This is a genomic window from Oceanobacillus aidingensis, assembly GCF_042654105.1.
GTDB lineage: Bacteria > Bacillota > Bacilli > Bacillales > Amphibacillaceae > Oceanobacillus > Oceanobacillus oncorhynchi.
Window position 1 is genome coordinate 53205 of sequence record NZ_JBHSFT010000008.1, and the last position, 115343, is coordinate 168547.

Here is a 115343-nt window from a genome sequence, read left to right on the forward strand (position 1 = left end):
CGTTGCATGGGCTTCCGGTGAAATTGGAAGAGCGCCAGGCGAAGAAATATCAGCAGCGCTCGAAGGTACACCGCTAGAAATATTCGGAAGCTCCGTGCCGATTAGAACAGCGATAGGAATCCAAGGGAGTACGGGTGAAGCAACTGGTGCTGCTAACAGCATGACAAGTGGTGTTCAATCTGAAGTAGAAGAGGGTATGCCTGAATCTATTTATATCAATTATGGCGGTAACGTAGGTCAAGGTACTGGCACAGGAATCGAAGGTAGCAAAGGTAACGCTACAAGCGCTGCAGAAACCTTAACGAATGACGTAACCACTACGACAGAGAGTGGGTTGCCGAAGTCTACATTTGAAACAATTGGAAATAATGTCAGCCTCGGCCTCAGTAACGGTATTCGCGGAATGGGTGACGGTGCGGTAAGTGCTATGCGCACCGTTGCGCAAGATGTGATTAACGTAGCAAGAGGTGAATTTGATACGCACAGTCCTTCTCGTGTGTTTTTTGCTATTGGTCAATTCGTATCTCAAGGTTTAGGCAATGGTATATCTGATAATCAATCTAGTGTAATTAATTCAATAATTACTATGACAACAGCCATGATTAACAGAACCGACATGGGAATGCAAAGCCTTAATCGAACCACGCAAAGCGGCGTATCCAATATGAGTAATAGCTTGAGTCGATTACCAGGATTAGCCCGAGTATCTATGGGCGCTTTTCAAGGTAGCTTGAATTCTGGCGCTTCGGCGAGCATGGGAATTATGTCAAGGCTATCTAGTGGATTAGTTTCTCCATTTAGAGGGCTCCGCGGAGCGATGTCCGGTGTGGGTTCTAACGCAATGGCAGGCTTGCAAGGCGGATTAAACAGCCGATCAGGTGCCGTTATGTCTACAGCACGCAACATAGCAAGTCGTGTCGCATTAACTATGCGCAGTGCATTGAAAATTAAATCACCATCCCGAATTATGAGGGACGATGTTGGTCGCTGGATTCCAGAAGGAATTGCAGTTGGAATCGAGCGTTATGCTAGCAAGGTATATTCTGTCATGGATGCGATGGCTGATTATGTATCGTCACCATTTGACGTAGCAACACCGCAGTTTGATATTGCAGGACAAGTTGCAAATACAAATGCGCAAATACAATCCCGTGTCAGTCACGAATTGAGTCATCAGGGAGAAATTCAACAACCGCAACCAGCAATCATTAATTTGGTTCTGGGAGGCAAGGATTTCAGCACATTTGTAGATGATATCAGCCAAAATCAAAATCGAAAGCGTAATAGATTAAGACCTAGAACGGTATAGGAGGTGCTTTATGTACCAATTTGTAGATACACAACCAACAAGCGATACAGGAGGCACTTCCTTATCGCTCCAAACGGTATTTGATGGGAAGAATCTGGATGAATTGCTGACAGATGAAACAGGAAGATTTGTAACGTTATCTGTAGGCGGTAGAGGTATTTTAAATCGTAGATTAGACTTAGTACAGATGCCAGGTGCTCATGGTTCAAGGGTAAAAGATGTGACTTATGACGTCAGGGAGATACCAGTTAAATTTTTAATTGCAGATGCCACAAATGAAGGACTTAGAGAGCGTTTCAATCGGTTGAATGGTTATCTTAAAGGAAACGAGAAAAGACTTGAATTCACCGACGAAAATGCTCATTTTGTAGCTACTTTATCGGGTGCCAATATCCCGGATGAGGACAGTAATAGTCTTATCTGCACGATGACATTTACCTGTGCGGACAGTGCTAAGCGGATGGATGAGAAAGTAATTGAAGTTGGGGCGAGTGAAAGTACTCATGCCATCGCCGGCCAAGATGAAACGCCTTGGGAAATCTCGCTTAGATTTACTGCAAATACAGATAAATTTGAGTTACGTGCAGGGGATATCTATATCCTCTTAGGATATGAATTTATCGAAGGTGACCGCTTAATCATCAAATACGAAGGTCGTGAAGTTTGGTTAAATGACGATACCGACCTCAGATACAGTATACGTCTTGCATCGAATTATAAAATGCTAGAACCTGGTGATATTGAAGTGAAAGCAAGTCATGCTTGTGAACTTAAATATGATGAAAGATTTTATTGATTGCAGACTTTTCAGTCTTTTTGTTCTTTTTGTGGTATAATAGAAGTAGGGAAAGCTTTTGCTTTTCTTACATAATTAATACCGCAGAAAGGAGGCAGTCCTATGAGATGTAGTTATATTTTAGAAAAAGAGTATAAGAGTAGTAATGATGGTACTATTTATTGGGGAAGTGTAACTAAAGAATCCCAAGTTGATCCATTTGATAAAAAAGGTATAAAGCTAAAAGATAATGAGCTTAACCAGGCTTTAAAAGAATTAGAAGGGCAAACATTAAGGGTATCTAAAGTTTTTGAGAAGGAAATAAAAGACGCAAGAGAATCTCATATCATCTTAGAAATAACTAATTGGCACTTAGAAGGCAATTATTTAGTTGAAGATGCTTTACCTATAGCAGAATAAAACAAAAATGGTTTTGAGAACAGACTACCGGTAAATATCTGGTTGCTCTGTTCTTTTTTATATGAATTTTTAGGAGGGGTATTATGAGTAATGAGCTGAAAAGCAAGAACGGTAACATGTCTATGGACTTGGATACAGGGAAATTAGTGATGAAAAATGCTGAATGAAAAGAAGGGAAATAAATCCCTTCTTTTTAGTTTGATTAATCAAATGTTACTTTAACTGATTTAACGTCGTCGGCGAATTTAGCTGATAACGAAGCTCCGTTTTTATCTGTAACATTTAATGAGGCGTTGTTTTTGAACGAGTTTGATAAACCATAAAAAATATCGCCTTTTGGAGTTGGTGGATATTCTTCGACACTATCAATTATCGTTCCATCTTTTAATTCGAATTGAAATCCTATACGCATATGTATCACCTCCTTTATAGAATGGAGTGGTTGCTGATGTTTGATAATCTAATTAATTTAACCCAAGGGCAGTTACTAATTAAATATTGGTACATTTGGTTAACGATAGTGATAATTGCCATCATATCAATTATAAAAGACAAAAACTAACAAATTCTTTGCCAAAATCAGAAATACTAATGATGCTGTCATGAATATTATCTACGTTTCCTCCAATAGTGACATTGCCAGTGTATAATTCGATAAAACCATAATTTCTTAGCCTGTTAACATGACCTACAATAGTATATCTATCCTTGTTTGAATTCTCTTTGAATTCAATTCCAGAAATCTGTTGTGGTTTATTTTGTTGAAATAGCAAAATTAAAATTTCAAGTTCCGAAAGATTTAAGTTCTTTAAAGCATCTAGGTACATTACTTTTTTATCGAAAGTTTCATAGGTAGTCTCCATAATTAAATTGTTTATAAAGTAACTTTGCAAGAATTGCTTTTTGTAATTGATATATTCAGTTTCGATTACTTCATGTTGCTTTTCAATTAACGATGCAAGTAATTCAGGATCTTGTTGACTAGAATTAATCCGATCAATAATTGTTTGATCTAATTCAACCATCTGTTTTTTAAGATTTTGGTAAAAGTCTTCGATTCTTTCAAATCTTTTATTGTTTTTGTGATTTGAATAGAGGCTGGCTAAACTTCCACCGACGTATGGAACTAAATTTAAACCAGCCTCTATTGCTGCATCAAAATCTGTATCTATCAAAAAATCACCTCCCTCCAAATTACTATATTCGACATAAATAGGGAGAATCCTTCTAGAAAGGAGGAAATCAATGGAATTATTTATATTTAGCCAAGATGAACAAACTTTAACAGTAATAAGTGAAGATACAGGGCTTATCGAAACGCATTACCGCATTGAGGTAAATAGCGTACCGACAGAGCCTTTTTCTTTTACTGTAGAAGCAGACCAGCCAACAGCTGCACACGTCAAACAAGAAAATAAAGTAGTCTTCCGCGACCATGAAGGCGACTGGCGTTTGATGACGATTAAAGAAGTTGATGATAGCAACGGGTTTGACGGGCCGACTACCATAGCCATTTGTGAACCGACATTTTTAGCTGAGTTAAACGATCATATCGTTGTAGAACGTCGCTTTATTGAACAGACCGCTGATGTTGCATTGGCTGCTGCAGTACAAGGCACACGTTGGCAAGCGAGTGTTGAAGTTGAACTAGGAAGAGCAACAACGAATTTTTATTATATCCCCAGCACCGAAGCGATATGGGAAACAATTGCTACTTGGGGCGGAGAGTTTAAAGATACAGTGGAATTGGATGAAGAGACGAATGAGATTAAAGGCTGTTATGTGAAAATTATTCAACGTTTAGGAACTGAACAAGGCCAAAGATTTGAAATTGACCATAATACTACTGAAATAGGTCGTACGGTGCTTAGTTATCCCAAAACAGCATTATATGGACGCGGGGCTAGCCTTGAAACAGAAGGTGGAGGCAATACTAGGTATATTGATTTTGGCGATGTGGAATGGCGTACAAGTCGAGGAGACCCTGTTAATAAGCCGTTAGGTCAAAAATGGGTAGGAGACCCGGAAGCACTAGATAAATACGGAATACTTGAAAATGGAGTAAAAAGGCATCGTGATGGAGAGTTTAGCAATCAAGACTATGAAGACCCGGAAGACCTATTAAAAGCAACATGGGAGGCTTTGCAAGATGCCAAAAGACCAGAAGTTAATTACCGATTATCCGTTGAATTATTTGACGAAAAAGTCAGCCTAGGAGATACATGCCAGGCGATAGATAGAAAGTTTGCTAGACCTATCGAAATTCAAGCGCGTGTTATTGCAATGGAATATGACCTGATGGACATCGAAGGTACGACAGTTGTGGAAATGGGTCAATTTCTTGATTTAGGAGACGATTTTAACGACCTCAATAAGAAAATAGAGGATATAAAAAATAATCCTCCGAAGCAACAGATTACTGAAGGTAGCTATCCAGACCGAAAACCCTCCACGCCTGTTAACTTGGAAGCTTATGGTGGTATGGAAGTTATTCAGTTGTACTGGCAGTATGCAGATGAAATGTTTATCAAGCACTACGAGGTCTATGGCAGTCGCACAGAGGACTTTGTACCAGATACACAGCATTTATTATGGAGAGGTGATGTCAGCGCCTTTAGCTATACAGTAGGGACTGATGAAGTCTGGTACTATCGTGTCCGCGCCGTCAACTACCATGGCAGACCGTCTGATTGGAGCGTACAGGTAAGAGCGGCTACTCATCGGGTGCTGACAGAAGATATTATGTGGGGACCAGAGCTAGCTGAAAGAATGCGAGAGCTTCACAGAGTCAGTGATATCATTGGTGAAAATGGCGTTGACTTTGACCAAATATCGCAGGAAGCCAAAGATTTAATCAATCAGCAGGCACGTATCTATACTGATGAAGAAATCGACCTTGCTAGAGACGGCATCTTGAGCGATTTAGACGACCGTACAGATTACCTTGATAACCGTATTGCTGATTTAAACGACAGGGCAGATGGCTTGGTAAGTCGTGCTGATGAAATAGACGATTTACTTGGTGAGCATGGAGACAGATTTATTAATGTGGAAACTGAAATTAATGATATTGAAGGGCGTATCTCTGCCAGTATTGAAGAGATTGAGCGTATAGATGATACGGTCACTAGCAATAGCTTGGAGTTAGAAGCACAAGCCAATTTAATCAAGGGTAAGCTTGATGAAATCACTTATACAAGGGATAAGGAGGGCATCTTAGAATCCATCGAGCAGAACACGCTTGAAATTGAAGCGACTGCGGAAGGTTTACAGTTAAATGCTGATGCTATAAGTAAAGTAGATGGCGTTGTCGAAGGTCATTCTGCACAGCTGTCGTTTTTGAATGATGAGATATCTACCAAAGTTGAAGAATCGTTTGTTAGGGATGCTATTGGGGATATTGAGATTGGAGACAGAAACTACTATCTTAATACTTCCGATAATCATTTGGTGCTAAACAGTCCTAATGAATTTGGTACTGCTCGAATAAGCGGAATAACTGTTTCTGATGATTTTTTAGAATCAGCAAAAGGGAATCAAGTCACTATATCCATAATGGCAAAGTCATCTGGTTACGAGCAAGGTAGTTCGCCTTGGATTGGTATTGAAACAACTTATCAAGTTGATGGAGTCACTCGATATTTAACTTTTCAAATGCGACTTGTAATTGATGATGATAATGAATGGAAAAGGTATTCAAATACGATTTCTATTCCGTCAAACGCAGAAAACCTTAGAAAAAGTGTTACCTATTTAATTCGAGATATAAAAGGACACGTTGAATTAAAAGAGCCTACTCTTGTTATCGGAAATAAAGCAGGGTCTTATCAGTTGGCTCCCGAGGATATCTTATCAACTCAAGAAAACCATTGGACAGAGATTACTCAGAACAGCCGGAAAATCGATTTACAAGCTGAATCAATTGTGGATATTGAAGGCAGCATATCAAGCGCCCAAGCTAGTATAGAAGTCATGTCAGAACAGATTACAAATAGAGTTACTAAGACGATATTTGATGATGAATCCGACTATTTAAGACGTTCTATTGCTGAGACAAGAAACTTTGCTGAGGGGATTGAGCAGACTGTTTCCAGTATTGAAATTGGCAGCAATAACCTTATCCCTAATTCAAAAGGCGATAATTTGGACGGATGGCGCGCATGGGGGAATACAGGTTTAGCAATTGTAAATGGCAATATAAGGGTTAGAAAAGGGGCTAACACTACCTATGGAGTTAGAACCCATAAGTTTGAGGTTGAAAGTGGCAAGCAATATACCCTAAGTTTAGATATCGCTGCCAATTATAGAGTGACAACACTCAACTATATGTATTTGATGTATGAAGATGGCACGGGAAATTATAGGTTGCCGGATATTGTAATGACAAATGCACACCCTGATTTAAGGAGATATTCAGTTACGTTCACTCCACCCAAAAGTGGTGAGGTGGACTTGAATATTGCAACGAGAGTAACAGAAACTGATTATCAACCAGAAGGTTTTCTTCTGTCTAAAGTTCAAATTGAAAACGGGAATATGGAAACTCCATGGAAACCAGCCTACGAAGACACCGACCAGCGCATGACACAAGCCGAATCATCTATCACTCAATTAGATAGAAAAATTGATTTAAAAGTAGACGTAGACGGCATTGTTTCTGAAATTAATTTAATGAAGGAAGGCATACGCTTATCCGGAGCATTAATCCATCTAAACGGATTGTCACTTATAGATGAAGCCATTATCCAAAACGCTCATATAGCCGATGGTACGATTGAACGTGCCAAATTAGAACGTGCCATCATAGGCACAGCACAAATTGATGATTTAGCCGTTACATCTGCAAAAATATCTAGCGTCAATGCGGATAAGATTAACGCGGCTACTCTGCAGGCAATTACTGCAAATATGGGTACGCTTCGTTCCGGTAGGTTGCTATCCAATAATAACAACATGGATTTAAACCTTAATACAGGTAATCTAACCATGCGTAATGCTCATTTTACGCTTGGCAGTGGGGCGAGAATTGATTTTACTTCCGTCGGAAATCGCATCCAGTATCGGGATACGAAAGACGGTACAGTACGTTCTGCCGGTTTTGGTGTGGGTAAATCACTTCAAGATTATCCATTTGCTTATTCAGGAACGACTGGTGCTGCAAACCTTGATACGTTATCTGAATGGTACAGCGGAGCTATGTGGCATACGACTAGAGCAATCGCTGACGGAGCCGCAAATAGTATCAGCGGCTTTAGATTCCAATTGAGAAACAGAGCTGTAGGCTGGGATAAAGGAATAGAATTTGACTTTAATGGCAATCCAACCATTCGCCCATTTGCCCATGGAACACATGACATTGGCGCACCTACCTATAGGTATCGCCGCATTTATGTTGATAACGTATTAGGATGGCGGACAGTTTATATTTCCAACCCAACTGCCAATAGAGGGTTCGCTATTGATACGGACCATGTTGACGGTCACAATCCATCCATTTACGGACAATATCCAGCAGATAATAATTATAATATTGGTCGTAGAGACAGGTATATGACTTATGTATATACAAACTCTGTTCGTGCCAATTATCTGCATGGCGCTTTGCAGGGCAACTCCGCCCGTAAATTCAAGAAAAATGAAGGCACAATGGAATTAGCAGATAGTCTTGAATTTATCCGTAATGCGAAAATCGTTACGTTTGATTGGCGCCGGGACGAAAGCATGAAGTTTAACAAGGATAATCCGCAGACCATTTATGACAGGCAAGTCGGTTTTATCATTGATGATTTGCAGATGCAGAATGACTATCTTGTAAAGAGTGACGAAGAAACGATCAAAAAAGATAATATCCTATTTATGCATCAGCATGTTATACAGGACAGCTTGAGACGGTTGGATAGTATCGATGAAGAATTGAACTGGCAACGCATCGAGTACCAATATATCAATAATGAGGTAGTCAAATTGAAAAAAGAAAATAAAGCGCTCAAGAAAAGAGTAGAACAATTGGAGGAATCAGCATGACAATCAAATTAACTTATGGAGATATCCGAATCATAAACAACTTTTTAGTACAGTCACTCAATCCGAAAAAGGAAAAATCCATCCATCGGATGCGTGTTGTTAAAGCGCTGGAAGAAAAGCAAAAGCAGGTGGCAGATGAATCCAACGAATTGATGAAAGAATTTGCAAAATTAGACGATGAGGGAGAGGTTGTTTATCTTGATGATGGACAGCCTGCCATTAAGGATAAGCGTGCCTTCAATAAGGCGCAAGTCGCTCTGTTAGACGAGGAATTTGTCCTTGATGATAAGAACCTTCAATCAGCTTTAAACACTGTCAAAAAGCTTGTCAATGATTATGGGAAGGAGCTGGTAGGTGACGATGCCATCGCTCATTTTACTTTAGTGGAAGCTTTTGAAAATGCAGAGGAAGAAAATACAGAAGGAGAGGATAAGGATGATGAATAATTATGAATTTAAGGAAACTGGCTCACGCAACATTGAACAGGACGGCGAGCAGGTTAGATTAGTCAGTTTTCGAGGTAATTCACCGATTGAAGGCGATGACAGGGAACGACTCAATATTGATGGAGCGGTTGTTGTGCAGATAACGGAATATTTCCAAGCTGGTATAGATGGAGCGATTCCAGAATTGATTAAAAATAAGGTTGTCGAGCGATTGACAGCGCGTGAAACAGAAAACGCTGAATAAGCGTTATTTTTTATGAATAAATCCTAGAATTCCATAAAAAAGAAGGCCCAAAGCTTTATATTATAAGTATGGGGGATTTATTAAAAGTCACTTTTATTACGGAAGAAAATAGAAAGGAGGTAAATCTATGATTTCAAATAGAGCTTTTACAGGAGATTTCAATGATAATTTCATTGAAGCATTAATCAGAGCTGGCCATGAGGCTTATGGAGTTTTTCATTCAGGGACAAAGCAGTTGGCTTATCAAATTGATGGTGAATTGTTTGCATCGAAAGATATTCCGCAGACTAAGTATTTTCATATCAGGAGACGTGCTTTGTCAAAATTTTAGTTTTTATGGGGTTAGCGTTATGCTAGCCTCTTTTTTATGTCTGATTGTAGGGGGTCGAAGATGCCACAACCGGAGGAGTTGGCAGAAATGAATGATAAACAGATAACAGTTCCTGAAATTCTGCTGGAGCATGAACGACGGCTGACCAACGTCGAAGCACAGCAAGACAAGATGTTCGAAAAGTTGGATGATATTAAGCTCAACATGGATGAAAACAACAAGGAGCAAAAAGAATTGCTTAACAAGCTGATAAGCCATCATCTAGATACAAAAAAGTTGAATCTGTCCAGCTTTTGGAAATGGTTTATTAGTATCACAGGAGCAGGCGGACTGGTAACCACAGCTGTAATTTTAGCGCTCCAATTTATATTTTAAGGAGAGGATAATATGCAACAAGCAATGACAAGATTAGTGGTATTGGCAGTTTTATTAGTCAATCAAACGTTAGTAGCTTTCGGATGGAATCCACTGCCGTTTAGCGAAGAAGAGATTTATGAAGGAGTTTCCGCAGTTGTTTTAGCAGCAGCGGCAGTATGGAATTGGTGGAAAAACAACAGTGTTACCAAGGAAGCACAGGAAGCAGACCGTATTTTAAAAGCATCAAAAGATGATAAAAAAGCAAAACGGAAATAAAGAGTAGCTGCGACTGCTCTTTTTTTATATACCCAAATTATTTTAGGAGGAATTTATTATGGCAAAGATTTATTTAGACCCAGGACACGGCGGAACAGATCCAGGTGCAGTTGCAAACGGCTTACAGGAGAAGGTGCTTACACTTAAAATCGCACTAAAAACACGGGACATTTTAAATCGTGACTATGAAGGGCACTCTATACGCATGAGTAGGACAAGCGACACGACACGAAGTCTTTCCCAACGTACAAATGATGCAAACAGCTGGGGAGCTGATTATTTTGTATCCATTCATATTAACGCAGGTGGTGGAACTGGTTATGAAGATTATATTTATAATGGAAGTGTATCTAATAACACAATAACCTATCGTGATAAACTGCATGCAGAAGTTATGAAGCAAGTTGACTTTAGAAACCGTGGCAAAAAACGTGCTAATTTCCATGTGTTACGTCAGTCGAGTATGCCAGCAGTTTTAACAGAGAATGGTTTCATTGATACGACAGCAGATGCGAATAAGCTAAAATCAGATGCTTACCTTGACCGCATTGCTTTAGGACATGCGAATGGTATTGCTCAAGCTCTTGGATTAAAACGTAAATCTGGTAGTGGTGGCTCCGGTAAGCAAGGTTATGTCGAGGTTATCACACCGTCTTTATGGACTTACAACACCGCCAATTGGGATGACAAAGCGGTAATCGTTAATGAGGGTGAAGTTTTTACAGTGGCTAGAGATAAATTTAAAGTCGGCAATGGTCACATGTATCAGCTCAAGAGCGGACTGTATATTACTGCTAGTACGCAGTATGTAAGGTATTACACTAAGTAAAAAAATAAGCCCTCACTTGGCTGTGAGGGCTTTACATATCACTTAAATATTTTGTTTGGATTGATAGGCTTTATTTCGCTATATCCATTATTGTAATCAACCGTAAAGCTGTTATCCCTTAAATCAATAGATTTGTTTTTTATTAGGCGCTCATGAAGTGAAGTATTTTGATATGGATTGGCAAGATTAGACCTATACTTAGTTTTATCTAATTTATACACTGTTCATACCACCTTTCACTATAGTTTACTCCTCAAAAAATCAAATGCTTCTTTTTCCGAATTGTGGGTACCAGTATACTTGTGTTGCTTACGAGAATTATTACTCTCTTTATTTAATTTTACCGCATTTGTCAAGTATTGATTTTTAACTAACTCTATATTAACATTTAAAATCGATTTTTCTTCATCAAATGTTAGTATAGAGTTTTCACTTGATTCAACTTTATTAAACCTCCAGTTTAGATTTTCCTCTACCTTACTTAAATCATTAATAACATTTAAAACATTTCGGTACCGTTTAGTAGCATCTTTGTGTGTCATTTTATTTATTATACTTTTTAACTTTTTAGGAATATGAGGGAGATAGTAATTTCTATCTGGAAATTTTCCTTTTTGCGTCGCTTCTTTTAAATCATTATTGTTAGGAAATTGACTTCGCTGGTCTTTAAACTGAGTATTCCCATTACACATTCTATACATCGTTAAACCTGCTTGATAAATATCGTCCAAAATGGACTTATCCGGTGAGATATAAGATTCTGGTGACCTATGAACTTTATATTGATAATCTTGTGAAGCAAAACCGTGTTCGTTTAAATGTTTCGATAATCCAAAGTCTGTAAGTATAGCTCTATCGGTATCGTCTATGATAATATTAGATGGCTTTATATCTAGATGAAGTAATCCTTTAATATGTATAAATAATAAACCTGATAAAAAATCTAATGAATATTTTATTATATCCTTTACTGAAAGAAATTCTGTGTCCATTAATGCATTTAATGAACCATTCTGGTAGTAAGGCATTGCTATATAAATCATAGAATCATCTTCTGCAGCATAATGTACTGGCATTATATGTGGGTGTTTACTCTCGTTTAACATTTTGGCTTCTGAGTAATAATCTTCGATATTTTGTCGCTCAAGTGATTCTTTGGTTATTCCCTTCAGTATAAGCACCTGATCCAACTGTCTGTCTCTGGTAATCCACGCTTTCGAGTTCTTGCCCTCGCTTCCTATCTCTTTCCATGGATCTAATGTCAAATTAGCTTGTATTTGATTTAAAGTAATCATATTGATTCACCTTTCTCAGAGAGAATAGCTAAAGCAGATAAAACACATTCTTTTTTAATGCTATCTAAAGAATCCCAATTTTCAACATCAAAAATATTTTTATTTCCATCAATAGCCTCTGTAATTTCAGTAGTATCCTTTTTAAGTCTAGAAGCAATAGAAGTTTTAGTTCCTGCAAAATACCGTTCAATAGTACTGCCTGAAAAAAGCTCTTGAATAACACCTTCTAAATTACTTCTAAATACATTCTTTTGCTGAGCCACTCCTTCTGGCGTCCTTAAACCGGCTAGGTTTATATCGTATTCACATATAATTGAATTCAACATCGTCCTAATGAATGATAGTTGCCTTGGAACATCTCCATTTAAAGCCTGCGGTATTAGTAGATTTTCTATTATCATTTTTTTACCAGGCATAATGATACAATAATTAATTTTTTTAGACTCAACCCTTAAACCTATAGCGTTCAATTTAAACTCCTCCTAATTTAGACATTGAAATAATTATGGAATCTTTTAATGGTTAAGTCAATAGTAATGATTTTAATTTATAATTCAGAGAGTCTTAGTAATAAAGGTACGGTAATGCCTTTATGCTTAGTTTCTATATTCTTAGTTCTGTTTTGAAGTGACTTACCATTTCCTTTTATCATACCAATCAACCCAGAGGACTTATGAACTCCACGTTATGTATTTTAAGCATATATAAAACCCTCACAGAGCGTGAGAGCTTTATGTATATCAAGAAGTAACTTTTTTCGTTTTTGAAGCGTTTTTTGTGGTATTTTTGGCAGCTGTTTTCTTCTTGGTGGTCGTTTTCTTTTTCGGCTTCGTTGTTTTTGGTTTATCGCTTTTAGCTCGATCCAATGATTCCTGCAACGCATCCATTAAGTTGACCACGTTATCCGGTTTTGTTTTTGTCTCTCCACCGATTTCGATTTCTTTATTATTTTTCTTAGCTTCAATCAATTCCATTAAGGCTGTACGATAATCATCCTTATATTTTTCGGGTTCAAATTCAGTAGTGAGTTGCTCAATTAACATCTTAGCAGTATCTAATTCTTTTTTGCCAACAGATTCTTGACTAGGTACGTTAGGTACAACTCCAACTGCTCTAACCTCATCAGGATAGTGTATTGTTTCAACTACTATAGCATCTTTATACACTCTGATTACAGCAAGCTGTTCTTTAGAACGTATCATCATTTTAGCTATGCCAATTTTTCCTGTATCTGTTAAAGCCTCTCTCAATAGCGCATATGCTTTCGAGCCGCCCTCATTAGGGGATAGATAATAACTTTTTTCAAAATAGATGGGGTCTATTTCTTCCAACTGGACAAAATCAACAATTTCAACAGCCTTATCTTCTTGCTCTTTCTTCAATGCTTCCAGTTCTTCATCATCCAAAACCACAAACTTGTTACTTGCATATTCATAAGCCTTAACAATATCCTCGCTTTTAACTTCTTCATCACCGCAGTTAGGACAGGTTTTTTCATATTTAATTGGTGTTTTGCATTTTTTATGCAGCTGCCGCAGTTTAATATCTTTATTTTCGGTAGCCGCGTGCATCTTTACAGGAATATTAACCAGACCAAAGCTGATGGTTCCTTTCCACATCGTGTGCATTTTCCGTGCCTCCTTTTAAATTTATTTTGCTGATTTGTATGTTTTTTATACAAAGATATGAGGCATCCTATTTAAAAGAGGTGATACATATGGATTGGATGAAACCGATAGAACGTACTGATATTCCAGAGGGCGATGATTGGTTGTATGAAGTTAAATATGATGGCTTTAGGTGTGAATTAAGTTGGGTTGATAAAAAGATAACTCTGGCAAGCAAAAACAGCCATGACCTCTCCAGTAAATTTCCTGAGATTATTAAATGGTGCAATGAAAATTACAATTACTTTAAAAATAAATTACCTTTAAAATTGGATGGGGAACTTGTCGTTTTAAATCATCGCTATCAAGCTAATTTTTCTCAAATTCAAATGCGTGGTCGAATGAAAAGTAATGATCGGATTGAAAAGCAGTCAAGTATTAGGCCTGCATCATTAATGGTATTTGATATAACTGAAATTAGAGGGAAGAAACTCACTAAAAATAATTTATCCTTACGAAAAGAAACACTTTATCAACTATTGGATTCAGTCAACGATAACAAAGTTTTAAAATACGTAAAAGCATTTACATCCATTGAGGAAATTCAGAAGGTTGTTAATGCATCTAAAAGTGAAGGAATCATTGCGAAACAAAAAAACAGTACGTATCAAAAAGGGAAGAATCATCATGATTGGTACAAGATTAAAAACTGGAGAGTGATTCAAGGTGTATTAACAGAGTATAATCCAAGTAACGGGTATTTTGCTGTTAATGTATTAGAGGGCGATGATTTAATAAACGTTGGTACGTGCAAACATGGACTACCAAAAGAATCAGTAGAAACGGTGCAAAAGCTTTTTAAGGAGCAAGGTGAGTTTTCCGATGGGTTGTATCATCTGCCACCAGCTATAACAAGTACAATCAATACTCTGGATTTATATAGTAAAGAGTTGAGAGAACCTAATTTTAGAGATATCAATCCTTCTACACCTTATACTGACTGTACACTGGATAAACTGCAGTTAGACATGGCACAGATACCTATTGAAGTTTCGAATACAGATAAGTACTTATGGCGTGATATTTTTAAAAAGAAAGACCTTTTAGTCTATATCAGAGAAATATCGCCATGGATGCTGCCATTTTTAAAACAACGTGCATTAACAGTTATTCGCTGTCCCGATGGAGTAGAAGAAGAATCATTCTTTCAAAAAAGCCTTCCCGATTACGCACCAGATTACTTAGCATCAGATGCTACTGACGATTTAATTGTATGTAATCAGTTAGAAAGCTTAGTTTGGTTAGCAAATCACGGATCCATCGAATATCATGTTCCTTTTCAACGAATCGGGCAAGTTACTCCTTTAGAAATTGTATTTGATTTGGACCCACCAGACCGGGAACACTTTTCTCTAGCAGTAAAAGCAGCCAAATTGTTGAAGCAAATGTTAGATGATTTAAACCTTGTGTCTTTTGTGAAAACGTCTGGAAATAAGGGAATACAAATATATATTCCTATCCGAGAGGGAAGTATGACATATGACGAAACAGGGGTTTTTACTGAGGCAGTAGCAAAAGTTTTGGAGAAAGCGTATCCCAAAGATTTTACGACTGAACGCCTGAAAAAGAATCGCAACGGCCGATTGTATATTGATTACGTGCAGCACGGTCGAGACAAAACGTTAATTGCTCCATATTCTCCAAGAAAAACGGAAGAAGGAACTGTCTCAACTCCTTTGTATTGGCATGAAGTGAATGAAGAATTGACTCCTATTGCATTTACAATAGGAAACGTAATAGAACGTGTACGTGAAATAGGGTGCCCGTTTGCAGGATATTTTGAAACAGGGAGCAAACAAAAACTGGATAAGATATTGAAAATGGTGAAAGATTAAAAGCCCTCACTTCATCGTAGGGCTAATCAAGTTTTTGTTTTGGATTAGGTCTATCTGCAAATTTTATTTACCGTATATTTTATTTTTATCATTTGGATACCTTTGTGCAACCCATCTATCTCCAACTTTATATATCGGCATCAATATTCATCCCTTTTTTGTTTTTTATTTTATCCCTATTGTACATTAAATAATGTGGGTTACGTTATTATTTATCATCCCCAGCACGATGGCCACCGACCAACTTAGCGCGGAACCTAGCCATTCCGCCATCAAGCAGGCTCGAAGCATGCAACAAGGATGTATATCCAAATTTTCTCCTAATATGGTCAATCGTCTGGTCAAGTTCTTCATTTTGTATTGTTTCTTCTGCCGGTTCAAATAAATTAAGTTGCAGCGACTGCTTATGTTTGAGTTTGCCGAAAGTGACGTTAACCGTTCTTACAGGTGTATTTTCTTCGTAGTGCTTGTAAAAAAGATATATCATATGTTCTTTTAATATTTTAGATGAGTCAGTTACTGGAATCTTCATCTGTTGGTTAAATCCACCCTGAACGACATCTCTGGAATAACCAATATACAATTTCACAAGACCAGTCATTAAGTAATTCTTTCTTAATCTGGCCACATTCTCATCTGTCATTTCTCGAATGACTACCTCAATTTCATGCCTATCTTTATAATCCCTGTTAAGTATCTGATTTCTGCTGAATGACGTACTTTTAGGTTTGTAAACCTCTGATAAAAGCGTTCGGTCGATTCCGTGAGCATGAAAAAAGAGTTGCTCGCCAATCACTCCGAAATTATTTTTGAGCTTACGAAGATTATATTGCGATAACTCTCCGATACTCCGGATCCCCATGCGATTTAGTTTTGCCTCCGTTTTCCCGCCAATTCCCCAAAATTCAGTTAAGGGTCTTATTTTCCAGACTGTTTCAGAAACATCTTCATAACGCCACTCGCCTATGAACCCATTCTTTTCATCATGCTTTGCCTGGTGGTCCAATGCTAATTTAGCAAGAAGAGGGTTGTCACCGATGCCAACAGTCAATACTAACCCCAACTCTCTCCATACATCATTCTGTATTTTTCTAGCTATGTCATGCGTGCTGCCAAAAAGTTTATGTGATTTGGTTACGTCGAGGAACGATTCGTCAATAGAATAAACAAGTAAATCCTCTTTCGCTACATATCGCTTAAAAATACGTAATATCTCCATATTCTTTTGTAAATACACTGCCATACGAGGCTCTACAATTTCTATGTTTGCTTTTTTTGGTATCTCATAAATCCTTGTGCCGGTTTTAACACCATATTCTTTCTTGACGCGAGGAGAAGAAGCTAAAACCAAACCACCTTGATTATCTGGTTTCGAAACAACAGCAATACGAGCATATAAAGGGTGTTGTCTACGTTCGACCGCCTCGACGCTTGCGAAAAAGGATTTAGCATCAATACACATAATATCCCGACGCGGTTCATTCCTGTAATCCATCATCATAATTTCATCCACAACAAACACCTCTTATACGAATATACGTTTGTATCTATTATATGCGTTTAATTATAAGAATATACGTTCCTATAGTCAAGAAAGTTCGGTATGTAATATTTGGAACCTGATTAAAAAAAGAAGGATATTAGTCCCTCTTTGTCGTATATGTAGTATAAAAGGAGGGTATATTATAATGAAGAAAAAATTTAAAATCACAATACCATTCATCGACCGGGAAGACGGTGGAAGGTTTATCGATGCGTTAGATTTACAGACAGGAATTACATACGGTTATTATGAGTCAGAGGTGAGAAGTTTACATAAGATAGGGCTGGGCGAACTGGAGAATTATTTAATGAGACGTATGCATCTGATTAAATCTGGTGCTTATGATGATGCGGAGACAGAAAAATAGAGAGGGGAGACCTCTCTACTGTAATGTGGTATAATTGGCTAAAAATAAAGTTCAAAAATTACGTATAAATGAAGTGACCTTATTTTGACCACTAATTATTTAAAAAGTATTACCAATGATTATAAAAATTATTTAAATACATTTAATATATTCGCTACATAATAGGTAATTAAAAGACAATAGAAGTAAAAATATCAAAGTGGTTCATGCCTGGGATGATGTAATTATCCCGCCTTGAATATTGATATAGAAGGGTTTTGGAGCTTTATAGTGTTGATGAAACTCTAAAAATATCACAAAAAGGTAACATTTTATTTTAAAATAATATCTTGAAGGACGTTTTCGTATAAAGTTTTCACTTTTGCGGAAGCGTCTTTTTTTATTTTCTTTGTGACATGTGTATAAATTCTTATTGTAGTTGGCATATCATCATACCCTACTTTTTCCATGATAGTTGCTAAGTCACCCCCTTGCTCTGTTAACATACTTACATGAGAGTGGCGGAATATATATTGTGTTGCGTACTTTTAATATTTGTATAAGCTAAAAGTCGCGTCATTCGAGTGTTAACATTTTTTGTATAAATGGATAACCGTCAACATAGTAAAAACAAAATTTGCATCATGAAACTCCTCTAATCTATCTTTAAATACGGATTGAGTTTTTAGTTGTCTTTTTTATGACTACGCAATAAATTCATGATTTCTTTCCTGATTTCAAATGTTCGAATAGAACCGTCTGTTTTTGGGGAGATCAAAACATACTTTCTTATACTATTATCTTCATTATATAAAGTTTTGGTTATCTTTATTTCATTTTTATTGAAATTGATAACAGACCATTTCAAGGCTAACGGAATCAACATTATATTTAGACGTTGAAAGTGCTGAGAGTACCTTAGAATTAGAATCAATTCCAGAAAAGGAAAGCACAATCTATGTCAATATATTCATCATAAGTTGTGCCTAAACGTTGTTGTGACAATGTTGTAAGCGTTTTATAATTATATTGAGAGGTGATAGTAACATGTTAGATCAGCGCTCGATTCGACTAGTTGAAGAATTAATGAACCATGAACAGATTACAAAGCTGGAGTTGATGCAACAGTTAAAATTATCTGATCGACAGTTGATGTATGATTTTGAGAAGGTAAATGGAATTTTGGAAGATTTCAACATTCCGAAGTTAAAAATTAGCCACCAACGCTTTCAAATCTCGAAAGAAGCCAGAGAGATTTTAAGAGAAAAATTACATTCTGATAGGAGCATAGGACAATATAATTTTTCAGAGGATAACCGATTTTACATGATTTATCTCTATGTTTATATCCGAAAAGAGCCTGTATCTAATTTTCACTTGCAATCTCTGTTTAAAGTAAGTAAAAATACCGCATTAAGTGATGTACGCAGGTTGAAAAAGCATTGTCAGGAAAAAGGACTGACCTTCAGGTACAGCCGAAATGAAGGATATTGTATTGAAGGAAATGAGATGGAGAAGCGGAGAAGCGTCATTTCATGCATCCATCAATTATTAAGCCAATCTATGGGAGAAGAATTTATCATTTATATTCTTAGAGCATGGGATCAGGAAAATTTTTTAAACCGGACAAATGATGTCATGCAAAAATGGCTTGCAGAACACGGGGTGCAATTAGTAAAAACAAGAAAAATTGAATTGATTTATTATTTTACATTTTTTCAAGCAGGTGAAAAAGGAGTCCTATTCTTTTCAGAGAATGAGAAGAAGCTGTTAGAAAATCAATCATTATTTTGTTTGGTAAGTTCTCTTTTCAAACAGCTGTATGGAGAAGACAGCTCTGAAAACGAAATATATCTGATAACGATTTTATTATTAACAGCAATCGAACATATTCAACGAGTTGACAACCCAGGACTTTTAACATTATCTGAGAAGATTATTGAAGAATTTGAAAAAAATACGCTCCTTCCTGTGAAGAATAAACAGCTTTTAAAAGAGAGTTTGTTTAATCATTTAGTGCCTGCATATTTCCGAATTTTATTTGAAATTCCTTTTCATAATCCGTTGTCAACGACGATTCAATCAGAGTATGCTGAGCTATTCCAATTTGTAAAACGCTCCTTGTCGCCATTAGCAAGTTGGACAAAAAAAGAAATAAGTGATGATGAAATTGGATTCTTCACCATGCATTTTGGCAGTATTATTGATCGCCAAAATACAATGGAGATTGGGCGAATTACCGGATTAATTGTCTGTGCAAATGGAATCAGTTCATCCATGATGCTGGCTTCTCAGCTGAAAGAATTGTTTCCTGAAATTTATTTCTCTGAGGTGTTTAATGGGGATCAATTTACAGATATATCTGTACAAAACTATGATTTAGTATTTTCAACCATACCGGTAGAATCTCCAAAGCCGACATTTGTAGTGAAGCCTTTGATGACCCTGGTGGAGAAAAAACATTTACTACAATCGGTTTATAGACATTTTCCTAATTTATCGAGTCAATCAAAGCATTTGATGATTGATGAGATTATGAGTGTTATCAAAAAAAATGCAACAGTCACCAATGAAGAAAAACTGTACGGAAATCTCGTTCAATTATTTTACGCAACAAGTAATCAGAAAGAGGTGTATAAACCGATGTTATCCGAATTACTAACCGAAGATATGATTCAATTTACTGAAGAGAAACTTGACTGGGAAGAAGCAATTCGTAAAGCTTCTATTCCATTACTTGATCAGCATATTATTCAAGAATCATATGTAGAGGCGATGATAAAAAATGTGAAAGAATTAGGAACTTACATCCATGTTGGCAAGGGTGTAGGTATTCCACATGCAAGACCTGAAAATGGTGTGAATAAATTGGGGATGTCGCTGCTGAAGTTAAAACAGCCCATTGCATTATTAGGTAAAGAGGATCATCAAATTGATGTATTCATTTGCTTAGCTGCAGTGGACAATGAAGCGCACTTAAAAGCTTTGGCCCAGTTAACCAAAATATTAGGGAATAAAACTTTAATTACCCGTTTAAAAGAAACAAAATCTATAGATGAAATTATATCTATTATCCAAGAAGGAGAGAAGGTATTATGAAATTTTTAACAGTGTGTGGGTCAGGATTAGGTACAAGTTTTATGGTAGAAATGAATATTAATCAGATTCTACAAGAATTAGGTGTAGAAGGTATAGAGGTTGCTCATTCAGATTTGAGTTCTGCAACGCCTGGAGATGCGGATGTCTTTTTCCTTGCTAAGGATATTGCTGATGGCGGAGGTCATTTAGGTGAGGTTGTGGTTTTAGAAAGTATTATTGATATGGATGAGCTGCGTGAAAAAGTAGAGAAAGTGGTGCGTGAAAAAGGTTATCTATAAAAACTGCTTAACTGAAAAAGGAGGTTTTCCATATGAGTACAATGATTGATATTTTAAGTGAACCGGCAATACTCGTAGCTTTAATTGCTTTAATTGGATTAATTGCTCAGAAGAAAGGTCTTGCGGATACTGTAAAAGGAACGACAAAAACCTTTGTTGGTTTCCTCGTCATTGCAGCTGGTGCTGGTATTCTATCCGGGTCATTAACGCCGTTTGGTGCCATGTTTGAAGAAGCTTTTAATGTGTCTGGAGTAGTACCAAATAATGAAGCTGTTGTAGCTTTGGCGTTAACCGAGTATGGAACAACAACAGCCCTGATTATGTTTTTTGGGATGATCGTTAATATATTAATTGCCCGTTTCACCAGGTATAAATATATCTTCTTAACCGGACATCACACGCTTTATTTAGCTTGTATGCTGGCAGTTATTATGGCAGTTGCCGGTTTCGACACATTCGGGTTAATTGCAGCAGGATCGGTAGCTTTAGGGATAGTAATGACATTATCCCCAGCAATTTTACAGCCTTTCATGCGTCAATTAACGGGAAACGATAATGTTGCGTTAGGTCATTTCAGTGCTGTTGGATATGCTGCGAGCGGATTAGTTGGAAAACTATTTAAAGGAAGTAAAGAAAATTCTACAGAAAATATTAAATTTCCGAAAGGTTTAGGTTTTTTACGCGATAGTACAGTAAGTATTGCTTTAACGATGGTAGTAATGTACTTGATTGTTGCATTTTTTGCTGGACCAACATTTATTGAAGCAGAATTAAGCGGGGGCACAAACTTTCTTGTATTTTCATTAATTCAAGCAGGTACATTTGCTGCAGGGGTTTACGTTATTCTTTCAGGAGTACGTCTAGTTCTAGCAGAAATTGTACCAGCATTTAAAGGTATCTCTACAAAGCTTGTTCCAAATGCAAAACCTGCATTGGATGTACCGATTATTTTCACTTATGCACCTAATGCCGTGTTAATTGGTTTTTTTGCAAGTTTCATAGGCGGTATTGCAAGTATGGTAATCATGATTTTCTTAGGAGGAGTAATTATCCTTCCTGGTGTAGTTCCTCACTTTTTTACTGGAGCAGCAGCTGGAGTGTTTGGTAATGCTACTGGCGGGTTTAAAGGATCGGTAGCAGGTTCATTTGTAAACGGGATTATTATTTCCTTCTTGCCAGTATTCTTAATGCCGGTACTTGGAGATTTAGGTTTTGCAAATACAACTTTCTCTGATGCAGATTTTGGCGTATCAGGTATCTTCTTTGGAAGTCTGGCAAACTATGCAGGGCCGATTGCAATTACGGTTAGCTTGGCAGTAATTATTCTTCTGATGATTATTCCAGGAAAAAAGAAAAATAGTAATCGATCAGAAGAAACGAAAGTAGGTTAAGCCAAAAGTACGTTGTAGAACAAGTACATATAGTTGGAAAATATATGCACTTGTTCTATCACATCATAAAAGAGAGTTAATCTTATATTGGAGGTAGATTTTTAATGACAACGAAAGATTATACCATTTCTGAACTATCCATCAATACCATTCGAACATTAACAATTGACAGTGTAGAGAAAGCTCAGCATGGGCATGCAGGAATGCCAATGGGAGCGGCACCAATGGCATATGCATTATGGAAAAAACATTTAAGTATTAACCCGGAAAGCCCAAGCTGGTTTAATCGCGATCGATTTGTGCTTTCTGCTGGGCATGGGTCTAATCTTCTCTATAATTTATTACATCTATCTGGGTATCCTATTACTATCGAAGATTTAAAGCAGACCAGGCAGTGGGGAAGTAAAACACCTGGTCACCCGGAATATGGAATTACTCCTGGAGTAGAGGCAACCACAGGTCCACTGGGTCAAGGTATTCCAGTAAGTGTTGGAATGGCAATTGCAGAAAAGCATTTAGCTGAAATATATAACAAGCCTGACTATAAAATGATAGACCATTATACGTATACGATTTGTGGTGATGGCGATTTAATGGAAGGTGTTTCCTATGAAGCTATTTCCCTTGCAGGACACCTTCAATTAGATAAACTTATTGTTCTCTACGATTCTAATGATATCAGTTTAGATGGCGATTTAGATATTTCGTTTAGCGACCATATTCAAAAACGTTTTGAAGCAGCTTGTTGGCAGTATCTAAATGTTGAAGACGGTAATGATGTAGAAGCAATTACAAAAGCAATTGAAGAGGCGAAACAAGATAAGGAACGTCCAACTGTTATTGAAATAAAAACGACAATTGGATATGGCTCTCCGAACTTACAAGGAACACATCATGCACATAGTGACCCATTAGGTAAAGAGGAAATTGAACGTACGAAAGAAGTATACGGATGGGAATATGAACCGTTCCATGTACCAAAAGAAGTATATGAGGATTTTGCAACAATTAAAGAAAATGGAAAGACCGCTGAAGAGAAATGGCATAAAATGTTTGAAATCTATAAAACGGATTATCCTGAACTTGGAGAACAGTTAAACCGCATTGTAAAAGGAGAGTTAGCTGATGATTGGGATATAGATCTTCCTACGTATTCCTCAGAAGATACACTTGCAACACGTGTTGCATCAGGTAGTACATTGAATAAATTAGCAGAAAAGCTACCTGAATTAATAGGTGGATCTGCAGACTTAGACTCCTCTACGAAAACACGTTTAACAAATGAGGGAGATTTTAAAAGAGGTCAATATCAAGGAAGGAACTTGCGTTTTGGAGTTCGTGAGTTTGCAATGGGAGCGATTGCTAATGGTTTAGCACTTCATCACTTGCGCCCATTTATTAGTACTTTCTTTGTATTTTCTGATTATTTACGTCCGGCTATCCGTTTAGCATCATTAATGGAGCTCCCAGTGACTTATGTGTTCACACATGATTCTGTTGCGGTAGGACAGGATGGTCCAACACATCAACCAATCGAGCATTTAGCATCTTTCCGCGCAATGCCAGGATTGTCCGTTATCCGCCCGGCAGATGCAAATGAAACGAAAGAAGCTTGGAAACTTGCAGTAGAAAATACTTCTCAACCAACGATGCTTGTTCTTGGCAGACAAGGTTTACCTACACTGAAGAATTCCGCAGAACTTGCTAAAGATGGCGTGAGAAAAGGTGCTTATGTGGTTTCTAAATCGGTACAAGAACCAGAAGGAATTTTAATTGCTGCCGGTTCAGAAGTCAACCTAGCTATTGAAGCCCAAAAAGAATTAGAAAAGCAAGATATATTTGTTAATGTGGTAAGTATGCCAAGCTGGGATCGCTTTGAAATACAATCGGAAGCCTATAAAGAGAGTGTTCTTCCAAGAGGTATAAGAAAACGTGTTTCTATTGAGATGGGCTCTAAACTTGGATGGAGAGAATATGTTGGAGATAGCGGGATTGTAATGAGTATTGATTCATTTGGGGCCTCAGCTCCTGGTAACGAGGTTATTGAAAGGTATGGATACACTATAGAAAATGTAGTTAATACGTATAAGTGTCTTTGAAGGAAATAAGTCTGGCTCAAAAGTATTTTGAACTGGCAAATTTTGAACTTATGATTTGCAGGTAATGGTTTCAGAAGTTATTTCCATTGACGAATAAGTAAACCAATTTATAAAAGCAAAACTAAGGGGTTCACCAAAAACTTTGGGAATGCCTTAGTTTTTTATGCTGATATAATGTACGGTGTGTCTTCTACATTTTGTTGTTTCTTAAATAATTCTTGCCCTGTGTTCAAGTATTGTTCCTTTATTTAAATTGAAATTTTATGTCTAAATAATGGCATATTTTCTCAAGCACCTTGCTATATACGATAATGACTTTCAGAAATAGATTGCAATCTGATTTTATCATATAATTTAAGTATGGATTTATAAATGGTTGTCAAAGTGTATTATGAATTATATCAGTCTTTTCGTTGTATGTTTCTCCTTTAAACTATCAAAAACGTAAATTTATTAAAACAGTCAGGATGAAATTTGATTGGATGTTAATGAACTATAAATTAGTCTGTTAAAGGGAAAATTATACTGAAAGCAGAAAAACCAAAAAAACCCCCTTTTGAAATTCCCCACCCAATATGATAGTTTAATAGAAGACATATTTATTTTAAAATTTTCTGTATATTAAATAGAAATCAGGTGTTGAATTGAAAAAAATACATATCCTCTTATTTATTGTAATGCTGTTTTGGGGATTCAACCTTTCCGCTATTAAGGTTTTGGTTACTGATATTGATCCGATTTTAGTAACAGCGCTCCGTATTTTTGTTGCGGGGGCTGCGGTGCTTTTAATTTGTTTATTTATGGGTCATTTTCGATGGCCGAATAAAAAAGAATGGAAGGTTATCCTTTATGTCGGGATATTTAATGTTGTCCTCCATCATACGCTGCTGAGTGTCGGGTTAAAATATACCTCTGGTGTAAACAGCAGCTTGATTTTAGGGACGGGACCATTATTGACTGTTTTATTAGCGATTTTATTATTAAAACAGCGTGTTCCGAAATTGCGTTTATTTGGATTTGTTTTAGGGTTTGCTGGTATTTTTCTGACGACGAGTTCAGGTGGAGGTTTTCACAGTATAGCAATAGGTGATGTGATTGTCTTTTTTGCTGTTTTAGTGCAGGCCTTCAGCTTTATTTTAATAGGAAAATACCATGATGATTTCGATTCGATATTGAGTACAGGTTTTATGCTTTTCATCGGATCGGGTTTTATCTTTCTGACGAGTCAGCTTTTTGATAATCAAGTTTCCGATTTAACCCAGCTGTTCTCATGGAAGCTGGGGCTGGTTTTTCTCTTTAGTTCCCTGTTGTGTACGGCCTTTGGTCATATTATTTATAATTTGGCGATTAAGCAGGTAGGTCCTGCGGAAACAACGCTGTTTATGAATCTGAATACTCTTTTTGCAATAGTTGGTTCTGTACTGTTCTTAAATGAAAGCCTGACATTATTTCATATCATTGGATTTGTTTTCATCCTGTGCGGGATATTTGTCGGGACAGGAACATTGGAGTATATATTATTAAAACGAAGAGGAAAGTTTGTTGCTAAGTAAGTGGATAGATGTGCTTCCTGATTGATGTGCTTTTTTTGAAGCAGAGCGAATAACGGAGTATAAAGCTGTTTAGACTAATGGATGTATAAACATACCCAAAAAACATGAACAGGAAAAAATCCATATGATCATTAAAAAAACAATCCAAAAAGCAGGCATGCATCATCCTTCTTCATGGGTTCTTCTCCAAAAATGGGAGCATCTGTTATTTATCCATCTGCCAGTATCACGGGATGCTTTAGCAGCCCAGTTACCCAAAGGAGTAGAACTGGATACTTATGATGGACAGGCGTGGATTAGTATTGTTGCTTTCAAAGTAAGCAAGAACCGTTTTCGCTATCTGCCTGGAACCCCTTTTCTGCGCCCAATGCTGCAGCTGAATGTAAGAACGTATGTAAAAAGAAATGGAGAAAGAGGCGTTTATTTCTTTACGATGGATACGAATAAATTCGTTGTCGTTTTAGGAGCAAAAATAGTACATGCTCCTTTTCTTCATGCAGATATGAAAATGGAGACATCAGCTGATGCCTATTATCTGGAGAGCTCACGTAGAGGAGAGGTGGCGGCTAAATTTCAAGCAAGCTATACGCCGGTGGAAGCAGCTTTTTATCCGGAAAAAGAAAGCCTTGATTATTGGCTGTTGGAGCGGTACATCTTCTGGTCATATAAAAAGGATTCTTTATATCGCGGGGATATTCAGCATAAGCAGTGGCAAGTCCAAAATGCAGAAGTCACTATAGAAAAGCAGACGATGGTTTCCTTTTTATCGAAAGAACTTTTAGGTGGAAATCCAGTTATCCATTATTCCCGTTCTAAGGTTGCGTTCAATGGGATGATAAAAAGAGTAGAATAAGGTGTTGGTTGAGTGATAAAGTTGGTTTTTAACGAGATGATTAGGGGTATAGGTTATTGAATGAAGGAAAGATTTTTTGAACGTAGGAGTGTAAATATTGACAATTGGAGCGTTCGTGGTTGGGGTTATATTGATAACCATTCATTTATTAACTAATCAGATACTGCCCTCTGATCGTATTAAAAGAGATCGTTGGCTGTCTTTTTCCGGAGGGATTGCAGCTGCGTATATCTTTGTCTATGTATTACCTGCTTTTCATGAAGAACAGGCAAGCTTGCAGGATACAGATGATTTGGCAATGGAATCGGAATTATATTTTGTTGGATTAATTGGTATGCTGCTTTTTTTCGGTATTCAAAATATAGTAAATCGGTCTTTGAACAGATCAGAGAAGGAGTCAGACACTGCTCAGGCAAAGGCCATTGAAAACCGCGTTTTTTGGGTGCAAATTATCTTTTTTAGCATTTATAATATGTTAATTTCATTTGTTGTTATTCAATCACAGGTACAAGGGATACAAGTCGCTTTTTATTCTTCAGCTATCGGCCTGCACTTTTTTGCAGTAGCTCATGATATGTGGAGAGAAAATTCAGAAATGTATAATAAATATGGCAGGTACGTGCTGGCAGCAGGAATCGTTATCGGCTGGCTGGTTGGTTCTTTTATAACCTTTAATACGCTTGTCCTCGCTGTTATTTTCTCTTTTATTTCCGGTGCGATGATTCTCAACGTTATCAAATATGAGATGCCGGAAGAAAGAGAGGCCCACTTTAAATGGTTTTTAACAGGGGCTGTAGGATATGCAGTTATTGTTTTAATGTTAAAATTTTTCTTTGACTGGTAACAAGGCCAATATTCTCTTTGATATAAAAAAATCATTTGATACGCTCCCTTTATAGCAGCTGGAGATTTCTCTCCTGCTATGAAGGGAGTTTTTCGTATGTCTTCTAAATACCGGAAAGATTGTACAATAAGCACTTGCTAATGATTCCTATCATCAAACTGCGAAAAAGTGTTGAAACCCAAGCTAAATCTAAAAGACGAGGAAAAATGACAAGGAGCGTTTTCTAGAATTTTGGCCCAGATAAAACAGAATAACAATATTTCGAATGAAAATCTGATATTCTATTTCAATTTTTAGAAGCATATTCTAATACAAACCAAAAGTACAGCTTGGAATATTCAGATACGTACGATAACGTTCAAAACGGATAAATACTATATGAAAGAAAAGCGAGGTCGGAGCGGATATGAAACTTCATTTAACAGGTGATGTATCACAGGTGAAAAAAGGACTGAAGCAGCTTTTAAGGGATTTGGGTATTGAATTATCCAAGGATGGGCATCCCATTCATGTGAGTCAAAGAGAAGGGGCCCTTTCTGTAAAAAATGAAAATAAGGAAGGTGAAATCTTATTTCAGGAAAAGATTCATTTTTTTAGAGGAATTGGATTATGGCTGGAGCATTTTTATACGGAAAAAGATTTTACCCTTGTGGAGTACCCTCAATTTACGATGAAGGGTGCGATGCTGGATTCCTCACGAAATGCAGTTATGACAGTAGACGGAATAAAGGATTTATTGCGAAAAATGGCCATGATGGGGTTAAATACGCTGATGATTTATACAGAAGATACATATGAAGTGAAGGAATATCCCTATTTTGGCTATATGCGTGGAAGATATACAGAAGGGGAACTCAGGGAATGTGATCAGTATGCAGCGGATTTAGGGATTGAAATGATTCCTTGTATTCAAACATTAGCTCATTTAACCGAGGCTTTAAAATGGAACTATGCCATCCCTCTCCGCGATACAGCTGACATTTTATTGGCCGGTTCAAAGGAGACGTATACATTTTTAGAACATCTTATTGAAGCTGCAAGCCGTCCCTTCCAATCCAAACGGATTCACATTGGAATGGATGAAGCACATCAGCTGGGATTAGGGAAATATTTGGATAAACATGGCTATGAAAAAAGATTCGATATTATGAATAAACATTTGCAAGAGGTAACAGCTATTACAGAGAGAAAAAAGCTGAAGCCGATGATTTGGAGTGATATGTATTTCCGCCTTGGGTCCAAGCATGGAGGATATTATGATCTGGAAGCGGATATTCCTGAATCGGTCATTGCATCGATTCCAGATACGCAGCTTGTTTACTGGGATTATTACCATGATGATGAAGCATTTTATCGTACATTTATTCAGAAGCACAAAGCATTAAAGTATAATCCCGTATTCGCGGGCGGAGTGTGGACGTGGAATGGAATCTCCCCGAATTATGGAAAAGCTTTTGCCACCACGGAAGCGGCTTTACGTGCTTGTAAAAAAGAGAATATCAAGGAAGTATTCGTCACGATGTGGGGGGACAATGGAGCGGAGACACCAATGATGACGGCTTTGCCGGTCCTGCAGTTATTTGCCGAACATGCTTATCAGGAATCCTTTTCCGATGTCCATTTGCAGAAACGGTTTCGTTTTTGTACGGGTGCTTATTTTGATGATTTTATGCTGTTCAATCAATTGGATGAAACGCCTGGGGTCAGTAAGCATAATTTACAAACCTCCAATCCCTCCAAGCTGTTATTATGGCAGGATATTTTAATTGGTTTGTATGATGAGAATATCAAAAATCTGCCTTTAAACAAACACTATAAGCTTTTAACGGTTAAATTAGAGCGTGCAGCAAAAAGAAATAAGGATTGGAGCCTGTTGTTCCATTTTTACCGGCAATTATCCCATGTGCTCAGTATCAAAGCGGAAATAGGCAGAAACTTAAAAGTAATATATGATAACCAAAATCGGGGAATGCTTCAAGATATGCTCCCTATCTTAGAAGAGATCAAAGAGCGTGTGGATACATTGCGAAAAACACATCGCGCCCTATGGTTTTCTCTCCATAAGCCCTTTGGCTGGGAAATTATTGAGATTCGGTATGGCGGCGTGCTTACACGAATCGATACGGTAATGTACCGCCTCAATCAATACATTGGAGGAGAAATCAATAAAATAGAGGAGCTGGAGGAAGATCGGCTTTATTTTGAAGGTCCGTATCCGATGCAGGAAGGTTCATTAGGCAGAAATTTATACCATCGTATTGTCACAGCAGGAAATCTATCCTGATTTCTATGCGATTAAATAAAGGAGGATATTTTGTGAGTAATAAGAAGTTAGCAAGAAAAATTGGGCAGCTGCTCGTTGTCGGGTTTAACGGAAAAGCAATCACGCCCGAAATAAAAGAATTGATTCATGATTATCATGTTGGCTCCATCATTTTGTTTAGCCGGAATATCGGTGAGCCGGAAGAGGTTCTTCAATTGACTTCCATTTTACAAAAGGAAGCAAAAGCCGCCGGATATGAAAAGCCCCTATTTATTTGTCTGGATCAGGAAAACGGGGTCGTCAGCAGAATGCATCAAGGGATGACAACCTTTCCAGGAGCGATGGCGCTTGGTGCAACAGATGAACCGCAGCATGCATATAAGATCGGTTTAGCAACGGGAAGAGAATTAAAAGCACTGGGAATCAATTGGAATCTGGCGCCGGTCTTAGACGTGAATAATAATCCTGAGAATCCAGTTATCGGTGTGCGCTCTTTTAGTGAAAACCCCCAAAAGGTTGCAGCATTTGGAAAAGCAATGATGAAAGGACTGCAGGCTGCAGGTGTGATGACATCGTTAAAGCATTTTCCCGGTCATGGGGACACCAGTGTAGATTCTCATTTAGACTTACCGGTGATATCGCATGAGATGGAACGGCTGGAAAACGTGGAATTAGTTCCATTTCAAGCATGTATTCAAGCTGGAGCAGACACTGTCATGGCTGCTCATGTGTATTTTCCGGCAATTGAGCCGAAAGCAAATACGCCTGCAACCTTATCGAAGCAGGTGTATGTGAAACTGTTACGAAAGAAGCTTGGATTTCAAGGAGCGATTACAACGGATTGCATGGAGATGAAAGCGATATCAAACTCCGTTGGAACAGAGAAAGGTGCAGTGAAAGCACTGCAGGCGGGTACGGATTTTGTCATGGTTTCCCATACGCATCCTGTTCAAAAAGGAACGATACAGGCAATTACCGATGCTGTAGAAAACGGGGAATTACATGCATCCCGTATCGAAGCATCATTTCAGCGCATCCAGCTGTTAAAAGAAAAGTATACCTCCTGGAAGGATACCTTAGTACCGGATAAAGAAAAAGCTTTACAAATCGTCGGTTCAAAGGAGCATCATCAGCTCGCCCGGAAAGTGTATAGAGAAAGCGTCACAATGGTGCATAATCATCAGCTGCTGCCGTTAAAAGTAGATAAACAGCTGCAAATCCTTGTATTAGAACCATCCCACAGCTTCATGACGCAGGTGGAAGATAAAACATCGCAGCAGAAGTCACTTGGCTCAGCAGTAAAGGAGTATATTCCGCACGCAGCTGTGGAGGTGTATGACGAAAATAAACTGGAGCATGAGCTGGAAAAGCTTGTTCACGCTGCTAAAAAAGTTGATTATCTCATTTTAGGAACAATGACTGTGACGGAAAAGAGCCCTGTTATTGCGTTTGTTAATCAATTAGTAAAAGATAATAGCAATATTATTGGCGTTGGCATGCGGAATCCATATGATTTTCATTATCTAAACAAACTGCGAGCCTTTATCAATACCTATGAACCTGGTTATCCTGCATTACAGGCAGCCGCTGGAGTAATTTTTGGCAGGGAAAAAGCGAGAGGCACACTCCCGGTCAATATTTGATAGCAGCATGATCATTAAAGCTGTTAATTAGCTGAGAGAGAAAAATACGAAAGGGGGAGGGGAAGGTGAGCTAAATAATAGGGGGGACAAAAGCTGCTGCTCACAGTATCTGAATAGAAGAAATGCAATATCTTGCATTTTATTTAATTAAAATCTATATAAGTTGAAATATTTAAACTAATCTTTCCACCTAATAAAATTAAGCACTATAACTAGCGTAGTGTATTTCCGGAGCGGTTGCTAGAAGGTAAAATTTTTATTTCAACTTATATAGAAAAATAAAATAGGGGGAGGTTTTTGAGTGAAAAAGAATAAGAAAATCTTATTTCTATTATGCATCTCCTTTTTTTCCGTGCTGGTTGCGTGCAGTAAGGATGAAAAAGAAGCTGTCGGGGGAAGTGAGGATGCACTCGAAAATCTGAATCAAGAAGGGATGCCAATCGTGGAGGAGGAAATCACGATTGATGTATTTGCAGGTAAAGCTGCTTCAGCGGCAGATGATTGGAATGATGTTCCTGTTTTAAACGAATATGAAAAAATGACGAATATCGATATGAACTGGAATCAGGTTCCGGTTGACGGGTTAGAAGAAAAAAGAAATTTAGCGTTAGCAAGCGGCGATTTGCCGGATCTTTTCTATGGTTCTTATATGCCTAATTCTGATTTATATAAATACGGCGAGCAGGGCATTTTCATTCCGCTTAATGATTTGATTGATGAATATGCTCCCAATATCAAGGCATACCTGGAGAAATATCCTGAAATCAAACAAGGAATCGCATTTCCAGATGGAAATATCTACGCCATTCCCCGGTTAAGAGATCCAGAATCGCCGACATCCTTGATGGATGATAAGCCATGGATAAACCAAGAAATCCTGGATGAGACCGGAATGGATAATCCGGAAACGACGGACGAATTTTATGAATATTTAAAAGCAGCCAAAGAATTATCCGTTGATGGAAATGAAGTGATTCCATTTAGCAGTGTGTCGATGGATCGTTTATTCCATTGGTTGACCGGTGCATTCGGAGTATCGAATAAAGGAATTTTGCATCCTTCCATTGATGAAGATCCGGAAACGGGAGAACTGCGTTTTTACCGTACAGCGGATGAGTATAAACAATTGCTTGAATATATGAACAAACTATATACAGAAGGCTTGATTGAACAAAATATCTACTCGATTGAAGTCGATCATTTTCTGGCGAATGGAGCAGAAGGAAAATATGCAGCCATGAACTTCTTTAATCCTAAGGATTATTTTGGAGAAGAAGTCGGGGGACGTTATATTCCAGGTAATGCACTGGAAGGTCCGAATGGAGATAAGCTGTTTACCTCTGTCATTTCACCAGTAAATAGTCTGGGGCATTTTTCCATTACCAATGTCAATGAAAACCCGGAAGCAACGATTCGCTGGATTGACTATTTCTGGAGTGACGAAGGGGCGAAGATGTTCTTTATGGGATTAGAGGGAGAAACTTATGAAGAAACGTCGGATGGGCCGGAATTAACGGAAGAAATTACAAATAACCCAAATGGGTTAACGGTTCAAGAAGCATTGGCGCAGTATATCATTAACCCGGGCGGAGGACATCCAGTAATTGAAAATCCGGAATATTCGACAGCACCTGAATTTCAGCCGGAAGATCTCGAAAACGCAGAAAACATGGCCCCCTATCTGATTGAAGAGCCTTGGCCGTTTTTCTTCTATGAAGAAGAGGAACAGGCGGCGCTGGATTCTTTAGGGGCGGATATTCAGAAGTATGTTGGAGAGATGGAAGCACAATTTGTTACGGGAGAAACGTCCTTTGATGAGTGGGATAATTATGTGAAGACATTGGAAGAAATGGGTCTGGATGAGTATATGGAAATTCAAAACGAAGCACTGAAACGCTATGAAGAAGGACAGTAAGTAATAGCCTCATTAGAAAACTTGGCATTCGGATGAATGCCTTAGTTGGGACTGCGATTACTCGTCCCATCGAAGAGCTTTTGCACTTATGCAAATAGGGAAGTTTATATTTGCCAAGTGGAAAAAAGGGAGAAGCCCCTTCCTTTTTTCCGCCTTATATTAAAATAAAAAAAAGCTTGGAGGTACTTCCTGTGAAAATGAAAAAGAAATTCATGATGCTGGCAGCTGTGCTGCTGATTGCTTTATCGGCGTGTAATAACGACGATAAGGCTGATGTCGGCGGCAGTGAAGAGGCGTTAAATAACTTAAATACAGAAGGCATGCCAATTGTAGAGGATACGATTGAATTAGAGGTTTTTGCCGGGAAAGCAGCAACGACGGCGGATGATTGGAATGATGTGCTGCTTTTGAATGAATATGAAGAAATCACAAATATGGATATCACATGGAATATGGTGCCGGCAGATGGATTGGAGGAAAGAAGAAATCTGGCTCTGGCCAGCGGCGATTTGCCGGATGTATTTTACTCTGCTAACCTGCCTGTTTCCGATGTTCAAAAATATGGAAGTCAGGGCACATTTATCCCTTTAAATGATTTGATTGAGGAATATGCGCCAAATATCAAAAAGGTCCTTGATGAAAACCCGGATATTCGGAAAGGGATTACGTTCCCGGACGGAAATATCTATTCCATCCCGACCGTCTATTCCCCTGATTTTTCGTCCTTATTGATTGGAGCAAAAGGGTGGATAAATGGAGATTGGCTGGAGCAATTAGAGATGGATAATCCAGAAACAACCGAAGAATTCTATGAATATTTGAAAGCGGTGAAAGAAACAGATTTAAATGGGAACGGAAAAAATGATGAAATTCCATTAAGCAGTGTAGCGGAAATGTCCCGTATCATTCATTGGATTTCAGGAGCATTTGGGGTTCAAAACCGCGGGCAGCTTCATACCTTGATCGACAGTGACCCAGATTCAGAGGATATCCGTTTTTATCCGATTGCGGATCAATACAAGGAAATGTTGGAATATTTAAATAAGCTTTACGAGGAAGGGCTGATTGAGCAAAATATTTATTCCTTGGAAGTCGATCAGCATTTAGCAAGTGCGGCAGATGATCTTTATGGCGCTGTGCAATTCTATAACCCAATGGAATTATACGGAAAAGAAGTAGGCGAGCAGTTTATCCCGGGCAATGCTTTAGAAGGTCCGGATGGAACAAAAATGTATACGGGGATCACCTCACCGGTTCTTTCGTTAGGGAACTTTCTGATTACCAGTGAAAATGAAAACCCTGAAGCGGCATTAAGATGGATTGATTATTTCTGGAGTGAAGAAGGACAGAAAATGTTCTTTATGGGCATCGAAGGAGAAACCTATGAAGAAACAGAGGAAGGTCCGAAGCTGACAGAAGAAATCACGGATAATCCAGACGGCTTAACGCTGACACAGGCACTTGCCAAGTATATTATCAATCCCGGCGGCAATCACCCGGTTATCGTTACAGATGAATACTTTACCGGTTCAGAGAATGCGCCGGCAGATGTAGAAGCTGCGGAACAGCTGGAGCCGTATTTGATTGATGAAATTTGGCCGGCATTTACGTATACAGCTGAAGAAAATGACCGTATCGCTGTATTGGAAACAGATTTACAAAAATATGTAGAAGAAATGCAGGCTGGTTTTATTACGGGAGAAAATGATTTCTCTGAATGGGATGCCTATGTGGAAACGATTCAAGAGATGGGCTATGACGAATATATGGAAATCCAGCAGGCAGCCTATGAACGCTATCAAGAAAATTAACGGCTTGTCATCCTGAACAGAAGTTGAATTTATCGGTGTCTGGAGGGGAATCCAGACACCGATAAATAGGGGGGTAAAGAATGAAGGGAGTTAAAAATGACGTTTCTGTCCCAGCCCAAAGTAAATTTTATCAAGTGAAAAAGAATTTTGCCCGTAATTGGCAAATATATGTCTTTTTGCTTCCGGCGGTTGCGTATTTTATCATATTGCATTATATCCCGATGTACGGTGTCCAGATTGCCTTCAAGAACTTTTTTGCCAACCTTGGAATCTGGGGGAGCCCTTGGATAGGATTTGATCACTTTGAGCGTTTTTTTAATTCGTATTATTTTTGGAGGCTGCTTAAAAATACACTGGTTTTAAGTGCGTATCAATTAATCTTATTTCCATTGCCTATTATTCTCGCACTCTCTCTGCATGAAGTGAGAAATAGAATGTTTAAAAAGTGGGCTCAGACATTAACCTATGCGCCGCATTTTATTTCTGTCGTTGTTGTGGTAGGGATGATTGTTATCTTCTTAGACCCGACAACAGGCTTAGTCAATCGTCTGATTGTTGTTTTTGGCGGAAGTCCGATTGATTTTCTGACAAGCCCAGGCTGGTTCCGGCACATTTTTACATGGTCTGGTGTCTGGCAAACGCTCGGATGGGGATCGATTATTTATCTGGCGGCATTATCCGGTGTTAATCCGGAATTACATGAAGCGGCAAAGGTGGATGGTGCATCCCGGCTGCAGCGTATTTTCCATATTAATATCCCAAGTATTTTGCCGACAATCGTTGTGTTATTTATTTTAAATATCGGCAGCTTTATGACCGTCGGCTTTGAAAAAGTGCTGCTGATGCAAAATAATTTAAATGCCAAAACATCGGATGTAATCCAGACATTTGTGTATCAAACAGGTCTGCTGGAAGGGCAATACAGCTTTGCGGCGGCAATCGGGCTGTTCGATTCAGCAATCAATATTGCATTGTTGGTCGTGTTTAATTATACAGCCAGAAAGGTAAGCGGCAACAGTCTATGGTAAGGAGGTTTAGAAGATGAAGAGGTTTACGCTCTCAGATAGAGGATTTGACTGGATCAATACCATATTTCTTCTCATTATTTTAGTATTGATTGTCTATCCATTGATCTTTGTTCTAAGTGCCTCTATCAGTGATCCGCAAGCAGTCAGCTCAGGCAGGATGTGGCTCTGGCCGGTCGATATTACGTTTAAAGGATATGAGCGTGTATTTGCCAATGATGCTATTTGGCTCGGCTATAAAAACACCATTATTTACACATTTGTAGGAACGGCCATTCACTTATTTGTTTTATTGCCTTGTGCATACGCCTTGTCACGTAAAGAATTAATGGCTAAAAAATTTATCCTCTGGTTTATTTTATTTACCATGCTGTTTAACGGAGGTTTAATACCTACGTACCTTGTTGTCCAATCCCTGGGAATGCTCGATACAATGTGGGCAATTATTATTCCGAACGTGGTAGGAGCCTGGTCCATTCTGGTTGCAAGAGCCTTTTTCCAGCAAAGTATTCCGGATCAATTAGTAGAAGCATCTAAAATTGACGGAGCTTCTGATTTCTATATATTTATACGGGTTGTATTGCCGTTGTCTTTGCCGATTATTGCGGTGATGGCACTGTTTCATGCAGTGAATTTATGGAACCAGTATTTTAACGCTTTGATTTATTTATCCGATCGTGATAAGTACCCATTGCAATTGATTTTAAGAGAGATTCTCGTGGTGAACCAGATGCAATTGAATGATCCAGGCGGGTCAGCCGAATCGCTGGTGGATCAGGTAAAAACAGCCGGTCTGATCAAATATGCAGTGATTATTGTATCGTCACTGCCATTATTATTAGTTTATCCATTTGTCCAGCGATTTTTTGTACAGGGTGTATTAATCGGATCGATTAAAGAATGAAATAGACGGGAGGGATGGCGATGAACGGATTTATAGATGGATATTATCGTTTTGCTGTATGGATTACGAGATTTGCTTATCTCAATTTACTATGGATTGCTTTCTCGCTGGTCGGACTTGGTGTAGTTGGATTTTTCCCGGCTACGGCAGCGATGTTTGCAGTGGCGCGGAAGTGGGTCCATGGAGAGAAGGATATTCCTGTCTTCCAGGTTTTTTGGAAAAACTATAAAAAAGAATTTCTGAAAATCAATGTTTTAGGATATCTACTGGCTGGAACAGGATATCTCATGATAATGGAATTTCGAATTTTACGGACACAGGAGCATATCGCCTATACGATGGCAAGCTTTGCTGTTGTCGGATTGTTTTTGTTATTCACTGTGATTGTGCTCTATCTTTTCCCTATTTATGCCCATTTTCAATTACGGGCAGTGGACTATATCAAATGGGCACTGCTTATTGGAATCGGTCATCCTTTATTAACCATCTTTCTTCTGGGCATCGTCATGGCGCTTATCTACCTTTTGTTTATTACCATTCCCGCTGTCCTCTTTTTCTTTGGCGGAAGTGTGATCGCATATATTTTGATGTGGGGAACGCATTTAACCTTTACCAAAATGGAGGAAAGCCTTGCATAAATGATGTACGGAGGTGGAACGATTGGTACGGTTAGGTTTGGATATATTTTTAGAGAAAGGATATAAACGAGTGGAAGGGCAGCGGATTGGCCTGGTTACGAATATGACAGGAGTAAACGAAAAACTGCAGCCATCCATCGATTTGTTTACGGAGCATCCGGCAATTCATCTGACGGCCTTATATGCTCCGGAACACGGCATCCGCGGAGATGCGAAAGAAGGGCAGGAGGTATCCTCTTCCATAGATGCTAAAACAGGGCTGCCGGTATACAGTTTGTACGGAGAGACAAGAAAGCCAAGTCAAGAGATGCTTGCAGATGTGGATGTGCTGGTCTTTGATTTACAGGATATCGGTTCAAGATACTATACGTACATTTATACCATGGCTTATGTGATGGAGGCGTGTATGGAATATGGAAAGAAGCTGATTGTCCTTGACCGGCCCAACCCGGTGTCCGGTCTTAACATGGAGGGGAATCTGGTCGAACCGGATGTGCGTTCCTTTGTCGGTTTGCTGCCAATCCCGAATCGGCACGGCATGACTATAGGGGAATTGGCATGGTTATTTAAAAAGGAATTTGCTTACGCATGCGACCTTTCTATTGTGCCGATGGAGGGCTGGAAACGCCGTATGTATTTTGATGATACGAATTTATTCTGGATTCCGCCATCGCCGAATGTGCCTGTGGTTGATACGGCTATTTTATATCCTGGCACCTGTCTTTTGGAAGGAACCAATGTATCCGAGGGAAGAGGGACAGCGAAACCGTTTGAGTGGATTGGCGCTCCTTTTATAGAAGGGCAGAAGCTGGCGAAAGTATATAATGATAAAAAAATTCCTGGCGTGCTCGCCCGCCCTGTATCTTTTGTTCCGACTTATCAAAAACATGAAGGTGAAATCTGTGGCGGTGTACAGCTTCATATCGAAAACCGCCATACACTTCATGCCTTACGAGCAGGGGTCACTTTAGTGGAAACCATCGCAGCACTCTATCCGAATCAATTTCAATTTATCGAAAATGAAAATGGGAAGTATTTTTTTGATTTACTGGCAGGAACCAAGCGTTTAAGGAAATACATCTTAGCTGGAGAAGCAGAAAAGTATATAGAGGAAGGCCAACAGGAGCTGGGGAAATTTAAAAAAACGCGAAAAAAATATCTTTTATATCGTTAGAATCATTACGGCAGTTATGCATCCCTCTACAATTACTGAACCGAGGAGTTATTGGATTTAATCAAAAACAGGTTCTTCTGTGAAGAGAGAAAAAGAAATGAGTTGATCCTATTGCCTTTTATAAACGGTGGAATAACGAGAATCAATGAAATGCTTTTGAGTCTCCCGCCATCTGAAAAGAAGATTGCTGATTATATTTTAAAAAACCCGGAAAAAGTCATTTCATTAACTGCCAAGGAGCTCGGGAAACGCAGTGAAACAAGCGGCGCAGCAGTTATCCGATTATGCAAGTCTTTGAATTTGAAGGGTTTTCACGATTTGAAAATCCGTATTGCGGGTGATTTGCAAAGAAAAGAAGAGTACGGATTCCGCGATATTGATCCGGATGAAACGTCCTTATCGATTATTGATAAAATGACAAATAACAGTATTCAAACGATAAGAGAAACAGCACAATTAATTGATATTGATCAACTGCAGACAGGAGTCCAATGGATGAATGACGCCTCAAAAATCCTATTTATCGGAGTCGGTGCATCGGGAATGATTGCACAGGATGCAGTTCAAAAATTTATCCGGATTAATAAAAACGCCTATGCCTTTGAAGACATGCATATTGCGGCAACAGTCATTGCCAATATGAGCGAAAACGATGTTGTTTTTGGCATTTCTTTTTCAGGAGAAACCGTTGAAATTGCAAATATGCTTCATCTTGCCAAAAAAAGAGGTGTGAAAACAATCAGTCTGACTAAATACGGAAAATGGCCGGTTACCGAGCATGCAGATATAAAACTGTATACATCTACGACAAGAGAACCTATTTTTCGGAGCGGCGCCACATCATCCCGAATCGTACAGCTGCAGGTCATGGATATTTTGTTTATGAGTGTAGCTGCCTTACAATATCCTGTTACCGTAAAGCATCTGGATGAGACAAGAGACGCGGTGGATTTCTTTAAAAAAGGGAATGAAAAGATAAAAAAATAAAGAAGATAAAAAGTGTTGCAAGGCTTCTTATTGCGGCATCAGAACAAGAATAAAAGCTTACTATACACATCCTCAAAAAAGAAAGGAGATGTGAAGCATGAAGCTGGAATCCTGGAATGACAGAAGAATAGATGCACTGGTTCAATTATGGAATCAGGAAATAGGAAAACATTTTCCAATGCGGAAGGAGCTGTTTAAACAAAATAGCTTTGAGGATGAGAATATATGCGAAAAAGCCTCCGCAATTGCTATCGATGAGGAAAATCATGTGGTAGGATTTGTTGTTGCAAAGAGATATCAGGAAAAAAAGGAAGCGGGTATGAGCAAGGAAATCGGGTGGATCCAAGTACTTCTTGTGGCGGAGAACCGGAGAGATCAAGGAATTGGCTCTTTATTGTTAGCAAATGCTGAAACGCATTTAAAGGCTGCCGGTGTAAAACAAATTCTGCTGGGACGTGACCCATGGCATTATTTTCCCGGTATCCCCATGGAATTGGCAGAAGCAAAATCCTGGTTTGAACAGAAAGGATATCAAAACAGCGGGATAGAGCATGACATGATACGAAAATATCATAACGACGATGTAGCGGCAGTCCCCAAAATAACAGGGATAGAATGCCAGGTGTTAAAGCTGGAAGATAAGGACTTATTTCTTGATTTTTTACATCGGTGTTTCCCGGGAAGATGGGAATATGAAGCGATTCATTATTTTCAAAAGGGCGGTACAGGAAGAGAATTTGCGATTTTAAAAAAAGGACAGCAAATCATTGGGTTTTGTCGAATGAATGATGAAAAATCACCTTTCATCGCTCAAAATGTATACTGGGCTCCTTTGTTTCAGGAGGAATTAGGCGGGGTTGGACCTTTAGGAGTGGATGCGAACGAACGCGGGAAAGGATATGGATTAGCTGTTGTGGAAGCAGGAATCGGTTTTTTAAGAGAACGGGGCGTCTCCCGCATTGTCATTGATTGGACAGGGCTGACAGCTTTTTATAATAAATTGGGATACACTGTTTGGAAGAGCTATGCTGGGCATAGTAAGGATTTGTAAATACGTATTTGTTTTAAATGTATAGAAACAAACAGAAGTTAATTGCTGTTATACTAACAATAACAAAACAAAAAATTGGAGAAATGAATATGAATATAGAACAACAACTTTATAAAGTAGCAGCAGACTTAGTAAAAAAGAGATATCCTTCTGGCTGGGGCGGTGCAGCGGCGATGTATACCGAATCTGGCCATATATTGACAAGCGTTGCCCCGGAGGTGATTAATGCTTCTACAGAATTATGTATGGAAACAGGAGCGATTTTAGAAGCACATAAACTAAATACCAAAATAACGCACTCAATTTGTATTGCCAGAGAGGATGAAAATGCATCATTCGTTATCTTAACGCCATGCGGTGTTTGTCAAGAGCGTCTTTTTTACTGGGGAGAAGGCGTAAAAGCAGCAATAACAAATTCGAATAATGAAATTGAATTTAAAGCGTTAAAAGAGCTACAGCCGTATCATTGGTATAAGGCTTATGAAAATGAGGGGTGAAATACAATTTTAACAAGAGCGAGAAGAGGAGGGCTAAATATATTTGGCCCTCCTCTTCCTATATTCCCATATGCTATTCATAAGCCTCTCCAGAAACTCTAAACAAAGACTTATCCTCAATTTTATGCGTAACAAACATCAGAACAACGCCAAAGAAAATCATTCCACCGGCGACAAAGGTGATTTCTCTATAGGAAAATTGATTCGTTAATAAGAGACTGCCTAATGTTGCCCCAATCGAATTTGCTAAATTAAATACAGATGCAGCTATCGTTCCCGATAAGGCTGGCGCTTCTGTTGCTGCCAAGATGATCTTTGCATTTAATATTGGTGTGGTTCCAAAGGTTCCGGCACCGAATAAGAAGCAGGCAACATACGTCAAGATTGGGTTCATAAATAAGAACGTAATGGCAATCAGCACAGTGCCTAAAATAGTCATCGCTACAATTAACCGTTCCGTCAGTACTTCAGGCTGAATACTTCCAGAAACAAAATTACCAATAACTGCGCCTAATCCAAATAAGAATAAAGCAATTGTAATACTGGTTACATCAAAGCCTGCAATATCTCGAAGCATAGGCTCTGTAAACGTATAAGCGGTAAATACCCCGGAAAAGCCAAAGACAATAACGGCAATCAGCATCCAGACATTTTTATTCTTCAATACTGCCATCTCATTTTTCAACTTAGGAGTTTCATTTTGTTTTATATTTGGTGTAACAATCATAAGGCCAATTAAATTAATAACGCCCATTGCTGCAATAAACCAGAAAACGAGTCTCCAATCAAGCACGCCGCCGATATAGGAACCGAAAGGAACGCCAAGCATAATGGCAATCGTCAGTCCGCCCTGCACAGTAGCAATGGAGCTGGTACGTTTATGAGGCTGGGAAATTTCAACTGCCATGCTCATACATAGTCCAAAGAATGGGGCATGCATGATTGCAGAGAAAAGTCTGGAAAGAAGCAGTACCTCAAAGGTTGGAGCGGTAGCCGCAATGATATTACTTATAATAAAGATGGATATAAGTGCGATAAGCAGCGGCTTCGGTGAAAATTTAACCGTTAATATCCGAAGCAGCGGGCCGCAGACAGCAACACTGATCGCGTAAACGCTGAGCAGTAACCCAGTGGTTGAAACAGGCACATCTAAATCTGCCGCAAACTGTGTTAATAAACCAGTAACGGCATACTCTGTCATTCCAATCGCAAATGTACCAATCATAAATACAAATAGAATCGTATTACGGGAGAATTTCATCGTCATTTTAACACTTCCTTTCTGTCCGTCTAAAAAAACAATAGCACTATCATAGTGGAACAGAGACCTATTGTCTAGGTATCTGTTTGAAAAAAATAAAGAAATAATTTTCAGATTAATGGAAGCGCAGAGCAAATGCTTGCTGTGTAAAAAATAGGTTTTTTGAAGCTGTAAATAAGAGCAAATGAAAAGAAGTAGAAAAGCTAAAAAATGGTATAATAAAAGAATCTTGATTCCGTGAAGGAGGATATAATAATGACAGCAGACACAAATAAGATTGTGCCCCATCTTTGGTTTGATAAAGAAGCAAAAGAGGCAGCGGCTTTCTATACGTCCGTTTTTCCAGATTCTCAGATAATCAGTGAATCGGTTATTCCAGACACCCCATCAGGAGATTGCGATTTGGTTTCTTTTGATTTATGGGGGCAGCGATTTATGGCAATCAGTGCAGGGCCTTATTTCTCATTCAATCCATCCATTTCGTTTATGGTAAATTTTGATCCGGCAAGAGATAAAAACGCTGCCGAACAGCTTGAAGCAGCTTGGGAAAAGCTGTCTGATGGCGGTGTTCCGCTGATGCCGCTTGACTCGTATCCTTTCAGTAAGAAATATGGCTGGATACAAGACAAATATGGATTGTCCTGGCAGCTTATTCTGACGAACCCGGAAGGCGAAGAACGCCCGCCAATTCTGCCATCCATGATGTTTACCGGAGAAAATGCAGGAAGGGCGGAAGAAGCCGTTCAATTTTATTTATCCATTTTTAACAACAGCAAAAAAGGGAATATGGCTTATTATCCCGCAGGAATGGAACCAAACAAGGAAGGCGCGGTTATGTTTTCCGATTTTGCACTTGAAAATGTCTGGATAACGGCAATGGATAGCGGACTGGAGCATGGTTTTCAATTTAACGAAGCTGTTTCTTTGCTGGTTAACTGTGATACACAGGAAGAGATTGATCATTATTTTGAACAGTTGTCAGCTGTACCTGAAGCAGAGCAGTGCGGCTGGTTAAAGGATAAGTTTGGTGTGTCCTGGCAGATTTCTCCCAGTGACCTGGATGAAATGATGGGGCAGGGAGCAACCCCGGAACAAATTGCCAGAGTGAACCAGACAATGATGCCAATGAAAAAATTGAATATAGAAATATTGCGAAAGGCATATGAGGGGAAATAAATGTATCAATTAAAAACGAAAGAAACAGATAGCAATGTCATGGAATTTATTGAGCGGGTAGAAAATCTGAAAAAGCGGGAGGATGCATACCGTCTGTTGGATTTATTTACAGAAGCAACGGGTTTTGAGGCGAAAATGTGGGGGCCGAGCATTATCGGTTTTGGCAGGTATCATTATAAATATGATTCTGGTCATGAAGGAGATGCCCCTTTAGTCGGCTTCTCTCCGCGTAAAGCAAAAATCAGTCTTTATTTTGCGACAGGTGATACAGAGCGGGAGCATTTGCTTGCGAGGTTTGGCAAGCATACAACTGGCAAGGCCTGTGTGTATATTAATAAAGTAGCAGATATTGATGAAGAAATATTAAAGGAATTAATCAAACAGTCGGTGATGTTTTTACAGGAGAAGTATCCGGAAAAGTAGGTGGATTCTTAAGTTTGCCATCCGAAGACTCAAGCAAGGCCAGAAGGATAATAAGCCGTATGAAATCAAACATTCATACGGCTTATTTATTTTATCATTCCTTCTGAATCAAGCATCAATTACCCAGTGTTCTTTTAAGTAGCAGGCTAGCTGAGCATTTAACACATCCTCTGAATCTTTTAAAGAAATCTGAAGAGCGGATTCGATTTTATGAATGCGCTGATATAATGTATTAACGTGAATATGAAGAGCTTTTGCCGTTTCCTGCATACTCTGGTTATGCTGCATATAAATTTGCAGTGTTTCAACGAGATGTGAGTCATTTCCGTTAGGAGCCATGATTGGTTCAAAAAAATCATCAACAAAAGAACGTATTTCTTCTTCTGAATGAGATAGGAAGAGCTGATTGATTCCGATATCTTTGAAATTTAAGTGCTTGTTCCATATCCTTTTTTCCTGCAGCTGATTTAGCGCTTTATAAGCTTCTTTATAACTTTTGCTAATTTGAACAAACTGAACTGCTCTTCCTCCAATTCCCGCGCGTGCTCTCACGGAAGTATTAGAAAGTACTTTAGAAACAAGCATTTCTGCTTCTTGTGCAGTGGAAGCCTTCAGCAAGGTAATGATGGATGAATCCTGCGTATATAGAACATGTAGGTGCTTTTCCAGCTGGTTTTTAAGAAAATGTAAAAAACGTTGCATATATAAGTTTATAAATGTAGGATTCATATCCAATGCCACTTCGAATATAAGTGCAAATACAGGCTGTGTTTTCTCCAGTTTAAGTTTTTTGGCCGCTTCTAACAACTCTGCATTTGTCTCGGCAAGAAGTAAATGCTGAAAGGCTTCTTCGGAGACTTTAAACTGATTGTTTGTTTCTGTTTGCCGATGTGTAAATTCAAGTGCCAGAATAGGAATGCCTTGTTCCAGCACCATTCGCTGTGTGGAAGACAGGGTCATTTTTGCCTCAAAAACAACGTATCCCAAACAGGTACTCGAACCCACGATGGGATACACCTGATGTAAATAATTCTTGGGAGACCGGACATAGAATGATGTACTTAAGGACTTGCTGTCATTCCATTTTTCGAGGTGTTTATCAATAAGATAGAAAGCCTCATTTTCATCCTCGTCAATAGAAAAATGGAAAGCATCGATCAATGAAAAAGAAAAACCAATAATTTTTTCTAAAGCATGTTTGATGTGGTAAATTCCTTTATTTTCTAAGGAAAGCTTTACGAGTCGTTCGTGAATTTCTGTCCGTTTTTGTAACAGGTGATTTTGTTTCTGCATCGCTTCAAAAATATTCGAATTATGTAACGCAATACTGATTTGATCAGCGAAATTTTTGAGCAATTCCAATTCAGATTTATCAAATGTTGCTTGTTTAAATTGATAAAGAATCAAAACACATTTAGTTTTTTTCTGTACTTTGACTGGAGCACATATAACAGATTTTACATCTTTAAAAGAATAGGCCCTCCCCAAATAACGAAGGTTCATATTAGACATATTCGCACTTGCTTGGAATACCTCACTGCTTGTCTGATATACTTTAGCCTCCCCCTCTTGAAATACGGAACCAATCATTCCTTCCCCGGGCTTCATTCTCATATGCTTCATTGTCTCGTTATCAACCAAGGCGGATGCTTTTCTGACTTTTAGGCATTTTTCCTGTTCATCATAAACCCATAACACGCCAACATCGGCTTCAGGGATAACTTCCATTGTCGTGTCAATCATTTTAGAAAGTAATTCATCCAGATTGGTTAAAGCTGTAATGGCATTGATACAATCGTAAATCTTCAGCAGCAGCCTTTTTTGAGTCTGTTCCATGATTCTTTGAGCATAAAAAGGAAGCTCACTGGAAAGCAATGCTTCCATATCATCCGAAAGCTTATAAGAGGAAGGGAGACGAAGGACATAACGTACATCATATGCGTATTGAAAATGGATGTCTTGACTTGTTTTTAACCCTCCGTCGGTATAGGCGATATCATTTGTAAGTAAGGGAAAATGAGTTGGCGGTTCAAAAATAGGCAATTCGTGATTATCTATTTGTTTAAATCGATTCGAGTTATTTTTTTGCCATAACTGATAAGGAACATCAAGTATGAATGTAAGGTTATCTGACATAATTAGCTCCTTTCAGAGTAAGAAGATAGATGAATATACATATATTTTAATTAATTATAGATGTTTATACACTATTATTGCAATTATTTTTACTATAAGATAATTATTAATATTATATATGGAGGCGAAAATGCATGAAGACAGATGAAAACAAAGTTACGAGTCAAATTGAAGCAATTATCGAAGAAAAACGAGAAGCATTTTTTAACGTAAGCGATCAGATTTGGCAGACACCGGAGATACGGTTTGAAGAAGAAAAGTCTGCTGCTTATTCCTCTGATTTTATGGAACAGCAGGGATTTCAGGTGGAACGCGGTGTGGCTGGAATTCCGACAGCATTTGTGGCAAACTTTGGAAATTCGGGACCGGTAATTGCCATATTAGGAGAATATGATGCCTTACCGGGACTCAGCCAAAAAGCAGGTGTGACAGAATATATCCCCGTTGAAACAAGTGGAGCAGGACACGGATGCGGACATAATTTACTTGGTGTAGGTGCAATGGCAGCAGCTGTTGCTGTAAAAGAATACTTAGAGAAAAATAATCTGGAAGGGACGATTCGTTATTATGGATGTCCTGCCGAGGAAAGCGGCTATGCAAAGACATATATGGTTAAAGCTGGACTGTTTGATGATGTAGCAGCATCCTTCTCATGGCACCCTCATTATTCCAATTCTTTATTCCATGGACCATCCTTAGCGGTGATTCATGCTACGTTCACTTTTAAGGGGAAGAGCTCTCACGCCTCTGCTTCACCGGAACTTGGAAGAAGTGCATTGGATGCTGTCGAACTGATGAATGTAGGTGCGAACTACATGCGCGAACATATGATTGATGAAGCCCGTGTACATTATGCGATTACGAATACTGGCGGAAAGTCTCCGAATGTGGTCCAGCAGGAGGCAGAGGTTTCTTATTTTGTTCGTGCGCCGCACGGAGAACAAGCCCGTGCGCTATTTAAACGACTGAATAAAATTGCAGAAGGGGCAGCGTTGATGACAGAAACAAAAATGACCTATCGAATTGAAGGAGCATGTTCTAATCTTGTTCAGAATTCGGTATTGGACAAACTGCTTCATAAAAATATGCAGGAGCTGCAGCAAGATGGATTTACTGAGGAAGAAATAGAATTAAGCAAAAAATATTACGCAACATTGAATGAAGATGATAAAGCTTTTGCTGCACAGCTAGTTGGGAAGAAAAGATCGGAAGAATTGGCGGAAAGACCGCTCATCCATGAAATCACACCGTATATAGAAGCACCGGAGTATCGAAAAGGGGCAGGGTCGACCGATGTAGGTGCAGTGAGCTGGGTGACACCAACTGCACAGCTCACTGCAGCAACCTGGACCTATGGAACACCATTTCATACATGGCAGGTCGTATCTCAAGGAAAGACAACCTATGCAAAAAAAGGCATGCTCTTTGCGGGTAAAGCAATTGCCAGTACGGTTATTGATGTACTCCGCAAGCCGGAAGTATTAGAAGATGCTGTTAAAGAATTATATGAACGTGAGGCCGGTTCAGAAAATTATCAATCACTTTTGCCGGAAGAACAAGAATTGCCGTCACTAATTAAAAATTAAGATATCGTCACTAGAGGGGGAAGACAACATGTTGAAACAAATTCCAGGATACTTAAAAGATTGGCGGCTGCATGCTGCAGCTCTTTTAATTGTATTGCTTGCAGAATCGATCGGCACCATTTCATTCGAACTTGGAGCTGGAATGATTCTTATCCTGCCAATGATTTATGCTTTTATATTGGGAATTGCAATGGTATTTACTCCGGTTATCAAGGAGAAGCAATTTAAGCATTCAGAAATAATGACAACAGCTTTAATAGGGTTGCTTGTTGCAAAAGTAAGTCTGAATATTGGCCCGGCAATTAGCATGATTGTTCAGGTAGGCCCAGCTATTTTACTGCAGGAAATTGGAAACCTCGGTACTGTTTTACTGGGTCTCCCCCTTGCGATTTTATTAGGAGTAAAGCGAGAAGCGATTGGAATGACATTTTCCATTGCAAGAGAAGGAAGTTTGGCTATTATAAGTGATAAATTTGGTTTTAATTCTCCAGAAACGAGAGGTGTTTTTTCGATATATTTATTCGGATCGATCTTTGGAGCTGTATTCTTCGGATTAATGGCAAGTTTATTGGCTAGTTTTACTCCATTAAACCCTCTGGCACTTGCGATGGCATCAGGGGTCGGAAGCGCCAGTATGATGGCTGCATCAAGCAGTTCTCTATCAGCTGTATACCCGGAGATGGCAGCAGAGATTCAATCATTAGCCTCGGCCAGTATGATTTTATCCGTTGCGACAGGCTTTTTTGTATCTATTTTTATTGCACTTCCGCTGGCAGAAAAGATGTATCATCTGTTAACGAAAAGAAAGTCTGATAAGGAAGCGGAAGAAAAGAGGGAGGTAGGATCATGAGCAAACAGTTATTTCACACGGTATTGGCTTTGATTTTATCAGCAATTATTGTGTTGATAGGAAATTGGATTGGTTATAAAGTTGTCCCGACAGAGGCCTTAATGGGAATGTTGGTTATTATTTTAATTGCTGGAGCCGGCTTTGCTTTAAAAATGATTATTCCGTGGAAGACGATACCGGGCATTCTTTATGTTGCAGGGATATCCATTATTGTCTCCTTGCCTATAACGCCTGGTTCTGAGCAAGTTATTGAATGGGCAAGTGCTATAGATATTCAAGCATTTACTACTCCGCTGTTAGCGTATGCCGCTATCGGAATTGGTAATTCATTGGCTGATTTCACGAAATTGGGTTGGAAGAGTATTGTAATTGGTTCTATGGTATTCTTAGGTACATTTTTGGGATCAGCGATCATTGCAGAAATTGTTTTAAGAATTCAAGGTATAGTTTAATAGCTGAACATCCTCTTAAAAATAGAAAAAGAACCAAACATTATACAACGCAGTCTGCTTTGCTATAAAATATATAGTGAAGTCATTGTAGAAAGGGATGTATAGAAACAATGAGGGAAGATGTTGTAAAACAAATCGAAGAAATTATCGAACAGAAGCGGGAAGCTTTCTTTAAAGTAAGCGACCAAATTTGGGAAACACCTGAAATTCGTTATGAAGAAGAAAAGTCTTTCCAATACTCATCGGATTTTATGGAAGAGCAGGGATTTCAGGTAGAACGCGGGGTAGCGAATATTCCAACTGCATTTACTGCAAGCTTTGGGAATAGTGATCCAGTTATTGCGATTTTAGGGGAATACGATGCTTTACCCGGGTTAAGCCAAAAAGCTGGTGTGACAGAATTTGATCCAGAAGTACCTTATGGACCAGGGCATGGCTGTGGTCATAATCTGCTTGGTGTCGGGTCGATGTCTGCGGCTGTTGCGGTGAAAGAATACTTAGAGAAAAATCATTTAGAAGGAACCATCCGTTATTATGGGTGTCCGGCAGAGGAAAGCGGTTATGCCAAAACATATATGGTTAAAGCGGGATTATTTGATGATGTGGCTGCATCTTTTTCCTGGCATCCGCATTACACAAACGGTTTATTCCATGGGCCATCTCTGGCAGTTATCCACTCTACCTTTACTTTTAAAGGGATAAGCTCTCACGCAGCAGCTTCACCAGAACTGGGAAGAAGTGCGCTTGATGCGGTGGAATTAATGAATGTCGGCGCCAACTACATGCGTGAGCATATGATTGATGAAGCACGTGTTCATTATGCGATTACGAACTCTGGAGGAATGTCTCCAAATGTTGTCCAAAAAGAAGCAGAGGTTTCTTATTTTGTACGTGCTCCACATGCCGACCAGGCGCGTGCTTTGTTTAAACGACTCATAAAAATTGCGGAAGGTGCTGCGTTAATGACAGAAACGTCCATGGAACACCGCATTGAGGGCGTATGCTCCAATCTTGTTCAAAATGCAACGTTAGATAAAATGCTCCATAAAAATATGAAGGACTTAGAGCGTCCGCATTTTACAGAAGAAGAGCTGGAATTAAGCAGGAAGTACTATCAAACATTAAATGAAGATGATATTGCATTTGCTGCATCCTTGGTCGGCAAGGAAAAAGCGAAGGAACTCGCAGCGCGCCCGCTTATTCATGAAGTGGATGCCTATCACGAGGCGCAGGAATATGTCAAAGGATCAGGATCTACTGATGTAGGAGCGGTCAGCTGGGTGACGCCTACTGCACAGCTGATGGCAGCAACCTGGACTTTTGGGACGCCATTCCATACATGGCAGGTTGTATCGCAAGGAAAGACTTCCTATGCTAAAAAAGGAATGCTTTATGCAGGGAAAGCTATAGCGAGCACTATCATTGACGTCCTGCAAAATCCAGAGGTTCTCGAGGATGCTGCAAAAGAGCTTCGTGCCCGTGAAGCAGGTCCGGAAAACTATGTGTCCTTGTTGCCGGAAGATCAGGATTTACCTTCTATGCTTCGTAAATAGGCTGGAAAAAGCCAATTCTTGTTGAAATAAGAAACAAAATCTATGCTCCCTTTATCATTGGCAGAGAAAGAAGAAGGCTGCTTTTACACGATAAAGGGGGCATTTTAAGATTCATAATACCGGTCCAGTTTCTTAAATTTATTCACCACGAATTTGAATACAATCCCTATCAGTATATAAGGAAAGAAGGAATAGATATGTTTCCAGCCATGCAGTTCATATATCTGTAACCAGACCAGAAGCGGTTCCAGGATAAATGCGAAAACAAAAGCATTTATGGTAGAGGCAACTATAAAAGATTTCCATGTACGAAAATATTGGTAGACAAGCATATAAATAAAAGGCATCTGTATAGTATGTATTTCAGCAATCTGAGAAACCGGCAATAGTGTATTTGTATAATGCCATAGAAATAAAGAAACTCCTATTGCGTCCCCGATTACTCCCACAGCAGTAACAAAAAAACCATATGTGACGATCTCGAATATTCTTTTTTTATCTAAAAAAATTATCCATACAATAAAAATACCAACAGTAGTAACAAAAAGAATCCACCAGCTGATGGTAAATAAGTTTTCATGTAACCAGTACTCCGTTCTTGTATCCCTATACTGCTGGAATGTTTCAATAACACTCCTCCAAGTAGATTGCATACATGTTCTCTCCTTCAGTTAAAGCAAAAGTAAATTAATGGCAAATACAGGTGAATAATCATTTTACTTTTGCTATGCCTAATGCAAAATGTTTCCATAGAATATTTTCTACTAATTCAGTCATTGTTTTTTCACATTCAATAATAAGAATAACCTCTGGGTGTTTCCCTTTCAGAAGTCTTTTCCGCTTTTTAAGTACTTTTTCTGTGAACAGTCTGATGGCGACCCCTAAAACAAATCCAATAAACGAAGCAATCAATCCCCAATAAATCGGGCCCCAAGCCAATTCAAAACCGATACTGGTTCCGATAACAGAAAAAGCCGTAGCAAGTGCTACCCCTATGTCAATCAATGATGTGCCATCAGATCGATGCAAACCATCAAACAGCTTGCGATCTTCCCCCCGATTATCAAGAGGGACCGCATAAATACTAGCTTTGGGAATGCCGTTTTTTTCAAGCGTGGCGATAGCCATTTCGATATAAATATTATTTTCGAGTATCGCGTAAATTTGCATCATTATTCATTCACTTTCTCTCCCTTTAGAATTTGAAAATTAGAATCCTGGTAATTATCCTTTAAAAATCTCCGCTGTTCTTTTTCGAAGAGTTTATTATTTTCCACTGTATTGACATACGCATCATAAATAGCAAATCCATATATAGAAGGTAGCATGAGTAAGAATTCCTCTCTTAGAACAGCAGTGGACTGACTGAGGTCTCCTGAAATCAAAAGTGTGACAGCTTCAAGCAGGTGTGATAAATACAAAAAAATAACCGTCCAGCTGATAACGAAGAGGGCCGTAACAAGTCTATGGATATAAAGCTGTCCCAAACCTGGCACAAAAGCTGACCAAATGGCAGCCATCATAGGGTTTCTCTTATCTAAGTAGTTGATTTCCATCGATCCAATACTGAATAGATTGAAATGATGGTCTTCACGCTCTGCCAGCATATAAACTTTGTTCATATCTACCGTTGTCCGGTGACTATCCCAGATAGCAAAAAAATAGACGGGTAAATAGGCTAAAAGCCATCGAGAGTCAAGCACATTTGTAGCCATTTCAAACTTGCCCTGAAAAGAATAAAGAATGGCTAAATTAATGTTCGCATTCAAATTAATAAAAACTTCCCAAATAAATAAAACAAATCCGCGAAGATATTTCGATAAAAGCAAATGGCCAAATCCTGGATAAGCAGCGCTCCACCACGCAATAATTGAAGGACTTCTTAGATGAAGCTGTGTGGTACCAAGAATGCTGACATGGGCTTTATAACGTCTGCCGGTATTATCGGTTACATGATTATCCATGAACGGTCTCCTTCTTTTCCTATTTTTTAACATCTTTTCCTTTTAACGAATGTTTTATACAGAATGTCCTATCAATTGGGGTTTTATAGGGGTTTCATTTTGCTAAATGTACCATCCATGTCAAATGAATTTTCCACCCAGTTAACTTTCTGAAAAGGCAGTGATATACATGTATTTATCCAAAAAGTTATTTATAATTTTGATCCATTTGCTTCAGTTTATTTACTGTGAGCTTGAACCCGGCTGCTATCATAATATAAGGTAAGAATGAATAGATATGTTTCCAGTGATAAGGTTCATATACGTTTAACCACACTAATGCAGGTTCAAGAATAAAAGCGAAAATGAATGCATTAATGGTAACAGCAATCAAAAAGGGTTTCCATGCTGGGAAATACTGATAGATCAGCATATAAATAATAGGCATCTGTACCCTGTGTACTTCAACAATCAAAGGTGCAGGTAATAATGTATTTGGATAATGCCATAACAATAATGCGACACCAATGGCGTCTGCTATTACAGCAATGTATGTAACTAAAAACCCGTATATCAGCATCTCCATGATTCGTTTTTTATCTAAAAGAACCAGCCAGATAATAAAGGCGCCAATTGTTGTCACAAAAAGAATCCACCAGCTGGGGGTGAATAGATTTTCATTTAACCAGTATTCCAATTTCATGTCTCTAGACTGTTTTGCCAAGTCAAAAATGTCTTGCCAAGTAGGCTGCATATACGCACGCTCCTAATCCTGGATTAACGCATATTGGTGAATGAATGCTTAAGATAGGTGTATTAGTACCTATACTGGGAGGGTTCTTTCTAGAAAAATAAGAATGATGGCCGTATTATAATGAAGATTTTTGCTTTAACTAGTGCTATATAGACATCTTTTTTATAAATTTTAATGTGTTTTCATTATGACCTGTAGAATAGTCACGTAAGAAAGGGGATCAAGCAGTACGATTTTCATTTGGGCAGGCTCCTTTTCTTCCATATATTTTCCTGTTTTTTAGGATAAATAAAATGTACGCTGCAAGAGAGAAGCGTACATTTTTGATTTTTATAACCTAATTTTCAACCTTCTACCCCTTTTTTGCTAACTTATCTCTATTCTTTGCTTGAGGAGGTTCTTCCATCCAACCGTTATCAATCATAAGTTTGGCACCCTCGGCAGAGTATTTCATGATTTCAACGGTTAAACGCGAATAGTCAGTGACGAGATCTTTACGGGCATCCATGCTTATACTGCTTCCGTAATAACCAATGCTGGCGGCAATGAGACTGCTTGTAAAAAACATCATGAGCTTGTCTGAAAAAGGAGAAACGGTCGAATCGGTAATTCCTGCATCTGATGTAGCAGAAGCTGGAAGATCTTGATTGAGCTTTGAACTAAAAGCCTCGACATGCTTCTCCGCAACTTCCTTTCCCTTCACCATGTATTTACGGACGGCCGGATTATTGGCCACCTGACTAAAACCAATCAGTAATGATTTTCCTAATAAATTCCGTTGGCTGTTAGCGAAAAGATTCGAGATTTCCAAAGCAGTGAGAGGACGATTTTCTCCCATCCATTTACCTAGGAAATTGCTGTCGGTCACAAACGCAATACGATCGGGCGGAGTGATCTCAGGTGCCCGCACAAATAACCCCTTGTCTAATAACAGGCTGTTGGCCCTTTTATGAAGATCAACGGTTTCAGCCATACATTCCGAATAATAATTATGGATATCTGAGCGGACTGCTGTGCCAATAGCTATGCTGTAAGCGTTCATTCCTAGAATCCCCATCATTTGCAAGTAATATAGCATAAATCCATCTGTATATAGTCTTGGAGCACTTAAACTAATGTCTGCTTCTGTAAACCCAAGAGGTACAGGTCAGCTTTCACCTGTGAAAAATTTGTCAGCTTAGGAATATGTGATTCAGATAATTCCAAGGCATGCTGAAGTAATGCAGAGATTTCCGGATCCTCCACTGTCTTCACAAAAGATTTCAGCATACAAATTGAAGCAGTATCTTCTTGATATGTCGTCCAAATCTGTGAAATTTCTGCAGATGATAAAGGAGCATTATATGTCGATGTCATGTGATTTTTCCTCCAAAAATGTATTTCCGTATATTTTTTTCCGCTCCCCCAACGAATATTATTATCCGGTATTCGAAGGAAGCGGCGGAATAGGGTTAGAACGAAAGAAGTAATGCAATGTGTTTCCAACATAAATTTTTTATATTTATTGGAATAAATATTGATAACATCCAAGTGAAAGTAAAGCATGAAGAAACAGGATATGGTTAGGTGCGAATGCGGACTGCAATCCGTAATAAATAAACTTTTTATCAGGCGAAGCAATCGCCTGAAAGCATGGTTAGAGAACCTCTTCAGTTTCTCTGTCCATATATATTTTTAATAAAATCCATCTGATCAGTCCGCCGACTGCCAAACCGACTGGTGTAGACAGAATCGGCAGCCATAGTGGACCAATCAAATGACCTGCAATGGTGAAGCTGGGCGAAAAAACGACGCCAACAGTAACAAAATAGGCAGAAAAAACAAGCGGCAGATATGAGAAGGCTTTTTCCCCGCCGCCCGCATCTCTATAAGCATCCCATATCGCATAGAAATATAAACACGGATAAAACATTAACCATAAATAGTTAGTCTGTGCGATGGCTTCCTCGATTTTAAGGTTGAAGCTCAATACAATAATTGTATTCAAATTTCCCATCACGTTAACTAAGAATTCCAATCCAATAAACATAATCCCCTTTATATAATGACGATTTAGTAACTGAGCAAATCCAGGCAGAGCAATGCTCCAAAGTACTGCTTCAAGCTTCTTGCTTTTTCTTGATAACGTCGTCTCCATTGGTTCACCCGCTTTGTTAATTTTCTTATCATCCATTCAGGGAGGGCTGTTTCGCTAGTTTCATTTTGGTATAAAAGCCATATTCAGAGTAAGGAAAGGTTCAACAACTAAACGGAGATAATTTGTGAAGATGTATTTTTTATTGACCAAATTGGCTTAATAATAAACGGCTGCCTTGTTTAATGATGCTTGCTATTAGATACATCATTGATTTTTCAAGAAAAAATTCGGCCTTGCAATTCAGCAAAAGCCGATGTTTTTTCCGTAAGATTCAAAATGATAAATGGTATCAATTCTTCTCCTTATTCTTTGCCAGTTTTTCTCGATTTCTCGTACCTGGAGGCTGCTCCAGCCAATTGTTATCAATCATGATATCGGCACCGCTTTTTGCAAGCTTAGCAACTTCCATAGAGAGCCGTTCATAATTTGCCGCCAGGTCCAATCGCTGACTGGCTGCTGCCGCAGTAGCATAATTTCCGATTCCTGCAGACATGAGCAAGGACATATGGAACATCATTAATTTATCGGAAAAGGTTTGTGTTGTAGAGTCACTTACTGCTATATCAGGTACTTGCGGTGCTCCAATATCATTCGCCATCAAGTTATCCACGAATATTTTTATATGTTTCTGAGAAACATTTTTACATCTGATCATAAAATCCTGTACAACTTTGGAAGGAGAGGTCTGAGCAAACGCAAGGCACAATCTTACCCCCATTTCATTTGTTTGGATGTTCATATAGAGATGAGATATCTCAATGGCATTTAATGGCCGTTTATCACTAAATGGATTGAGTCCGCTAAAATATTTTTTGCTGTCCACATAATCGATTTGCTTTGGAGACTCAATATAGGGGTGTCTCGCATTGATTCCTTTTTTCAGAGCAATTTCCACAGCATGATCATAAAGCGCCGCCATGTCCTGAAGCGCTTGTATGGAGTAATCCCGTATTTCTTTTTTTATACTCATCGTGACAAACCCGCTGTAAGTAATCATCCCGATCCTTGCCATATGCGTCACATAGGTTAAACAAAAAACATCGGTGAAAAGCCAGGGAGCTTTCATATTGACGTCTTTCTCCGTAAATCCATTTGGGACTGCAAAATTTTCTTCTTCAAAAATCTGATGCAGCTGGTCTATTTGATTTGTGAAATTGTCATAGGCATGCTGGACAACAGGCTTTATTTCAGGGTCATCCACATGCTTTAACATAAAACTCAAAATGCTTTTTGCCAGCGTATCATTCATATATCCTGTCCATACAGAAGCAATTTCGGCAGCGGTTAAGTGTATATTTTTTTCATCCATTTGGTTTAGTACCCCTTTCACAGGCGATATATAGATTTAGATTTTGCAAATGGATATATTTTATACATAAATGGGGGTCCTATTGGGAAAAAGAAGAGGAGCAACTATTCATATGACTTGAGGGGATAATGTTGGGCCGATCTTTCTATTGGCAAAATAAAAAGAAAAACACAGAAGAAAATTTCTCTTTGGAAATTGGAACAAATCTGACTGAAAATCTAAGTAATATAAGAAAAATGCTAGAGGATCCAAGTGATTTAGTAATACGTGAATTCACTATTGGCAAGGCAAATCATCGAATCGCAATTGTTTATATCGATGGCATTGTGAATAATATCTACATCCATGATCATATTATGGAGGATTTAAAAAATGCTTCGGACTTGCCTGTTGATAAACAGGAGCTTTTTGATGCGGTTGATAAGGAAGTTATTACAGTAACAGGTATCGAACTGGGACATTCATTAGACGATGTATCGAATGCTATTTTAAGCGGAAATACGGTGTTCTATTTAGATGGAGTGGATCAAGTACTTATCATGGATACGGTAGGCGGGGAAAGTCGTGCTATCGAGGAGCCCCGGTCGGAAGCGCTGATTCGCGGCTCCAAAGAGGGGTTTATCGAAAATATACGAACCAATACCATGATGATTCGTCGATATATTGCGGATCCTAATCTGCGTTTTAGTACCTATAAAGTTGGCAGACGATCCAAGAAAGACCTTGTTGTAGCCTATATGGACGGTATTGTAAATCCAGATATGGTGAACGAAGTAAAACGAAGACTGGAAACGATTGATATTGATGATGCACCGGAAAGCGGCTATATTGAGCAATGGATCGAGGATAGTTTTTTGTCCCCTTTTCCACAGGTTTTAAATACGGAAAGACCAGATAAGGCTTCTGAGGCGCTTCTTAAAGGGAAGGTGGTCATTCTCCTTGATCGTACGCCGTTTGTATTGATTGCACCGGCGACTTTTGGAAGCTTGCTCCAGTCTCCTGAGGACTATTATTGGCGCTGGTCACTCGGGACACTGGTTAGACTGCTGCGTTATCTTGGTGCATTTATTTCGGTATTTTTGCCAGCTTTATATATCGCATTGGTTTCCTATCATCCTGGGCTGATTCCATCCGATTTGGCATTTTCCATTGCTGCGAGCAGAGATGAAGTTCCTTTCCCGCCTACTGTGGAGGCTTTGATTATGACGGCAACGATGGAGTTGCTGCGCGAAGCTGGATTACGGCTGCCGACTGCGATAGGGCAGACCATCGGCATTGTTGGCGGGCTCGTTATTGGAGAGGCAGCAGTTTCCGCTGGGATAGTCAGTCCTATTATGGTTATTGTCGTTGCACTCAACGCCATTGCATCGTTTGCTTTGCCTTCCTATAGTATTGCCATCACATTTCGCATCCTGCAGTTTGGGTTGATGGCTGCAGCGGCTGTATTCGGACTTTATGGAATCATCCTTTGCTACATCATGATTAATATCCATATTGTGAATTTGATGAGCTTCGGTGTGCCATATTCCACTCCATTTGCACCAAGCTTTATGAATGATTGGAAGGACCTTGTGTTACGTGCACCGATTGCAATGATGAAAAGGCGGCCTGTCTATATGCAGACCAATGATAAAAAGCTCATGAACAAAGGGGAGCGTAAACAGTGAAAAGGTTTAAATATGCAGATGAAAGAATTAGTGAAAGAGATATCATGATTGCTATCCCATCCATTGTAATTGGGGTAGGGATTCTTTCGATGCCAAAACAATTAGCCTCTGTAACGAAAGGTGCTGATGGATGGATCCCCTTGCTCCTTGGCGGATTATTTGCTGTTTTTATATCCTGGGCAATAGCTAAATTTGCGTCAGGATTTCAAGGGCAAACCTTCCTTACCTACGCTTCCAAAATCGTAACAAAACCAGTAGCGATAGTTTTAAGTCTGATGTTTGCAATTCTCTCCATCTTTGTCACTGCCTATCAAATTCGTAAAATCAGTAATATATCGCAGCAATATTTATTCGACCGTACCCCAATTGAAGTGATTGCACTGCCCTTTTTGCTGGTAGTTGTTTATGCTGTTTCGGGATCACGCGCTGGGCTGTTCCGAATCAACATGATGTTTATGCCGATTATTCTTTCGATAGCTCTTATCATCGTGGTATTTAATGTTGGTTGGTTGAACGCTGGAAACTTAATGCCTGTATTACAGACCCCCATAACTGGTTATACACAGGTGATTGCGAATACAGGTGCCATCTCTTATCTTGGATTTGGAATTTTATGGTTTTACCTTTCGTTGGTTGATAAACCAAAAAAAGCACCAAAGGCAGCTGCGCTTGGTATGTGTATACCTGTTGGATTATATATGATGATTTTTATCATGTGTATTGGCGTGTTCGGGAATGCTGTTACATCTAATTTACTCTATCCGACAATAGAGCTGGCAAAGGTGGTAGAGATACCCGGCGGTTTTTTTGAACGGTTTGAATCTGTTTTCTTTGTGATATGGATTATGGCTATTTTTATTACGGCAACGATGGCTATGGACATCGGGATTTTTGCATTGAATGCCATCTTCAAAAATACAGAGAAGCTAAAAATAATTTTTATTTTAACTCCGATCATATATTTTGTCGGGATGTTTCCGCGAGATGTGATGGAAGTGGATTTAATAGGATCAATAATGAGTTGGTTGATGCTTATTTTAAACATCACGGTTCTTATCTTATTAACGGTGGTTGCTAAAATCAGAGGGGTGAAGCGGAATGAATAAAGCATATCTATTCCTTTTAGGCTGTTTTTGTTTGCTGCTTGCCGGATGCTGGGATGAAGTGAACATTGAAGAACGGGGGTTTGTGATTGGTGTTGCACTCGATTTAGCAGAAGAACAATCTGGAGATAAACCAATCATAACAATGACAGATCAGTTTGTTGTTCCTTCAGGATTAGGTACTCCCAGCGAAGGAGGAAACAATGCTGAAACGCCTTATAACAACCTATCCATTAGCGGTCAAAGTTTGTTTAAAATAACTCGGGAAATGGCACTCATTCAAGGCAACCCACCTTTTTATGAGCATTTAAAATTAATTGTTGTTTCTGAAGAATTAGCAAGGGAACCAGAAATGTTTGCAAATAGCATGGATTTACTTATTCGTGACCACGAGATGCGAAGAGAAACCAAAGTGATCATTTCCGACCAGAAGGCGAAAGAGTTGCTGGAAATCGAATCCCAAATAGAGCCGCTTCCTGCGATGCATATTGACAGGGTAAATGAAAATATGGATAAATCAGGAGCATTGATTGAACCGCTAAGAATAGGGAATCTAAATGAATACATGTTAGAAAAAAATAATTACCTTATTCCAAGAGTTGTTCCATCAGATGGAAAAATGATGTTTAACGGAGCTGGTGTCTTTGATGGAAAGACGAATCAATTAGTTGATGTTATTAGTGGATTAGAAATTGTTGCCGTTAATTTAATAACAGGAGATTTAAAAGGGGGCTATATTGAATTTGAGAGTAATGATGGAGAGATGGTTTATGAAATTAAACGCGCAAAAAGTAACATAGAAATGAACATTGATGAGACGGGCAAACTAAATATTGATATAGAAATTGATACAGAGGGTTATATCGCTGAGGTGTTTAGTGATAATTCCTTGTTAAGTAAAGAATATTTCAATGAATTAGATAAACTGATAAGCGGAAGGATGGAACAAATCACATCCAATATCATAAAAAAGGCACAAGAAGACATAGGGATGGACTTTTTTGGATTCAGAAAAATGATGGAGGAAAGGCATTATAAAGAATGGTTGAAAGTAAAGGATAACTGGGACGAAGGCGAAAATATCTTTCAGAATGCATCCATAAATGTAACGGTAGATGCCACTGTCCGTGCAACAGGCACCGTGGATCAGACAAGGGATTAAGAAGGGAGTGACGTATTTATGTGGGATGAGCTGACGGGCATATTACCCAATTATTTAATTCTGCTGTGTACTTTATTATCCTTCCTGGTTCCGTATGTTATTTATAAAGTGAATCAAAAGCTGCACGAATACGGTGACCCGCCATGGAAGCATAGCAGATATGAAGAAAATAAAAACAAAAAAACATAACCCCTGCAGATGCTGGCAGATAAACCGATTATGTTCCGTTTTTGCGAAAGATAACGGTAGCGAAGCAGGGGCAGTTAATCAATTGTTATTTCGGAAACGTCCAAATACTCAACACCGAGAACTGCAAGACAAAGCAACCTGTGATGTAAATTGGAGAAAAAGGAGTGTGTGTACAGATGGTGCTCGATATCATTATTCTTATTCTGCTTAGTCTGTTTATTATCATGTTTTTTTTGTTGTTTATCATGAGACGCCATTTGATAAAAAGGATGGTTGCTAAATATGGGAAAACCCTGATGGAAGACCGCTATCAAGAGAATTTATTTGAAATGGTAACCGGTTTTAAACATATGGGGATCCAGCGAACCTTTGAGAATAATTTACGGGCGGAATCTGGCGATGTCTTGCACCGTCCGCTTGGTTCTTCCAAAACGTGGCCGGATTTTGAAATGCTGACATTTATACCGGCTCAAGTAGCAACGTTTCCGACAGAATATACGGAGCAGGTAGATTTCAAGGTAACGATAGGTCCCCAGGCTAAGCAGCCAATGGAATTAGATATTCCCTTAATGATCAGCGGGATGGCGTATGGAATTGCATTAAGCAAAGAAGTGAGACTGGCGCTGTCTGATGCGGTAAATCAGCTGGGTACTGCACTTAATTCCGGTGAAGGCGGCGTGATGGAGGAAGAAATCGATGGAACAGATAAGTATATCCTACAGTTTTCCAAGACAAGCTGGTCCAAGGAAGAACAGCTTATCAAGAAAGCATCGATGATTGAAATAAAATTTGGCCAAGGTGCTTTGATGAGCTCGGGTGTTGTGATTCCGGCAGAGGATCTTCAAGGAGATATTCGAAAGGTATTAAACCTGGACGATGGAGAAGAAGCCGTTATCCATAATCATTTTTTTAAGGATCAAACCTTAGAAGATTTTAAAAACCTTGTTCAGGAGTTAAAAGAACTGACTAACGGCGTGCCGATTGGAGCAAAAATTGCTGCCGGTGGAAAAATAGAAGCGGACATTGATGCTTTATTAGAAATTGACGTGGACTATATAGCTGTGGATGGCGGGCAGGCAGCAACCCACGGAGCGCCGCCAATCTTATCAGAGGATTTTGGGATTCCTACCATTCATGGTCTCCACCGGGCACATCAGCATTTGCAAAAAAAGAAGGCAAGAGATAAGGTCAGTCTGATTATTTCGGGCGGAATGTTTACACCGGGACAATTTTTAAAAGCAATAGCATTAGGGGCGGATGCTGTTTATTTAGGATCAGCTGTTTTATTTACTGTCTCTCACAAGCAGGTGTTAAATGCTGTGCCCTTTGAACCGCCGACACAGGTTGTCTGGTACGATGGCAAATACAAGGATGATTTCAACAGACAGGAAGGGGCGAAGGCATTAGTCAATTATTTCAATGCTTCGGTAAAAGAAATGGAAGAAGGGATTCGGATGATGGGAAAAAAAGCATTATCGGAGTTATCGAAGGATGATCTTGTGGCCTATGATGAGGGTGTTGCCCGGGATTTTGATGTTCCTTATAGTGTTTGTTCGGATGAGGGGAGCTCTGAGAAGAAGGAGGAGCCGATGATTGAGCTTTAGAGCAAAAAGCCAAGTTGACGCAAACATGCAAACATCATATAATAAAATTAAATTCAGAACGGAAGGGAAAATGTGCTAAGATGAGATTTCGATTCCTAGACTTGAACAATTAATTTGATAACATGTTCAAGCTCTGCCTGTGCGTTGACGCTCGCAGAGAAATAGGAGTCGTCTGTCTTTTTTAGCTATTATAAGGAAGGTATACATGAGGTATATCTTTTTCCTGAAGGAAGTATGTAAAAAGGACAGCAGACGATTTGCTGTTCTTTTTTAAGGATGAAATACAGGTACAACAAAAGGATTTCTATTTCTTTTTGCGCGGGGAAGCAGGGTGTTCGTTCTAATAAAAAATAGGGAGAGATGACGATGCAGATGCTATTGTTCTTTTAATGGATACGGGCTTGTTATCAGAAAATACAAGCTCGTATCGATCCAGTTACAGGCTATCGATACGAGAAATTAAAAAATCTCGGAGGTAGCAAATATGCAAAACATTCAATTTGAAATAAAAGACGTCGAATTAATGTATTTAGATAAAGATATTTTTTCCATCGAACGGTTAGCGGTTCATTTTATGGATCGGATTGGTATTGTCGGTCCGAATGGGGCGGGAAAAACAAGTCTGCTCCGTTTGCTGGCAGGAGAGATAGAGCCGACAAAAGGGAAAATTCACCGCCATGCAAGCTTTGCTTATTTAAAACAAATGGAATTCCCGGGTGAGGAACAAGCAGATCCAAAGGTATTAGGCAAGCTTCAGGTTCCCAATATAGAGGAAGGTATCAGCGGCGGTGAGCAGACGAAAATAAAAATAGCACAGCTTTTGGCAGCGTATAACGAAGCACTGTTGATTGATGAACCAACTACGCATCTTGATCAGCAGGGAATCCGTTATTTACGGAGAGAACTGGAGAATTATTATGGGACGCTAATGTTAATCAGCCACGACCGGAAGCTTTTAGACCAGCTCGTTACAACGATTTGGGAAATTCGTGACGGAGAAATCCATGTTTACTCCGGTAATTATACGGAGTATGAAGAACAGAAGGCTTTGGAGGAATATCTGCAGCAGGAAGCGCATGAGCAATATTTGAAGGAAAAAGCCCGTTTAGAAGCAGCAGCACAGGATAAAATGCAAAAGGCTGCGAAAATGACGAAGGGCGCAAAAGCAAATGCCCGAAAGAAAGAAGGAACGGACCGGCGGCTTGCGTCAAAACCTAAAGATGTTTCGCAAAAGGCGATGCAAAAAAGTGCCAAAGCCATGGAAAAACGGATGGACCAATTGGAAAAGGTCGATGCTATTCAGCATGAACGGCCCATTCAGTTTCATCGTTCCAAAGCGTTAGAACTGCATCATTCCTTTCCGGTAATGGGAAATCAGCTGACGCTAAAGGCTGGGGAAAAACTGCTTTTAGAAGAAGTCCGTTTTCAATTTCCTTTGGGTAAAAAAATTGCGATTACCGGAGCGAATGGTTCTGGAAAAAGTACGCTGCTGAAGGCGGTTTACGAGCGGCAGGAAGGACTGGAGATTTCACCGAAAGTAGCATTTGGTTTCTTTGACCAGCTTGCTTATCAGGAGAAGTCAGACGAAACGGTTTTAGACAGTTTAAAGAAAACAACCGATTATGAGGAAGGCTTTTTACGCAGCATTCTGCATGCTATGTATTTTAAAGGAAATTCGATTTATAAAAAACTGTGTCACTTAAGCGGCGGTGAAGCGATCCGGCTGCAGCTGTGCAGATTATTTCTTGGCTCTTACCATATTTTATTACTGGATGAGCCGACGAATTTTTTGGATATCCAGACAACGAAAGCTTTAGAAGCATTCTTTAAAGGCTATCCGGGCACCATTATTTTTGTTTCCCATGATGCAGCCTTTATCGAAAATACAGCAGATCATGTATATGAAATAAAAAATAAAAATATCACTGAAAAGTAAGGAGAGCAGGGGCAGCTATTTGCTCCTGCTTTTTTACCTTATATAATAAAAACAAAAAATCATACACTTTCCAGATGGACAAAACAGTTCACAATATCAATAATAAGAACAGACAATTCATTTAAAGCAAAAAAGGTGGACAGCATGATGAAAAAGATACTTATTATTACATGTGTCATTGTAGCAGGAGTATTTTTCCTCGTTGGAAAATGGGGAGGAGATAGTAAACTATTTGCACAAACATTACCCTCTAATATGAATGAAGCACATGAGATTAAAGAAATTACCATATACGAAGTGAAGCCGACAGGAAAGCCTAAAGCCATTTCGCTAACGGAAAAAGAAGATATTGCCAAGATTTTAAAAGCTGGTGAAGCAATGGAACTCAATGAAACAAATGACTTTGTAAGCTCTGGTTATCTGCTTCTGTTTCAAGGCTCTAAAGAAAATTATGCGTTGACCGTAAATGAAGAAGGGAACATAGATATGAACGGGCATGAAGAACATTATGATATTAAAGGAAAAAATGCATTATTCCAGGCTATTCAAGGAATGGATAATCAATGGGAGCTGTTAAAGGAAGGGGAGTTATAGAGATTTACTATTTTGACGATCTGGAGGTGAAGAAATGATTTTAATGATAGATAACTATGATTCATTTGCTTATAATATCGTCCACTATCTGGAGAATTTAGGTGAAAAGGTTGTCGTTAAATATAATGACCAGCTGACTATCGAAGCAATCGAGCAGCAGCAGCCGGAGTATATTGTCTTATCTCCAGGACCCCATACGCCTGAAGAAGCAGGAATGACATTAAAGGTCATTGAGCATTTTAAAGGAAGTATTCCTATTCTTGGTATTTGTCTCGGGCATCAGGCTATCGGCCAAGCCTTTGGAGCTGCCGTGATAAAAAATAATCCTGTTCATGGAAAGCAGTCGCTTATTTTTACTGACCAGCAGGGCGTTTTTTCACAGCTTCCTAAAAGCTTTACGGTGACAAGATACCATTCCTTAAGTATCGATTCGGACAGCATTCCGGAATGCCTTGAAGTCAGCGCGACTACAGAGGATGGAACAATCATGGGGATACGTCATAAAGCCTACCCCATCGAAGGGATGCAATTCCATCCGGAATCCATCAGCACGGAGCATGGCTATACATTGCTGAAGAATTTTCTAATGCAATATAAAAAGGCAGGTGAACTTCAAAAATGATAGAGAATACGAAAATGTTATTTGATTTTTCATTTAAAGAAGAAGCAGGTGTGCGCCGTATTTTTGACAAGCCGATGGACATTCTAATTGCTCATTCAGATGATGAAGTAGAAAATGTTTTTGCACAAATGGAAGGATACCAGCAGCAGGGCTATTATCTGGCTGGATATATTTCCTATGAAGCTGCCTCGGCATTTGATAAAAATCTGGTGACCCATAAAAAAAGCGACCTGCCGCTTATGGTGATGGGGGTTTTTAAAAGTGTACAGCTGGAGCACACAAGGCCGGCTGCTGACCGTGCCTATCCTCCGGTGAATTGGGAGATGACAACCCCCAAGCAGCAGTATCAGCAAAATATCGAATCGATAAAAGCTGCGATTGCGAGAGGAGATACATATCAAGTAAATTATACTGTTCGGATGGAAGCAGATAGAGCAGTGGATGCAGATTTACTGTATGAACAATTATCTGGAGCGCAGCAGGCAAGGTATGGTGCCCATCTGCAAATAGGGGATTACCAAATTGTATCTGCCTCTCCGGAGCTGTTTTTTGAACGAAGGCAGCAGTTCATCCATACGAAACCAATGAAAGGAACCATCAAACGAGGGCGGACTCCAGAGGAAGATTCCTCTAATAAAAGGAAGCTCACTCATTCCGAAAAGGACCGGGCAGAAAATGTAATGATTGTGGATTTACTTCGAAATGATTTATCGAAAATTGCTGTGAGGGGCTCTGTTCATGTACCGAAGCTTTTTGAAATAGAAAAGTATCCTACAGTTTATCAAATGACCTCAACCATTAGGGCAGAATTAAAAAAAAACCTCAGCAATTTTGATCTATTTAAAGCGTTATTTCCTTGCGGTTCCATCACCGGTGCACCAAAGCAAAGTACAATGGAAATCATTCACGAGCTGGAGGATTCACCGAGAGATATTTATTGTGGAAGTATCGGTTTTATCACACCAAATCAAGATGCACTATTTAATGTTGCGATACGGACTGCTTGGATGAAGGATGGGAAACCGCCTGTTTATGGAGCAGGAGGAGGAATTACCTGGGAGTCGGATACGGAAGGGGAATATGAAGAAGCTTTAGCAAAAACAGCCATTTTAAAAGCGGCTTCTCCATCCTTTCAAATTGTAGAAACAATGAAATATGATGGGACACAGATACTTCGGCTGAACAGGCATCTCGCCCGGCTAAAACGAACGGCGCTTCAATTCCAGTATCCTTATTCCATGGATAATATCCGGCAACAGCTGAAGGAAAAGGTAAAGAATTATGATGGAGAACAAAGAGTACGCCTTTTATTAGGGCAGGATGGGGAAATAAACATAACCTGTACGCCGCTTATGAAAGAGTCGGAAGCAATGAAAAAAGCAGGGATAGCTTCCTCGCCAATCAATAAAAATGATATTTTTTACTATTATAAAACGACGAATCGGCAAATGTACACGTCTTTTCGAGAGCAAGCCCCTGCTTCCTTTGATGTCCTTCTATGGAATGAAGAAGAACAGCTGACGGAGTTTACGATTGGGAATCTGGTAATAAAACAACAGGGTGACTATTATACGCCGCCTGTTTCTTCGGGACTCCTTGCGGGTACTTACCGGGAAGAACTGCTGGAGCGGGGAGTAATAAAAGAAAAAATTCTATGGAAGAAAGACATCTCTTCTTTTGAAGAGGTCTGGCTGATTAATAGTGTACGAGGCTGGGTAAGGGTAACATTTTAAAAAATAATTTTGTAAAAAAGATTGCATGATTAACCGGTGCAATCTTTTTTTATGCATTATGAAATGACTGGAATATTGCTGCAGCAAAAAGGATTTATAGCTGTTCGATTATAAACATGCATGTTGTTAAAAGAAGTCGATGGCAGTCGAAAAAAAGGCAAAAAAATTTTGAGCAAAAGTATATCTGAAATAAAAAAGTTGTGATATGATGTATCAGATTCCTAAGGGAGGTTTTAAATGAAATTTTAGTTAAGGAGAAATGAAGTATGGAAAAACAAAATATGACACTGTCTATCTTGCTGATGAATTTGTTTATTGCATTTTTAGGTATTGGGTTAGTTATTCCAGTTTTACCTACTATTATGAATGAATTGAATTTGTCTGGATCTGTTGTAGGGTACTTGGTAGCAGCTTTTGCAGTTGCGCAGCTTATTGTTTCACCACTTTCTGGAAGATGGGTCGATGTGTTTGGACGTAAACGCATGATCGTTATCGGATTATTGATTTTTAGTTTTAGTGAGTTTTTATTCGGTATCGGGAAGACCGTAGAAATTTTATTTATCTCAAGAATTTTAGGTGGAGTGAGTGCTGCTTTTATAATGCCTGCAGTTACCGCATTTATTGCCGATATTACAACGCTTGAATCCAGACCGAAAGCGTTAGGCTATATGTCTGCAGCGATCAACACCGGATTTATTATTGGTCCTGGTGTCGGTGGATTGCTGGCGGAAGTAGGACCGAGAGTCCCGTTTTTCGCAGCGGCAGGTTTAGCCTTATTCACAGCGGTTTTATCCACAATAACATTACGTGAACCAGAAAGAAAACAAATGGAACAAGGAGAAACAGCAGCTCCAAAACCCGGCTTAGGAAGAATCTTTGTTCCAATGTACTTTATCGCGTTTATTATTATATTTATTACCGCATTTGGTTTATCTTCCTTTGAATCGCTATTTTCTCTATTCGTGGATCATAAATTTGCATTCACACCGAAGGATATTGCGATCATTATTACCGGAGGAGCGATTGTCGGCACGATTGCACAGGTTGCCTTGTTCGGTAAATTGGCAAATAAATGGGGAGAAATCCGTTTGATTCGTTATTGTCTCATTTTCTCTGCCATTCTTGTTACGGCAATGACCGTTGTGGAAAGCTATGCGATGATTTTATTCGTAACGATTGTTATCTTTATAGGCTTTGATTTACTAAGACCGGCTGTGACCTCTTATCTGTCAAAAGCGGCTGGAAATAATGAACAAGGCTTTGTTGGTGGAATGAACTCGATGTTTACAAGTATTGGAAATGTATTTGGACCAATTATTGGCGGGATATTATTTGATATAAATTTAAATTATCCTTATTATTTTGCAGCAATGGTATTGTTAGCAGGTATTGCTGTGGCAATGGTTTGGAAAGAACCAAAAACGCAGGCAGAACACGCATTAGAAAAAATAAAATAATTGCTGAAGAATAACTGGATAGAAGAAACGCACTTGTGCGAGCGGAAGGCTCTGAAGCACAAGTGCGTTTTGTGTATTAGCAATCATTTTTTTACAGAAAGGGAGCAACCTTCAGGAAACAAAAGCTAATCCTTTCTGCTTATATTTTCAATCGTAATCGATTTTGGCTTTCTAGCATCTCTCTGCAGTTTTAAATCGTCTGTAGAAGCCCGCATAAACGACCATGCCAGCAGAATCATGATGAAAATAACCGGGAATCCGGCAACAATACTGGCTGTTTGCAAGGTCTCCAACCCGCCGATAAACATTAACGCCATCGGCAAAATCATTAGCATAAATGCCCAGAAAATCCGGTGCCAGCGCATTGGCTCGCCGCCGATTAGTTTTCTTTGGGCTACAGCTGCCAAAATATAGGAGGCTGAATCAAAGGTGGTCGCTAAGAAAATAATAGCGAGTATCGTGAAGACAGGAATAATAAACCAGGAAATCGGCAGCTGATCCAAAATAGCAATAATGGCAGCCGGGGCTCCATATTCATTCATAAATCCAATCACATCGAAAGATTGGGACAGCTGCAGATAAAGGCCATAATTTCCTAAAATCCCAAAGAACAGGACACAGCCCAGTGTTCCGTAAATTAATGTTCCAAGAACCATCTCTTTGATTGTTCTTCCTCGTGAAATTCTAGCTACAAAGAGCCCGACAAACGGTGCATAAACCACCCACCATGCCCAGTAGAAAACGGTCCAGGTTTCCGGGAAATTCGTTGCTTCATATCCTGGAACAGAAGCTAATGGCTCAAGCCAGGTTGCCATGGAAAAGATATTATTGACAATCCGTCCGATACTTGTAAACGTCATTTCGCTGATAAATAAGGTTGGACCGAAAATAAAGACGAAGGCTAGAATAAATAACACGAGCCAGATATTTAAGTCACTCAGCAATTTAATCCCTTTATTAATACCGGAATACGAGCTGAATGCAAATATAGCAGTACATATGAGCATAATGACTGCCTGCATTCCCAGCGATACAGGAATACCAGTAACGTGATTCACGCCTTCTGCAATCATTGGCGTTCCAAGTGCCAGCGTTGTTCCGGCTCCACCAAGCAGACCGAAAATAAACAAGACATCAATTATTGTCCCCAGCGGTCCATCTGCGTGTTTGCCAATAACCGGTCGGGAAGCTTCGCTGATTTTAAGTACAGGTTTTTTGCGGACATAGTAAAAGTAAGCGATTGGCAGGGCGGGCAATGTATATAGTGCCCATGCAATAGGTCCCCAGTGGAACATGCCGTAGCTTGCTGCCCAGTTGATAGCCTCCTCCGATTCCGGTGTAATACCGAACGGCGGCCCTTCATAATAGTAAGCCCATTCAATCATTCCCCAATATAATATACTGGAGCCGATACCTGCGGAAAAGAGCATGGCAGCCCATGAAAATGTTCCAAATTCTTTTTTTGTATTTCTGTCGCCGAGTTTTATGTTACCGTTTCTGCTGAATGACACATAAAGCAGAAAGATTAGGACGCCGAGTCCCAATAATAAGTATAGAATACCAAAATTTCCTGTGACAAATTCATTTGCCTGATTAATCACGGATGCGCCGGCTTCCGGGAATAAAATCAATGGAATAACGACACTAAACAAAATAACAAGCGCTAATATGAAAGTAGGCCAGTCTATTAAACGTTTATTCATTTATTCATCTCCTCATCTGTGTTGAATGTTTTTAGGATGTCATGGATAACTGTCTGAATCAATGGTTTAAAAAGGGCCTGCCTTGTTTTGTATGCTTCCCTATATATCCGTTTACAAACAAAAGTACAAGGGACTCATGTTTCCTGGCTGAAACGCTCTTGCAAACGGTATAGTAAAAAGCAGAAATTATTTAACATTCGGAACGGAAAAGGACGGTATTATTTTTTTCGTTAGCTATTAGGAAGCGGAATTATTCCTGATAGCGGACGATGCGAATGCTGGGCAGAATATTGTAGAGAAAAGTCGCCATTTGTAAAACGATATCATTATAATATTCTCTGCAGATTTTATCAAGGGCATTTAGATGGAGGAGGCTTTGTTCCGGGCAGTTTGAAACCGTATCGTTTATGGTAAAAATAAGGTAGAATAAAAGGAAATTGGGAAGGAGATACAACAATTTGAAGAAAACACGATGACATTCCCGCTAAAGCAGATTCAGGCAGGCGCTGTACCAAATATATTGCAGCAATCCGAATCAGAGATGGACCTGCTGTTTCCCTATTAAAAAAGAAATATAAGGAAGTGATTCGATGACGTTTCATGAATATAAAAACTATGATGCAACGGGTCTGGCAGAGCTTATCCGGCGAAAAGAAGTACAGCCCTCTGAATTAGTAGAAACCGCCTTTAGTCAGCTGCATCAAGTGAATCCCGAGTTAAATATCACTACCCATCAACGGGAAGAAGCAGTGAAAAAAGAAGCAAATCAATTTCTTGTTCAAGAAGCTGCTTTTTCAGGTGTTCCCATATTGATGAAAAATATCTCACAAGCCATTGAAGGAGAAAAATTAACCTCAGGCTCGCGGCTGCTTCAGAATCATGTAGAGAAGCGTGATAATTATTTTGTTAAAAAATTTCGGGAAGCGGGCTTTTTATTTATGGGGCATACCAACAGCCCTGAATTTGGCTTGAAAAACATAACCGAGCCAACGCTGTATGGGCCGACAAGAAATCCTTGGAACCCGGCTTACTCTCCTGGCGGGTCAAGCGGAGGGGCTGCAGCAGCTATTGCCTCTGGTGTTGTCCCAATGGCAGGAGCAAGCGACGGCGGCGGTTCAATCCGCATACCTGCATCCTTTAGCGGGCTGGTCGGATTAAAACCGACACGCGGACGAACTCCTGTAGGACCGGGAGTCGGCAGGCAGTGGCAGGGAGCATCGATTAATTTTGTATTAACCAAAACTGTACGGGACGCTGCTGCCATGCTGGACCAATTACAGGTGGTAGAGCCTCATGCTGCCTTTCAGACGCCGTTATATGAAGCGGGATATCAGCATACGCTGTCTGCCAAGCTTCCCCAACTGCGGATTGCTTTCACTACAGACTCACCGGCAAATACCCCTGTATCCGATGATGCGAAAAAAGCAGTGCTGCAGTTTGTCCGCCATTTGGAACAGAATGGACATATTGTGGAAGAAAAAACTTCTCCCGTTGACGGGGTTCAGCTGATGCGGGATTACTATGTGATGAACAGCGGGGAAATGAATAGCGTTATCCGCGGACTTGAAAAGACAATGGGAACGTCATTGACAGCAGAGGATATGGAAATCGAGTCATGGCTGCTTCATCAAGCTGGAAAATCTGTATCAGCTGCAGATTATTCGGACAGTCTGGCGTCCTGGGACCGTGCAGCAGAAACTATGTCTATTTTCCACCAGTCCTATGATTTCTATATTTCTCCGGCTGCCGCTTTTCATGCTCCAAAGGTCGGAGAGCTGACGATGACAGCGCAAAAGGAACAGGAATTTAAGGAAAGAATGGCTGTTGAAAAGGAAAAGCAGAGCATCATTTACGATATGTTTTTGCCCAGTTTAACGTACACCCCATTTACGCAGCTTGCGAACTTAACAGGGCAGCCGGCTATTTCTTTGCCGCTTTATGTCACAGATAATGGATTGCCAATTGGTGTGCAGGTTATGGCAGGAAAAGGCGGAGAGCATCGTCTTTTGCAGCTTGCCTATGAAATAGAGAACAGTGATTTATGGAAGGGCATGCAGGGCAACCCTTATTTTTCATAATAAACCTTACTCCTTTTAATATCTGTTAGAATAATGAAAAAGTAGTTTAAATAGAATAAAAGAAGTGTCGAGGAGGGACCAAATGGAAATTACAGTTCAAGATATGTTGCAGGAAGAGTTATTTGCACAGGCTGTTGTCGAGACAGGGAAATCGAACTTTTCTGAGAAGAAAATCCAATGGGTATCTGTCATTGAAATGCCTGTGGAGAATTTTGTCCGGAAAAATGAGCTTGTTTTAACTACAGCGCTTGGCTGTAAAGATGATTTGGATGCTTTCATGCAATTTGTAGAAGATATTATCCGTGCAGAAGCGAGTGCATTAGTCATTGCAACAGGGAGACATATTAATGAGATACCGTCTGAAATCAAAGCGTTGGCAGAATCGCATTGTTTAACAATGATTCGCATTCCCTGGGAAATCCGTTTTGCAACGATTGTGGAATTCGTCATGGAGGAGCTGGCACAGAGGAAAAGTTCGGAAATCCTTCAGAATGTGAAGGTACAGCAGGAGCTGCTGCAATTTCTTCTGGAAGAAAAACGTCTGCACGAGCTGCTGGAATTTATCCAAATGCAGGTCGCTGCAAATGTATACCTGACGGATCATCACTTTCGTTTGTATGATTTGGAGGAGTATTCCAAAGGAGCACAGGAAAAATGGCAGCTTGTTTTTCAAATGGAAGAGAAAATCATTCTTCGACAAGATAGATTCATGCGTGACCCATATAGGCAAAAATTTGATTTAGTTGCTTTTCTGGATAAAGAGCTGATTCAAATTCCTATTTTGCAAGTAACCGGCGAAGCGAAAGGCTATTTATTTGTAGAACTTCCCAATCAGGCAGCTTACGAGCCTTTTTTAAATAAATACGGTCAAATACTGGAGCATGCGGCTACAACGATTGCCTTATGGCTCTCTAAAAGAAATGCCGTGGAAGCAACAGAGAATAAACTGCGCAGTGATTTTGTCGAAGAACTGGCAAAAGGAAAATTTCGTAATGTGGAAGAGGCGGCTTTACGTGCAAATCCGTTAGGGTACTCTGTTTATCATACGTATGTATGCATTCTTGCTCAGCCGGAAAAACTGCGTGAGATTTATAAACAGAGGAAAAATGCATCAGGCACTTATACTTTATGGGAGAAAACGATGCTTGGCTACTTAGAGGAAGAACTGGTATATGCTGCGCAGACGTTAAAACAAGAAGTGATGATGACGCAAACAGAGGAAGCATTTTTGGTATATTTGCATATCAAGCATCAGACGGATTATCAGCTTGCGACGGATTTTTTGGATTTGGTTGACAGACGACTGAAACTTTTTTTTCCTGAGGTAACTTTACGTTGGGGAGTTAGTGGAAAAGTAGAATCATTTACCGATTTTCAAAGATCATTTATCGAAGCAAAACAGGCAATGCAAATTGGAGAAAAGAAAGGAAATCCGCGTACATGGTATGAAGATACAGTGCTTGAGCGGATTTTGTTGCAGCTCCATCCTATTTCAGAAATGGATACCATCAGGGAGAACGTATTAGAGCCGCTGTTAATGTATCAAGAAGAAAGGAAGATTAATCTGATAGAAACATTTCTCACTTTCCAGCAGCATCGGGGAAATGTCAGTAAAACAGCTCAATCACTCCATCTTCACCGACAGTCATTGTTATACCGCTTGCGAAAAATAGAAGCGTTGACGGGACTGTCGCTCCATGATTCTCATCATTTATTCCTGTTGGAGTTGAGTATGAGAGCATGGGAAATAAACAAAGCATGAGCGGAGTAACGAGTGGAAGTATAAAAGAATCAAACGAAGAGAAAGTATGGTCCGTATGATCATGCTTTTTTTATTTAGGACGACACCCCCTAACTGTATAATAAAATAATTTTCTTTTCATACAAAATGTCGGATGATTTAAAGAATAGTTTAAATATATAATAAATTCAAACAGAAATAAATATCTTTTCATCGCAGAAGAGCATTTTTGGAAAATAGGAAGATAGGGAGGGGGCTTGTTTGCTGTGAAAGTGGCTCGAGAGGAGTACCGGGAACGTTTAGCGAAGACAAAGGAGAGTATGGCAAAGCAGAAAATAGAAGTATTGCTTATCACCAACCCGGCAAATATGTATTATTTAACCGGTTTTGACGGCTGGTCCTTTTATGTCCATCAGATGCTGGTTGTAATTGATGAGGAGGAGCAGCCAATCTGGATAGGGAGAACAGCAGATGCCAATGCTGCAAAAGTGACCACATGGCTTCGGGAAGAAAATATAATTGCTTATCCAGACACGTATGTACATTCGCAGATAACCCATCCTATGGATTTCATCGCAGCAATTTTAACAGAAATCGGTTTAAGCAGCCGCCATATTGGTGTGGAAATGGATAGTTATTATTTTACGGCAAAATGTTACGCTGCGTTAACTCAAGGGCTTCCGGATGCAATATTTAAAGATGCGACGTTACTTGTGAACTGGCTGCGTATCGAAAAGTCTCCAGCGGAACTAGCTATGATGGAGCGTGCTGCAGTGATTTCTGAACAGGCGATGCAGGCAGGAATCGAATTGGTGAATGAAGGGGTTAGAGGATGTGATGTCGCTGCCCAAATCAGCTATGCACAATTCCGTGGAACGCCGCAATTTGGCGGCGATTATCCAGCGATTATACCATTGCTACCAGCCGGCGAACGGACTTCCACGCCTCATTTAACATGGACGGATCAGCCCTATCAGATGAATGAGACCGTTATTTTAGAGCTGTCAGGCTGCTATCAGCGCTATCATGCCCCGATTGCGCGGACCGTTCAAATTGGGAAGCCGTCTGTATCGATGAAAAAACTATCATCTATTGTTTTAGAAGGCTTGCATGTATGTCTTGATTTTATTAAGCCGGGAGTCACCTGTGAGGAAATAGAAGCAGTTTGGCGGAAAACGGTAGAGAGACATGGCGTCTTCAAAGAGTCACGTCTCGGCTATTCGATGGGATTAAATTATCCTCCAGACTGGGGGGAGCATACAGCAAGTATTCGAAAAGGGGATAAAACAATCATCCGTCCTAATATGACATTCCATCTCATTCCTGCCATCTGGTCGGAGGGGGAAAGCTTTGAAGTCAGCGAGTCTTTCTATGTGACAGAAACAGGCTGCAGAACATTTGGAAACGTACCAAGAAATCTTTATGTCAAGGAATCCATGCCAATGAAAGAGATAGAGGAAGACAAAAATGAAAATTCTGCCGGGTAAGGGAAGGCGGCAAAATAGGAGGCTGAGAAAATGACACACAAGAAAGAAATTGACTTGGCGACCAAAACGGTCTGGGCGGGAGAAGCGGATTATTTGGTTCATGGGGCGACGCAGGTGCCTGTTGTGTTGAGCGTAGCCTATAATTATGATGATATAGATGAATGGTTTGACGTAGCTACAGGAAAAAAAGCAGGGCATATTTATGGCCGGAATACGAATCCAACCGTCCAATCCTTTGAAGATAAAATCAAAGAAATGGAGGGGGCAGAAGCGGTAACCAGTTTTTCAACGGGAATGGCAGCAATCAGCAACACATTAGCTACGTTTTTAGTTCCGGGAGATCGAATTGTTTCTATTAAAGACACTTATGGCGGAACGAATAAAATATTTTCCGAATTTCTTCCGCGTCAGCAAATTGAAGTTCATTTATGCGATACAGGAAATATGGCAGAAATGGAGAAAGAGATAAACAAAGGCTGTGAAATTTTATATTTAGAAACGCCTACGAATCCAACTGTAAAAATAACCGATATTGAACGGATGGCTAAGGCAGGGAAGGAAGCGGGCGCATTAGTGATTGTGGATAATACGTTTGCAACACCGATGAATCAACGTCCGCTGGCTCTTGGAGCAGATCTTGTTATCCACAGTGCGACCAAGTTTCTGGGAGGGCATGCCGATGCTTTAGGGGGTGTCGTCTGTGGCAGGAAAGCGCTGATTGAGCCTATTTTCCATTATCGGGAAATCAATGGTGCTACAATGGACCCCATGGCTGCTTATTTAGTCCTCCGTGGTATGAAAACATTACATCTTCGTGTTCGTGAGCAATGTAAAAATGCGATGGCGCTGGCATTATACCTTCAAAAACAGGATATCGTAGAGGATGTATTTTATCCCGGCTTGCCAGACCATCCCAATCATGATATTGCTAAAAAGCAGATGGATGATTTTGGCGGCATGCTGAGCTTTTCTGTAAAGGGAGGCATCGATACAGTTCGAAAAGTACTTCCAAAGCTGCAGTTTGCCCATCGTGCTGCGAACTTAGGGGCAGTGGAAACAACAGTAGGACCGGCAAGAACAACCAGCCATGTGGAATGCACACCAGAGGAGCGTGCAGCCCTTGGTATACCGGAAGGGCTTATCCGTGTTTCCTGCGGTATTGAAGCTACCGATGATATAATCCATGATTTTGAGCAGGCGCTGCAAGCAGCGAAATCAGATAAGCTGCTTTCTTGATCATAATAATAAGAGTAAATATGAAAACCGAATGGGTACCTTACATTCGGTTTTTCATGCTGCAGGATAGCATATTAAACGAAATGTTAAGACCGTTCTACAGAAGGCCTCCTTGATAATAAATACAGTATTCATAAAATTATACCTAATGTTACTTTTATTACTTTTGCGGAAAGGGTTTTCATTATCGATTAATCTATGTATAATGAGAACCGTTCTCTAGGCCTTTTATTAGTCAGAATATTATCGATTTACAAAAAGAGAGGAGCGACAATATGTCTAAAGAGAAAAAGAATCCATTTCAACGATTTTTAGATTTTGTGGAAGTGGTCGGAAATAAATTGCCGCACCCGGCTACATTATTTGCCATTTTGGCCTTACTGGTTTTAGTCCTTTCTGCGGCATTACAGCCATTTAATATAAGTGTTGAAAACCCTGGCGATCCAGGAGAAGCGGTGGAAATTAAGAATCTTCTGAATGCAGAGGGGATTGAATATATTTTTGGCAGTATGACCGATAACTTTATCGGATTTGCGCCGCTTGGTGTAGTACTTGTTACGATGCTTGGAATCGGGGTAGCAGAGCGGACAGGCCTTATTAGTGCGTTGCTGCGCGGGTTTGTATTGGCAATCCCGAACCGCTTTATTACATTAGGTATCGTTTTTGCGGGGGTAATGTCCAGTGTGGCTTCTGATGCAGGCTATGTTGTTTTACCTCCATTGGGTGCATTAATTTTTGCGGCGCTTGGACGCCATCCATTAGCAGGTCTTGCGGCAGCATTTGCCGGCGTATCTGGCGGTTTCAGTGCGAACTTATTCTTATCCGGAACAGATGTGATGCTTGGAGAAATGACCATTGCCGGAGCTGCTATTATTGACCCTGCCTATGCAGAGCAAATGAATATTGCCATGAACTACGGTTTTATTGCCGCATCAGTGGTAATACTCACCCTTATCGGCAGCTGGGTAACAGAAAAAATTGTGGAGCCTCGGCTGGGTACGTATAAAGGAGAAGCAACGGAAGACATAAAAGGAATTACAGCAATAGAGAAAAAAGGACTTATTTGGACAGCAGTTTCGTTTGTTGTTTCTTTTGTACTCGCGGCATTGCTGGTTATCCCTTCTAATGCGCCGCTGCGTGGAGAAGACCCTGGATTAGACGGGATTATCATGTCACCATTTATGGATTCCCTTGTACCGATTATCGCTATTTTATTCTTAATCCCAGGACTTGTTTACGGTTTGATAACCAAAGAAATTAAAAGTGATAAAGATGTTGCAGCACAAATGAGCGATACGATGGCATCAATGGGGATGTTTATCGTCCTTGCCTTTACAGCAGGTCAATTTGTCGCTTACTTTAATGAAACCAATATGGGACTGGTAATTGGTGTTTATGGAGCAGAATTCTTAGACAGTGTAAACTTCAGCGGAATTGGCTTAATTCTGTTGTTTATTCTGATTGCTGCATTTATCAATATCTTTATTGGAAGTGCATCTGCAAAATGGGCCATGATGGCTCCCGTATTTGTTCCGATTATGATGCAGCTTGGCTATGCACCGGAATTTACACAGATGGCATACCGTATTGCTGATTCAGCAACAAATATTATCTCGCCATTGATGACATACTTTGCAGTAATTATTGCCTTTGCCCAGAAATATGATAAGAAAATGGGAATTGGAACCCTCGTATCAACCATGCTTCCATACTCTATCTTCTTCTTGATAGGCTGGACAATCATGCTGGTTGTTTGGATGTGGCTTGGTATTCCGCTTGGACCAAACGGACCGATTCATTACGGATAAATTGAAAACCATGAAGAGTGTGACAGCTTTTCATGGTTTTTTAATTTGTTTATTATTTTAATAACTGTTCCATTTTACTTATCCACCCTGGAAATGGTAGAACGAAGTCACTATAAAATCATGGAAAAGCATTAGCCGCTATGTTTAAATGGAAGTAAGATTGGATGAGCATGAAGGTTATGACAGTGCCTTCTTAAAATAGTGAATGAAATAGAAATACAGCTGGAAGGGAACGATCCACATGGAATTAGAGGAATTGTTATCACAAATGGCAGAAGAAGGTGTGATTCATGGCGGTTCAGAAGTCAATAAGGCAATGGTGGCCGTATCAGATGAAACGAGGCGATTATGTGCCATATTAAATAATGGCGTGTATACCAATGAAGAAATCAGACAGCAGATGTCCCAGATTACCGGCCAAGAATTAGATGAAAGTTTTTCCTTGTTTCTACCGTTTACCTCCGATTTTGGAAAGAACATAAGCATCGGGAAAAATGTATTCATAAATTCGGGATGCCGTTTTCAAGATCAGGGACAAATCATTATCGGTGATGGAAGCTTAATCGGGCATAATGTTGTGTTCGCAACTATCAATCATGACTATGATCCGTTAAACCGGGGAACGATGTACCTTAAACCCATTGAATTGAAGGAGAAAACCTGGATTGGTTCGAATGCAACCATTCTGCCTGGGGTAACAATTGGTGAAAATTCGGTTGTTGCAGCTGGATCCGTCGTTACGAAAGATGTTCCGCCGAACACCATCGTTGGCGGGAATCCTGCTAAATTTATCTCGAATTTAGAGGATAAAATAAAGTAATCCACGTTATTTTTAACTGGCAGAAGAATGGAAGTAATAAGTATGCCACAGGCAGGTCAGAGTGATTTGCATGCAGTAAAAGAACATGGTTTAAACCATACCGATTTACGGGAAAATACGTTTCGATAATAAACAAATAGGATTTATCACATTTGCGATAAATCCTATTTGTCGTAAGTAATATAAGTATGCTTTTGGAGTATGAATTGCATGCAATCTAGGCATTTGTTGTCAAAGATACCGCGTTTTATAATGATAGATAATGAGGGGAATATAAAGTAGATTTGTTGGCAACCGTTAGAAAAAAGCGAATATTCTTAATCAAAGAAGGGTGTTTTAGATGGAATATGTAAAGTTTGGCAATACTGGTCTGGATGTTTCTCGTATCTGCTTGGGAGCGATGGGATTTGGAGATCCCGAAAAATGGATTCATAAATGGGTTTTAAATGAAGAAAAAAGCCGGCCTGTGATAAAAAAAGCGATCGATGCAGGAATTAATTTCTTTGATACGGCGAATGTTTATTCCATGGGAGAAAGTGAACGGATTCTTGGGAAAGCGTTAAACGATTATGCCAATCGTGACGATATCGTTCTGGCTACTAAAGTGCACCAGACGATGCGCCCAAATCGTCCAAATGGAGGCGGTTTATCCCGTAAAGCCATTTTGAGTGAAATAGATCATAGTTTAGAACGTCTTGGGACAGATTATGTTGATTTATATATTATTCATCGCTGGGATTACGATACGCCGATTGAAGAAACGATGGAGGCACTGCACGATGTAGTGAAGTCTGGAAAAGCACGTTATATCGGAGCCAGCGCCATGTATGCGTGGCAGTTCCAAAAAGCTCAACGGGTAGCGGAACGCAACGGCTGGACGAAATTCGTCTCTATGCAAAATCACTATAATTTAATCTATCGGGAAGAAGAGCGTGAAATGGTACCTTTCTGCGAGGATGAAAAAATAGCACTCACACCATATAGTCCGCTTGCTTCAGGAAGATTGACACGTGACTTGTCTAAAACGACGTATCGCTCGGAAACAGATACCGTTCAACAGTCCAAATATGATGCTATGATGGAATCGGATAATGGTATCGTAGAACGTGTGGGTGAAATAGCAAACAACCATCAGACAACAAGAGATAAAGTTGCCCTGGCTTGGCTTCTTCACCAGAATCAGGTTGCAGCTCCAATCATCGGTGCCCAAAAAGACAATCATATTGAAAGTGCAGTAGCTGCATTAGATATTCAGTTGACGTCTGAGGAGATAGATTATCTGGAAGAATTATATATACCTCATCCAGTCGTTGGGGCGCTTTAATGTTTTAAAAGAAAGGTGTAAAACTCGTTATTTTCTCGATACCGCCTCTTTTGCGTTTCATTTTGCTCTAAGAGTGGAACAGACATAGAAAGCAGTTCCTAAAAAGAGGAGTGAAGCGCAATGAAAAAGGTGGAAATTGCCGGCAGAGAAGTGCTGCCGATTGGCTTAGGCACCATGAACATGGGAGACAAGGCGGGTACATTTAATCAAGAAGTACAGGCCATCCGCACCGGGATTGATCAGGGTGTACAATTGATTGATACGGCTGAAATGTACGGCAGCGGGAATGCGGAGAAATTAGTTGGAAGCGCTATAAAGCCTTATGCCCGGGAAGATTTATTTCTTATTTCAAAAGTTCTCCCGTCGAATGCATCAAAAAAAGATTTGCCAGTCAGCTTGGATAATAGTTTAAAAAGGTTAGAAACCAATTATATCGACTTATATTTACTGCATTGGAAAGAAGAGGTTCCTCTTAAAGAAACAGTAGAAGCTTTAGAGGAGGCAAGAAATCAAGGCAAAATCAAAGCATGGGGCGTTTCTAATTTAGACGTGGACGATTTGGAGCATGTGATTCATTTACCGGGCGGGGATAACTGCAAAGCGAATCAAGTACGCTATAATGTCGCAAACAGAGGTATCGAATTTGATTTAGTGCCGATGATGGCTCAGCATAACATGCCCGTGATAGCTTATTCTCCAATTGACCGCGGCGACAGCTTCGGAGCGAATTTAACGAAACAACAGGTGTTAAAGGATCTAGCAGAAAAACACGAGGCAGACGTATTCCAAATTCTATTAGCCTGGTCGATACGGAATGGAAGAACGATTGCTATCCCGCAATCCAGTAATCCGGATCATGTTGTGAATAACATAAAAGCAGCGGAAATGGAACTAACAGAGCAGGATTTGAAGCAAATCGATACAGTGTATCCTGAACCAGCCTCGAAGCAGCGCCTTGCTTTATGGTAGGAAGGTTTCGGGAAATCTGATTTTATTAAAAGGAAGGGCAGCTGAGGAAGAAACCCCGGCTGCTCTTTTTGCATGTTGAAAATAACAGTGTAATTCGTCGACATAAAGTTCACTTTATAATGTAAGGTGAACTTATTAAGTGAAATTACATTTAGTGGTCTTTTCCTCCTCAACTGAAAGATTCTTATAAAAATGAGTTTAAACTATCTAAGTTGAAATAGTTAATCTATCTTTTTTGAGGAGGCTGAGGACAAGCCCGTGGAAAGCGTAGTGTATTTCCGGAGCGACTGCTAGAAAGTAAAATCTTTGTTCCAACTAATATATATCAGAAAAATGCATTAACAACCAACCAATGAATATTCATTCTATCATTTGTCCACAATAAGAGATAACTAAAACTTTGGAATGCATTTCGTTTCAATATGCTTCCTAATATAGTAACATGAAAGGCAGAAAGGTTCAGGAAGATAAGGAGGGTGATGATGGAACAGGAAAAGTTAGCAGAAAATATACAGATTCAAGATGTGTTAAATAATATTAATGACGTTATTTTTGGTAAAGAAGAAATTGTAAAATTGAGTTTAGTAGCCTTATTAACAGAAGGTCATGTCTTACTGGAGGATGTGCCCGGAGTAGGGAAAACAATGCTCGTCCGCACATTAGCAAAATCAGTAAATTGTAATTTTAGCCGGATTCAATTCACACCAGACCTGCTGCCGTCGGATGTGACAGGGGTGTCTATTTACAATCCCAAAGAACTAGAATTTGAGTTTCGGGAAGGACCGATTTTTGGAAATATTCTTCTAGCAGATGAAATTAACCGGACGTCTCCCAAGACACAATCCGCCTTGCTGGAAGCGATGGAAGAAAAGAGCGTCACTGTAGACGGAGAGACACGACGGTTGAATAGTCCTTTCTTTGTGATGGCGACTCAAAACCCGATTGAATATGAAGGAACCTATCCGTTGCCAGAAGCGCAGCTCGATCGCTTTCTATTAAAATTGCGCATGGGCTATCCAACCTATGAGGACGAGTTAGAAATGCTTGCGAGAAATAAAAGCCATCATCCGATTGAAGAAATCCAGGCAGTGATGTCGCAGGAGGAATTATTGCTGGCGCAGGAAGAAGCCAAAAGTGTCTATATAGACGAAACGATCCAGCAATATATCTTAAATATCGTTACGCGCACGAGATCACACCCTTCGATTTATTTAGGCGTGAGTCCGAGAGGGTCACTTGCTTTAATGGAAGCCTCCAAAGCGTATGCGTATATCGAAGGAAGAGATTATGTTATCCCGGATGATGTGAAGTATCTGGCAGGATTTGTGTTAGCTCATCGGGTGATGCTGAAAGCAGAAGCGCGATATCAAGGCAAATCAAGTGAGGAAATTCTTGATTCTATTATACAGTCTGCTCATATCCCGATTAAGAAAGGCTTTGGAGAATGAAGGAGAATCTCCGGATTATCCTTCGCAGTCTTGGCGTTTTGACACTCATTGTTATTCTCTTCTGCTATGCCATGTTCCAGGGAGGATTTGTCAGCTGGTTTTTATTTTATGGCTACTTGCCAATCGGCATCTACCAGCTCCTCTTTGCCAGCTATCCACTGCGTGCGTGGCAGATTTACCGGGAAATCGAGAATCCGGTATGTCAGGCGGGAGATGAAATCGTTGTGAAGGTGCATTTAAAACGGAAGCTGCCTTTTCCTTTATTATATTGTACGTTTGAAGAAAAATTTCCCCAGTCTTTAATGAAGGAAGATACAAAGAAGGCGAAATACCTTTCTTCTCAGGCTTCAGGACAAATGACAGTTTCTCGCAGACTGATACGTATGTTATTTCCTCTATTCCGCAGAAATTTTACATTCAGTTATTCGATACAATCCCTGCCGCGCGGAGAGCATGTACTGGATAAAGTAACGATCCAAACAGGTGATATATTTGGTTTTATTAAGAAAAGCCGCGATTTTCAGGTGGAAAATACATTCGCTGTCTATCCTTATGAGCATGAGCTTCGTTTAGTGAGTGATATGGCAAGCTACGAGCAGGGCAGAGTGCTATCCAACCAATTACAGCATATGAATACGACCGTTGTTTCCGGAGCCAGGGAATATGCTCCAGGGGACCGATTTGCATGGATTGACTGGAAACAGACAGCAAGAAAACAAACGATGATGACCAAGGAATTTGACCGGGAGAAAAGCATGGATATCTTGCTGGTTCATGATAATTTTATGAACGGGAATAAAAATGAACTTATCTATGAAGCATCAATTGAAATGAGCTTATCTTTTATAGAAAAAATAGCAAAGAAAGATTATCAGACAAGCTTTCTTTCTATTGGCGAGAGGCCGCATGTATTTGAGCTGGGACAAAGTGAGCAACAAATGGAGCGGATGAAGCATTATCTTCTGACAGCGAGAGGGGAACAGGAAGGTTCTTTTTCCATCCGTTTTCGTGAAGAAATGGCTCATTTCCATCAAGCGGATATTATCTTTTTGATTGTAACATCCATAGATCCCCAATTTGTGCAGGCTATCCAGGAAGCCAGACAGCGTATGAAGCATTTATCGATTATTTATATCCATCCAGAGAAAGTCCTGCCGGACACGGAGAAGCATCTGCTTGAGCCTTTGCGATTTTCCGGGATAGCGGTACAGCAATTAAGTATGGAACAGCTTGCAGCGGATCCGGTTGAGGTGATTTTTAAATGATAAAGACCCAAAAACAAGTAAAAACGCTGCATACACTACTATTATATATTGCAGGATTTTGCCTTTTCTTAGAATGGCTCTATCCGCTTGGGGATATTTCGGAAACCAATATTGGTGTTTTTGTATTATTCGCGCTGTACTGCTTTTTTATTTCTTATTTTCAGCTGCATTGGCTGATTAGTATCCCTGTAAAAGGACTGGGATTGCTTTTTATCGTCCATATGCTTTACTTTGAGACAAGCTTTTTAGACCTGAACTGGGCAGGAGAAGTCCTCCAGGAAGTCATGTATAATATGGAGTTGATGTTTTCAGGCGACTGGTATATGCTTACCAACTTTTTCAGAAGTCTATTATTCCTGGTGCTCATTTGGCTGATGAGCTATCTGCTTTATTACTGGTTTGTCAGAATGAAAAATATTATCTTATTTATTCTGTTGACCTTTGTCTATATCGGCATTTTGGATACATTTACGGTATATGAAGGCGCTGCGGCAATCGTCCGTATTTTCATTATTTCCTTTATTGCACTCGGAATGTCCAGCTTGAGTAAGGAGATTGAAAATAAACGAATTCCTATTTCTGTCGGCGAACGATTAAAATATTGGCTGCTGCCGCTTGTGTTTGTCGTAGCAATCGTAAGTATTATTGGATATCAAGCACCGAAAGCAGAACCGCAATGGCCGGACCCGCTGCCATTTTTGCAGGGGGCAGCCGATAACATAGGAGATAGCGGCGTCGGAACTGGACGGGTTGGATATGGAGAAGATGATTCCCAGCTTGGCGGCTCCTTTGTCCAGGATGATACAGTTCTTTTTGAAGCGACCGTAGAAGAGGATCATTATTGGCGGATTGAAACAAAGGATGTCTATACAGGCAAGGGATGGGAGACTTCGCAAGATCGAAACCTTCTGCATCAGACAGGCGGGCAGATTACCCTATCTACCTTCGAGGACAGTGTCGAGACAGAAACGTTAGAGACACAGATTGCTTTTACGGGAAGTAACCGGCTGCCAAAGGTCGTCTATCCTTATGGTGTCTCCTCTATTAGAACAGAGGAACCGGTTGATTTTCACCTTGATGAAAGTATGGAGGGGATCGAAACGATACGGGATGGAGAGGACAGTACGCTGGAAGCTTATGAAATAAACTATGAGAGTCCATCCTTTGATATCAAAGCACTGCAGAATAACTCTGAACAGGATCCTGAAGAAGTCCGGGACCGTTACACACAGCTGCCGGATGATCTTCCGGAAAGAGTGGGAGATTTAGCCGCAGAAATAACAGAAAATCATGAAACAAGATACGATAAAGCACGCGCAATCGAGCGTTATTTCAGTGCAAATGGCTTTGAATACCAGACAACAGATATTCCAAGGCCAAGAGAAGAAGAGGACTATGTCGACCAATTTTTATTTGAGACGCAGATTGGCTATTGTGATAACTTCTCTACCGCCATGGTTGTGATGCTCCGGTCAGAAGGGATTCCTGCTAGATGGGCGAAAGGGTTCACTAGTGGAGAACGAATCGATTCCAATGCAGAAGAACAAACGCATGTGAATGAAGTTGCCAACAGCAATGCTCACTCTTGGGTAGAGGTCTATTTTCCAGAGGTAGGCTGGGTGCCATTTGAACCGACACAAGGCTTCACCAATATGGCTGACTTCGAAGCGGATGTCGATGAAAATGACTATCCTTTGCCAGAGGAAGAAGAACCGCTCGAAGCACCAGAATTAGACCAGGAAGAAGGCGCAGAAGACGAAGAAGAGACTGATGAAGCGGAAGATCAGGAAGAAGATACAGCTGCTTCCGATGAAGAGACAGGGATTTCTGCATTAACAGGTTATATCCTTATTGGAATAGGGATTGTTCTGTTGCTGATTCTACTTGCCCTTTATATAAAGCGAAGAGAGATACGGATTTATTTCCTGCAAAGAAAGCTGGAAAACCATTTTGACGAGACGGCATTCCAGGAAGCCTATCTCTACCTGTTAAAGCTTACAGGTAAAAAAGGCTTCAAACGAGGAAGTGACGAAACCTTAAGGGAGTTTGCCCGAAGAGTGGATGAACATCTTTTTGCCGTGGAAATGAGCAAGCTGACAAGAATCTACGAGCGGATGATTTACAGTAAACGGCTCACAGGTGAAAAAGAGGAAATAATTCAATTATGGAAAAATTTAATCAATCAAATAATGGCTTGACCCGGGGCGTATCAATTAGTAGAATGAAAAAGGAAATACTGTGGGAGACGTTGTAAGAATATTTCTTCCCATAATGAAAAATTATCGTTTGACATATGCCTTTCGTATATCCTCGAAAATAAGGTTCGAAAGTTTCTACCGGGTCACCGTAAATGACTCGACTATGAAGGCAGAAGAAGGTTTGCTTATGCTGCCCGGATTCTGCCTTTCTATGATTTTTTGTGTGCGTGAGCTGCAGGAAGTAGAAAGGTGGAAGCCGGGCTTTTTAATAGGTGAGACAAAGTATTTCGAATACAGGGTAAAGGAACGTATAGTTTACAAGCTATTTTCTATAAAAGATACAGATTGGAGTCTAGTTATGGAGAACAATGAATTAGTACTGGTTTTAGATTTTGGCAGTCAATATAACCAATTAATCACACGCCGTATTCGTGAATTTGGCGTATATAGTGAGCTTCATTCACATAAACTGACCGCTGCAGAAATCAAAGAAATGAATCCAAAAGGAATCATTCTTTCCGGCGGACCGCACAGTGTTTATGGCGAAGACAGCTTCCGTTGTGATGAGGAAATCTTTGAATTAGGAATTCCTGTCCTCGGTATTTGCTATGGCATGCAATTAATGTCCCTGCATTTTGGCGGTAAAGTAGAAGCATCCAAAAACCGCGAATACGGAAAAGCATTAATCGAATTAAATGAAAGCCCGGCTCTATTTAAAGATACACCGACAAAACAGACGGTATGGATGAGTCATGGTGATAAAGTTACAGCTGCACCACCTTCTTTCATCGTTGATGCAACAAGTCCATCTACACCAGTTGCTGCTATCAGCGATATTGATAAGCAAATGTATGGGGTGCAATTCCATCCGGAAGTACGTCATTCCGAGTATGGAAATGATTTATTAAACAGCTTTGTCTTCGATGTTTGTAAATGTACAGGAGACTGGACGATTGCAAACTTTATCGAAATGGAAACAGAAAAGATCAAAGAAACTGTCGGCGACCGCAACGTACTTTGCGCATTAAGCGGCGGCGTAGACTCCTCTGTTGTTGCTGCTTTAATTCATAAAGCTATCGGCGACCAGCTGACTTGTATCTTTGTTGATCACGGTCTCCTTCGTAAAAATGAAGCAGACGACGTGATGGAAGTATTTGCAGAAGACTTCCAGATGAATATTATCAAAGTAGATGCAAAGGACCGCTTCTTATCTAAATTAGCAGGCGTTTCCGATCCAGAGCAAAAACGTAAAATCATCGGAAATGAATTCATCTATGTATTTGACGATGAAGCAGCAAAATTAAAGGATATTGATTTCTTAGCGCAAGGAACGCTCTACACTGACGTGATTGAAAGTGGAACAGAAACAGCTCAAACCATCAAATCACATCATAACGTAGGCGGTCTGCCGGAAGATATGCAATTTGAATTAATTGAGCCATTAAATACATTATTCAAGGATGAAGTGCGTGAATTAGGTTCGCAATTAGGAATTCCTGACCGTATCGTTTGGCGTCAGCCATTCCCAGGGCCGGGACTTGCTATCCGTATCCTGGGTGAAGTAACGGAAGAACACTTAGAAATCGTTCGTGAATCCGATGCAATCCTTCGTGAAGAAATTGCAAAAGCAGGTCTTGACCGCGATATCTGGCAATACTTCACTGTCCTGCCAAACATCAAGAGTGTTGGTGTCATGGGAGATGCTCGTACGTATGCACATACAATTGGGATTCGTGCGGTAACTTCTATTGATGGTATGACTTCGGATTGGGCAAGAATTCCTTGGGATGTGCTTGAGAAGATTTCGACGCGTTTGGTGAATGATGTGGATAATATTAATCGAGTGGTGTATGATGTTACTTCTAAGCCGCCGGCTACGATTGAGTGGGAATAGTAGAAGGAGAGCTGAACCCCCTTTTTTTATAAGGGTTTCGGCTCTTTACTCTATTTTCATTGCATTGTTATTGCATTATTTGTTTTTAAATCTTTACGCAGGTAATGAGCAGTGAATTGATTTTTAGGTGAAGTATCTTTATTTTCAGTTGCAGTTTGATAAGACAATATACCTTTTAGTTTATGAGCGACTTCAAAATTACTATTAGGATACAGATGCCCATAAGTACCTAATGTTGTTTCAATATCTTCATGCCCTAAGCGGTCTTTTATGATTAATGGATTTTCACCCATGCTGATGAGCAGGGAAGCATGAGAATGTCTTAATGCATGTAACCTGATCCGATGCACCTTAGCTTTTTCAGAATAACGTGTAATGGCATTTGCTAACGTATGCTTTTGTGTGGGGATACCATTATAGCTCATCACAAAATTGGTTTGAACGACAGACTGCTGCACGTTCTTCCATTCGTGGAGTAATGTTAATGTATCCTCATCTAATGCAATATGACGAACGCTGGCTTTTGTTTTCGGTTCTACAAAAGAATAGTTATTTAAATTCTTGTAGTAGAGTGTTTTATCAATAGATAATACACCAGCATCAAAGTCAATATCTTCCCATTGAATTGCAGTGGCTTCTCCAATCCGCATACCTGTCATAAATAAAAACCATAACGAAATAAATAAAAAATGTTGATAGTAGTCTTCCTTATAAAAGAGAGAGATGACTTTTTCAAATTCTTCTTTTGTCCAAAAATCTATTTTTGTCTTTGTTTTTTTAACATTTCCAACAATTTTCGACGGATTACTTTCAGCTAATCCTAAAACAACAGCTCGATCCATTGCCATGGAAAACAACCCTTGAACATTTCTAATATAAGAAGAACGATACTTCTTTTTAGATAACGTTAATTGCCATTTTTGAACATGGATTGGAGTAATTTCCGTTGTGATTAAGTTATTAAAAAAAGTGAAATGTTTTCTTACAGTTGGTAATCGATTATCGTACGTTCTTCCTTTTACTTGTGTTTTATACCAAGGTAAGAAAATATCTTCAATAAAATGTTGGAATAAAACGTCATCTTGCTTTTCTTCTAATGCGTCTGACTTTGTAAGAAGTAACCTCGAATATTCTTCCCTTGCTTCTTTTTTAGTCTTAAAACCACTGCGGTACTTCTGAATTTGCTTGCCAGTGATGGGGTGATATCCTAAATTTGCCCTAAAATAATAAGTTCCGTTCTTTGCCTTTTTGACGATATCTTTAGTCATGATTTCACTCCTTACGCAATTAGTGCAAGAAGTACAAATCACACGTCTAAAGTTATCCCTAATACTTCCTCTACAGCTTCTTTAGGAACACGATCCAACTTTTTAGATTGATAATACGTGTGGCCCTTTGAAATCATTAGTTTTTTGCATTCTCTAATGATATCAGCTGAATAAGAAGGACCATAACCTAGTGCTATCAAGTCTTTTTTAGTGACTGTGACCATATAAACTCCTTTCCATAGACTAGGATATGCTATTTGATATCTGTCTATTATTATATCGCGTCTATACAACTAATTCTAATACATTGCGTGAATTTGGTTCTTGCACTAAAATAAAAGGTTTTTTGTCATAACTGGAAGGTTAGTCTTAAATTAAAATATAAAAAATCAGACGGCTGTTGATACAGCTCCACGGGAATTTCACCCCTGCAAGTATTTCTTCCAGCCCTACTCATAGCTTGCGACGCTTTGAACGCTCGAACCATGACGGTAGGGGAGTATCATTATCCATACTGATGGGTTATCGCCAGCAATCCACCACGATTGCACTAGATTCGTAGATGACCGCTCGTTCCTTTTGGAAGTCATGGCGCATGAATCAGGTGGCTCGTCATCAGTAGAACGTATCTGATTTTTGTTTATACTGCACGGCGTTTTCTTCCGTGCTTTCTTTGTCAAAGAACACAATATATGGTTAACGAAAGGGAAAACCTACCGTTATTGATTCAAATCTTGAAAGCTAAAACCGACTGCATAAGCTTCGCTCGTAAGCGTTCGCGTGTATCTTCATCGATGCCCCAATAAGTGTTTCCATGTTCATCACGGAGCTTACGCATGGACAGGCTTGTCATGTAGCTTCCATAATGCAAAACAACTACTTTCATTGCTTCTGGCTCACCCTTATTTGCAGCTAAAATAATTGGGTACGGCAATAAACCACGCTCATTGTTTTCAACATTAGAATTAATCATCCCATTCATCTGCATGTTCCTCCAAAAATCGTTTTAACCTTTTGAAAGAGCTTGTCCGCCTATACTGAACGGTACTGCGTGGAATATCGAGTAATTTAGCTATTTCTACATCCGACTTATCAAAAAAGTAGTATAGTAGGACGGTCTTACGCTTTTCTTTTGGCAAAGTATGCAACGCCTCAGCAAGTAATTTCGGAGTTATTTTCTTTCCAGCCACTTGAAAACTTTGTCCTTCTTCTCCTTCATATTGCTTATCTAAGGTAAAAAGTTGATTTTCTTCTTGTGGGGTGAGATCAGAAAACGTCAGCTCCTTTGCCTGTTGTTGTCGCCTTTCGTTGTAAATATTGATTGCTTCATTCTTCAATACTCGTTTACAAAAGGCATTAAATGCACAGCGAACTTGCCACTCGTTACGATCTGGTTCGATCATGCATTTCCTCTCCCTTCGCAACTGCAAAGGTGGGTGATGATTTCCCCTTTCATAACCTTCAACAAGTTTTTTTATGAAATGCCAAAAAAAAGAGCAATATTTTAAGAAAAATTATTCATTAAATACAAAAAAGCCCAACTGAACATAAGCCAGGTGGGAGTAAGAATTTATACATATTATTAAATGGAAAATTCTATTTAAAAAGTTGAAAGCCTTAGTTCAAGAAGAAAACAAATTACGACAAAACAAAAAGTAAAAGTAGTATATGAGCTAAGGCACGATTATCCTGTGAAGGCATTACTCAAAATTGCCGGTATTCCACGTAACACTTATTATTATAAAATTAATACTTCTTTAAGCACTCAGATAAAAATTCAAAGTGAAAAAGGCTCATTAGTTCTATTTTTGAGAAGCATAAGGGCAGGTATGGTTATCGTCGTATCCTCTTTTTTCTTTAAAACTCACCATCCCTAAATAATCTTTGACACAAAGGGAATCTGCCTAATTATATAACTTAACAAGAAGCAAAGTGGTATCGTGATCAGAATCATAGCTAGAAACATGAAGGATGGTGGAAAGTGGATGACCTTCAATCCAGCCATAACAATAGCGATAATCGGTATATGAATGATATAAATCACGAAGGAATGGGCTGACAAGAAGCTCCAACTTTTTCCTTGACGAGAAACTCTTTTGCGAAAGAATATGATTAATCCGAGAATGACGCCAACACAAAATAGAGCTTCCCACAGAGAATAAACCAAAGATGCCCAGTTCCAGCCGCCAGAAAACTGTAATTCGTCTACCCCAAATATCAAGACTAAGGGAAGGAGAAGAATCGATGCTCCAATTGCAATTCCAAAACCTGCCCTCCCCATAGAATCAGGGGTATTTCGAAACCAATTGCGTTGATAAGCGATGATGCCTAAAATGAATAGCCCGACATATTGTGGGAGATCATAGCCGCTTGCTGTAAATAGTCCAACGAATGCTCGAACCTTGGGAGATCCGCCTGGCAAGTCGAGAGCAGGGACCCACAGTCTTATGATGAAATACGATACTGCTAATATCATGACAAAGATGGCAAGCATTGTGTAGGTGGGTGGCTTACTCTGACGAACTACTGATAGCTTATTTTTACTCATAAATTTCGCCCAGACTGCGTATAAACAAACGAATACGAAAAGTAGCTCGACGTACCACATCGGCCCGTAAGTTAAATGTGAAAAATAGGTTTGCCATGTAAATGGCTCCTGGTTAAGCATATAGACTTCAATTGATTGAACTTGGCTAAGAATGAGAACGTAGAAGATAAACGGGACTAGGAACCGGATGAATCTATCTTTGATAAATCGGGTTGCTCCATTACGTTCAAAAGATGAAGGAACAAAATATCCGGAAATAAGAAAAAACGTCCCCATGAAAAAAGTCTGATTAAAAGCAAGGAATAGAAGGCCCATAACAGCCCCAATAGATCCTTGTGATAATACCTCGTTATAGATGGAAAAATACACTAAATGATGTAGCACTACTAACATTGTAAGAGCTGCCCTTAGGTTATCGATAAAGTATAACCGACCTTCCTTTTGGAGAGACGAGCTCCCTATATGTCTTGAATTCATAATAATTCTTATGTTCCCCTCTATGAATATTTAAAAATATATCTCAACGGAGCATCCGCCAAACTGGACGGCTATGTATAAGCCGTACTATTTGCTTTATATTTTAATTTTCTCTTTTAGTTGATCCATCTATTTTCCAAGAGGCTAAACCTATGATTCCGCCAACTACAATAAATATAATGTCCATAACAATTTCAAATCCCTGAAACGCATCAATATAATTTACCAAAAACCAACTTTTTCCACCATTAGTCAAATGATTGATTAATCCGCCTACTCCCTGTATAACAAAAAGTAGACCAAGTCCACTGATTATTTCTTTCATGATGAACACCTCATTAATAATTTTTTAATTTAATATGCCTCTAAGACCGATATTGAAAAAAACCGCACCTACTACTCCTATCGCTACCAACAGTGAGGAAATCGGAGCTTCATTTAATTTTGATCTAATTTTATTTAGAAATTGTTGCAGTCTCTCTTTAAACATAATATTTACCCCTAACAAAAGAAGAGAAGGAAGCACCATTACAAGATTGTAGCCAATTATAATAAAGATAGAAGAGGAAGGCTCGATTGTTAGGTGATTCATTAACAAAATTGAATAAAAGTAAGGCAAGGCAGTTACAAATTCAATTAGAAAAACAATGATACCTAACATGATCATCCATTTCATCGTTGTTTTTTGGGGTATAAATGAAATTAAACGTTTTTTTGTAGTATCATTTGGTTTACAGAAGCTAATTAGAGCCATAACTGCTCCAAAAAGGAGATAAAACCAATTGATAAAGTCAAATTCAGATAATTTTCCGATTCCTTTCAATAGTGAATCTCCACCAAAGTATAGGAATAAGCCCACTACGAAGTAGCCAAACTGCGTAATAAACAAAAAAACAAGCAAGCGAGAAGATAATTGATTAGGCTGTGTCAATAATAAATAAGCTGTTACAGCAAGTACACCAGGACTTAATATATCAATTAATGCGCAAATAGAAATAATTAGCAAAGCTATCGATGTGTCTATTGATGAAGAAGGCATCAATGCTTCAATACTTTCGATCAAATATAGAGTCCCTCCTTTTTATATGTTATAATTTAAATAACACAGTGTGTTAAAGTTATAATAACACACTGTGTTAAGAAAGGGAAGTGATTTTTTATGGCAAGGATTGTTAATCATGAAAAAAAGAGGAAGTCAATTGCTGAGGCCGCTTGGAGTATTATTAAGAAAGAGGGAATCGAAAAAGCATCTATAAGAAGAGTTGCTATTGAAGCAGGTATGTCTGCTGGAGCGTTAAGACATTATTTTTCAACTAAGGATGAAATGTTATTATTTATCATGGATTATTATCTGGAAGAAGGGAAAAAACGTTCTCAAAGTAAAAGTTGGTCAGACAATCCATTGCAGGCGGTTGCGGAAGTTTTATTAGAGCTTATACCAATTGATGAAGAAAAGAAAATCGAAACGAGTGTTTGGTGGATCCTTGCACTTCAGTCACTTACAAGTGATACTTTAAAAGAAAAAAAAGATGAAATGACTAACGGTATGTATGAATTAGCAAGTTCAATGATCGAGATATTAGCTCTACAAGGGATTCTATCTGATTCAACTAATGTAAAATTAGAAAAGAGTAGGCTAGCGGCATTAATTGATGGATTGTCCATTCATGCTCTGTTAAGACCTGATGTCTATTCTCCAGAAAAGGTAAAGGAAGTAATCCGTTACCATTTAGAAACACTCTGCAATGAAAGTCAATTGAGTTAGTTGATCATGTATTAATATTATTCAATGAGTTAGTAGATTGAGTGAATTTCATAATTCTTAACCCTTGCGTCCCAATGAGTCCAGGGCATAAAAAAAGAAGTACCTCCCCAAATCTTGTATAATGGTAATAACCACAAAACCGTAAAAAGACTGGAGGAGTACTTCTTATGACCATTATACGACAACCAAGCCTATTTGGCATCCAAGAATTATATGACATGGAACCTACCCAAAAATATGAAGCGATTATTTCAGCGATTGATTTAGATCGTATTTATCATGCAATTAATAAGAAATCCCGGCTTGGAGCGCCTGTTGAACTAAATTATGCAGGGATGATTATTTCCTTTTTTATTCGTTATATCGAGCGTATCCCAACCATAAAAGACTTAATCAAACGTCTAAATGATGATTTTATCTTTAAAATGAACTGTGGATTTCTAGTTTCTGACGCTACGCCATCAGAGGCTGCCTATTCCCGTCTGGTTACCAAATTGAGTGGATCGGATATTTTAGAAAAATCCTTCGAAAAAGTAACACTTGCAGCTATCGAAGAAGGCTTTATTGCCGATGAAGTCATTGCCATCGATGCCACCCATTTTGAAGCACGAGACAAGGCACCTGCTCAAAAAGAAGAAAAGTCGGAAATCGCACCAAAAAAGCGCGGGCGCAAATCGAAGGAAGAGCGCGACCAATATCTTCAAGAACAATCAGAAAAAGAAGCGAATCTGCCATTGTATGAAAAGAAAATCAAAGCTCAATTAGACGTATTACGTGCAGAGGTGCCAATGAACCCCAAATGGGGTGTGAAAAAGAATGCAGACGGTAAAAACGAATACTGGTTTGGCTACAAAGGGCACCTCGCAGTTGGTGCATCAAGCCAATATATTCTGCAATCCTTGTTTTCTTCTGGCAGCTTAAATGATGGAAAAGCCGCTATTGCCCTATTGAAGGGAATGGATCAACGACTTCCGCTTACGTCTGCTTCTTACCAGACATTGGATGCGGGTTATGATTTTGAACCGATTTATGAACAGATTCATCGCATGTGTCAACAGTCTGTCATTGCCTATAATAAGCGCAATGAAGGCGAAATCATCGGGTTTGATAAGGATTTTGCCCCAACCTGTTTGCGAGAACATTCCTATAAATATGACAGCTTTGATCCGAAATACGAAACATTGAAATATACCAGACCTAAGGAATGTAGCGATTGTCCACTTGCGAACGAAGGTATCTGTCAAAAAGTGTATAAAGTCAAGATAACCACCGATTTAAGACGTTATACTGCGCCTGCACGCGGATCAAAAGCTTGGAAAAACATTTTTAAACAACGGACAGCCGTCGAACGTGTCAATGCTTATTTAAAAGAGTTCTATCAGCTCAACAATGTTCGTTATCGCACTGGAAAGCGTGCGAAAGTTCATTTTGATATGGTCGCTTTGATTTATAATGCTTCCAAATTAGCTGCAGATCGTATCCAAGCAAAGCTTATTCAACAACAACAAGCTGCATAATTTTTGTTTTTAAAAATACAGTTTCGAAAATTCGGATCGTCTTTGTATTTTTAAAAAGAGTAATTATGAAATTCATTCAATTAACTCCTTTAACAGAATATGGATGCCTTGGCATTCCTTTCAGATTTTTAAGTAAATATGTTCGGCTGTAAGAATGATGAAAAAATTGACATTTACGCGATATTAAAGAGAGTTTTATTTATACCGGAAAAACTTATCATAATCATCAATTTGATCCGGACTTATTCCAGTTTTATTAATCGCTTCTTGTTGAAATGAATTATTGCAACTTTTACATATATAGTATTTATTTTCTCCTTTTTTGATTTTATAATATTGTGAATCAGAATGATTAATCGTAAATTTATTTTTGCAGAAAAAACATATAGTATCCAACATATTTTTCACACTTCCTATCAGATTTTTATTGAAAAGTAACTATTTTTTAAACCTATGATTCAAAATGTGAATTTTTCCTCTAATTTACTGCCATTCTAAAATAATTTATTTTTAACTTCAACAAGTTACAAGCTTATCCGTGAACTGTATTTTTACTAAAAATATGACGGCTATGCCTGTAATGGAAGGAAAAGCTGTAATATAATAAAGCTACTTCATGCAACTGTTCAACAAAATGCTCTTTGAAGTGTAGCTCGTTATAACACAAACGGACTATAACTTCAAAGGCATATTCAATGTATTTCATCTACCTCAAGCCATTTAGGAGTCTCAAACTTAAATGATAAGTAGTCTTTAAAGACTTTCTGACGGTAACCACATTCAGGATAACGTTATAGTGGGTCGATTGCTTCCACTTGCGATTTTCCCGAACCTGATCCCTTATCTGTGTTTTCGTGATATTACCATTCTAGTAAGTTCAAAAAATGACTGATGTGGTCGGAAACGTCCTCAGGATGGGTCAAAGTGATGATGTGATTAGCACCAGGTATACGCACAAAGTTAATATTGGGAATTTCCTTATATAATTGTGCGATTTTAAAGAGATCTTCTGAGTCCTTCTCGCCTATGATAAAAAGTGTCTTCGTTTTAATTTCTCCCAATCTTTCCATCGCTGAATTAGAGGAAACAGTTTCGAATGTTTTCCAATCAAAGGTCTTTTGAATATTGTGTATCATCATTTCGCGCAATAAATCGTATGCTTTTCCAAAAGAAACGCTCCAGGAAGGCTCGCTTAATATTATATTAGTCATTTTCTCAACATCTGGTGCAGCTTTAGAAACTCGGTTCTCTAATTCCGCATGTTCGGAAGAAAATTTAAACCCCGACAGGCCTGGAGCGACCAATACCAGTTGAGACACCCTTTTTGGATAGGTCAGAGTAAAATCAGTTGCAATTTGTCCACCTAGGGAATGTCCAACGAGGGCACCTTTCTTAATTTTAAGATGATCCAAGAGTTTTCTAAGATCCTTAACATAATCAATGGGTTCATTCGGAACAGGTGACTTCCCTGCACCCCGGACATCAAGAGTGATCACTTTGAACGACTTTGAAAGATGTGGTGTGATGAATTCCCAGTCACGTGAATCCATAGCTCCACTATGAAGTAGTATAACTGGCTTTCCTCTTCCTTTAATTTCGTAATGAAGATCCATCTATTTCAATCTCCTTTCCCTAAAAAAAGTAGGCATTGCCCATGACTATCTTCGTTTCATTTCTAAGATTCCTTTTCTTATCTCCCAAACTGTTCACAAAACCATTTAATAAACTTGTTCGGTTAAAAAGGAAGTTTAATGCACCATTACAAATGATTTAATTGTTCAAGAAGGTCCTATTTCACCACTTTTATAATGCCCATCAGCTTTAATGTTCCAATAAGTGATTTCAAGAATTTAAACATCCCCCCTTATTTATTTCACACACTGTGATGAAATGATAATAACACAGTGTGCGAAATAAAAGCAAGAGGTGATTTGAGTGCCGAAAATAGTTGGTCATGGTCACAAAAGAAAAATGATCGCTGAAACAGCTTGGAAAATTATTGAAACGGAAGGCATTGAAAAAGCATCTATCCGAAGAATTGCATCTGAAGCTGGAATGTCTACCGGAGCAATTGATCAAATCTTTATTCTAAAGCTACAGTAAATAAACTAAATCATTTTTACTCGACAATCATCCAATTTGTATCTTTTTCTAACGTGAGTATATATTGTGAAAAATGTGCTGCTTTTGTTGCTTCGTCAATATATTTAATGGTAACCCGTACTTTTATTTGATTATCTATTGTCTGGAATACTGGATTGACTAGCTCTGAAAATAGATAATCCTTACCAATCGGTGGTAAAGCATTATTTTTCACATAATAATCAAGTTCCTGTTCTGTTGCAGTCGGATAAAATGTAAAGAACGTCTCCAAAAACTCTGTCACTTCCTGCACTGTATCAGAGTCAACTGTACCATTACTTTCAGGTTGTTGTGGCTCATAGTCTGATTTATTCGGCATGCTCCATAAGGTAGGGTTTTGTATAATTACTAAGTTTCCTATATTATCTTGATGTAATAAGATTCGATAGGTGGATCGGACCATTTCGCTATTTTTATCTTCCATAATTTTTTGATCTACCGAATAAACAACCGAATAGGTATTATCATTTTCTGGTGACACTGACCAGATATCAATATTATCTACGCTGGAACTAGTAGGAATATCATCTCTTACGGTATCGGTATTTAATGCTTGTAATTCCTCTGTCAAATAGTGACTGATCTTTTCCACCCGTTGTTCAATGGAATCTTTCTCATTTTGCCATGTGTAGTAATCTTTCACAAAGTTTTTCGTAAAGCTCTCAATCGCATTCGTATCGATGATCTCGTTTTCAATGATTTCTTTTTCATGAACGGTATGTTGATCAATTGCTGTAAAGTTTTTATAGATTCCAAAGGCTAGACTACCAATAAGTAATATCCATAAAAGAGTTACTGTTTTTTTACGTGTACCGACAGTACGTACTTTCATTTTTCTGGATTTTGTTTCGGTCGTTTGTTTTTCTTTTCTTTTAAAAAATCTTCTCATCTGATTCAAACCTTTCTATTGTTTAATACGTCCAGCTCCAATTAAGTGCTTTTGCCAGTAGGCAGTAGTTAAATCTGCATAACCGATTGGATCGCCAGCATTATACATTTGGTTGTTCCCAGTGTAGATACCAACGTGAGTGACATAAGTTCCTGCATTATATGTTGAGTGAAAAAACACTAAATCCCCAGGTTTTGCTTCCGATAAAGAAATCGACTCGGTTGCGTCATATTGCTGCTGTGCTGTACGTGGTAAGTTAATCCCAGCTTTCCGATAACTCCATTGTGTTAATCCACTACAATCAAAAGATGTATTCGGATTCGCACCACCAAAAACATAGGGGAAACCTTCATACTTTAGGGCTTCATCCATAACAATCTGAACCATTTCATCATCAAACTGAGGGGAAATAAAATACTGACTCACTAAATCGACATAAAACATATTTCCGTAAAGATAACGCCAGCCACCGTTTTTCTTTACGGCTATCGGATTGGAATAAGTGATTTTACTGCCGCCTGACCGTTCCTTTGCAAAGCTTTCAGCTAGTTCAAAAGAGTAAGAGCTTCCTCGTTTTGCGACATAATCAATAAAAGCACCGCCATAGTTGTAGCCTTGAATAGCTGTATTGCCATCAACACCATTTCTTTCTGCGGAGTGTAATAAATCAGAAAAGTATTTTGTTCCTTGTTTAATAGAAGCTTCGGTATCTAAAGAATTGGGCGGAAGCCCCAACGATTCACTACTCTGCATCACATCTTTTAACTTTCCACCACTTTCTACTTGGATAATGGCAAGTAGGGTAGAGACATATTCACTAATTCCGTATTCTTGTGCATATTTTTCTACCATTGGCTGATGTTTTAACACATCTTCGGAGACCGATATATCACCTATATCATGAATGAAATCACCACGATTTGATGAATGTTCTTCATTCGATATAAAAATAGCTACAAATGCTAACAATCCTAAAAAGGCCAGAAAGCCTAATCCCCCAGCAATTAACATGACCTTTAATCTCATGGCTTTCATCAGCGTTTCCTCCTAGTTGCATGGATTGGACGCTTACTGATTTGTTTCTGATTTGTACGTTTCAACGGTTTAGAAGGATGCTTGATAATTGTCCTACTATTTTTTGGTCTAGAACGTTCTTCATGGAGAGATCGGTTTCCTTTTTTAATAGTTTTTTTAGGGCTAGCTGTATCAATCAGATGTTCTTTTTTGTTTGGACTGGATAACTGTCGTTGTAATTTGAATTGCTTCATATACTCGCTTTTTGTAACAGGTCTTGTCTTTTCTTTTTGTTGGACAGTTGGGTTCTTTAATCTATCTTGATGTGCAGATTCACTGACATCATGCGTGACTGGTCGTTCATAACTAGCAGTCTTTTGAGAAGGGGTACGTTTTTTATCCAATGCTTGCCGCCTATCTGCAATCGTTTGACGATGTTTTGCTTGACGGTCTGCATGTGTTTTTTGTCTCTTTTCCTTTGCTTGCCGCATGCCTTCTTTAAAATCACGGGCAGGTTTTGTAAGCTGTTCTTTTCCTTGCATCACCGCATATTGAGCAGTAGTAGGTAAATCATGCAATTGCTCCTTACGATGATTTATATTCGCACGGAATTGATTTTTCGCACCAAGCACTTTTCCTGTGACTTGACCTACTTTCTGGCTCAAAGTTGTTGGTTTCGTACTGTCATTTTGGCGTTCTTTATTGGTCTTTGCGGTTGATGTTAGCCGCTGTAACGGTCGAATAGGGGAGAAGGAACCTTTTGTTTGCTTTGATTTTCCAACCATTGCCCCGACTGTTGCTCCAGCTGTCGCCACTGCAAGGGTGCGTCCGATTGTTCTCTGTAATCGCCGACTACCCCGATTGAACATTCGGTAAGGACGACGCATGACTTTACGTCCGACCTGTTGGGAATCATTACTTTGCAGGTTAAACATGCTCATAATGTCACCAAGTTTCATGTAAATGCCCGCAAACGTCACAATCTGTAAAAAGGCAATCAAGAAAAACGGATAACTTGTTGTTAAACTGTAAAGCATGGATGAGATACTAAAGGCAACTGTAATAATCAAGGTAATGCCAGCTCGTAACATAATCACATTAAACAATTTCATAATCGCTTGTTTCCCCACGTTTTCAAAGGTGGGTATCATTGACAGTAAAAAACTGATGGGTAAAAACATGGCATAGATGATAAATAGAATTTGTGAGAAAATCATAATTCCCGATAGTAGAAACACGAAAATGGAGATACCGATATTAAACAGAAATAAAAAGAAGACCATTCCTAAGCGAGTGGTCGTTTTCGTAATCGTTAAATTTTTATTGTCATGATCTTCAATTTCTGCTTTAACAGCATCTTCACGATCTTTTCCGTTATTCGTATCAGGATTGATAGAAACTAAGCTCTCAACACGTTCTTCGCCAATCGTTTCTTTATCCGAATCATCAAATTGTAATAGCATCCACGGCTGTTCCACTTGAATAGAAAAGAGGTTATTCCGTATCATATCAACGCTGTCTTTTCCCTGACTAGTAGAGCTAGGCATCAAGATTTTAGTACCTAAATCTAAACTTGCCTGACTAATATCTGCCGAAAAGTCATTAATTTTAGCAATATACGTTGGGGCATAGGCAATAAAGGAGGCCGACAAAATAAAAACGACTAAAAAGTTTAGGATCGCCCGAATGGCTTTCGTCGTTTCCCGTTTCATTAATCCTGTATATGCCACGTAAATCCCAATCACTAAAATGAAAAGAAGCAAAAAACCTACATAAAATCCAGAACTACTGAACCCACTTGCTGTAATTCCAGCTAATGTTTGCATGTTTTTCCCGATAGCGTCTGCTGTTTGGGAAATGAAGTCGAGAGAATAAGCATGTTGGATTAAGTAGCCTGTCGCATTTGATAAATACAGGCTAATAATCCAAATGAAATTCGTGATTGTGTATAGCCCATACATCACTTGTTTTCCAATGCCATCATTCCAATTCCATGGCAGCCAATCCCAACCTGTGTCTACGTAAAAATCGAGTTGGTAATGATCAAGCGGATATTTAGAATACAGATTGTCTTCCGATATCGTATCATCAACCAACCCAGCAGCTTGGGCAAATGTTCCAAGTAAAAGAAGGCATAGAAAAACGGTAGTACCAATAAGTACCACCGTTAAGACAATCTTTTTCCATTTTTGTTTGTTCAAATTAATCGCCACCTTTCTTCTCCTGTGAAGGTGGACGCGTGTCAAAAGCATAAAATAAATCTTCAAAGACAGGGTGGACTTGAATAATCCCCACACGTCCATACAAATCTTGAATTAAACATTGACCGTTCTCCAGTTCCCGAAGTTTCCTTTGATTCCCTTCATCTTCTTTATCTACTCCAAAAAATTCAAGTGTCTTTTTTATTTCATTTATATCCCTAGAGCGAAAAGCAAACTTCACATCAATGTTATTTTTTAGTTTTTCATCGGTTAGATCAGCCGCATTTTGCGTGACGAAGTACACACCCGCATTCATCGCACGCCCCGCTCGCACTAGTTTGTTAGATAATGTCTTTCCTTGTGCTACTTGCAAGAATGACCAAGCTTCGTCTAAATCTACAATTTTGAATACACTGCGATCCGAATGGATAAAATCTAATGCAAATGTAGAAATGACAATGAGCATAGCGACACTAAGTAACTCCATCGTCGTATACTCTTCAAAATTTGTTTCTGCATCTGGTAATACTAAGTCTGCCACTTGGATGATATTTAATTGTTTTTCTAAGCTAATCGAGTTTTTCACTGTTCCATCTGAAAACAGAAGGTGGGCGAAGTCATAATCCGTAAAACTTTCGATATGGTCAGCAATAGGGCCTGCTAAAGGATTGGGATCACTTCTTAGTTCATGGATCACAAGAAGTAAACCACGTTCTTCCTGTTGGCCGACGGCTCGAATCGCTCGTCGTAATACGGGGAATTTATCTCCATCTCGACTCGATATACCCGTGAGAAAGGTAAGAATATCAATCGCAAGACTTTCCGAATCCTTTTTCTTTTTCATAATGACAAAAGGATCAAGTAGTCCTTTATTGCTTTCCTCACTCGTTAAATTGACAATATTTATTTCATGAGCAATTTCGGGCAATGTTTCTTTCCATTTTCCTCGTTCCGCTTTTGGGTCAACAATGAGAGCTTGACCACCAAAAAGAACCGCATAATAGACAAGCAGGTTATTACTAAAGGATTTCCCACCACCGAGTGAACCTAAGAATGCAGATGCTAACGCATTGGTGACAGAACCTTTTACGCCTTGACTGGCTAGGCTTGGATTGAGATAGACATTTCTTCCCGTATCTAAGTTGTAACCAAAATAAATCCCTTCCGTTTCTCCCAATATTTGTGTTGCCCCAAATCCAAGTCCTGCAAGAAAATCAGACGTAACATATTGAATGTAATCATTCATATAACGCTTACTAGCTGGGATAAATTCACTGTGTAAGCCCAACATATCCCCAAATGGACGAACGAGTTTCACGTTTAAATCGTCATAAAAATCTTTCACCTCATTACAACGCTGTTTAAGTTCGTCTAAATTAGGGGCAGAAACTCGGATCACATAACTTAACTTATACATCGATTCCTTCGTTTGGTCGAGAACGTCTTCTAATTCGTTCACCTGTTCCAATGCGTCGATAACATTACTGCCTGTTTCGTTATCGGATTCCCAGGCATGATTATCCAAGTCTTTGAGTTCTTTTTTCTTATTTCGTACGGTAGACAAGGCTTTTTTGTTGGTGACTATTTCTACATTCATGGACGTATCGATTGGGAAATCGAATTGTTGTTGTTGATAATAAAAGATTTCATCGGATGGAAATTCAAGATCACCGACAATCGAGTTGATGGTAAAATAAGAAACATAAGTCGTCTGTTCTTCCTGTTCGATTTTTAAATAACGTTGGTTTTCCTTGATCAAACAACGAGTCGGTTTAATCAGATCATAACGCTTCACTAAAGTTTCCTTTTTTAATTTCTTTAGAGGGAGGGCATAGTCATATTCGTCATAAGCAATTCCTGTTTGTTCATGAAGATGTTCAATCAGATAGCCAAAGTCATTTTTATCTAGAGGGCGTACTTTAAAACGCCTAGATATTTTGTTTTGTAATAAAGATTCCATTTTAGAGAAACGTCTGATTTCTTCATGAGGCATGGAAACAAAATCTCCCATCAGGTGATGGTTTACATCACGGACAAATGAAGAAAGTGAATTTTTGATGTTTTTCCCCATTGCTTTCATACTGACTTCTTCTTCATTCAGCAATAGTTTAAACCCGATAAAAAAACGATAGTCTACTTGATGTTCACCAATCATGGAAACAAGGGCTTCCGTTTGGTCATCAATACGCTCATAAGCAACTTCTTTTAATCGTCCTGTCACTAACTCTTTACTTCGTTCCTGCACCGAACGAATACTGCTTGCGGTACTGATCTGTAAGGCATGAATTTTGCCGTCTTGATTCTGGGCAATTAATTGACGGAAGTGGTCATGTACTTGTATTTTCTCATCCTCCGATAAAAAGGAATAATTATATGGCAACAACTCATAATAGGCAAAACATTCGCCGTCATGATTGAAAACAAGATTATTTTCAAGGTATTTAATCGGATAACGCATGGACTTCACTCCTCACAGCAGTGATGGATTCATTTACCTTCACACGTTGAAGTTTGACGGGTTTTCCTGCATAAGTCACTTTAGGCCGGAACCAATATGTCAATACGGACTTGAGAAAGCTATACGGTTTCTTGCCATCAAATGTTTTCTGACTCATAAACCATGTCAAACCAACTGGAATCCCGATATATTTTAATAACGCTCCATCAATAAAAGAGAGTGGGGGAAGATTCCCAAGTAACATCACCACTAGAAGTGAAAGGACAAACCATGACATTTGATTGAATGTTACGGGAAAGGGTAAGCGAAAATCATTAATTGCATAGATGACTTTTTCTACCGACCAAATACGTGTGTAGCTCTTTAATTTTTTCAAATAGAATCAACCTTTCACACATAGAAAAAACAACCTGTCCAATAACAAGTTGCTTCTCCATCTATTGAACATATTCAAATACACCATGTGACGTCACAAGAAAGCTGCCTTCAATTTCAAGATCACGTCCAAAAGCTCTATAATCAATATAATTCTGTAAGTTAGCAGGGACTTCCCCAAGTACGCCTGTTTCTTCTATCAAATATCTCGCAACATCTTCCATATTTTCACAATCAGAATAACAAATGATGTCATCCTGATGTTCCAGTAATTCTTCCAAACTATCAAACCAATAGCCTTGCACTTCTGATAGTGCATCATATAAAGGAGAGCCTTCGATTTCTTGAACCATTGCACATAACCGATTGATTTCAGAAATCGGCGTATATTCATCCACCTCAAAGGGCAACTCGAAATCATGAATTGCATATTCTTCATATTCGTCATTTAAACCAATACGTTCTTTCACATCTTCCATATCAATGGGTGGGGTAAACCAAGCACCAACCAATTCACCCTCATTATATTTTCCGAGGTTAGCTATATAGACCTGCATTTCCATTGGTTATCACATCCTTTTTATTAAAAATAACCATAAAAAAAGCAGCAGCTTATTATCTGCTGATACACAAATGAGGCTTGTTAATCCCTACCGCACTACCGTTTGGTCCACCATTTTTTTGCAGAACATAAGAAGACCGCTTATCTTCCACAAAAAAACGGTATAATTTAAGCCCCTATGATTCGATTAAAGAGGTTTAACAACACATCTTTCACTCCGGCCGCATTAAAGACTAATCCAACCGCAACCAAAGCAATAATTAAAAAGCCTATCAATTTGGAAAACTCCCGTTTAAAGCCTAAATAAATTCCAATCACGACAATTGCCATTAATACTAACGATTGTGCATTACTTAGAAACCAGTTGTATAAATTCTGCCCAAAATTCATTTGGATTTTCTCCCTTCATAAGTTATTCATTCGTTATCTGATGATGGTTGAATCACTTTCTCTATAGGAATGGTTTGTTGCATGAGTATTTTTTGATGGCGCTTGGATAACTCTGTCTGTTCCAACATATCCTTAATTACACTCGTTTGATTGAGTTCATCTATCTTTGTCGCTAGTTTCCAAGTTGGGGCGACTTGATGAGCTAGCCATCTGAGTGTCTTATCAAAAGTGTAAGGTTCGGGCTTTGTCGTTAATGAAATTTTTCTATTCACACCCAAATCCAAAAATCGTTGCCATTCCTTATTCATTTTCCAACTACTGCGACGTTTTTCCTCGTTTTTATCGACAAAACGAATATACCGATTAATGATCGAAAAGGCAGTCCGTCCTGCGTCTTCATACATCATTAGATCGACAACCGCATGGTAAGCACGATCATTTTTCAAACGGATTTCAAAACGATTTTTCACGTCCGTATCTTCGAGTGATGTTCCATATTTCACGTATTGTTCATAATCCTTTTCATACGCACAAAAGTACACGTCACTTTTTAAAGAACCAATATATAACGTATTTCCCATGTCAGGCTTGTCTTCACTCTGCACAAGTTCACCAGAACGATAGCTTTTAAAACTACGGAAAACAGAGATACATTCTTCATTACGACATTTGTTAGTCAGAAATGGAATATCCAATATCCCTGTTTTATCGTTTATCGCAAGATCAATTCGTTTAAAAACTCCACCAACACGAAACACTTCCATAAAAAAATCGAACCATGTTCGTTGCTGTGCTAGTAGGAAATTCTCAAATTGCCTGCATCCTTTTCCTTTAAGTTCAAGTAAACAGCCTTTGTCTTCATCAGGAGAAACCATGACCACAATATCACCAAAAACGTATTGTTCCATATAAGAGTAAAATGCAAAATCCTCATGTAACATGTATTCCATTTTAAGTTTCAAAATATCTTCAATAACTGGTTTCGGGTTTGTCGTTAAAAATCGAATTCGCACATAATCAAATAAGATTTCTAATGGAGCATCTGGGTTAAATTGTTCTAAAATATCGAACAAGGCAGCTTGTAGTGAATCGGAAGGAGTTACTTTTCCTGTTTCGATTTCACTCATATATTGTCTTGAAATCCCAATATGAACAGCCAGTTTATTTTGAGACACACCGTATTCCAGTCGTTTTTCCTTTAATTGTTGATACCAAGGTACTTGGTTCATATGCATTCCTCCAAACTAAAAAAGATGTCAACTAAAGGTTAAAAGCTGACATCTTCTCCATATGTTCCAAACCGTTGCGCAATCAGGTGTTATTAGCTTTTGGAACAGTTTCTTATTGTTTTTCTACCCCCCTGTTAGAAACGGGGGGGGTAAGGCGTGGCTGTCGCCACGCAGGCTTTGCCCAGCACAACGGCTTACGCTTCGCACGCCGCCGCACTGGGCAGCCTTCATTGAGCTAGTTTCTCTATCTCTTTTAAAAAGTCATGATCCTTTGGCACAAGTGGTGTATAAAATTCGGTAATGACATTATCTCCTTTATCGACGTATCCCCGTCCTTTGATCTGTTTTAAGAAAAATTGTTTTTGCACGTCACTGTAGGGTAAGCACCCAGCGCCTTGCCATATCACTATGGTAGGTTTCCAAATACTCCCCTCCAAACCGTACGTACACCTCTCGATGTATACGGCTTTCCACTTATTCAATCTAATTGTCCTTTGTGCAACTTCACATGACATTCATGGCATAATACTAAAGTTTTTCTACGCCGTGCAATCATATTTTTCTCCCATTTAGCTTTCCCTTTTAAATCTTTCAATTTCTTGATGTGGTGAACTTCCATAATTCCTTGATTCGTCCCACACCATTCGCATTGATTGGCTGATAATCTCTGTGTCAATTCTGTTCTTCCTGTGTAAATATTGACTTCTGGGAGATTATCTACCTGACGGGAAGCCTCAATTGTCTTTTTGCGTGAGAAAACTTCATTGTAAAGTACTCTCGATTGTGTTCCTGCTTTTGTTTCATATTGTACTGTAAACACACCATTCCTTTTATATTTCTTTGAAATTTTGCTAATAGAGGATTTATATTTGTTCGCAAAAGTCTTAAACATACTATATTTCATTACATACAAAAACTTATTGAAAACATTCGTATTATAGGAGAGAGCATAATAATTATATAAACCTCGAATCTCCGCATTATAAATACTTAGTATCTCTAAATCGCTAAGATGTAACAGTTCAGGTCTATGCATTGGTTGCCATGTACCATCTTTTTTGATTCGCAATGCACCTAGTGATTTTAATTTATCCGCCCAGGCGCTTTTGGGCGTATAAAGCCTACAATTATAAGAGTAGTACCGTTTTTTAACTCCTTTTGAGTCTTTACGAAGTGTTTGGTCTCTTGAAATTGTAATGTTATATCCTAGAAATTTGGCGAACTTATTGGTGTGTGTAATCAATGTCTTTTCTCTTGATAGTTCAATTTTTAATTCTTTCATCAGGAACTGTTCTAAGTCACTTTTGACTGCTTGTGCCTCTTCTTTAGAACCAACGATTCCAATAATAAAGTCATCACAGTATCTTACATATTTCAATCGCTTATATTTAGGGTCTAACTGGTCTGAATATGGTAGGGAAGTGAGTTGCTTACTCATTTCTTTGAGTTTTAATGCAATCTGTTTTCTCTCATCTGAATGAGGTTCCAACGTTTTCATTTTCCTTCTCCACCAGTACATTTTGCCCTCAAGTCTTTTATATTCCGTACTTTTTCTCTTTTTCTTTCCAATATTAAATTTGTTCTTATATTTCTCTATATACGTATCTAATTCATGCAGATAAATATTAGAAAGTACAGGTGAAATGATACCACCTTGAGGTGTTCCACTATAAGTTTTGTGAAACTTCCAGTCTTCTACATACCCTGCTTTAAGAAATTTCCATATTAAGCGAATGAATTTATCGTCATTGATTTTCTTCTTCAACAACTGAGTCATTATTTGATGGTCTATATTATCGAAAAAGCCACGAATATCTCCCTCAATAAACCATCTACTACTCGTAAACGTTGTTGATATTTCTGTAAGTGCTGTGTGACAACTTCGATTTGGTCTAAAGCCATGTGAAGAGGTTTGAAAATTTGGCTCATAGATTGCTTCCAATAGTAAGCGAATTACCTCTTGTACAAGCTTGTCATTGAAAGATGGGATTCCTAATGGGCGTTGTTTCCCATTTTTCTTAGGGATATAAGTTCTTCGAGCCGGATGAGGTTGATATTTTTTACTCTTTAATTGCTGAATTAAATTGTCAACCCGTTCCATGCTGAATCCATCTATCGTTTCTGAATTGACACCCTCCGTTAGATTTCCACTATTAGGCGCTAACTTACTGTACGCCATTAAATAGAATTTCGGGTTGTACAAGTTACGGTAGAGCCTTTCAAACTTGTAATCTTCTTTCTTTGCACATTTCATTAGATTGTCTAAAATAATTTCAGGACTTCTCATGAAGCCTCACGCTCCTTCCTTTGTCATTTTAAACAGAATAAGCTGATTCCCTTCGCCCTGTACTAGGCTTTCCCCAGCTCTGACTACTACGGAATCTCCGTTACCTTATCAGATATTCAGTGCCATCTTTCTTGATTTTACTCTTGAAATTTATCCCTGCTATACAGGATTGCACATAGCTTATTTCAAGCGTTCTGACTTAGGCAATCCCCGTTTAGCACATGTAATGACTGACTTTGTAAAATGTCGGATGTGTGTTTCATCTGTATGCCACTTATACCGTGGTCGAAGAAATGGAGATACGTATAAAATCGACTTCGGATCTACCGATTCTATCCATTTCAATATAACGTATATATCTATCGTTCCGTTATAGGGATGAGTGCCCCCGACAGACTACCATTCAAGCAGTATAGCTTTCATCCTCGTTTTCACATTTTTTAACTTGCCGATTCAGTCTTAGATGGATAGCTCATCTAACTTATGGCTTTACCAACATGCTACACTCCCTGTTCAGTTTCCATTCCAGATAAGTTGGTTGTTAATAGGGAGAAACTTTTCGTATCTTCAACCCTAGTGTATTGTCAATACACATTCATTACATGCCCGTACGGACGCACACCGAACATCATGCCATATCCGAGTTCTGACATTCTTCCTAACGCAACACGAAAATTAAATTGATCACGAATTCCATCGCCTAAATATTTTGCATCTGGTCGCTGACAGGCAAGAATCAGAAAGAATCCAGCTTGACGACCTAACATCACAATCTGTTTTAGTTTCGTTAATACAGCTGTACTTTCTTTAGAAGCAAGCATTTCCATAAATGCGACGTATTCGTCAAAAACTAAAAAATGAGGAGCTAAGCCCAAATAAGCATAGTTTTCTCCTGTTTTATATCCTTCCATCTGTTTCATTTCTTCACTTCGAGCCATCATATCTTCATAAAATTGATCAATACTTGCCATCATGTCTTCCTTTTTATAATAGACATCAGGCATGACAATACTTAAATCGGCTAAATCGGCATTTTTCGGATCTAAAATATATAACTTCGCATTGTTTTTTAACAGTGCTTCAATCAACGTAAGAATAAAATACGTTTTTCCACCACCTGTTCCGCCAGCAATCAACATATGCGGCAACTGATCATACTCCCAATCCATCTCATTCATGAGTTTTAAGCTACCATTCTTCGCAATGACTTCATCAATCGAAATACGGTTCGCAATCATGTCATAAAAAAGAACGTATTCTACATAGGAATCATGTAATTCTTTTGACACTAATTCACAATATAACCCACTTTATAACTTCTTTTCTAAATTTAACAATGACTCTTGATATTTACCAAGTGTTATTTCTACTTGAATATGAATCATGCCTTTTTCATACCGATAATACATTTTAGGAAAATGACTGATTTTTTCCTTCGCCTTACTAGATGGTATATCTTTGAAAAAACCTTCATTCATCACTTGTTTTGTTTCATACCACTGATTATCTAAAATCATCTTTGCGAGCTTTTGACGATGCATCAACTGTTTGAGATGATTGTAGCGATAACGATAATAAACAAAAGCACAAATTATCACCATGGCCAAACTAATGATTAATGATATTAACCCATACCTACTTACAAAATGTGTTTGAAATGAGTCAAGTTCCCACGTTGTAGAAAGTAAAAACTTTACATGAAAAGGGATAAAGCAAACAAGCCATACACCAAACGGTCCAAAGAAAATAAATTGAAAAAAGAGAGAGGCGTCACTTGGTCGGATTCGCTTCCCTCTTCTTCGGTAAAATTTCATTACTTATCTTTGGGTGGAGTGGATTTATGAGTGTTAGTGCCTGGCGAAGCTGTTTTCCCTTTTAAAATTAAATCATCTGCCTTAATATACCAATCCACATCCGCCCCACGAAAAGTTGCATTTGCGACGGTATCTGCGACAGGATCAATGAGTTCCACTTCCGCATTATAATCAAAATCTTTTAATGGAACAGAAGCAGGAATACTGACTTGAATCATACGTCCTTGTTCACGAGACTTTAAATCATAGGTGCGTTCTTTTACTTCCGTTGATACTGTGCCATCTTCATTTTGTAGAAACACTTCCCGACGTAATGACGAAAACTTTAATAATCCGAATGTCTTTTCTTTATCAATGACAATTCCTTCTGCTAATCTCATGTTTTTTCCTCCTTATGCTTTGACCATGTCGTCAGCATGTAAAATGTATTTTGTAAAACCACGATCACCAATTTTATAGCCTTCAGCAGTGATTTTAGCATTGACTAACTTCACTTTTTCTTCATGTTCAAAAAACTTTTCTCCTGCTTCTTGCGGCAAAATCACCTCAATATCATCTGCACGTTGAATATCAGAGTACAGGTTATAACTACGTGCAAGTGTTGTCATGCGACCATTTATACGACGTTGTTCCACCTTACCTTCACCAGCATATTCTAAATTTCCAAACGTTTTTTCCATATTTGGAATGACGTGTTTTAACTCCATTATATAAACCTCTCTTCTTGTTTTAATTTTTGTTATTTATAAGTAACCAAGGGGAGAGGGGAGGGGAACGGGAAAAATACTCTTTCATTTATCAATCACTCCTATGCTTCTTGTAGTCGATAATCTACACGTCCATAAATCACACACCAAAAAACAACCATGGTTTCTTCGTTTTTATCACGTATCAATTTTCCGTAGGGAAAAAATGGAAGGTCTTCAATCTCTATTTCATTCAAATCAAAATGATTGCTAATCCAATCCATCACTTTTGCTTCATTTCCTTCATTTCCTTCCATATAAATCACACACCACCTTGTTTTAGGCAATAAAAAAAGCATGACAGATAGAATTTGTCATACGTTGTTTTGATTATCTATAAAACTTCAGCAATACCAGCCATAATATATTCGGCACATGGTACAGCAATCGCATTTCCAATTGCTTTATATCTCGCATAATCACTAATCGCTTCACCTTTGTTCCCTAAAGCTGTCCAGCCTTCTGGCAAACCCATTAAACGTTCGCATTCTAATGGCGTAAGTTGCCGAATATAGCCTTCATTTTCTTTCCCTTCGTACCAAAAAGAAAAGTTATTGACTGATCCCGCTAACAAAGTAGGGAAGGGATCGTTTGTTTTTCCGAAACTTCCATGAAATCCTTTTTTATTTCTTTCTTTGGCTGTACTTCGCATGCGTCTTTCTTGAAAGGGTCGGACGACGGGTATTTTCCACCTTGCTTTTTGAGAAGATATTCTACTGGTAGTGGGGGAGGACAGCCTGCTCTCTCCGCTAGACGTAAAAACCGATTGCAAATCGCGGGCTTTAAATAATATTTCTGTGGCACGTGTTCCTCCAAAATCTGCCACGAGGAAGATACGTCTTCTTCTTTGAGCGAGTGTGGGCTTTCCCCAATATTGGGCATCCAACAATCGCCAGGCGATATCAACATCATTCCCTCGGACCATTCCAACGTTTGCCCAGACTCCAGAAGTAGGTATTGGAATTTCGGTATTTGTGAACGATTCAAGCACGGCCTTAAAATCCAGCCTGTTATTTGATGAAAAAACTCCCATGACGTTTTCCCAAACAGCGATAACTGGATATGTTTCATTCGTTGCACACCTCATTTCTTCTATAATTCGTATTGCATGATAAAATAAACTGGATTGACTTCCAGTAAGACCTTCTCGTTTACCAATATTGGATAGGTTCTGACAAGGTGAACCAAATGTAATGATATGAACAGGTGGAATTTCCCCACCATTTACTTTAGTAATATCTCCAAAATGAATCATGTTAGGAAAGTGTCGTTTTGTAATAGATATAGGTGCTTTTTCAATCTCACTTGCCCATGTTGGACTAATTCCAAAACGGGAAGCAGAGAGGGGGAAGACACCGATTCCATCAAAAAGGCTACCAATTTTTAAATTTGTGTTATAATTCTTTTTAAGCATGTTATCTATCAAGTGTATTTCACTCCTAATCTTATAATCTAATTCCCTCTATTTAGATGTCATTCAATTATGTTATGAAATTCTAAACGGGATATATAGATGTTTTATACAATAATTGTTTTGATAGTCTCCAAGGTAATAAAGTTCACTCAAAAATTAAAACGGGGGAATAATTCAAGAATGAACCGAATAGAAAACGTGAAACTATTTAGTGAACATTTAGTCTTTTTAAATAGAAAAGTTGAATTGTTAGGAAAATTAAATTTAAATGATCTATCAGTCCATTCCGAAAACTTTTTTTATCACTTATTTAATTTACTTTTTGGTTTAGAGCTTACGAATGCAAACTTTGAAAAATCTAACCATGAAGCTATTGACCTAATAGATAAAGGTAACAAACTAATTATCCAAGTTTCAGCGACCTGTACTAAACAAAAAATTGAAAACACGTTAAAAAAAGAAATTCTTAAGCAGTATAGTTTAGAGGATTATCGAATCCAATTTATTTTTATAGGTAAAGAAAATCCTAGGATAAAATCAAATGAACTTTCTAATCCATATAAAGTCAAGTTCGATCCAGTTAAGGATATTTATTTAACAAAAGATTTGGTAGAAAAATTTATGTCTCTCTCGCTCTCAGAACAGTCGGAAATTTTAAAGTTCGTAAGAAAAGAAATACCTTTACTCGAACTCATAGAAAAATCAGATATGAAGGTAGAAATATGTGATAAAGCTAACTTGTTACTGAAAAGAAACTTTTTAATATGGAGTAATTTTGGTCCATACTCTGAAACAGCAATACGTAATCCCCTAAGTATGTCTGTAAAAACGGCTTGGGATGAACGGAAAAAAGAAATTTTTAAAAACAACGATGAAATAGTGGAGTTATTTCATCAAAACAGTTCAC

At 39.0% G+C, this 115343-nt stretch carries 100 protein-coding genes, 3 pseudogenes and 1 riboswitch (2 of these 104 cut by a window edge); of the genes and pseudogenes, 62 read left to right on the forward strand and 41 right to left on the reverse strand.

From position 1 onward, the window contains the following. The 3 genes from ACFO3P_RS05900 to ACFO3P_RS05910 all read left to right on the forward strand — a co-directional run. Positions 1 to 1309, forward strand: partial view of a tape measure protein gene (locus ACFO3P_RS05900; protein WP_379542274.1) — the 3' end only. It extends 3251 nt beyond the left edge of the window; only the last 1309 of its 4560 coding nucleotides appear in the window; its start codon lies beyond the left edge, outside the window; it ends in the stop codon at positions 1307 to 1309. Between the two features lie 10 nt (positions 1310 to 1319). After that, on the forward strand, positions 1320 to 2105 hold the full coding sequence (locus ACFO3P_RS05905; protein WP_379542275.1) for a distal tail protein Dit: 786 nt from the start codon (positions 1320 to 1322) through the stop codon (positions 2103 to 2105). 102 nt (positions 2106 to 2207) lie between these two features. Continuing rightward, complete coding sequence (locus ACFO3P_RS05910) at positions 2208 to 2504, forward strand: hypothetical protein (protein WP_379542276.1); 297 nt, start codon at positions 2208 to 2210, stop codon at positions 2502 to 2504. Positions 2505 to 2706: 202 nt separating this feature from the next. Here ACFO3P_RS05910 and ACFO3P_RS05915 read toward each other — a convergent pair whose 3' ends face one another. Beyond that, positions 2707 to 2916 carry a hypothetical protein gene (locus ACFO3P_RS05915; RefSeq protein WP_379542277.1) on the reverse strand — a complete coding sequence of 70 codons (210 nt, stop codon included), beginning with the start codon at positions 2914 to 2916 and terminating at the stop codon, positions 2707 to 2709. Between the two features lie 130 nt (positions 2917 to 3046). Beyond that, entirely contained in the window at positions 3047 to 3679 is a 633-nt protein-coding gene (locus tag ACFO3P_RS05920; RefSeq protein WP_379542278.1) for a hypothetical protein, read from the reverse strand. 70 nt (positions 3680 to 3749) lie between these two features. Between ACFO3P_RS05920 and ACFO3P_RS05925 the strand changes: the two genes are divergently transcribed. The 7 genes from ACFO3P_RS05925 (at position 3750) to ACFO3P_RS05955 (ending at position 11011) form a co-directional block, all read left to right on the forward strand. Beyond that, the gene (locus tag ACFO3P_RS05925; RefSeq protein WP_379542279.1) at positions 3750 to 8528 is read left to right on the forward strand and encodes a phage tail protein; all 4779 of its coding nucleotides are present in this window, start codon (positions 3750 to 3752) and stop codon (positions 8526 to 8528) included. Then, complete coding sequence (locus tag ACFO3P_RS05930; protein WP_379542280.1) at positions 8525 to 8974, forward strand: hypothetical protein; 450 nt, start codon at positions 8525 to 8527, stop codon at positions 8972 to 8974. The genes ACFO3P_RS05925 and ACFO3P_RS05930 overlap by 4 nt, the downstream gene beginning before the upstream one ends. Next, positions 8964 to 9218 (forward strand): hypothetical protein, encoded by a 255-nt coding sequence (locus ACFO3P_RS05935; RefSeq protein ID WP_379542281.1) that lies wholly within the window; start codon positions 8964 to 8966, stop codon positions 9216 to 9218. The genes ACFO3P_RS05930 and ACFO3P_RS05935 overlap by 11 nt, the downstream gene beginning before the upstream one ends. Positions 9219 to 9345: 127 nt before the next feature. Beyond that, positions 9346 to 9549 carry a hypothetical protein gene (locus tag ACFO3P_RS05940; protein WP_379542282.1) on the forward strand — a complete coding sequence of 68 codons (204 nt, stop codon included), beginning with the start codon at positions 9346 to 9348 and terminating at the stop codon, positions 9547 to 9549. Positions 9550 to 9609: 60 nt separating this feature from the next. Continuing rightward, a complete protein-coding gene (locus ACFO3P_RS05945; RefSeq protein WP_379542283.1) occupies positions 9610 to 9924 on the forward strand; it encodes a hypothetical protein in 315 nt (104 codons plus the stop codon). 12 nt (positions 9925 to 9936) lie between these two features. After that, complete coding sequence (locus ACFO3P_RS05950; RefSeq protein ID WP_379542284.1) at positions 9937 to 10182, forward strand: phage holin; 246 nt, start codon at positions 9937 to 9939, stop codon at positions 10180 to 10182. 58 nt (positions 10183 to 10240) lie between these two features. Further along, entirely contained in the window at positions 10241 to 11011 is a 771-nt protein-coding gene (locus ACFO3P_RS05955; protein WP_379542285.1) for an N-acetylmuramoyl-L-alanine amidase, read from the forward strand. A 38-nt stretch (positions 11012 to 11049) separates the two neighbouring features. Here the strand turns inward: ACFO3P_RS05955 and ACFO3P_RS05960 are convergent, their stop codons facing one another. The 4 genes from ACFO3P_RS05960 to ku all read right to left on the reverse strand — a co-directional run bounded on the left by ACFO3P_RS05960 (position 11050) and on the right by ku (position 13934). Then, positions 11050 to 11232, reverse strand: coding sequence for a hypothetical protein (locus ACFO3P_RS05960; protein WP_379542286.1), 183 nt, complete (start codon positions 11230 to 11232; stop codon positions 11050 to 11052). Between the two features lie 18 nt (positions 11233 to 11250). After that, positions 11251 to 12306: a serine/threonine-protein kinase gene (locus ACFO3P_RS05965; RefSeq protein ID WP_379542287.1), complete on the reverse strand. Its 1056-nt coding sequence runs from the start codon at positions 12304 to 12306 to the stop codon at positions 11251 to 11253. Next, positions 12303 to 12776 carry a hypothetical protein gene (locus ACFO3P_RS05970; RefSeq protein WP_379542288.1) on the reverse strand — a complete coding sequence of 158 codons (474 nt, stop codon included), beginning with the start codon at positions 12774 to 12776 and terminating at the stop codon, positions 12303 to 12305. Before ACFO3P_RS05970 ends, ACFO3P_RS05965 begins: the two co-directional genes overlap by 4 nt. 270 nt (positions 12777 to 13046) lie before the next feature. After that, positions 13047 to 13934 (reverse strand): non-homologous end joining protein Ku, encoded by an 888-nt coding sequence (ku, locus tag ACFO3P_RS05975; RefSeq protein ID WP_379542289.1) that lies wholly within the window; start codon positions 13932 to 13934, stop codon positions 13047 to 13049. A gap of 89 nt (positions 13935 to 14023) precedes the next feature. On the opposite strand from ku, the gene ACFO3P_RS05980 reads away from it, so the two are divergent. After that, positions 14024 to 15808 (forward strand): DNA ligase D, encoded by a 1785-nt coding sequence (locus ACFO3P_RS05980; RefSeq protein WP_379542290.1) that lies wholly within the window; start codon positions 14024 to 14026, stop codon positions 15806 to 15808. A 208-nt stretch (positions 15809 to 16016) separates the two neighbouring features. Here ACFO3P_RS05980 and ACFO3P_RS05985 read toward each other — a convergent pair whose 3' ends face one another. After that, positions 16017 to 17321 carry a Y-family DNA polymerase gene (locus ACFO3P_RS05985; protein WP_379542291.1) on the reverse strand — a complete coding sequence of 435 codons (1305 nt, stop codon included), beginning with the start codon at positions 17319 to 17321 and terminating at the stop codon, positions 16017 to 16019. A 175-nt stretch (positions 17322 to 17496) separates the two neighbouring features. Between ACFO3P_RS05985 and ACFO3P_RS05990 the strand changes: the two genes are divergently transcribed. The 19 genes from ACFO3P_RS05990 (at position 17497) to ACFO3P_RS06080 (ending at position 41722) form a co-directional block, all read left to right on the forward strand. Then, entirely contained in the window at positions 17497 to 17718 is a 222-nt protein-coding gene (locus ACFO3P_RS05990; RefSeq protein ID WP_256705886.1) for a hypothetical protein, read from the forward strand. A 1026-nt stretch (positions 17719 to 18744) separates the two neighbouring features. After that, positions 18745 to 20796 (forward strand): BglG family transcription antiterminator, encoded by a 2052-nt coding sequence (locus ACFO3P_RS05995; protein WP_042532539.1) that lies wholly within the window; start codon positions 18745 to 18747, stop codon positions 20794 to 20796. Continuing rightward, complete coding sequence (locus ACFO3P_RS06000) at positions 20793 to 21074, forward strand: PTS sugar transporter subunit IIB (RefSeq protein ID WP_042532541.1); 282 nt, start codon at positions 20793 to 20795, stop codon at positions 21072 to 21074. The genes ACFO3P_RS05995 and ACFO3P_RS06000 overlap by 4 nt, the downstream gene beginning before the upstream one ends. Before the next feature lie 32 nt (positions 21075 to 21106). Then, a complete protein-coding gene (locus ACFO3P_RS06005) occupies positions 21107 to 22465 on the forward strand; it encodes a PTS ascorbate transporter subunit IIC (RefSeq protein WP_042532542.1) in 1359 nt (452 codons plus the stop codon). 104 nt (positions 22466 to 22569) lie between these two features. After that, positions 22570 to 24564 carry a transketolase gene (gene tkt, locus ACFO3P_RS06010; RefSeq protein ID WP_042532544.1) on the forward strand — a complete coding sequence of 665 codons (1995 nt, stop codon included), beginning with the start codon at positions 22570 to 22572 and terminating at the stop codon, positions 24562 to 24564. Between the two features lie 644 nt (positions 24565 to 25208). Further along, positions 25209 to 26117, forward strand: coding sequence for a DMT family transporter (locus tag ACFO3P_RS06015; protein ID WP_042532546.1), 909 nt, complete (start codon positions 25209 to 25211; stop codon positions 26115 to 26117). A gap of 124 nt (positions 26118 to 26241) precedes the next feature. After that, complete coding sequence (locus ACFO3P_RS06020) at positions 26242 to 26970, forward strand: YqjF family protein (protein ID WP_052484990.1); 729 nt, start codon at positions 26242 to 26244, stop codon at positions 26968 to 26970. 97 nt (positions 26971 to 27067) lie between these two features. Beyond that, positions 27068 to 27814: a hypothetical protein gene (locus ACFO3P_RS06025; RefSeq protein WP_042532548.1), complete on the forward strand. Its 747-nt coding sequence runs from the start codon at positions 27068 to 27070 to the stop codon at positions 27812 to 27814. A 406-nt stretch (positions 27815 to 28220) separates the two neighbouring features. Then, positions 28221 to 30098 carry a beta-N-acetylhexosaminidase gene (locus ACFO3P_RS06030; protein ID WP_193063029.1) on the forward strand — a complete coding sequence of 626 codons (1878 nt, stop codon included), beginning with the start codon at positions 28221 to 28223 and terminating at the stop codon, positions 30096 to 30098. Positions 30099 to 30130: 32 nt separating this feature from the next. Next, positions 30131 to 31720, forward strand: coding sequence for a beta-N-acetylhexosaminidase (nagZ, locus tag ACFO3P_RS06035; protein WP_289585289.1), 1590 nt, complete (start codon positions 30131 to 30133; stop codon positions 31718 to 31720). A 301-nt stretch (positions 31721 to 32021) separates the two neighbouring features. Further along, the gene (locus tag ACFO3P_RS06040) at positions 32022 to 33635 is read left to right on the forward strand and encodes an extracellular solute-binding protein (protein ID WP_193063033.1); all 1614 of its coding nucleotides are present in this window, start codon (positions 32022 to 32024) and stop codon (positions 33633 to 33635) included. Between the two features lie 197 nt (positions 33636 to 33832). After that, positions 33833 to 35446 (forward strand): extracellular solute-binding protein, encoded by a 1614-nt coding sequence (locus ACFO3P_RS06045; RefSeq protein ID WP_193063194.1) that lies wholly within the window; start codon positions 33833 to 33835, stop codon positions 35444 to 35446. An 80-nt stretch (positions 35447 to 35526) separates the two neighbouring features. Further along, positions 35527 to 36474, forward strand: a complete 948-nt coding sequence (locus ACFO3P_RS06050) for an ABC transporter permease (RefSeq protein ID WP_042532558.1) — start codon at positions 35527 to 35529, stop codon at positions 36472 to 36474. Positions 36475 to 36487: 13 nt separating this feature from the next. Then, positions 36488 to 37375: a carbohydrate ABC transporter permease gene (locus tag ACFO3P_RS06055; RefSeq protein WP_042532559.1), complete on the forward strand. Its 888-nt coding sequence runs from the start codon at positions 36488 to 36490 to the stop codon at positions 37373 to 37375. Positions 37376 to 37395: 20 nt separating this feature from the next. After that, positions 37396 to 38013 carry a YesL family protein gene (locus tag ACFO3P_RS06060; RefSeq protein WP_193063035.1) on the forward strand — a complete coding sequence of 206 codons (618 nt, stop codon included), beginning with the start codon at positions 37396 to 37398 and terminating at the stop codon, positions 38011 to 38013. A 22-nt stretch (positions 38014 to 38035) separates the two neighbouring features. Beyond that, on the forward strand, positions 38036 to 39187 hold the full coding sequence (locus ACFO3P_RS06065) for an exo-beta-N-acetylmuramidase NamZ family protein (RefSeq protein ID WP_226894778.1): 1152 nt from the start codon (positions 38036 to 38038) through the stop codon (positions 39185 to 39187). 111 nt (positions 39188 to 39298) lie between these two features. Then, the gene (locus ACFO3P_RS06070; protein WP_084613031.1) at positions 39299 to 40174 is read left to right on the forward strand and encodes a MurR/RpiR family transcriptional regulator; all 876 of its coding nucleotides are present in this window, start codon (positions 39299 to 39301) and stop codon (positions 40172 to 40174) included. Positions 40175 to 40271: 97 nt separating this feature from the next. After that, on the forward strand, positions 40272 to 41225 hold the full coding sequence (locus ACFO3P_RS06075) for a GNAT family N-acetyltransferase (RefSeq protein ID WP_193063037.1): 954 nt from the start codon (positions 40272 to 40274) through the stop codon (positions 41223 to 41225). 89 nt (positions 41226 to 41314) lie between these two features. Then, on the forward strand, positions 41315 to 41722 hold the full coding sequence (locus tag ACFO3P_RS06080; RefSeq protein ID WP_193063039.1) for a cytidine deaminase: 408 nt from the start codon (positions 41315 to 41317) through the stop codon (positions 41720 to 41722). 73 nt (positions 41723 to 41795) lie between these two features. Here ACFO3P_RS06080 and ACFO3P_RS06085 read toward each other — a convergent pair whose 3' ends face one another. Continuing rightward, positions 41796 to 42989 (reverse strand): MFS transporter, encoded by a 1194-nt coding sequence (locus tag ACFO3P_RS06085; protein ID WP_193063041.1) that lies wholly within the window; start codon positions 42987 to 42989, stop codon positions 41796 to 41798. A 249-nt stretch (positions 42990 to 43238) separates the two neighbouring features. Here ACFO3P_RS06085 and ACFO3P_RS06090 point away from each other — a divergent pair, with 249 nt between their 5' ends. Continuing rightward, on the forward strand, positions 43239 to 44159 hold the full coding sequence (locus ACFO3P_RS06090) for a VOC family protein (RefSeq protein WP_193063043.1): 921 nt from the start codon (positions 43239 to 43241) through the stop codon (positions 44157 to 44159). Then, positions 44160 to 44582: a DUF1801 domain-containing protein gene (locus ACFO3P_RS06095; RefSeq protein ID WP_193063045.1), complete on the forward strand. Its 423-nt coding sequence runs from the start codon at positions 44160 to 44162 to the stop codon at positions 44580 to 44582. Between the two features lie 108 nt (positions 44583 to 44690). Here the strand turns inward: ACFO3P_RS06095 and ACFO3P_RS06100 are convergent, their stop codons facing one another. Further along, positions 44691 to 46718, reverse strand: a complete 2028-nt coding sequence (locus ACFO3P_RS06100; protein ID WP_193063047.1) for a helix-turn-helix domain-containing protein — start codon at positions 46716 to 46718, stop codon at positions 44691 to 44693. Between the two features lie 134 nt (positions 46719 to 46852). On the opposite strand from ACFO3P_RS06100, the gene ACFO3P_RS06105 reads away from it, so the two are divergent. The 4 genes from ACFO3P_RS06105 (at position 46853) to ACFO3P_RS06120 (ending at position 51159) form a co-directional block, all read left to right on the forward strand. Continuing rightward, complete coding sequence (locus ACFO3P_RS06105; RefSeq protein ID WP_193063049.1) at positions 46853 to 48304, forward strand: M20 family metallopeptidase; 1452 nt, start codon at positions 46853 to 46855, stop codon at positions 48302 to 48304. A 28-nt stretch (positions 48305 to 48332) separates the two neighbouring features. Further along, entirely contained in the window at positions 48333 to 49154 is an 822-nt protein-coding gene (locus ACFO3P_RS06110; RefSeq protein ID WP_042532579.1) for a DUF3100 domain-containing protein, read from the forward strand. Next, positions 49151 to 49606 (forward strand): hypothetical protein, encoded by a 456-nt coding sequence (locus tag ACFO3P_RS06115; protein WP_193063051.1) that lies wholly within the window; start codon positions 49151 to 49153, stop codon positions 49604 to 49606. Before ACFO3P_RS06110 ends, ACFO3P_RS06115 begins: the two co-directional genes overlap by 4 nt. A gap of 110 nt (positions 49607 to 49716) precedes the next feature. After that, complete coding sequence (locus ACFO3P_RS06120) at positions 49717 to 51159, forward strand: M20 family metallopeptidase (RefSeq protein WP_193063053.1); 1443 nt, start codon at positions 49717 to 49719, stop codon at positions 51157 to 51159. A gap of 104 nt (positions 51160 to 51263) precedes the next feature. Here ACFO3P_RS06120 and ACFO3P_RS06125 read toward each other — a convergent pair whose 3' ends face one another. The 8 genes from ACFO3P_RS06125 to ACFO3P_RS06160 all read right to left on the reverse strand — a co-directional run bounded on the left by ACFO3P_RS06125 (position 51264) and on the right by ACFO3P_RS06160 (position 57302). Continuing rightward, positions 51264 to 51812 carry a CBO0543 family protein gene (locus ACFO3P_RS06125; protein ID WP_379542292.1) on the reverse strand — a complete coding sequence of 183 codons (549 nt, stop codon included), beginning with the start codon at positions 51810 to 51812 and terminating at the stop codon, positions 51264 to 51266. A gap of 58 nt (positions 51813 to 51870) precedes the next feature. Beyond that, entirely contained in the window at positions 51871 to 52329 is a 459-nt protein-coding gene (locus ACFO3P_RS06130) for a membrane protein (protein WP_042536045.1), read from the reverse strand. 2 nt (positions 52330 to 52331) lie between these two features. After that, positions 52332 to 53123 (reverse strand): hypothetical protein, encoded by a 792-nt coding sequence (locus ACFO3P_RS06135; RefSeq protein ID WP_379542293.1) that lies wholly within the window; start codon positions 53121 to 53123, stop codon positions 52332 to 52334. A 187-nt stretch (positions 53124 to 53310) separates the two neighbouring features. After that, a complete protein-coding gene (locus ACFO3P_RS06140; RefSeq protein ID WP_379542294.1) occupies positions 53311 to 53856 on the reverse strand; it encodes a CBO0543 family protein in 546 nt (181 codons plus the stop codon). 352 nt (positions 53857 to 54208) lie between these two features. Continuing rightward, positions 54209 to 54973, reverse strand: coding sequence for a DUF3231 family protein (locus tag ACFO3P_RS06145; protein ID WP_379542305.1), 765 nt, complete (start codon positions 54971 to 54973; stop codon positions 54209 to 54211). After that, positions 54964 to 55212: a DUF3231 family protein gene (locus ACFO3P_RS06150; protein ID WP_379542295.1), complete on the reverse strand. Its 249-nt coding sequence runs from the start codon at positions 55210 to 55212 to the stop codon at positions 54964 to 54966. Before ACFO3P_RS06150 ends, ACFO3P_RS06145 begins: the two co-directional genes overlap by 10 nt. Before the next feature lie 280 nt (positions 55213 to 55492). Continuing rightward, complete coding sequence (locus ACFO3P_RS06155; RefSeq protein ID WP_379542296.1) at positions 55493 to 55993, reverse strand: hypothetical protein; 501 nt, start codon at positions 55991 to 55993, stop codon at positions 55493 to 55495. Between the two features lie 289 nt (positions 55994 to 56282). After that, positions 56283 to 57302: a DUF3231 family protein gene (locus ACFO3P_RS06160; RefSeq protein ID WP_379542297.1), complete on the reverse strand. Its 1020-nt coding sequence runs from the start codon at positions 57300 to 57302 to the stop codon at positions 56283 to 56285. A 128-nt stretch (positions 57303 to 57430) separates the two neighbouring features. Here ACFO3P_RS06160 and ACFO3P_RS06165 point away from each other — a divergent pair, with 128 nt between their 5' ends. The 10 genes from ACFO3P_RS06165 to ACFO3P_RS06210 all read left to right on the forward strand — a co-directional run bounded on the left by ACFO3P_RS06165 (position 57431) and on the right by ACFO3P_RS06210 (position 69369). Further along, the gene (locus tag ACFO3P_RS06165) at positions 57431 to 58969 is read left to right on the forward strand and encodes a spore germination protein (protein ID WP_289585297.1); all 1539 of its coding nucleotides are present in this window, start codon (positions 57431 to 57433) and stop codon (positions 58967 to 58969) included. After that, complete coding sequence (locus ACFO3P_RS06170) at positions 58966 to 60075, forward strand: GerAB/ArcD/ProY family transporter (RefSeq protein WP_289585298.1); 1110 nt, start codon at positions 58966 to 58968, stop codon at positions 60073 to 60075. Before ACFO3P_RS06165 ends, ACFO3P_RS06170 begins: the two co-directional genes overlap by 4 nt. Beyond that, on the forward strand, positions 60068 to 61234 hold the full coding sequence (locus tag ACFO3P_RS06175; protein ID WP_289585299.1) for a Ger(x)C family spore germination protein: 1167 nt from the start codon (positions 60068 to 60070) through the stop codon (positions 61232 to 61234). The genes ACFO3P_RS06170 and ACFO3P_RS06175 overlap by 8 nt, the downstream gene beginning before the upstream one ends. Positions 61235 to 61252: 18 nt before the next feature. After that, positions 61253 to 61423, forward strand: a complete 171-nt coding sequence (locus tag ACFO3P_RS06180) for a hypothetical protein (protein WP_175297039.1) — start codon at positions 61253 to 61255, stop codon at positions 61421 to 61423. Between the two features lie 176 nt (positions 61424 to 61599). Continuing rightward, positions 61600 to 63027 carry an FMN-binding glutamate synthase family protein gene (locus ACFO3P_RS06185; protein WP_289585300.1) on the forward strand — a complete coding sequence of 476 codons (1428 nt, stop codon included), beginning with the start codon at positions 61600 to 61602 and terminating at the stop codon, positions 63025 to 63027. Positions 63028 to 63511: 484 nt separating this feature from the next. Then, positions 63512 to 64963: a ribosomal protection-like ABC-F family protein gene (abc-f, locus tag ACFO3P_RS06190; RefSeq protein WP_289585301.1), complete on the forward strand. Its 1452-nt coding sequence runs from the start codon at positions 63512 to 63514 to the stop codon at positions 64961 to 64963. 147 nt (positions 64964 to 65110) lie between these two features. Further along, positions 65111 to 65557: a hypothetical protein gene (locus ACFO3P_RS06195; protein ID WP_052484994.1), complete on the forward strand. Its 447-nt coding sequence runs from the start codon at positions 65111 to 65113 to the stop codon at positions 65555 to 65557. 34 nt (positions 65558 to 65591) lie between these two features. Further along, positions 65592 to 66179 (forward strand): anthranilate synthase component II, encoded by a 588-nt coding sequence (locus ACFO3P_RS06200; protein ID WP_212928813.1) that lies wholly within the window; start codon positions 65592 to 65594, stop codon positions 66177 to 66179. Next, positions 66176 to 67912, forward strand: a complete 1737-nt coding sequence (pabB, locus tag ACFO3P_RS06205; RefSeq protein ID WP_379542298.1) for an aminodeoxychorismate synthase component I — start codon at positions 66176 to 66178, stop codon at positions 67910 to 67912. Before ACFO3P_RS06200 ends, pabB begins: the two co-directional genes overlap by 4 nt. A gap of 266 nt (positions 67913 to 68178) precedes the next feature. Continuing rightward, positions 68179 to 69369 (forward strand): MFS transporter, encoded by a 1191-nt coding sequence (locus tag ACFO3P_RS06210; RefSeq protein WP_042532630.1) that lies wholly within the window; start codon positions 68179 to 68181, stop codon positions 69367 to 69369. Between the two features lie 125 nt (positions 69370 to 69494). On the opposite strand, the gene ACFO3P_RS06215 is transcribed toward ACFO3P_RS06210, so the two are convergent. Then, positions 69495 to 71072 carry a BCCT family transporter gene (locus ACFO3P_RS06215; protein WP_212928815.1) on the reverse strand — a complete coding sequence of 526 codons (1578 nt, stop codon included), beginning with the start codon at positions 71070 to 71072 and terminating at the stop codon, positions 69495 to 69497. Between the two features lie 590 nt (positions 71073 to 71662). Between ACFO3P_RS06215 and ACFO3P_RS06220 the strand changes: the two genes are divergently transcribed. The 12 genes from ACFO3P_RS06220 to guaA all read left to right on the forward strand — a co-directional run bounded on the left by ACFO3P_RS06220 (position 71663) and on the right by guaA (position 89340). Beyond that, the gene (locus tag ACFO3P_RS06220) at positions 71663 to 73150 is read left to right on the forward strand and encodes an amidase family protein (RefSeq protein ID WP_289585303.1); all 1488 of its coding nucleotides are present in this window, start codon (positions 71663 to 71665) and stop codon (positions 73148 to 73150) included. A gap of 82 nt (positions 73151 to 73232) precedes the next feature. Further along, entirely contained in the window at positions 73233 to 74912 is a 1680-nt protein-coding gene (locus ACFO3P_RS06225; protein ID WP_042532636.1) for a PucR family transcriptional regulator, read from the forward strand. A gap of 245 nt (positions 74913 to 75157) precedes the next feature. Continuing rightward, on the forward strand, positions 75158 to 76378 hold the full coding sequence (locus ACFO3P_RS06230; RefSeq protein WP_276325302.1) for a M24 family metallopeptidase: 1221 nt from the start codon (positions 75158 to 75160) through the stop codon (positions 76376 to 76378). Positions 76379 to 76408: 30 nt separating this feature from the next. Beyond that, entirely contained in the window at positions 76409 to 77614 is a 1206-nt protein-coding gene (locus ACFO3P_RS06235) for a cystathionine gamma-synthase family protein (RefSeq protein WP_042532638.1), read from the forward strand. A gap of 275 nt (positions 77615 to 77889) precedes the next feature. Beyond that, a complete protein-coding gene (locus ACFO3P_RS06240; RefSeq protein ID WP_042532639.1) occupies positions 77890 to 79422 on the forward strand; it encodes an AbgT family transporter in 1533 nt (510 codons plus the stop codon). A 241-nt stretch (positions 79423 to 79663) separates the two neighbouring features. Continuing rightward, the gene (locus ACFO3P_RS06245; protein WP_193063096.1) at positions 79664 to 80242 is read left to right on the forward strand and encodes a DapH/DapD/GlmU-related protein; all 579 of its coding nucleotides are present in this window, start codon (positions 79664 to 79666) and stop codon (positions 80240 to 80242) included. Positions 80243 to 80582: 340 nt separating this feature from the next. Then, positions 80583 to 81566: an aldo/keto reductase gene (locus ACFO3P_RS06250; protein WP_289585192.1), complete on the forward strand. Its 984-nt coding sequence runs from the start codon at positions 80583 to 80585 to the stop codon at positions 81564 to 81566. Between the two features lie 120 nt (positions 81567 to 81686). Next, positions 81687 to 82535 carry an aldo/keto reductase gene (locus tag ACFO3P_RS06255; protein WP_289585191.1) on the forward strand — a complete coding sequence of 283 codons (849 nt, stop codon included), beginning with the start codon at positions 81687 to 81689 and terminating at the stop codon, positions 82533 to 82535. 482 nt (positions 82536 to 83017) lie between these two features. Then, positions 83018 to 83983: an AAA family ATPase gene (locus ACFO3P_RS06260; protein ID WP_379542301.1), complete on the forward strand. Its 966-nt coding sequence runs from the start codon at positions 83018 to 83020 to the stop codon at positions 83981 to 83983. Beyond that, positions 83980 to 85248: a DUF58 domain-containing protein gene (locus tag ACFO3P_RS06265; protein ID WP_193063103.1), complete on the forward strand. Its 1269-nt coding sequence runs from the start codon at positions 83980 to 83982 to the stop codon at positions 85246 to 85248. Before ACFO3P_RS06260 ends, ACFO3P_RS06265 begins: the two co-directional genes overlap by 4 nt. Next, positions 85245 to 87446, forward strand: a complete 2202-nt coding sequence (locus ACFO3P_RS06270) for a transglutaminase TgpA family protein (protein WP_193063105.1) — start codon at positions 85245 to 85247, stop codon at positions 87444 to 87446. Before ACFO3P_RS06265 ends, ACFO3P_RS06270 begins: the two co-directional genes overlap by 4 nt. An 82-nt stretch (positions 87447 to 87528) precedes the next feature. Next, a riboswitch (purine riboswitch) is annotated at positions 87529 to 87630 on the forward strand. Between the two features lie 174 nt (positions 87631 to 87804). Next, complete coding sequence (gene guaA / locus ACFO3P_RS06275) at positions 87805 to 89340, forward strand: glutamine-hydrolyzing GMP synthase (RefSeq protein ID WP_042536056.1); 1536 nt, start codon at positions 87805 to 87807, stop codon at positions 89338 to 89340. 56 nt (positions 89341 to 89396) lie between these two features. Here guaA and ACFO3P_RS06280 read toward each other — a convergent pair whose 3' ends face one another. The 7 genes from ACFO3P_RS06280 to ACFO3P_RS06310 form a co-directional block, all read right to left on the reverse strand. Further along, positions 89397 to 90608, reverse strand: a complete 1212-nt coding sequence (locus tag ACFO3P_RS06280; RefSeq protein ID WP_193063107.1) for a site-specific integrase — start codon at positions 90606 to 90608, stop codon at positions 89397 to 89399. A 38-nt stretch (positions 90609 to 90646) separates the two neighbouring features. After that, entirely contained in the window at positions 90647 to 90832 is a 186-nt protein-coding gene (locus tag ACFO3P_RS06285) for a DUF3173 domain-containing protein (RefSeq protein ID WP_010097541.1), read from the reverse strand. 503 nt (positions 90833 to 91335) lie between these two features. Further along, positions 91336 to 91590 carry a helix-turn-helix domain-containing protein gene (locus tag ACFO3P_RS06290; RefSeq protein WP_193063109.1) on the reverse strand — a complete coding sequence of 85 codons (255 nt, stop codon included), beginning with the start codon at positions 91588 to 91590 and terminating at the stop codon, positions 91336 to 91338. Continuing rightward, positions 91574 to 92011: an RNA polymerase sigma factor gene (locus tag ACFO3P_RS06295; protein ID WP_193063111.1), complete on the reverse strand. Its 438-nt coding sequence runs from the start codon at positions 92009 to 92011 to the stop codon at positions 91574 to 91576. The genes ACFO3P_RS06290 and ACFO3P_RS06295 overlap by 17 nt, the downstream gene beginning before the upstream one ends. 470 nt (positions 92012 to 92481) lie before the next feature. After that, a complete protein-coding gene (locus tag ACFO3P_RS06300; RefSeq protein ID WP_289585189.1) occupies positions 92482 to 93633 on the reverse strand; it encodes an acyltransferase family protein in 1152 nt (383 codons plus the stop codon). A gap of 103 nt (positions 93634 to 93736) precedes the next feature. Beyond that, the gene (locus ACFO3P_RS06305; RefSeq protein WP_042532676.1) at positions 93737 to 93958 is read right to left on the reverse strand and encodes a hypothetical protein; all 222 of its coding nucleotides are present in this window, start codon (positions 93956 to 93958) and stop codon (positions 93737 to 93739) included. A 24-nt stretch (positions 93959 to 93982) separates the two neighbouring features. Further along, positions 93983 to 94696 carry a GAP family protein gene (locus ACFO3P_RS06310; protein ID WP_042532678.1) on the reverse strand — a complete coding sequence of 238 codons (714 nt, stop codon included), beginning with the start codon at positions 94694 to 94696 and terminating at the stop codon, positions 93983 to 93985. A 96-nt stretch (positions 94697 to 94792) separates the two neighbouring features. Here ACFO3P_RS06310 and ACFO3P_RS06315 point away from each other — a divergent pair, with 96 nt between their 5' ends. Both ACFO3P_RS06315 and ACFO3P_RS06320 read left to right on the forward strand, forming a co-directional pair. Next, positions 94793 to 95398 carry a TetR/AcrR family transcriptional regulator gene (locus tag ACFO3P_RS06315; RefSeq protein WP_042532680.1) on the forward strand — a complete coding sequence of 202 codons (606 nt, stop codon included), beginning with the start codon at positions 94793 to 94795 and terminating at the stop codon, positions 95396 to 95398. Between the two features lie 167 nt (positions 95399 to 95565). Next, positions 95566 to 96915 (forward strand): transposase, encoded by a 1350-nt coding sequence (locus ACFO3P_RS06320; protein ID WP_193063115.1) that lies wholly within the window; start codon positions 95566 to 95568, stop codon positions 96913 to 96915. A gap of 860 nt (positions 96916 to 97775) precedes the next feature. Here the strand turns inward: ACFO3P_RS06320 and ACFO3P_RS06325 are convergent. Then, complete coding sequence (locus ACFO3P_RS06325; RefSeq protein WP_193063117.1) at positions 97776 to 98528, reverse strand: alpha/beta fold hydrolase; 753 nt, start codon at positions 98526 to 98528, stop codon at positions 97776 to 97778. Between the two features lie 322 nt (positions 98529 to 98850). On the opposite strand from ACFO3P_RS06325, the pseudogene ACFO3P_RS06330 reads away from it, so the two are divergent. Next, a pseudogene (locus ACFO3P_RS06330) lies at positions 98851 to 99000 on the forward strand (TetR family transcriptional regulator); the annotation flags it as partial. 34 nt (positions 99001 to 99034) lie between these two features. Here ACFO3P_RS06330 and ACFO3P_RS06335 read toward each other — a convergent pair. From ACFO3P_RS06335 to ACFO3P_RS06405, 15 genes and pseudogenes are all read right to left on the reverse strand, one after another. Further along, positions 99035 to 99946, reverse strand: a complete 912-nt coding sequence (locus ACFO3P_RS06335) for a conjugal transfer protein (protein WP_193063120.1) — start codon at positions 99944 to 99946, stop codon at positions 99035 to 99037. Positions 99947 to 99961: 15 nt separating this feature from the next. Next, the gene (locus ACFO3P_RS06340) at positions 99962 to 100972 is read right to left on the reverse strand and encodes a bifunctional lytic transglycosylase/C40 family peptidase (protein WP_193063203.1); all 1011 of its coding nucleotides are present in this window, start codon (positions 100970 to 100972) and stop codon (positions 99962 to 99964) included. Positions 100973 to 100980: 8 nt separating this feature from the next. Then, positions 100981 to 103212: an MFS transporter gene (locus ACFO3P_RS06345; protein ID WP_226894783.1), complete on the reverse strand. Its 2232-nt coding sequence runs from the start codon at positions 103210 to 103212 to the stop codon at positions 100981 to 100983. Then, positions 103163 to 105619, reverse strand: a complete 2457-nt coding sequence (tcpF, locus tag ACFO3P_RS06350; protein ID WP_193063122.1) for a conjugal transfer ATPase TcpF — start codon at positions 105617 to 105619, stop codon at positions 103163 to 103165. The genes ACFO3P_RS06345 and tcpF overlap by 50 nt, the downstream gene beginning before the upstream one ends. After that, the gene (locus ACFO3P_RS06355; RefSeq protein WP_193063124.1) at positions 105603 to 105995 is read right to left on the reverse strand and encodes a conjugal transfer protein; all 393 of its coding nucleotides are present in this window, start codon (positions 105993 to 105995) and stop codon (positions 105603 to 105605) included. Before ACFO3P_RS06355 ends, tcpF begins: the two co-directional genes overlap by 17 nt. A gap of 61 nt (positions 105996 to 106056) precedes the next feature. Next, positions 106057 to 106557, reverse strand: a complete 501-nt coding sequence (locus ACFO3P_RS06360) for an antirestriction protein ArdA (protein WP_193063126.1) — start codon at positions 106555 to 106557, stop codon at positions 106057 to 106059. Between the two features lie 167 nt (positions 106558 to 106724). Next, positions 106725 to 106946 carry a hypothetical protein gene (locus ACFO3P_RS06365; RefSeq protein ID WP_010097509.1) on the reverse strand — a complete coding sequence of 74 codons (222 nt, stop codon included), beginning with the start codon at positions 106944 to 106946 and terminating at the stop codon, positions 106725 to 106727. Between the two features lie 26 nt (positions 106947 to 106972). Next, positions 106973 to 108175, reverse strand: a complete 1203-nt coding sequence (gene mobT, locus ACFO3P_RS06370) for a MobT family relaxase (RefSeq protein ID WP_088053210.1) — start codon at positions 108173 to 108175, stop codon at positions 106973 to 106975. A 227-nt stretch (positions 108176 to 108402) separates the two neighbouring features. Continuing rightward, positions 108403 to 108546 (reverse strand): annotated as a pseudogene (locus ACFO3P_RS06375) (ATP-binding protein); the annotation flags it as partial. A gap of 107 nt (positions 108547 to 108653) precedes the next feature. Continuing rightward, positions 108654 to 110462 carry a reverse transcriptase domain-containing protein gene (locus ACFO3P_RS06380; protein ID WP_193063128.1) on the reverse strand — a complete coding sequence of 603 codons (1809 nt, stop codon included), beginning with the start codon at positions 110460 to 110462 and terminating at the stop codon, positions 108654 to 108656. A 620-nt stretch (positions 110463 to 111082) separates the two neighbouring features. Beyond that, positions 111083 to 112276 (reverse strand): annotated as a pseudogene (locus ACFO3P_RS06385) (type IV secretory system conjugative DNA transfer family protein); the annotation flags it as partial. Continuing rightward, positions 112276 to 112656, reverse strand: a complete 381-nt coding sequence (locus ACFO3P_RS06390) for a YdcP family protein (RefSeq protein WP_193063130.1) — start codon at positions 112654 to 112656, stop codon at positions 112276 to 112278. The pseudogene ACFO3P_RS06385 and the gene ACFO3P_RS06390, both read right to left, overlap by 1 nt. Before the next feature lie 12 nt (positions 112657 to 112668). Then, positions 112669 to 112983: a YdcP family protein gene (locus ACFO3P_RS06395; protein ID WP_193063132.1), complete on the reverse strand. Its 315-nt coding sequence runs from the start codon at positions 112981 to 112983 to the stop codon at positions 112669 to 112671. A 101-nt stretch (positions 112984 to 113084) separates the two neighbouring features. Continuing rightward, complete coding sequence (locus ACFO3P_RS06400; RefSeq protein WP_193063134.1) at positions 113085 to 113279, reverse strand: hypothetical protein; 195 nt, start codon at positions 113277 to 113279, stop codon at positions 113085 to 113087. 77 nt (positions 113280 to 113356) lie between these two features. Further along, positions 113357 to 114448 (reverse strand): DNA cytosine methyltransferase, encoded by a 1092-nt coding sequence (locus tag ACFO3P_RS06405; protein ID WP_226894784.1) that lies wholly within the window; start codon positions 114446 to 114448, stop codon positions 113357 to 113359. Between the two features lie 168 nt (positions 114449 to 114616). Between ACFO3P_RS06405 and ACFO3P_RS06410 the strand changes: the two genes are divergently transcribed. Further along, on the forward strand, positions 114617 to 115343 hold the 5' portion of the coding sequence (locus ACFO3P_RS06410; RefSeq protein WP_193063135.1) for an SMEK domain-containing protein. It continues 173 nt past the right edge of the window; only the first 727 of its 900 coding nucleotides appear in the window; its start codon is at positions 114617 to 114619; the stop codon falls past the right edge of the window.

Coding starts and splice junctions, on each gene's coding strand:
- ACFO3P_RS05905 (WP_379542275.1), top strand. CDS start 1,320: ATGTACCAATTTGTAGATACACAACCAACAAGCGATACAGGAGGCACT.
- ACFO3P_RS05910 (WP_379542276.1), top strand. CDS start 2,208: ATGAGATGTAGTTATATTTTAGAAAAAGAGTATAAGAGTAGTAATGAT.
- ACFO3P_RS05915 (WP_379542277.1), bottom strand. CDS start 2,916: ATGCGTATAGGATTTCAATTCGAATTAAAAGATGGAACGATAATTGAT.
- ACFO3P_RS05925 (WP_379542279.1), top strand. CDS start 3,750: ATGGAATTATTTATATTTAGCCAAGATGAACAAACTTTAACAGTAATA.
- ACFO3P_RS05930 (WP_379542280.1), top strand. CDS start 8,525: ATGACAATCAAATTAACTTATGGAGATATCCGAATCATAAACAACTTT.
- ACFO3P_RS05935 (WP_379542281.1), top strand. CDS start 8,964: ATGATGAATAATTATGAATTTAAGGAAACTGGCTCACGCAACATTGAA.
- ACFO3P_RS05940 (WP_379542282.1), top strand. CDS start 9,346: ATGATTTCAAATAGAGCTTTTACAGGAGATTTCAATGATAATTTCATT.
- ACFO3P_RS05945 (WP_379542283.1), top strand. CDS start 9,610: ATGCCACAACCGGAGGAGTTGGCAGAAATGAATGATAAACAGATAACA.
- ACFO3P_RS05950 (WP_379542284.1), top strand. CDS start 9,937: ATGCAACAAGCAATGACAAGATTAGTGGTATTGGCAGTTTTATTAGTC.
- ACFO3P_RS05955 (WP_379542285.1), top strand. CDS start 10,241: ATGGCAAAGATTTATTTAGACCCAGGACACGGCGGAACAGATCCAGGT.
- ACFO3P_RS05965 (WP_379542287.1), bottom strand. CDS start 12,306: ATGATTACTTTAAATCAAATACAAGCTAATTTGACATTAGATCCATGG.
- ku (WP_379542289.1), bottom strand. CDS start 13,934: ATGCACACGATGTGGAAAGGAACCATCAGCTTTGGTCTGGTTAATATT.
- ACFO3P_RS05980 (WP_379542290.1), top strand. CDS start 14,024: ATGGATTGGATGAAACCGATAGAACGTACTGATATTCCAGAGGGCGAT.
- ACFO3P_RS05990 (WP_256705886.1), top strand. CDS start 17,497: ATGAAGAAAAAATTTAAAATCACAATACCATTCATCGACCGGGAAGAC.
- ACFO3P_RS05995 (WP_042532539.1), top strand. CDS start 18,745: ATGTTAGATCAGCGCTCGATTCGACTAGTTGAAGAATTAATGAACCAT.
- ACFO3P_RS06000 (WP_042532541.1), top strand. CDS start 20,793: ATGAAATTTTTAACAGTGTGTGGGTCAGGATTAGGTACAAGTTTTATG.
- ACFO3P_RS06005 (WP_042532542.1), top strand. CDS start 21,107: ATGAGTACAATGATTGATATTTTAAGTGAACCGGCAATACTCGTAGCT.
- tkt (WP_042532544.1), top strand. CDS start 22,570: ATGACAACGAAAGATTATACCATTTCTGAACTATCCATCAATACCATT.
- ACFO3P_RS06020 (WP_052484990.1), top strand. CDS start 26,242: ATGATCATTAAAAAAACAATCCAAAAAGCAGGCATGCATCATCCTTCT.
- ACFO3P_RS06030 (WP_193063029.1), top strand. CDS start 28,221: ATGAAACTTCATTTAACAGGTGATGTATCACAGGTGAAAAAAGGACTG.
- ACFO3P_RS06045 (WP_193063194.1), top strand. CDS start 33,833: ATGAAAAAGAAATTCATGATGCTGGCAGCTGTGCTGCTGATTGCTTTA.
- ACFO3P_RS06050 (WP_042532558.1), top strand. CDS start 35,527: ATGAAGGGAGTTAAAAATGACGTTTCTGTCCCAGCCCAAAGTAAATTT.
- ACFO3P_RS06055 (WP_042532559.1), top strand. CDS start 36,488: ATGAAGAGGTTTACGCTCTCAGATAGAGGATTTGACTGGATCAATACC.
- ACFO3P_RS06060 (WP_193063035.1), top strand. CDS start 37,396: ATGAACGGATTTATAGATGGATATTATCGTTTTGCTGTATGGATTACG.
- ACFO3P_RS06075 (WP_193063037.1), top strand. CDS start 40,272: ATGAAGCTGGAATCCTGGAATGACAGAAGAATAGATGCACTGGTTCAA.
- ACFO3P_RS06080 (WP_193063039.1), top strand. CDS start 41,315: ATGAATATAGAACAACAACTTTATAAAGTAGCAGCAGACTTAGTAAAA.
- ACFO3P_RS06085 (WP_193063041.1), bottom strand. CDS start 42,989: ATGACGATGAAATTCTCCCGTAATACGATTCTATTTGTATTTATGATT.
- ACFO3P_RS06090 (WP_193063043.1), top strand. CDS start 43,239: ATGACAGCAGACACAAATAAGATTGTGCCCCATCTTTGGTTTGATAAA.
- ACFO3P_RS06095 (WP_193063045.1), top strand. CDS start 44,160: ATGTATCAATTAAAAACGAAAGAAACAGATAGCAATGTCATGGAATTT.
- ACFO3P_RS06100 (WP_193063047.1), bottom strand. CDS start 46,718: ATGTCAGATAACCTTACATTCATACTTGATGTTCCTTATCAGTTATGG.
- ACFO3P_RS06105 (WP_193063049.1), top strand. CDS start 46,853: ATGAAGACAGATGAAAACAAAGTTACGAGTCAAATTGAAGCAATTATC.
- ACFO3P_RS06110 (WP_042532579.1), top strand. CDS start 48,333: ATGTTGAAACAAATTCCAGGATACTTAAAAGATTGGCGGCTGCATGCT.
- ACFO3P_RS06115 (WP_193063051.1), top strand. CDS start 49,151: ATGAGCAAACAGTTATTTCACACGGTATTGGCTTTGATTTTATCAGCA.
- ACFO3P_RS06120 (WP_193063053.1), top strand. CDS start 49,717: ATGAGGGAAGATGTTGTAAAACAAATCGAAGAAATTATCGAACAGAAG.
- ACFO3P_RS06125 (WP_379542292.1), bottom strand. CDS start 51,812: ATGCAATCTACTTGGAGGAGTGTTATTGAAACATTCCAGCAGTATAGG.
- ACFO3P_RS06130 (WP_042536045.1), bottom strand. CDS start 52,329: ATGCAAATTTACGCGATACTCGAAAATAATATTTATATCGAAATGGCT.
- ACFO3P_RS06135 (WP_379542293.1), bottom strand. CDS start 53,123: ATGGATAATCATGTAACCGATAATACCGGCAGACGTTATAAAGCCCAT.
- ACFO3P_RS06140 (WP_379542294.1), bottom strand. CDS start 53,856: ATGCAGCCTACTTGGCAAGACATTTTTGACTTGGCAAAACAGTCTAGA.
- ACFO3P_RS06150 (WP_379542295.1), bottom strand. CDS start 55,212: ATGACATCGACATATAATGCTCCTTTATCATCTGCAGAAATTTCACAG.
- ACFO3P_RS06155 (WP_379542296.1), bottom strand. CDS start 55,993: ATGGAGACGACGTTATCAAGAAAAAGCAAGAAGCTTGAAGCAGTACTT.
- ACFO3P_RS06160 (WP_379542297.1), bottom strand. CDS start 57,302: ATGGATGAAAAAAATATACACTTAACCGCTGCCGAAATTGCTTCTGTA.
- ACFO3P_RS06165 (WP_289585297.1), top strand. CDS start 57,431: ATGTTGGGCCGATCTTTCTATTGGCAAAATAAAAAGAAAAACACAGAA.
- ACFO3P_RS06175 (WP_289585299.1), top strand. CDS start 60,068: ATGAATAAAGCATATCTATTCCTTTTAGGCTGTTTTTGTTTGCTGCTT.
- ACFO3P_RS06180 (WP_175297039.1), top strand. CDS start 61,253: ATGTGGGATGAGCTGACGGGCATATTACCCAATTATTTAATTCTGCTG.
- ACFO3P_RS06185 (WP_289585300.1), top strand. CDS start 61,600: ATGGTGCTCGATATCATTATTCTTATTCTGCTTAGTCTGTTTATTATC.
- abc-f (WP_289585301.1), top strand. CDS start 63,512: ATGCAAAACATTCAATTTGAAATAAAAGACGTCGAATTAATGTATTTA.
- ACFO3P_RS06195 (WP_052484994.1), top strand. CDS start 65,111: ATGAAAAAGATACTTATTATTACATGTGTCATTGTAGCAGGAGTATTT.
- ACFO3P_RS06200 (WP_212928813.1), top strand. CDS start 65,592: ATGATTTTAATGATAGATAACTATGATTCATTTGCTTATAATATCGTC.
- pabB (WP_379542298.1), top strand. CDS start 66,176: ATGATAGAGAATACGAAAATGTTATTTGATTTTTCATTTAAAGAAGAA.
- ACFO3P_RS06210 (WP_042532630.1), top strand. CDS start 68,179: ATGGAAAAACAAAATATGACACTGTCTATCTTGCTGATGAATTTGTTT.
- ACFO3P_RS06215 (WP_212928815.1), bottom strand. CDS start 71,072: ATGAATAAACGTTTAATAGACTGGCCTACTTTCATATTAGCGCTTGTT.
- ACFO3P_RS06220 (WP_289585303.1), top strand. CDS start 71,663: ATGACGTTTCATGAATATAAAAACTATGATGCAACGGGTCTGGCAGAG.
- ACFO3P_RS06225 (WP_042532636.1), top strand. CDS start 73,233: ATGGAAATTACAGTTCAAGATATGTTGCAGGAAGAGTTATTTGCACAG.
- ACFO3P_RS06235 (WP_042532638.1), top strand. CDS start 76,409: ATGACACACAAGAAAGAAATTGACTTGGCGACCAAAACGGTCTGGGCG.
- ACFO3P_RS06240 (WP_042532639.1), top strand. CDS start 77,890: ATGTCTAAAGAGAAAAAGAATCCATTTCAACGATTTTTAGATTTTGTG.
- ACFO3P_RS06245 (WP_193063096.1), top strand. CDS start 79,664: ATGGAATTAGAGGAATTGTTATCACAAATGGCAGAAGAAGGTGTGATT.
- ACFO3P_RS06250 (WP_289585192.1), top strand. CDS start 80,583: ATGGAATATGTAAAGTTTGGCAATACTGGTCTGGATGTTTCTCGTATC.
- ACFO3P_RS06255 (WP_289585191.1), top strand. CDS start 81,687: ATGAAAAAGGTGGAAATTGCCGGCAGAGAAGTGCTGCCGATTGGCTTA.
- ACFO3P_RS06260 (WP_379542301.1), top strand. CDS start 83,018: ATGGAACAGGAAAAGTTAGCAGAAAATATACAGATTCAAGATGTGTTA.
- ACFO3P_RS06265 (WP_193063103.1), top strand. CDS start 83,980: ATGAAGGAGAATCTCCGGATTATCCTTCGCAGTCTTGGCGTTTTGACA.
- ACFO3P_RS06270 (WP_193063105.1), top strand. CDS start 85,245: ATGATAAAGACCCAAAAACAAGTAAAAACGCTGCATACACTACTATTA.
- guaA (WP_042536056.1), top strand. CDS start 87,805: ATGGAGAACAATGAATTAGTACTGGTTTTAGATTTTGGCAGTCAATAT.
- ACFO3P_RS06280 (WP_193063107.1), bottom strand. CDS start 90,608: ATGACTAAAGATATCGTCAAAAAGGCAAAGAACGGAACTTATTATTTT.
- ACFO3P_RS06285 (WP_010097541.1), bottom strand. CDS start 90,832: ATGGTCACAGTCACTAAAAAAGACTTGATAGCACTAGGTTATGGTCCT.
- ACFO3P_RS06290 (WP_193063109.1), bottom strand. CDS start 91,590: ATGAATGGGATGATTAATTCTAATGTTGAAAACAATGAGCGTGGTTTA.
- ACFO3P_RS06295 (WP_193063111.1), bottom strand. CDS start 92,011: ATGATCGAACCAGATCGTAACGAGTGGCAAGTTCGCTGTGCATTTAAT.
- ACFO3P_RS06300 (WP_289585189.1), bottom strand. CDS start 93,633: ATGAATTCAAGACATATAGGGAGCTCGTCTCTCCAAAAGGAAGGTCGG.
- ACFO3P_RS06305 (WP_042532676.1), bottom strand. CDS start 93,958: ATGAAAGAAATAATCAGTGGACTTGGTCTACTTTTTGTTATACAGGGA.
- ACFO3P_RS06315 (WP_042532680.1), top strand. CDS start 94,793: ATGGCAAGGATTGTTAATCATGAAAAAAAGAGGAAGTCAATTGCTGAG.
- ACFO3P_RS06320 (WP_193063115.1), top strand. CDS start 95,566: ATGACCATTATACGACAACCAAGCCTATTTGGCATCCAAGAATTATAT.
- ACFO3P_RS06325 (WP_193063117.1), bottom strand. CDS start 98,528: ATGGATCTTCATTACGAAATTAAAGGAAGAGGAAAGCCAGTTATACTA.
- ACFO3P_RS06335 (WP_193063120.1), bottom strand. CDS start 99,946: ATGAGAAGATTTTTTAAAAGAAAAGAAAAACAAACGACCGAAACAAAA.
- ACFO3P_RS06340 (WP_193063203.1), bottom strand. CDS start 100,972: ATGAGATTAAAGGTCATGTTAATTGCTGGGGGATTAGGCTTTCTGGCC.
- ACFO3P_RS06345 (WP_226894783.1), bottom strand. CDS start 103,212: ATGCTTTTGACACGCGTCCACCTTCACAGGAGAAGAAAGGTGGCGATT.
- tcpF (WP_193063122.1), bottom strand. CDS start 105,619: ATGCGTTATCCGATTAAATACCTTGAAAATAATCTTGTTTTCAATCAT.
- ACFO3P_RS06360 (WP_193063126.1), bottom strand. CDS start 106,557: ATGGAAATGCAGGTCTATATAGCTAACCTCGGAAAATATAATGAGGGT.
- ACFO3P_RS06365 (WP_010097509.1), bottom strand. CDS start 106,946: ATGAATTTTGGGCAGAATTTATACAACTGGTTTCTAAGTAATGCACAA.
- mobT (WP_088053210.1), bottom strand. CDS start 108,175: ATGAACCAAGTACCTTGGTATCAACAATTAAAGGAAAAACGACTGGAA.
- ACFO3P_RS06380 (WP_193063128.1), bottom strand. CDS start 110,462: ATGAGAAGTCCTGAAATTATTTTAGACAATCTAATGAAATGTGCAAAG.
- ACFO3P_RS06390 (WP_193063130.1), bottom strand. CDS start 112,656: ATGAGATTAGCAGAAGGAATTGTCATTGATAAAGAAAAGACATTCGGA.
- ACFO3P_RS06395 (WP_193063132.1), bottom strand. CDS start 112,983: ATGGAGTTAAAACACGTCATTCCAAATATGGAAAAAACGTTTGGAAAT.
- ACFO3P_RS06400 (WP_193063134.1), bottom strand. CDS start 113,279: ATGGAAGGAAATGAAGGAAATGAAGCAAAAGTGATGGATTGGATTAGC.